Below are 112,097 nucleotides of genomic sequence, written 5' to 3'. Positions count from 1 at the left end.
GCTGGAACCACACGCGGGGGCCCACGCCCTTCGGGTCCACGATGGACTCGGGCAGCTCCCCGGCGTCCCCCTCCAGCTCCTCCTCGGGCACGCCGATCGCCCGCCAGTACTCCCGCCAGGAGGCGTGTCCGGCGGGCGGCGGGTCGGGGACGTACCGCAGGGCCTCCAGCCAGAAGGGCACGAGTCGCTGGGGGTCCGCGCAGTCGATCGTCAGCTGCAGCGTGAGCTCGGGTCGGTCCATGGGACGAGCCTCGCAGACCCCACTGACAATCGCCCGGGACGGACCAAGCCGCCCCGTGCGGAAGGGTGTTCGTCCCGCTCTTCCGGTGGATCACCCCCCTGGGGGAGAATCGCCCCGCCGGTGACGACCAAGGGGGAACCGATCGTGGCCACCACCAAGCGGGCCGAAGCGCCCGAACTCGCGGGAAGTCCGCTTCTCGGCTCCATGCTCGACCTCAAGAACGACTCGCTGGGGACCTTCCTGCGCGCCCGCCGCGACCACGGCGACGTCGTCCGCATCACCGCCGGACCGCCCGGGATGCGCGCCACCGTCTACGGCGTCTTCTCCGCCGAGGGCGTACAGCAGGTCCTCGCCGGCGAGTCGGCCAACTTCCGCAAGGACAACGCCTTCTACCAGGAGATCCGCGAGTCCTTCGGCAACGGCCTGCTCACCAGCCAGGACGAGGACTACCTGCGCCAGCGCCGGCTCGTCCAGCCCCTCTTCACCAGGCGCCGCGTCGACGGCTACGCCGCCGCCGTCGCCGCCGAGGTCACCGGTCTCACCGAGGAGTGGCAGGAGGGCACCGCCTTCACCGTCGACGTCCTCCAGGAGATGACCCGGCTCGCCCTGCGCGCCGTCGCCCGCATCCTCTTCGGCGGCGACGTCGACGCGGCCGTCGAGGTCGTCGAGCGCTGCTTCCCCGAGGTCGGCGCCTACGTCCTCCGCCGCGGCTACTCGCCGCTCAAGACCCCCCGCGACTGGCCCACCCCCGGCAACCGCCGGGCCGCCGCCGTCCACCAGGCGCTGTACGAGGTCTGCGACCGGATCATCGCCGACCGCCGGGCGTCCGGCCGTGCCCCCGGCGACGGCCAGGACCTCCTCACCCTCCTCGCCGAGGCCGAGAGCGCCGAGGACGGCAGCTTCAGCGCCACCGAGCTCCGCGAGCAGGTCCTCGTCTTCCTCGTCGCCGGCCACGAGACCACCGCGACCTCCCTCGGCTTCGCCCTCCACCTCCTCGGACTGCACCCGGAGGTCCAGAAGCGGGCGCACGAGGAGGTCGACCGGGTGCTCGCGGGACGCACCCCCGGCGCGGCCGACCTGGACTCCCTGCCGTACGTCACCCAGGTCCTCAAGGAGGCCATGCGGCTCTTCCCGGCCGCGCCCGCCATCGGCCGCCGCGCCGTCGCCGCCACCGAGATCGACGGCGTCACCGTCCCGGCCGGCGCGGACGTCGTCGTCCTCCCCTGGGTCACCCACCGGCACCCCGCCTACTGGGAGGACCCGGAGCGCTTCGACCCCGACCGCTTCACCCCCGAGGCGGAGGCCGCCCGCCCCCGGTACGCCTGGTTCCCCTTCGGCGGCGGTCCGCGCGCCTGCATCGGCCAGCACTTCTCGATGCTGGAGTCCGTGATCGCCCTGGCCATGCTCCTGCAGAAGTACGAGTTCGAGGCCGTCGACACCGAGGTCCCGGTCGCCCCGGCGATCACCCTCCAGGCGACGGGCCCGGCCCGCTGCCGGCTCCGCCCCCGCACCACCTGAGCCGCCCCGGACGACCGAGCCCCCGGACACCGTCACCGACGGCGTCCGGGGGCCACGACCCGCCTCGTACGGGCTGCGCCTCGAACGGGCCCCGCCTCGGACGAGCTGTGCCTCAGACGAGCTGCGCCTCGATCGCGGCGAGGACCTCCGCGGCCTCCGGCTCGGTGCGCGGACGGAAGCGGGTGACCCCGCCGTCCTTGCCGACGAGGAACTTCTCGAAGTTCCACTGCACGTCACCGGCCTCGCCCTCGGCGTCGGCGACCTTGGTCAGCTCCTTGTAGAGCGGGTGGCGGCCCTCGCCGTTCACGTCCGTCTTCTCAAGGAGCGGGAAGGACACCCCGTACGTCGCCGAGCAGAAGGTCTGGATCTCGTCCGCGCTGCCCGGCTCCTGGCCCGCGAACTGGTTGCACGGCACGCCGAGCACGGTGAAGCCGCGCTCCCCGTACTCCTTCTGCAGCCGCTCCAGACCCGCGTACTGCGGGGTCAGACCGCACTTCGAGGCCACGTTCACGACGAGGACCGCGCGGTCCCGGTAGTCGGCGAGGGAGACGGCCTCCCCGCTCAGGGTCTTCAGGGGGATGTCGTACAGGGTCATGGACCGCTCCTGGTCGAAATGGGGTTTGATCTCGGTATGGGTGAAGAACGACTGGCGATCGCGATCGATTCCGCGACCGGGGAAGAACCCCGCAGGGTGTGCTGCCGGCTCTGCGGCCGCCCCCTGACCGGCACGGACTCCCGCCGCACGGGCCTCGGCCCGACCTGCGACGCCAAACTGCACCCGCCGGGCCCCGACATCCGCTCGCGCCGCCACGAGGTCGTCCAGGACACCCTCCCGGGCATCGAAGACGCCTAGGCCCTGTCGTCAAACTCCCGCCTGCCCTGCGGCGAGCACGCACCTGCCGCCGCAGGGCCCGCCCTTCGGGCGGACGACGGGAGTTTGACGACAGGACCTAGGGGTCGGTGGCCGCGGGCTCCGGAACCCGGCGAGGGTAGCAGGCGGGAAAACGATGGCCCAGGGAAATTCGCGTCGGCACAGTGATCACCGATGAGATCGAAACCCGAGCCACCGGAGTCCTGACATGTCGACCCTGCGCGTCACCGCCGAAGTCCTGACCGTCCACCCCCACCCCAACGCCGACGCCCTGGAACTCGCCCAGGTCGGCCTCTACCGCGCCGTCGTCGCCAAGGGTGCCTACCGGACCGGCGACACGGCCCTCTACATACCGGAGCAGGCGGTCCTGCCCGCCGCCCTCGTCGACGAGCTCGGGCTGACCGGCCGCCTGGCCGGGAAGGACTCCGACCGGGTCAGGGCCGTACGACTGCGAGGCGAACTGTCGCAGGGCATCGTGTGCCGCCCCGGCGCCCTCGCCGGCACCGACCTGGAGCGCGCCGCCGCCGAGCGGACCGACTTCGCGGAGGCGCTCGGCATCACCAAGTGGGTCCCACCGGTCCCGACCACCATGAACGGCGACGTCGAGGCGGCACCCGACCTGCTGCCCTGGGTCGACATGGAGAACCTCCAGCGCTACCCGGACATCTTCGAGCCCGGCGAGCCCGTCGTCCTGACGGAGAAGCTCCACGGCACGGCCTGCCTGCTGACCTGGCACGCCGAGGAGGGACGCGTCCAGGTCAGTTCCAAGGGATACGGGGCGAAGGGCCTCGCCCTCCAGGAGGACCCCCGCAACCTCTACTGGCGCGCCGTCCACGCGCACGGACTGCCCGCCCTCGCGGAGCGGCTCGCCGCCCGCCTCGGCGCCCGCCGTGTGGGGCTCTTCGGCGAGGTCTACGGCGCCGGGGTGCAGGACCTCACCTACGGCTCCGACGCCCGCTCCGGCACCGTCGGCTACGCGCTCTTCGACGTGTCGGCCGAGATCGACGGCCAGGTCCACTGGCTGACCCCCGCCGAGGTCCTCGACCCCGGCGAGGTGCCGCTCGTCCCCAGCCTCTACAGCGGCCCGTACGACCTGGACACCGTCCTCGCGCACGCCACCGGCCGCGAGACCGTCTCCGGGCGCGAGGCGCACCTGAGGGAGGGCGTCGTCATCCGCCCGGCCACCGAGCGGTACAGCCCGGTCGTCGGCGGCCGGGCCATCGCCAAGGCGGTCAGCCCGGCCTACCTGACCCGCAAGGGCGGCACGGAGTACGAGTGACCGCCCCGGGGCGCCCCTCACAGTTCGCGGAACAGGCCCTCCTGGACCACGGACACGAGGAGGCGCCCCTCGCGGTCGTAGATCCGGCCCCGCGCGAGTCCCCGGCCGCCCGTCGCGATCGGGGACTCCTGGTCGTACAGGAACCACTCGTCGGCGCGGAACGGACGGTGGAACCACATCGCGTGGTCCAGCGACGCCATGTCGAACCCGCGCGGTCCCCACAGGGGCTCCACGGGGATCCGGACGGCGTCCAGGAGCGTCATGTCCGAGGCGTACGTCAGCGCGCAGGTGTGCACCAGCGGGTCGTCGCCCAGCGGCCCCACGGCCCGCATCCACACCGCCGAGCGCGGGTCCGCGCCCTTGACCTCGTCCCGGGTCCAGCGCAGCCGGTCCACGTACCGGATCTGGAAGGGCTGCCGCCGGGCCATGCGTTCGAGGGCCTCCGGCAGCGCGCCGAGGTGTTCGCGGATCTCGTCGGCGAGGTCCGGAAGGCTCTCCGGGTCGGTCAGGTGCCGCGGCGGCAGCTGGTGCTCGAACGCGCCCTTCTCCGGCTTGTGGAAGGAGGCCGTCAGATTGAAGATCGTCCGGCCCTCCTGCACGGCCGTGACCCGGCGGGTCGTGAACGACCGCCCGTCCCGGACCCGCTCCACCTGGTAGACGATCGGCACGCCGGGCCGGCCCGGCCGCAGGAAGTAGGAGTGCAGCGAGTGCACCGGCCGGTCGCCCTCGGTGGTGCGGCCGGCCGCCACGAGGGCCTGGCCGGCGACCTGCCCGCCGAAGACCCGCTGCAGCGACTCCTGCGGGCTCCGCCCGCGGAAGATGTTGACCTCGATCTGCTCCAGGTCGAGCAGATCGACGAGCCTCTCGGCGGGATTGCTCACGTCAGCCCTCTCCTCTACAGCTGTCCGACGGACGTCACGCGGACGACCGCGCGGCCCTCCTCGTCGGAGGCCGCGAGATCCACCTCCGCGCTGATGCCCCAGTCATGGTCGCCGTTCGGGTCGGCGAAGGTCTGGCGGACGCGCCACAGGCCGTGCGCCGGGTCCTCCTCGATGGCCAGGAGCTTCGGGCCGCGCGCGTCCGGGCCCGTACCGAGGTCGTCGTGCTCGTCCCAGTACGCGTCCATCGCCTCGCCCCACGCGTCCGCGTCCCAGCCGGACTCCGCGTCCAGCTCGCCCAGCGCGTCCACGTTGTCGAGCGCCGCCAGCTCCACCCGGCGGAACATCGCGTTGCGCACGAGGACCCGGAAGGCGCGGGCGTTCGCCGTGACCGGCTTGACCTGGTCGGCCTTCTCCTGGGCCTCCTCGGCCGTCTGCACCTCCGGGTTGGCCAGCTGCTCCCACTCGTCGAGCAGCGAGGAGTCCACCTGCCGCACCATCTCGCCCAGCCAGGCGATCAGGTCCTCCAGGTCCTCCGTCTTCAGGTCGTCCGGGATGGTGTGGTCGAGCGCCTTGTACGCGCTCGCGAGGTAGCGCAGGACGATGCCCTCGGTCCGCGCCAGCTCGTACCAGGACGTGAACTCCGTGAACGTCATGGCGCGTTCGTACATGTCACGGATGACCGACTTCGGCGAGACCGGGTGGTCGCCGACCCACGGGTGGGACTTCCGGTAGACGTCGTACGCGTGCCAGAGCAGCTCCTCCAGCGGCTTCGGGTACGAGATCTCCTGGAGCCGCTCCATCCGCTCCTCGTACTCGACGCCGTCGCGCTTCATCTGCCCGACGGCCTCGCCGCGCGCCTTGTTCTGCATCGCGGCCAGGATCTGGCGGGGGTCGTCGAGCGTCGACTCGACGACCGACACCATGTCGAGCGCGTACGAGGGGGACTCCGGGTCCAGCAGGTCGAAGGCCGCGAGCGCGAACGTCGACAGCGGCTGGTTCAGCGCGAAGTCCTGCTGGAGGTCGACCGTCAGCCGGATCGTGCGGCCCTCGGCGTCCGGGGTGTCCAGCTGCTCCACCACACCGCCGTCGAGCAGCGAGCGGTAGATCGCGATGGCCCGGCGGATGTGCCGCAGCTGCGCCTTGCGCGGCTCGTGGTTGTCCTCCAGGAGCTTGCGCATCGCCTCGAAGGCGTTGCCCGGCCGGGCGATCACCGAGAGCAGCATGATGTTGGTGACCTTGAAGCGGGAGGTCAGCGGCTCCGGCTCGGAGCCGATCAGCTTCTCGAAGGTGGTGTCGCTCCAGGCGACGAAGCCCTCCGGGGCCTTCTTGCGGACGACCTTGCGGCGCTTCTTCGGGTCGTCGCCGGCCTTCGCGAGCGCCTTCTCGTTCTCGATGACGTGCTCGGGCGCCTGCGCGACGACGTAGCCGGCCGTGTCGAAGCCGGCCCGGCCGGCCCGGCCCGCGATCTGGTGGAACTCACGGGCCCGGAGGGTGCGCACCCGGTTGCCGTCGTACTTCGTCAACGCCGTGAACAGCACCGTGCGGATGGGCACGTTGACGCCGACGCCCAGCGTGTCCGTCCCGCAGATCACCTTCAGCAGACCGGCCTGGGCCAGCTTCTCGACGAGCCGCCGGTACTTGGGCAGCATGCCCGCGTGGTGCACGCCGATGCCGTGGCGGACGTACCGCGAGAGGTTCTGCCCGAACTTGGTGGTGAAGCGGAAGTTGCCGATCAGCTCGGCGATCTTGTCCTTCTCCTCGCGCGTGCACATGTTGATGCTCATGAGCGACTGGGCCCGCTCGACGGCCTGGGCCTGCGTGAAGTGGACGATGTAGACCGGGGCCTGCCTGGTCTCCAGGAGCTCCGTCAGGGTGTCCGTGATCGGCGTCAGCTCGTACTCGTACGAGAGGGGCACCGGCCGCGTCGCCGAGCGGACCACCGAGGTCGGCCGTCCGGTCCGCCGCGTCAGGTCCTTCTCGAACATCGACACGTCGCCGAGCGTCGCCGACATGAGGACGAACTGCGCCTGCGGCAGTTCGAGGATCGGGATCTGCCAGGCCCAGCCGCGGTCCGCCTCCGCGTAGAAGTGGAACTCGTCCATGACGACCTGGCCGATGTCCGCGTACTTGCCGTCGCGCAGCGCGATCGAGGCGAGCACCTCGGCGGTACAGCAGATGACCGGCGCGTCCGCGTTCACGGAGGCGTCGCCGGTGAGCATGCCCACGTTCTCCGTGCCGAAGATCTTGCACAGGTCGAAGAACTTCTCCGACACCAGCGCCTTGATCGGCGCCGTGTAGAAGGTGACCTGGTCGTTCGCGAGGGCCGTGAAGTGCGCCGCCGCCGCGACCAGCGACTTGCCCGAGCCGGTGGGGGTGGACAGGATCACGTTCGCCCCGGACACCACCTCGATCAGCGCCTCCTCCTGGGCCGGGTAGAGCGTGATGCCCCGGTCCTCGGCCCAGGAGGAGAAGGCCTCGAAGAGGGCGTCGGGGTCGGCTGTCGGCGGAAGGCGATCGATAAGGGTCACGCCCCCATCTTGCCTGGATTCCGTTCGGATGAGGCAACCGGCCGGAGGCCTTCTTGATCACGGACGGTAGGCTCGTCCGTCGACCGGTCGTCAACTGAGCGCCGGCGCGCGAGAAACGGGGCGGCAGCGACCATGATGGGACCGGCGCACTCACTGTCCGGAGCGGCGGCCTGGCTGGGCGTCGGAGCGGCCGCCGCCGCCTTCGACCACCCCATGCCGTGGCCGGTCCTCCTCGTCGGCGCCCTCATCTGCGCCGGCGCCGCCCTCGCCCCCGACCTCGACCACAAGTCGGCGACGATCTCCCGTGCCTTCGGTCCGGTCTCCAAGCTCCTCTGCGAGATCGTCGACAAGCTCTCGTACGCCGTCTACAAGGCCACCCGCTCCTCCGCCGACCCCCGCAGGTCCGGCGGACACCGGACGCTCACCCACACCTGGCTCTGGGCGGTCCTGATCGGTGGGGGTGCCTCCGCGGCGGCGGTCACCGGGGGCCGGTGGGCGGTCCTCGCCATCCTCTTCGTCCACCTGGTCCTCGCCGTGGAAGGGCTGCTGTGGCGGGCCGCCCGGATGTCCAGCGACGTCCTGGTCTGGCTGCTCGGCGCCACCAGCGCCTGGATCCTCGCGGGCGTCCTCGACAAGCCCGGCAACGGCGCGGACTGGTTCTTCACCGGCCCCGGTCAGGAGTACCTCTGGCTCGGCCTGCCGATCGTCCTGGGCGCCCTCGTCCACGACATCGGCGACGCCCTGACGGTCTCGGGCTGCCCGATCCTCTGGCCCATCCCGGTGGGCCGCAAGCGCTGGTACCCGATCGGCCCGCCCAAGGGGATGCGCTTCCGGGCCGGCAGCTGGGTCGAGCTCAAGGTCCTCATGCCCGCCTTCATGGTCCTCGGCGGCGTCGGCGGAGCCTCGGCGCTCGGCTTCCTCTAGGGGGTCGGGGGGACGGGGACGCCCAGCGTCCCTACGAGCTGGGCCAGTTCCTCCTGGAAGAGCTTGTCCGGGCTCGCGGTCTGGCGCCGCAGGTGCCCGTACACCTCCAGGGTCACCAGGCCGTGCAGGCGTCCCCAGAGGCGCAGGGCCAGCGCGACGGCGGCCGGCGGCAGCCCGGGGAAGGTCGGCCGCACCTTGTCGAGGAGTCCGGCGTCGAAGTCGGACCAGGTGAACGCGGAGTCCCGGTAGAGGGGTTCGGCGTACGGCCAGGCCGCCGCGGCGAGCCCGGCGAGGCCGGTGCACACCCGGCGGGCCGCGTCCGGTGCCGGGCCGCCCTCGGGGGCCACGTAGCCGGGGACGGGGTCGCCGTAGACGAGCCGGAAGCCCTCGGGGTTGGCCAGGGCCCAGCCGCGGAAGGCGTGGGACCAGGCCAGGATCCGGGCGGCCGGGTCCTCGGCGGGGGCGTTCGCCCAGGCCGCGTCCACGGCGTCGGCCAGCGCGGAGTACACGTCGTCGATGAGCGTGGTGACCAGGTCGTCGCGCGTGGGGAAGTAGCCGTAGATCGCGTTCGCCGTCATGCCCATCTCGCGGGCGATGGCCCGCAGGGTGATCGCGTCGGGCCCGCCGGAGGCCATCAGCCGCAGGGCCGTGTCCTTGATCTCGGCGGTCGTCTCGGCCCGTAGCCGCTCACGGCGTCCCCGCGCGGCCGGTCGCGTTCCTGTCCGTGCTTCCGAAGTCCCGGTCATCCGGCAACCCTACCCTCTGACCGAGGGCCGTATCGAAACTGCACGCCGTGAACTTCACGGCGTATAGTTTCCGCACGGCGTCACGTCAGGCGTCGTGGACGCGAACACAGCCGTGGACGCGAACACAGGGGAGAGTCATGCGCATCGGAGTCATCGGAGCCACCGGCACCATCGGCAGCCGGGTCGTCACGGAGGCCCTCGAACGCGGGCACCACATCAGTGCCTTCGGCCGCGACACCACCGAGGCGGCGGCCGGCGAGACCCGCGAGAACATCACCTGGGCGAGCCTCGACGTCCTCGACCCCGCCGGCATCGCGGCCGTCCTGCCCGGGCTCGACGTCCTGATCAGCGCCTTCCAGCCGGGCAACGCCGCCCTGGACCTCGCCGACACCGTGCGGCGCTCCGTCGCCGACGCCACCGTCTACGCCACCGCCGCCCGCGCCCTGCTCAAGGCGTTGGAGACCCACCCCAGGACCCGGCTCATCGTCGTCGGCGGTGCCGGCAGCCTGGAGATCGAGCCGGGACTGGTACTCGCGGACGCCGAGGACAGGCTCCACGAGACGCTCGACTCCGTCGGTCTGCCCCGCGCCTACGCGGCGGCGGTACGCGGCCACCGGGACGCCCTGAACGTGCTGCGCACCTCCAACCGTCGCTGGACCTACTTCAGCCCCGCCGAGGACATCGCGCCCGGTGAGCGCACCGGCCGCTTCCGGCTCGGCGAGGACCAGCCGGTCCGGGACGCCGAGGGCCGCAGCCGTGTCTCCGCGGAGGATGCGGCCGTGGCCCTGGTCGACGAGGCGGAACTGCCCCGTCACGTCCAGCGCCGGTTCACCGTCGGCTACTGAGCCGCCGGACCCCCGCCGCCCGGGCACCCTGCTCCCTCGCGGCGGGGGCCGTGACGGCTCGTGGCGGTCAGCCGTGCCAGGACCGCCACAGTGCCGCGTACGCGCCGTCCGCCGCCACCAGTTCGTCGTGGCTGCCCAGCTCGCTGATCCGGCCGGCCTCGACCACCGCGATCAGGTCGGCGTCGTGCGCGGTGTGCAGGCGGTGCGCGATGGCCACGACCGTGCGCCCGTCGAGGACCCGGGCGAGGGAGCGCTCCAGGTGCCGGGCCGCCCTCGGGTCGAGGAGCGAGGTCGCCTCGTCCAGGACCAGCGTGTGCGGGTCCGCGAGGACGAGCCGGGCCAGCGCCACCTGCTGCGCCTGCGCCGGGGTCAGCGAACGGCCGCCCGAGCCGACCTCCGTGTCCAGGCCCTCGTCGAGGCCCCGGGCCCAGCCGTCCGCGTCCACCGCGGCCAGGGCCTCCCACAGGTCCTCGTCGGCGGCGCCGGTCCGGGCGAGCAGCAGGTTGTCACGGAGCGAGCCGACGAAGACGTGGTGCTCCTGATTGACCAGGGCCACGTGCTCGCGGACCCGCTCGGCCGGCATCCGCGCCAGCTCGGCGGCGCCGAGGGTGACCGAACCCGCCCTCGGGGCGTAGATGCCCGCGAGCAGCCGGCCGAGCGTGGACTTCCCCGCGCCGGACGGGCCCACGAGGGCGAGCCGGGTGCCCGGCGCCACCTTCAGGGACACCTCGTGCAGCACGTCGACGCCCTCGCGGTAACCGAACCGGACCTCGTCCGCGTGGACCGCCCGACCGTCCGGCCGCACCTCGTGGTCGCCCGGGGCCGGTTCGATGTCCCGGACGCCGACCAGCCGGCCCAGCGAGACCTGCGCGACCTGGAGCTCGTCGTACCAGCGGAGCACGATCCCGATCGGGTCCACCAGCATCTGGGCGAGCAGCGCGCCCGTCGTCAGCTGGCCCACGTCGATCCAGCCCTGGAAGACGAAGACCCCGCCGAGGAGGAGGACACCGCACAGCACCGTGGTGTGTGTGAGCGTGACGACCGGGAAGAGCACCGACCGCAGGAACAGCGTGTACCTCTCCCACGCGACCCACTCGGTGATGCGCCGGTCGGAGAGGGCCACGCGCCGCGCGCCGAGGCGGTGCGACTCGACGGTGCGCCCCGCGTCGACCGTCTCGGCCAGCGCGGCGGCCACCGCCGCGTACCCCGCGGACTCCGAGCGGTACGCGGACGGCGCCCGCTTGAAGTACCAGCGGCAGCCCACGACGAGCACCGGCGCGGCGAGCAGCGCCGCGAGCGCGAGCGGCGGCGCGGTCACCGCGAGCCCGCCGAGCAGCAGTCCCACCCAGACGACGCCGATGGCCAGCTGGGGCACGGCCTCGCGCATGGCGTTGGCGAGCCGGTCGATGTCCGTGGTGATACGGGACAGCAGGTCGCCGGTCCCGGCCCGTTCGAGGACGCCGGGCGGCAGGCCGACGGAGCGGACGAGGAAGTCCTCGCGCAGATCGGCGAGCATCTCCTCGCCGAGCATCGCCCCGCGCAGCCGGACGAGCCGCACGAAGACCGTCTGGACGAGCAGGGCGACCGCGAACAGCGCCACCGTCCGCTCCAGATGGAGGTCACGGGCCCCGGCGCTCAGCTCGTCGACCACCGAGCCGAGGAGGTACGGTCCGGCCATCGAGGCGATCACGGCGACCGCGTTCACCCCGATCAGCAGCGCGAACGCCCGGCGGTGCCGGCGCAGCAGCTCCCGTACGTAGATCCGTACGGTCGGGCCGGCCGCGACGGGCAGCGTCGTCGCCGTCGTGGGGGCCGCCGGGTCGTACTCCGGTGGCGCCAGGCCGATCATGCCGTTTCCCCTTCCAGTGCTTCGAGTTCGTCCGTGTCGATGTCGTCGAGGCGACCGGCCGCCGCGGCGAGCTCCTCGTCCGTCTCGCGGGTGACGACCGCGCGGTAGCGGGGTTCCTTCGCGAGCAGTTCACGATGGGTGCCGACGGCGACCGCCTGCCCGTCGTGGACCAGGACGACGCGGTCGGCGCGGTCCAGGAGCAGCGGCGAGGAGGCGAGGACCACGGTGGTCCCGCCCGCGCGCAGCCGGGCGATCCCGTCGGCCACCCGGGACTCCGTGTGCGAGTCGACCGCCGAGGTCGGCTCGTCCAGGACGAGCACCTCCGGGTCGGTCACCAGGGAGCGGGCGAGCGCGAGCCGCTGGCGCTGGCCGCCGGAGAGCGACCGGCCCCGCTCGGTGATCCGCGTCCGCATCGGGTCTCCGCCGGTGTCGACGGAGGCCTGTGCGAGCGCGTCCAGGACGTCCCCGCACTGGGCCGCGGCGAGCGCGTCCTCGGCCCGGACCGCGCCCGAGGAGGGGACGTCCAGGAGCTCCCCGAGGGTGCCCGAGAGCAGCACAGGGTCCTTGTCCTGGACGAGGACGGCCGTACGGGCGGCCGCCAGCGGCAGCTCGTCCAGCGGGACCCCGCCGAGCAGGACCGAGGTGTGCCCCTTGTCCCGCTCCGCCGGGTGCCCGCCGAGCCGGTCCGCGAGCCGGCCGGCCAGGTCGGGGTCGCCGCAGACGACGGCGGTGAACCGCCCGGCCGGGGCGACGAGCCCGGTCACCGGGTCGTACAGGTCGCCGGTCGCCGCGCGCTCCGCACCCGCGGTGTCGGTGGTGGTCGTGGTGCGGGTCAGGGAGAGGACCCGGGCGGCCCGCTTCGCCGACGGCCGGGAGAAGGAGAACGCCATCGCGATCTCCTCGAAGTTCCGCATCGGGTGATGGGTGAGGGCCACGGCGCCGTAGACGGTGACGAGTTCGCCGACCGTGATCCGCCCGTCGAGCGCGAGCCGCGCGCCGTACGCCACGACGACGATGAGCAGGACGCCGGGCAGGAGCACCTGGATCGCGGCGATCAGCGCCCACATCCGCGCGCTGTGCACGGCGGCCCTGCGGACCTCCTGGGAGGCGGCGCGATAGCGGCCGAGGAACAGCTCCTCGCCGCCGATGCCGCGCAGGACGCGGAGTCCGGCGACGGTGTCGGAGGCCAGCTCGGTGGCCTTGCCCGCCTTCTCGCGCTGGACGTCGGCCCGGCGCGTCGCGCGGGGGAGGAGCGGCAGCACGGCGAGGGCGAGGACGGGCACGCCGACGGCGACCACGACGCCCAGGGCGGGCTGGTAGACGACGAGGGCCACGCAGACGATCAGCAGCGAGACGGCGGCGGCGGCGAACCGGGAGAGCGCCTCGACGAACCAGCCGATCTTCTCGACGTCGCCCGTGGACACGGAGACGACCTCGCCCGCGGCGACCCGCCGGGTCAGGACCGAGCCGAGCTCGGCGGTCTTGCGGGAGAGGAGCTGCTGGACCCGCGCGGCGGCGGTGATCCAGTTGGTGACGGCGACGCGGTGGAGCATCGTGTCGCCGACCGCGATGGCGAGCCCGCAGCCCACGAGCAGTCCCGCGGCGAGGGCGAGCCGTCCGCCGTCGTGGTCCACGACCGCCTGGACGGCGACGCCGACGCCGAGCGGCAGCCCGGCGATGCCCAGCTGGAGGAGCAGTCCCCACAGCAGGGCCTTCACCTGTCCGCCGAGCTGGTTGCGGCCGAGCCAGAGCAGGAACCGGGTGCCCGAGCGGACGTCGGGGACCCCTGGGTCGGCGTACGGAAGATGTCGAATCTGCATGGCGTCCCAGGGTCTCCGGGTCTGTCTGGGTGGGGGATCACGCGCGCCGGGGGTGCGACGGCGGAGTGGAAACCGTGCAAGGTTCGCTTTTTCCCCTGGGGGCGGCAATCGATTTTCCCCAGGAGGGAACAGATCGCGCCATGTCCGCTCATCGCCCTCTGGACCGCGCCGAGGTGACCGCGCTTCACTCCCGCCTCATGAGACCACCCAAGATCATGAGCATGCTCAGCGGTCTGATCCTGGCCGCCGGGGCCCTGCTCACCGCCCACCCGGCCGTCGCCGAGGGTCCGAACGGCCCGACGCCCCCGGCCGAGTTCAGCAGCGACTGGCACGACCCGGTCACCGCCGCCCCGCCCGTCGAGACCCCCGGCACCCACAGCTGCGCGGTCACCCTCGCCGCCGCGCAGTTCCGCGACTTCACCCCCTACCAGGGCCGATACACCCCGCCGAAGGAGTGCGGCACCCGCTGGAACAAGGTCGTCCTCCGGCTGGAGGGAAGCGTCAAGGGCCGCCAGTACGACCGCCTCGGCCATGTCTCCGTCGGCGGCGTGGAGATCCTCCGCACCTCCACGCCCCAGCCCTCGCCCGAGGGCATCACCTGGTCCGTCGAGAAGGACGTCACCCGCTACCGCGACACCCTCAGCCGCCCGCAGCCCGTCGAGATGCTCATCGGCAATGTCGTGAACGAGACGTACACCGGCGTCCTCGACGTCCGGGTCACCCTCACCTTCCACACCGCCGAGGGCCGCGTGAAACCCGCCGCCGGCACGCCCGACCGGGTGATCCCCCTCACCGGACCCGCCCTCACCACCCCGCGCAACACCGAACGGCTCCTCGCCGAGGTGTACGCCACCGGCTCCGGCGGCGGCTGCGAGGAGTACTGGTACCTCTCCGTCCCCGACACTGCCCCCTACTCCTGCCGGGCGACCGACGGCCCGCACCGCGAGGTCCGGATCGCCGTCGACGGCCGCCTCGCCGGCATCGCGGCACCCTTCCCCACGGTCTGGACCGGCGGCTGGTCCAACCCCTTCCTCTGGTACGTCACCCCCGGCCCCCGCGCCTTCGACGTCCAGCCGGTCGTCTACGACCTCACCCCCTTCGCCGCCCTCCTCAACGACGGCCGCGCCCACCGCGTGGAGGTCTCCGTCGCCGGCGTCCCGGCCGGTCTGAGCGGCTGGTCGGTCCCCACCAACCTGCTGCTCTGGCAGGACGAGGGCCGCCGGGTCGTCACCGGCGGACTCGACCGGCACGAGGAGAGCGCCCCGCGCAACTCCTCCGTCCACACGCCGGCCTCCGGGACCGCCCCAGACACCGTCGACACCGGGGCGGGGCACCGCCTCACCGTCGCCGGCCACCTGAACACCTCGCACGGCAGGGTCGTCACCACCGTGGACCGGACCGTCGGCCACGCCTCGGTCCACCGCTGGGGCGAGGGCGAGAACCCGGACGCGTTCACCGGGCGGTGGACGGACGACGAGACCGTGACCAGCGGCCGGACCGTCACGAGCGTCCGGCGCGCGTACACCATGGACGGCGAGACGACGATCGGCGCGGGCGACCGGCTGCGGACGGTCCTCACCCTCGGGGACCGCGCCGACACCCTCGTCCTGCGCGACGGGCGGCGCCTCTCCTGGTCCCGCCTGGACGACACGTACACCGGGGACGCGACCTACACCACCGGCGTGCCGCGCGACCAGCGGCGCGCGGTCGGCACCACGACCGAGCGGTACCGGGTGTACGGCTCCGAGGGCTGCTGGGACCGGAGCCTGACGACGGTTCAGGGGACGCTCACCGAGGACCGCCGGCGCTGCTGAACACGGCGGTGCCCGGCCCCCCTGCACTCGGGGGCCGGGCACCGGGCAGCTCAGGAGGGCGGCCGGGTCAGGGCTTGGCCGAGTCCACTCCCGAGCGGGGCTTGGTCCACTCGCCGCGCGTGAAGTCGGGGATCTCCTGCGGCGCGCCCTTCGCCTTGATCGAGGCGTGGCTCAGCGGTACCGGAGCCGTCCAGGTGGCGGCGTCGTACACGTCGAAGTCCGGGACGAGACCGAGCTGTACGCACTGCATCAGCCGGTAGATCATGATGTAGTCCATGCCGCCGTGGCCGCCGGGCGGGTTGGCGTGCTCCTTCCACAGCCAGTGGTCGAACTCGGCCGCGTACGAGGAGAAGTCGGCCCACTGGTCGTTGCTGTGGTCCGGCTCCAGGTAGATCCGGGCCGGGTAGTCCTCGAAGACGCCCCTCGTGCCGCCCAGGCTGTTGATCCGGCTGTACGGGTGCGGGGTGGAGACGTCGTGCTCCAGCCGGATCAGCCGCCCCTTGGCCGTCTGGACCATGCTGATCGTCCGGTCGCTCTCGATGTACGTCTCCTTCCAGCTCGGGTCGCCGGGCGGCATGTGCTCCGCGCGGTACTCGGCGAGACCGAGCGCCGGGGTGCCGAAGCTGCTGATGCTCACCACCCGGTCGCCCCGGTTGACGTCCATGTAGTTGGCGACCGGCCCGAAGCCGTGGTTGGGGTAGAGGTCGCCGCGCAGCTTCGTGTGCCACAGCCGGCGCCAGGGCCCCTCGTAGTAGGTGGGCGAGAACATCAGGCCGCGCAGGTCGTGGTTGTACGCCCCGGCACCGTGCAGCAGTTGGCCGAACTTGCCCGCGTGGGCCATCCGCAGGACCCGCATCTCGTTCCGCCCGTAGCAGCAGTTCTCCAGCTGCATGCAGTGGCGGCGGGTCTGCTCCGAGAGGTCGACCAGCTCCCAGAGCTCGGCGATCTTCATCGCGACCGGACACTCGACGCCGACGTGCTTGCCGTTCAGCATCGCCGCCCTGGCCATGGGGAAGTGCTGGTCCCAGGGCGTGGCCACGTACACGAAGTCGAGGTCGGAGCGGGCGCACAGGTTCTCGTAGTCGTCCTCGCCGTTGGTGTACACGGCGGGCGCGGGCCGGCCGGCGGCGACGACCTTGGCGGCGGCCCGCTCCGCCTTCTCCCGCACCGGGTCGCAGACGGCCACCACCCGCACCCAGGGGAGCGCGAGGAAGAGGCCGATCATGCCGTTGCCCCGGTTGCCGAGGCCGACGATGCCGACCCGGACCGTGGAGCGGCCCTCGAAGGGGACGCCGGCCATGGTCTGTCCGCGCCGCCTGGGGACGGTCCCGGCGGCGGTCTCCGGCTGTGCCGGCGCTGTGCCGGTGGTTGCGGCGGCGGTGGTGGCGGCCTGGGCGGACGGGGCCCCGGCCGCGGCGATGCCGAGGCCGGCTCCGGCCGCCCCGGCGGTGGTCCTGAGGACCTTGCGACGGCTCGGGCTGGGCGGTACCTGCTCGTTCATGGAACCTCCAGGAGCTTGTGCACGGCTGTTTCATGAATCCCGCACAGGACCCTGGCCCCGGTGACCGATGGTGCGCAAGGGCGCGGATAGGACTCTTGCGACGGGTAGTTGGACTTTACTGTTCCGGATATCGCACGGACTCGTACCCGACACCGTGTGATCACCCGAACATACGAAGGACCCCTCACCGGCCGGGGTGAGGGGTCCTGGGGGGCGGGCTGACGGACGGTCAGGGGCGGGTCGCGCGCTCCAGGGCCAGCAGCACCGACTGGTACGTGCGGCCGGTGGCCCGGTCCATCCCGATCTCGCACATCCGGTTGGCCGACAGGTGCACGTCGAAGGAGCGGGCCGTGACCTCGGCCGCCTCGCGCGCCGTCGCCGAGGCCGTCAGCTCCGGATGCAGCATCCCCCGGTCGCCCGCGAAGGCGCAGCAGCCCGCGTCGGCCGGGACCACGACCTCCTCGGCGCACGCCCCGGCGAGCCGGGTCAGCTGCTCCTCGTCGCCCAGGTGCCGCATGGAACAGGTCGGATGGACCACGGCGGAGGCGACCCGGCGGCGCACGTCGAGCCGGGGGAGCAGCTCGTCCGCGGCCCAGACGAGGGAGTCGAGGACGGTGAGCTCGGCGTGCAGCACGCGGTTGTCCGGCGTGAGGTACGGGACGACCTCGTGCGCGATGCCGAGCGTGCACGAGGAGGCGTCGACGACGAGGGGCAGGGTCCCGCCTGCGGTCCACCCCCAGGCGGCCTCGACGATCCGGTTGGCCATCAGCTCGTTGCCCCGCTGGTACCCCTTCGAGTGCCAGATCGTGGCGCAGCACGTACCGGCCGCGTCGTCGGGGATCCACACCGGTTTCCCGGCCCGCGCCGAGACGGTGACGACCGCCTCCGGCAGGGAGGGGCCGCGACGGTCCTCGGGGCCGCCGAAGATCCGATTCACACAGGCCGGGTAGTAGACGGCGGCAGCCGCCGGGCGGTGGGTGCGGGGCAGCCGGCGCGCGGCGGCGCCCGGGATCTCGGGCAGCCACTCCGGTACGAGGTCGGGGCGGACGGCCTTGCGGGCCAGGCCGGTCACCCGCGCCAGGACCCGGTCGCCGATCCGGTCGGCGGCGGCCACCGCGAGCCGCGCCGAGGCCTCCACCGCGCGGAAGTTCCGCGCGGCCAGGGCGGCGACCCGCTCCTCGCGCGGCGAGTGCCGCTCGTGCCGGAAAGCCTTCATCAGCGCGCCCGTGTCGATCCCGACCGGGCAGGCGATCCTGCAGGTGGAGTCGCCGGCGCAGGTGTCGACGGCGTCGTAGCCGTACGCCTCCAGGAGACGGGTCTCGACGGGGGAGCCGTCGGGCTGGCGCATCATCTCCCGGCGCAGCACGATCCGCTGGCGCGGAGTGGTCGTCAGGTCGTGGCTGGGGCAGGTGGGTTCGCAGAAGCCGCACTCGATGCAGGGGTCGGCGATCCGCTCCACGGACGGGATCGTCTTCAGGCCGCGCAGATGGGCCTGCGGGTCGCGGTCGAGGACGATCCTGGGGGCGAGGACCCCGTCCGGGTCGATGACCTCCTTGACCCGCCACATCAGTTCGGTGGCCTGCGTCCCCCACTCCAGCTCCAGGAACGGCGCGATGTTCCGGCCGGTCGCGTGCTCGGCCTTCAGCGAGCCGTCGAAGCGCTCCACGGTCAGCTTGCAGAACTCGTCCATGAAGGCCGCGTACCGCTCGACGTCGGAGGGGTCGCCGGCGTCGAAGGCGAGCAGGAAGTGGAGGTTCCCGTGGGCCGCGTGACCGGCGACGGCCGCGTCGAAGCCGTGCCGGGACTGGAGGTCGAGCAGTTCGGCACAGGCCTCCGCGAGCCGCGCCGGCGGCACCGCGAAGTCCTCGGTGATCAGGGTCGTCCCCGTGGGCCGCGAGCCGCCGACGGCCGACACGAAGGCCTTGCGGGCCTTCCAGTAGCCGCCGATCCGCTGCGGGTCGCGGGTGAACGCGTTCTCCACGGAGGGTACCGGGGCGACCAGGTCGAGCCCGGCCAGGACCGCGTCCGCCGCCCGCTCGTACGCCTCCCGGGCCGCCGCGTCCGGGGCCCGGAACTCGACCAGCAGCGCCGCCGTCTCCTTCGGCAGCTCCGCCCAGTCGGCGGGGACGCCCGCCACGCTGACCGAGGCCCGCAGCGTGTTGCCGTCCATCAGCTCGACGGCCAGCGCCCCGGCCTCGTTGAACAGCGGCACGGCCTCCGCGGCGGCCGGCAGGGAGGGGAAGAAGAGCAGGGCCGTGGAGACCTCGCGGTCCAGCGGGAGGGTGTCGAAGACGGTCTCGGCGATGAAGCCGAAGGTGCCCTCGGAGCCGACCATCAGCCCCCGCAGGATCTGGACCGGCGTGGCGCCGTCGAGAAAGGCGTCGAGCCGGTAGCCGTTGGTGTTCTTGATGGCGTACTTGGCCCGGATCCGGGCCGTCAGCTCGGTGTCCGCCTCGATCTCGGCCTTGAGCGCGAGGAGCCCCGCGCACAGCCGCGGCTCGGCGCGCGCGAGCTCCTCGTCGGCCGCCGGATCGGCCGTGTCGACCACCGTCCCGGACGGCAGCACGAAGGTGAGCGAGGCCAGGGTGCGGTACGAGTTCCGGGTGGTTCCGGCGGTCATCCCCGAGGCGTTGTTGGCGACGACCCCGCCCAGCGTGCAGGCGATCGCGCTGGCCGGGTCGGGGCCCAGGACCCGTCCGTGCGGGGCGAGCGCCGCATTGGCCCGGAAGACGGTGGTGCCGGGGCGGATCCGGGCGCGGGTGCCGCCGTCCAGGACCTCGACGCCCGCCCAGTGGCGGCGGACGTCGACGAGGATGTCCTCGCCCTGCGCCTGCCCGTTGAGGCTGGTCCCGGCGGCCCGGAAGACGACCTCGCGGCCCTTGCCGTGCGCGTACGACAGGACGGCGGAGATGTCGTCGATGTCCTCGGCGACCACGACGACCTGCGGGAGGAAGCGGTAGGGGCTGGCGTCGGAGGCGTACCGCACCAGGTCGGAGACGCCGGACAGGACCTTCTCCGCGCCGAGGAGCGCGGTGAGCTCCTTGCGCAGGCGCCGTGGTGTGCCGCGCGACTGGAGCTCCGGGACCCGGTCCGGGGCCGGACTCCGCTTCGTCCCGGGGCGGAGGGCCTGCGGGTTCGGTTCGAGCAGCGGCATGTCACGGCTCCCCTTCGGCGCGTCCCCGTGCCCGGGGGATCAGCAGCCGCGCTCCGGGACGCGGTCGACCAGAGCGGACAGCAGACCTCCGAGCACCTCGCGCTGATCGACGGTCAATGGAGCAAGGATGTCCTCTGCGGCCGCCCGGCGCGCGCTGCGCAGCTCCCGCAGCGTGGCGCGCCCCGCGTCGGTGAGCTCGATCCGGACCACGCGGCGGTTGCTCGGATCCGGCACCCGGCGCACCCGGCCGCCCGCCTCCAGACCGTCGACGAGACTGGTCACGGCCCTCGGGACGACCTCCAGCCGGGTCGCCAGATCGGCCATCCGGGGCGGCTCCCCGAAGTGCGCGACCGTGCGCAGGAGCCGGGACTGCGCGGGGGTGATGCCGACCGGCTCCAGGTGGTGCTTCTGGATGCGGTGCAGGCGCCGGGTGAGCCGCAGCAGCTGCTCGGCGAGGAGGCCGTCGGCGTCGGTCCCGTTCGGCCGATCGGTCCTGCTCGGCCGGTCGTCCCCGGCCGGCCGCTCGGTCTCGCTCGGCCGTTCGGTCCCGCTCGGGTGGTCGGAGGTGCTCATGCCGGGAACAATATCAGGACCGTGTTCATTGTGAGTATAGGTAACAATGAGCTAGGGTCTCTGTCGACCGGCACCCCGACCGGCGCCGGCCGACCTGCCTCCACCTCACGAAGGAGCCCATGCGCCCCCACGACCAGTCCGACTGGACGCCCCCGCCCCGCGATCCCGACCGGCCGAAGGAGCCCGCACAGCTGCGGCGCATCCTGCGGCTCTTCCGTCCCTACCGCGCCCGCCTCGCGCTCGTCGGCCTCCTGGTCGGCGCCGCCTCGCTGGTCTCGGTCGCCTCGCCGTTCCTGCTCAAGGAGATCCTCGACACTGCGATCCCGGAGGGCCGGACGGGGCTGCTCAGCCTCCTCGCCCTCGGCATGATCGCCACCGCCGTCCTGACCAGCGTCTTCGGCGTGCTCCAGACCCTGATCTCCACCACGGTCGGCCAGCGCGTGATGCACGACCTGCGCACCGGGGTCTACGAGCAGCTCCAGCGGATGCCCCTCGCCTTCTTCACACGCACGCGCACGGGCGAGGTCCAGTCCCGCATCGCCAACGACATCGGCGGCATGCAGGCGACCGTGACCTCCACGGCCACCTCGCTCGTCTCGAACCTCACCGCCGTCGTGGCGACCGTCGTCGCCATGCTCGCCCTCGACTGGCGGCTCACCGTCGTCTCCCTGCTCCTGCTGCCGGTCTTCGTCTGGATCAGCCGGCGCGTCGGCCGCGAGCGCAAGGCGATCACCACCCGGCGCCAGAAGCAGATGGCCGCCATGGCCGCGACCGTCACCGAGTCCCTCTCGGTGAGCGGCATCCTGCTCGGCCGCACCATGGGCCGCGCCGACTCCCTGACCAGGTCCTTCGCCGAGGAGTCCGAGCGCCTCGTCGACCTCGAAGTGCGCTCCTCCATGGCCGGACGGTGGCGCATGTCCACCATCGGCATCGTCATGGCCGCCATGCCCGCCCTGATCTACTGGGCCGCCGGCATCGCGCTCCAGTCGGGCGGCCCCGCGATATCGCTCGGCACGCTCGTCGCCTTCGTCTCGCTCCAGCAGGGCCTCTTCCGGCCCGCCGTGAGCCTGCTCTCGACCGGCGTGCAGATGCAGACCTCGCTCGCCCTCTTCCAGCGGATCTTCGAATACCTGGACCTGCCCGTCGACATCACCGAGGCCCCCGAGCCCGTCCGGCTCGCGAAGGTCCGGGGCGAGGTGCGGTTCGAGAAGGTCGAGTTCCGCTACGACCCCGAGGGCCCGGCCCGCCCGACCCTCGACGGGATCGACGTCACGGTCCCCGCCGGCGGCAGCCTGGCCGTCGTCGGCCCCACCGGCTCGGGGAAGTCCACCCTCAGCTACCTGGTGCCCCGGCTGTACGACGTCACCGGCGGCCGGGTGACCCTCGACGGCGTCGACGTGCGCGACCTCGACTTCGACACCCTGGCCCGGGCCGTCGGCGTCGTCTCCCAGGAGACCTACCTCTTCCACGCCTCCGTCGCCGACAACCTCCGCTTTGCCAAGCCGGACGCCACCGACGAGGAGATCGAGGCCGCCGCGCGCGCCGCCCAGATCCACGAGCACATCGCCTCCCTGCCCGAGGGGTACGACACCCTCGTCGGGGAGCGCGGCCACCGCTTCTCGGGCGGTGAGAAGCAGCGGCTGGCCATCGCGCGGACGATCCTGCGCGACCCGCCGGTGCTCATCCTCGACGAGGCGACCAGCGCCCTGGACACCCGTACCGAGCAGGCCGTGCAGCAGGCGATCGACGCCCTCTCGGCCGGCCGCACCACCATCACCATCGCCCACCGGCTCTCCACCGTCCGCGACGCCGACCAGATCGTCGTCCTGGAAGCCGGTCGCATCGCGGAGCGCGGGACGCACGAGGAGCTCCTCGACCGGGACGGGCGGTACGCGGCGCTGGTCCGCCGGGACGCCCGGGCCGGAGGCGAACAGGCGAACGTGGGAGCGGTTGTTCCCCAGAACGTGTGATCGTCTCGGGAATCGTTGCCCAACTCCCGTACGTCATCGGAAGATTACGGAGTGCGAGCGACGGGCTGCAGACCGCGACCGCACCGTCCCACTGATGTATCTGTACGAGGAGAAGCACCACCATGAACGTCATCACCGATCTGCTCGCCGGCGTCTTCCACTTCCTGGGTTGGCTCGTCTGACGATCGCAGTGCCCGGCGCCGTCGGTTCCCCGTCCCAGGGAACCGGCGGCGCCGCCGCGTGCGCGGGCTCCCCGGAATCCCGTTCAGCGCGGGTTAGCGTGCGGCCATGACGTACCGGCAGGCGTCACCGTACGCACACCCACGCCGCCCCCGCCGCCCCTCACTTCCCCGCCCGCCCCGGCCGCCGCGCCGCGCCCGCCTCACCCGGCGGGGTCGCCTGGCGCTCCTGCTCGGCGTCGTCGCCGTGGCCGCCACGATCACCGTCCCGCTCCTGCTGCTTCCGGGCGGCGACGAACCGGCCGTCGAGAAGCCGCGTACCCTCCTCGTCCCGGAAGGGTGGCGGTCGGCGCAGGTCTACACGGCCGTCGACCGGGCGCTCGGCCTGCCCGAGGGGACGGCACGCAAGGCCGCGACCGCGCCGGGCGCCGTCCTGCCGCTCCCGGACGAAGCCGGGGGCAACCCCGAGGGCTACCTCTTCCCCGCCACGTACCCGGTCGTGGCCGCCACCACCCCGGAGGGCCTCCTCCGCTACATGGCGCAGACCGCGGGCGAGCGGTTCGGCACCCAGCGGATCGCCGAGGGCGCACGGGCGTACGGGATGAGCGTCCACCAGGCGGTCATCGTGGCCAGCATCGTGCAGGCGGAGGCCGACAGTCCCGAGGACATGGCGAAGGTCGCCCGGGTCGTGCACAACCGGCTCGCCCGGGGCATGGCCCTGCAGATGGACTCGACCCTGAACTACGCGCTGGGCCGCAGCACCGTCGACACGAGCCTGGCGGACACGAAGATCAAGAACCCGTACAACACGTACGAGCGGAAGGGGCTCCCGCCGACACCCATCGGGAACCCGGGGGAGCAGGCGGTGGACGCGGTGATCCGGCCGGCGGACGGCGACTGGCTCTACTTCGTGACCGTGGCCCCGGGGGACACCCGCTTCACGGCGGACTACGCGCTCCATCAGGGACACGTGGCGGAGTTCAACGCGAACCGGCGTGCGGCCCCCGCGGGCTGAGCGCCGCGCCGTATCCGAAAGCGCCTGACCGCGCCGGCGGTCCGTGGCTCAGACCGTCGTAGCGGTGGCGGCGGTCTCGCGGTCCAGCAGGCGGCGGATCTCGGTGACGGCCGCGCGGCCGGCACGGTTGGCGCCGATCGTCGAGGCCGAGGGGCCGTAGCCGACGAGATGGACGCGCTCGTCCCGGACGGCTCGCGTCCCCTCGACCCGGATGCCGCCGCCGGGCTCCCGCAGGCGCAGCGGCGTCAGATGGTCGATCGCGGCACGGAAGCCGGTCGCCCAGAGGATCACGTCCGCGTCGACGGTCCGTCCGTCGTCCCAGGCCACTCCGGTCGGGGTGATCCGGTCGAACATCGGCAGCCGGTCCAGGACGCCGCTCGCGCGGGCCTCGCGGATCGCGTCGTTGAGCGGGAGTCCGGTGACGGAGACGACGCTCTGCGGCGGCAGCCCGAGCCGTACGCGCTCCGCGACGAGCGCCACGGCGGCGCGGCCCTCGGCCTCCCCGAAGGGGCCCTCGCGGAAGACGGGCTCGCGGCGGGTCACCCAGGTCGTCGCGGCGGCGACCTCGGCGATCTCCATGAGGTGCTGGGTCCCGGAGGCCCCGCCGCCCACGACGATCACCCGCTTCCCGGCGAACGCCTCCGGGCCCGGGTATCCCGAGGTGTGCAGCTGGCGGCCCCGGAAGGTCTCCTGGCCCTGGTACCGGGGCCAGAACGGGCGGTCCCAGGTCCCGGTCGCGTTGATCAGGGCGCGCGTCGCGTACACGCCCTCCGAGGTCTCGACCAGCAGCCGACCGCCGCCGTGCCCGGCTCCACCGCCGTCTCCCGCCGCGTCGCCGTCCTCCTCCCGGACGGCGGTGACGTCGACGGGGCGGTGGACGCGCAGGTCGAAGGTCCGCTCGTACGTGTCGAAGTACGCGCCGATCACCTCCGAGGACGGGCGCGCGGGGTCGGCGCCGGTCAGCTCCATGCCGGGCAGCGCGTGCATCCCGTGCACCTTGCCGTACGTGAGGGAGGGCCACCGGAACTGCCAGGCACCGCCCGCGTGCGGGGAGTGGTCGAGCACGACGAAGTCCCGGTCCGGTTCCAGGCCGGCGCGCCGCAGGTGGAAGGCGGCGGAGAGGCCCGCCTGTCCGGCGCCTATGACGACGACGTCCACCGTCCGGGCCTCCGCCCCTGCCCCCGCTGCCGCTGCTGCACCCATGTCGTTCACGGTTCCACTAACTCCGTGAGGGCCGCGGATCTTCCCGGCGGGCCACGAGCCCACGCGCCACGAGCTCCGGCGTCACGCCCTCGCCGAACCAGTACGCCTCCTCCAGGTGCGGATAGCCCGAGAGGACGAAGTGCTCCACGCCCAGGTCGTGGTACTCCTCGATCCGGTCGGCGACGTCGAGGTGGCTGCCGACCAGCGCGGTGCCGGCCCCGCCCCGGACGAGGCCGACCCCCGCCCACAGGTTCGGCGAGATCTCCAGCTTGTCCCGGTCGAGGGAACCGCCGCCGTGGAGGGCGAGCATGCGCCGCTGGCCCACGGACTCGGTGCGGCCGAGGAGCCGCTGGGCCGTGGCGACCGTTCCGTCGTCGAGGTCGGCGAGGAGGCGGTCGGCCGTCGCCCAGGCCTCCCGCGCCGAGTCGCGCGAGACCGTGTGCAGCCGGATGCCGAAGCGGACCGTCCGGCCGCGCTCCTCGGCGAGGCGCCGGATCCAGTCGATCTTCTCCTTCACCTGCCACGGCGGCTCGCCCCAGGTCAGGTACACATCCGCGTGCTCCGCCGCGACCGGGCCCGCGGCGGCGGAGGAGCCGCCGAAGAAGACCTCCGGCAGCGGCTCCGGCGGCAGGGCGGTCAGCCCGCCCTCGATCCGGAAGTGCTGCCCGTCGAAGTCGTACGGCCGGCCGCTCCAGACGCCCCGCACGACCGACAGGAACTCGGCCGTGCGCGCGTAGCGCCGGTCGTGGTCGAGGCGGTCGCCGAAAGCGGCGCTGCTCGGCGGAGTCGCCCCCGGTCACCACGTTGAGCAGCAGCCTGCCCCGGGTGAGCCGCTGGTACGTGCCTGCCATCTGGGCCGCGAGGACGGGGGAGATCACGCCCGGCCGGAACGCCACCAGGAACGTGAGGCGTTCGGTGTGCTGCGCGAGCGCGACCGTGGTCAGCCAGGCGTCCTCGCACCACGTCCCGGTCGGGGTCAGTACCGCTTCAAAGCCCAACTGCTCGGCTGCTTTGGCTATTTGGATCAGATAGTCGAGGTCGGGGGCGCGGAGCCCCGGCGCGGTCCCGTTCCGGGTGATCCCGCCGTCCGCGTACGCGTGCCGGTCGACGAGGGTGCGGCCGTCGCCGCCGGTCGGCAGGAACCAGTGCAGGTGAACGGTCATCGGGGGAGGCCTTTCCGTCGGCGCGAGAAGGTGCGCCCCGGCGGCCGTGGGTGCGGAGCGGGCACGCGGGCGCACGACGGCAGAGGCGGGAGGTGAAGGGAGGAGAGGGGGAGTCGGTGATGAGAAGGCGTCAGCGGCCGCGGCGACACGCGGCGGAGGCCACTCGCAGCAGGTCGATGTGACCGCGCGTCGTGAGCAGGGCTGTACGCAACATGGCGCGAACGTAGCCGCCCACCGTGAAGGGGGTCAACGACCGCTCCGGCACGTAACCCGGTCGGCTTGGCCGGAATTCGCCTTGTGTCCGGGCGCTGGACGCCCTTTTGCGTCCAGCTAAGGTTAGGCTAACCTTCGGGGCGTGCAAGCAGGTGAACAGACCTCCGCGGCCCCGGGCCCCCACGGTCATGAACTCTCGGCCATGGGCGTCACCGTGGCGTACGAAGGCGTCGACGTCGTCCACGACGCGGCCATGACGCTGCGCCCCGGCGAAGTGACCGTACTCGTCGGCCCGAACGGCAGCGGCAAGTCGACGCTGCTGCGCACCCTCGCGCGCCTCCAGCAGCCGCGCACCGCCACGCTCCTCCTCGACGGCGACACCGACGCCCTCGCCCTGAACCCCCGTGAGTTCTCGCGCCACGTCGCCCTACTCACCCAAGGCAGGCCCACCCCCAGCGGCCTGACCGTGCGGGACCTGGTCGAGTTCGGCCGCTACCCCTACCGGGGTCGCTGGGGCAAGGCGGACCCGGGCGGCCGGGAGGCGGTGGACCGCGCGCTCGCCATGACGGGCGTCACGGAACTCGCCGAGCGCGGCGCCGAACACCTCTCCGGCGGCCAGCTCCAGCGCGTCTGGCTCGCCGGCTGCCTCGCGCAGCAGACGGGCGTGCTGCTGCTCGACGAACCCACGACCTACCTCGACCTGCGCTACCAGGTCGAACTCCTCGACCTCATGCGCGATCTGGCGGACGACCACGGCATCGCCGTCGGCGCCGTCCTCCACGACCTCGACCAGGCCGCGGCCGTCGCCGACCGGATCGTCCTGCTCGACGCGGGACGGGTCGTCGCGGACGGCGACCCCGAGGACGTACTGACTCCCGAGCGGCTGACCGGCACGTACGGCATCCGCATCGACGTAGACACCGACCCCCTGACCGGACGGCTGCGCACGCGCGCGATCGGTCGGCACCACTCGCGAAGCGAAAGGCTCAGCAGCACCTCATGAAGCGCCTCCTCCTCACCACGGCGATCGCGACCACCGCGGCCCTGGCCCTGACGGCCTGCGGCACCACCGAGCCTGCCGCCGACGACGCGAAGAAGTCCACCGAGCGCATCACCCTCACCGACTCCACGGGCGAGAAGATCGAGCTCGACGGCCCCGCCAAGAAGGTCGTCGGCACCGAGTGGAACGTCGTCGAGCACCTCATCACCCTGGGCGTCGACCCGGTGGGCGTCGCCGACGTCAAGGGCTACAAGACCTGGGACACCGCCGTCCCGCTCAAGAACGAGCCCAAGGACATCGGCACCCGCGGCGAGCCCAGCGTCGAGACCGTCGCCGCCCTCAAGCCCGACCTGATCGTCGCCACCACCGACCTGCCGCCGGCCGCCGTGAAGCAGCTGCGCAAGGTCGCCCCGGTCCTGACGCTGAAGGCCGCCGACGCCGCCGACCAGATCGGCCGCATGAACGCCGACCTCGACGCCATCGCCAAGGCCACCGGCACCACGCCGAAGGCCGAGGAGCTGAAGACGCAGTTCCAGGCCAAGCTCGACGAGGGCAGGAAGAAGCTCGCCGACGCCGGTCTCGCCGGGACGAAGTACGCCTTCGCCGACGGCTACGTCATGTCCAACCAGGTCTCGATCCGCCCCTACACCAGCGGCTCGCTCATCGGCGCGGTCAACGAGAAGCTTGGCCTGAAGAACGCCTGGACCGTCAAGGGCGACCCGGCCTACGGCCTCGGCGCCACCGACGTCGAGGGCCTCACCAAGCTCGGTGACGTCCAGTTCGCCTACGTCGGCAACGACGGCGACGCCTCCAGCACCCCCTTCACCGGTGTCCTCGCCAAGGACAAGGTGTGGACGTCCCTGCCGTTCGTCAAGAAGGGCGACGTGCACCGGCTGCCCGACGGCATCTGGATGTTCGGCGGCCCCCAGTCCATGAGCAAGTACGTCGACTCCGTCGTCGCCGCCCTGACGAAGTAACACCATGGCCGTCACCGCAACCACCCCCGCCACCCGTCCGCCGACGGCCACGTCCCGGACGGGCGCGGCCCCGGTGACGGCCGCCCTGGTCCTCCTCGTCGCGGGCCTCGCGCTCGTCGACATCACCCAGGGCACCGCCGCGGTCGGCGCGCCCGAGGTGTGGAAGGCGTTCACGGGCCAGGCCGATCCGGCCGACGCGTCCGTCGTCATCGCCTCCCGCCTGCCGAGGATGACCGCCGGCCTCCTGGTCGGCGCCGTCCTCGGCATGGCGGGCGCCGCCCTCCAGGCCGTCAGCCGCAACGTGCTGGCCTCGCCCGACACCCTCGCCGTCAACGCGGGCTCCTACTTCGCGCTCGGCCTCACCTCCGCCTTCGGCCTCTCGCTGCCGCTCTTCGCCTCCTCGGCCTTCGCCTTCGCCGGCGGACTCGCGGCGGCGGCCGTCGTCCTCGTCCTCTCGGGCCTGGGCGCCGGAACGGTCCGCCTGGTCCTCGCGGGCAGCGCCCTCACCCTCGGCCTCACCGCCGTCACCGAGGGCCTGCTCCTGCTGTTCCCTCAGCAGACCGAGGGCCTCTACCACTGGAACCAGGGCAGCATCGCCCAGAGCGGCTTCGACGGTGTCCTGCAGATGGCCCCGATCGCCGTCGCCGGCCTCGTCGGCCTGCTGCTCCTGTCCCGCCGGGTCGACGCCCTCGCCCTCGGCGACGACGCGGCCCGCGGCCTCGGCGTGCCCGTCCGGGCCACCCGGGTCACCGCCGTCGTCCTCGCCGCCCTCCTCTCCACGGCGGCCGTCACCCTCGCCGGACCCGTCGGCTTCGTCGGCCTCTGCGCCCCCGCGCTCGTCCGGCCCCTCGCCCGCAGGTTCCGCGGCTTCACCAAGTCGCGCGGCTTCCTGCCCGCCGCCGGACTCACCGGCGCCGCCCTCGTGCTCGGCTCCGACGTCCTGCTGCGCGTCCTCGTACCGTCCGACGTGGTGGTCTCCGTGCCGACCGGCGTCGTCACCAGCCTGGTCGGCGCCGTCTTCCTCATCGTCATGGCCACCCGCGTCCGGGACACGGCCGGAGCCACCGCCTCCGAGCGGCTCCGCATCAGGAGCAGGGCCCGCTTCCTCGCCGTCACCGCCGCCCTGGTGGCCGTGGCGATCGGCGTCACCGTCGCGGGCGTCCTGCTCGGCGACAGCAAACTGCTCCTCGGCGATGTCGTGAACTGGGTCCAGGGCCAGGCCGGCCGGACCGTCACCTTCGTCCTCGACACCCGGGTGCCCCGCGTCCTCGCCGCCCTCTTCGCGGGAGCCGCGCTCGCCCTGGCGGGCACGATCGTCCAGGCCGTCACCCGCAACCCCCTCGCCGAACCCAGCATCCTCGGCATCTCCGGCGGCGCCGCGCTCGGCGCCGTACTCCTGGTCACGACCGTGCCCGTGGCCGGGTCGTGGGGCATGGCGGGCGCCGCGTTCGCGGGAGCCGTCGTGAGCTCGGTCATCGTGTTCGGGCTCGCCGCCCGGGGCGGGTTCCAGCAGAACCGGCTCGTCCTCGTCGGCTTCGGCCTCGCCACCGCCGCGGCGGCCCTGATCAGCCTCCTGATCATCCTCACCGACCCCTTCAACGCGACGAAGGCCCTCACCTGGCTCTCGGGCTCCACCTACGGGCGTTCCATGCCCGACGTGGTCCCCCTCGTCGCCGTCCTCGCCGTGGGTCTGGCCGTCGCGTTCGCCCGGCGCACCGAACTCGACCTCGTCTCGCTCGACGAGGACACCCCGCGCCTCCTCGGCCTCGGCCTCGGGCGTGCCCGCCTCGGCTTCCTCGCCCTCGCCGTCCTGCTCACCGCCACCGCCGTGGCGGCCGCGGGCACGATCGGCTTCGTGGGACTCGTGGCACCGCACGCGGCCCGCGCCCTCGTCGGCCGGCAGCACGCCCGCGTCGTCCCGGTCGCCGTCCTCCTCGGAGCCGCACTCGTCTGCACCGCGGACCTGGTGGGCCGCACCGTCATCGCCCCGGCCCAGCTCGGCGCCGGCCTGATGACGGCCGTGATCGGCACCCCGTACTTCCTCTACCTGCTGGTACGCAGCCGGGGATAGCCACGCACGGGAGCACCGGTCGCGGTCGGCACACCGCGACCGGTCACGGGCCGAGGTCCTAAGCTGCCATCCGGCACAGGTCCCGACCCAGGAGCGCACCTCATGTTCGACCGCGACCGGAAGCACCCCTACCCCGACGCCCTGCGCGCGGACGCGGCGCCCGCGCCGCACGCGCTCCTCGCGCCGGTCACCGGTCTGCTGGGCACCTGGACCGGCCGGGGCCGCGGCTCGTACCCGACGCTCGCCGAGGAGTTCGCGTACGAGCAGGAGGTCACCTTCAGCCACGACGGGCGCCCCTTCCTCCACTACGAGGCCCGCGCCTGGATCGTCGACGCCGACGGCACCCCGCTGCGGCCCGCCGCCCGCGAGAGCGGCTGGTGGCGCGTGCAGCCCGACGGGCGCGTCGAGGCACTGATCACCCAGCCCACCGGCATCGCGGAGATCCTCGTCGGCACCGCGTCCGAGGGCGGGGCCGACCTCACCACCCATCAGGTGGCGCTCACCCCCACCGCCAAGGAGGTCACCGCCACCCGCCGCCGCTACACCCTCACCGACGAGGACACGCTCGACTTCCGCCACGACCTCGCGGCGGTCGGACAGCCCCTCCAGTACCACCTTTCGGCACAGCTCCGACGCGAGAACGGGAACTGAATCCATGCGCCGAGTCCCCGAGGACGACCCGTACCTGTGGCTGGAGGAGGTGTCCGGCGAGCGCGCGCTCGCCTGGGTCGCCGAGCGGAACGCCGAGACGGCCGACGCCCTGGCCGCCGACCCCGCGTTCGCCCCCCTCAAGGAGCGGGTGCGCGACGTCATGGACGCCGCCGACCGCATCCCCTACACCGTCCGGCGCGGCGCGCACCTCTACAACTTCTGGCGCGACGCCGAGCACCTGCGGGGCGTGTGGCGGCGCACCACCCTGGAGCAGTACCGCAAGGACGCCCCCGAGTGGGAGGTCCTCCTCGACGTCGACGCGCTCGCCGAGGCCGAGGGCGAGAAGTGGGTCTGGGACGGGGCCCGGGTCCGCCGCCCCGACCACGACCGCGCGCTGGTGCGGCTCTCGCGCGACGGCGGCGACGCCGTGGTGGTCCGGGAGTTCGACCTCGGCACCCGGCGGTTCGTCGAGGACGGCTTCCGCGTCGCCGAGGCGAAGACCCGGACGGGCTGGATCGACGGCGACACCGTCTTCGTCGGTACGGACACGGGGCCCGGCTCGCTGACCGACTCGGGCTATCCGCGCCAGGTCCGCAGATGGCGGCGCGGCACCCCGGTGGAGGAGGCCGAACTCGTCTACGAGGCCGGCCAGGGCGACGTCTCGGCCTGGGGCTACCGCGACGACACCCCCGGTTTTGAACGGGACTTCGTCGGTCGCGCCCTCGACTTCTTCCGCAGCGAGACGTACCTCCTGCGGCCCGACTCCACGCTCGTCAGGATCGACGTCCCCGAGGACGCCGTCGCCTACGCCCACCGGCGGCACCTGATCGTCACCCTGAAGTCCGACTGGCTCGGGCAGCCGACCGGCTCCCTCCTCGCCTTCGACTTCGACGCCTTCCTCGCGGGCGACCGCACCCCCGAGGTGCTGTTCACCCCGGACGAGCGGACGGCCCTGGCCGGCCACGCGTGGACCCGTCACCACCTGATCCTGGAGACGATGCGCGACGTCAGCACCCGCATCGAGGTCCTCACCCCCGCCCCCGAGGGCGGCTGGACCCGCGCCCCGCTCGTCGGCGTACCCGAGCTGTCCGCCGTGAGCGTCGTCGACACCGACCCCGACGTCTCCGACGAGTACTTCCTCGACGTCTCGGGCTTCCTCCAGCCCTCCGCCCTGCACCGCGGGGTCATCGGCGGCGACACGGAGCTCCTCAAGCAGGCCCCGGACCGCTTCGACGCGACCGGGCTCACGGTGCGGCAGCACTTCGCGGCCTCCCCGGACGGGACGCGCGTGCCGTACTTCGTCATCGGCCCCGACCACGCCGCCACCGGCCCCGGCCCCACCCTCCTCTACGGCTACGGCGGCTTCGAGGTCTCCCTCACGCCCTCCTACGCCTCCGTCACCGGCCGGGCGTGGCTGGAGCGCGGCGGCACGTACGTGATCGCGAACATCCGCGGCGGCGGCGAGTACGGCCCCGACTGGCACCAGGCCGCGCTGGGCGCCGAACGGCCGCGCGCCTTCGAGGACTTCGCGGCCGTCGCCGAGGACCTCGTCGCCCGGGGCGTGACCACCCCGGCCGTGCTCGGCGCCTCCGGGGGCAGCAACGGCGGCCTCCTCATGGGCGCGATGCTCACCCGCCGCCCCGAGCTGTTCGGCGCGATCGTCGCCCAGGTGCCGCTGCTCGACATGACCCGCTTCCACAAGCTCCTCGCGGGCGCGTCCTGGATCGCCGAGTACGGGGACCCCGACGACGAGGCCGATCTGCCGCACCTCCGCGACATCTCCCCGTACCACCGCCTCTCGGCGGACGCGGTCTACCCGCCGGTGCTCCTGATGACCTCGACCCGCGACGACCGGGTCCACCCCGGGCACGCCCGCAAGGCGGCGGCGCGGCTGCGGGAACTCGGCCATCCGGTGCTCTTCCACGAGAACACCGGCGGCGGCCACGCCGGCGCGGGCGACAACGAACAGGCCGCCCACAACAGCGCCCTCGTGCACACCTTCCTGTGGCAGCGGCTGGCGGGCCCGACCGCCGGGTGACCATCCGTACGGCCCACCAGGCCCGGTGTCACAACCAGCCGTGACGCTGGGCCTGGAGGGCCATCTGGAAACGGCTGGACGCGCCGAGCCGGGCCATGAGGATCTGGATCCGGCGGAACAGCGTCCGGCGGCTGACCCCGAGCTCCCGGGCGATCACCTCGTCGCTCGCGCCGCCCGCGAGCAGCCACAGCAGCCGCCGGTCGGCCGGCGGCAGCCCGCCCGGGCGCGCGGTGTGGCCGTGGAAGGGCAGGGCGCTCTGCCAGGCCTGCTCGAAGAGCGCCACGAGCGCCGAGAGCAGCCCGCAGGGCTGGACGACCAGCATCGTGTTGTGGACGTCCGCCTCCTTGATCGACAGCGACACCAGCGCGTACGCCTCGTCGATGATCACCAGCTTGACCGGCACCGACGGCAGCACCCGCGCCTGCTCGCCCGCCTCCACGCACGGCTCGATGGCCGACTCCAGATTGCCCGGCAGCTCCAGCGACTCCCGTGAGTACACGACGCGCTGCGTCACCCCGCGGGCCAGGGTGGCCAGCGCGTCCTCGGTGGCCTCGGGCAGCGGGAAGTACGGCGGGGAGTCGAGCTGGCGGATCTGCCGACGGGCGCTGGCCCAGGCCTGACGCATCCGCAGGCCGATCGCCTCGCCGCTGACGACCTCCACGAGATGGTCGGTGTCGCCGGCGAGCCGCTGCCTCCGGAACGACTCGAACGCGCTCCCGACGGTGATCCGGGACTCGTCGAGCTCGGCCGCCCGGTGCCGGCCGAGGATCTCCAGCCCCGCGGCGGGCGGCACGGGCGCCACGACGTCCTCGCCCTCCGCGGCGGCGCTCGCGAGACCGGCGTCGACGAGCGCCCCGTACGCCGCCGACAGCGCCGCGCCCTCCACCCCGGCCGCCGAACCGACCGCGCTCAGCGGCGCGGGCGCCAGCTCCAGGAGCTCCAGGTAGACCCGTGCCGCCTCGTCACCGATCCCCAGGAGCCGGAGGGCCTCACCGAGCTTCGCATTCGCCATGGGCCGCATTATCGACGGCCCGGAGGCCGCTCCGCACCCGTGGGAGAGGCGTCGGATGGCCGATCTGTGCCACTGGCGGTCCTGGGCACCCAGCGGGCTCCGCGCGCAGTACTGTCCGTGAGCCGCCGATGACCGGTGGCTCACGGAGGACCACTCCGGGAAGAACCGAGAAGAACCGAGAAGAAGGTGCATCGCATGGCGAAGCGTCGAAAGAACGGGCTCTACGACGGCGTCTCCGCGGAGCTCTCCGCCCTGATGCGGACGGGCTGGGCCGACACCGAGCGCCACGGCCTGGAGGCCGACGAGCAGGCTCCGTACGCGGCCGCCCGCCGCGCGGCCCTCTCGGCCCGCTTCCCGGGGGAGCGCCTGGTGATCCCGTCCGGCAATCTCAAGACCCGCTCGAACGACGACACCTACCCGTTCCGCCCGTACACCGGCTACGTGCACATGACCGGCGACCAGGCCCGCGACGGCGCCCTCGTGCTCGAACCCCGCGCGGACGGCGGCCACGACGCGTACTGCTACCAGCTGCCCCGCGACAGCCGCGACAACGACGAGTTCTGGATCGGCTACTCGGCCGAGCTGTGGATGGGCCGCCGCCGCTCCCTCGCCGAGGCCGAGTCCGTCCTCGGGCTGCCCTGTCGCGACGTCCGCTCGATCGCCGCCGACCTGGCCGCCGCCTCCACCGAGGTCCCCACCCGGATCGTGCGCGGCCACGACCCGGCCCTTGAGGCCGCCGTCACGACCGACGAGGAGCGCGACGACGAGCTGGAGGAGGCGCTCAGCGACCTCCGGCTCGTCAAGGACGACTGGGAGATCGGCGAGATGCGCAAGGCGGTGGACTCCACCGTGCGCGGATTCACCGACTGCGTCGCCGAGCTGTCCCGGGCGGTCGCCACCTCCGAGCGGTGGATCGAGGGCACCTTCTTCCGCCGCGCGCGCCTGGAGGGCAACGCCCTCGGCTACGGCTCGATCTGCGCCGCCGGCGAGCACGCCACGATCATGCACTGGACCGACAACGACGGACCGGTCCGCCCCGGCGAGCTGCTCCTGCTCGACGCCGGCGTGGAGACCAACTCCCTCTACACCGCCGACGTCACCCGCACCCTCCCGATCAGCGGCACCTTCAACGACGTGCAGCGCAAGGTGTACGACGCGGTGTACGAGGCCCAGGAGGCCGGCATCGCCGCCGTCAAGCCGGGCGCCCGGTATCGCGACTTCCACGAGGCGTCCCAGCGCAGCATGACGGCGAAGCTGGTCGAGTGGGGCTTCATCGAGGGCCCCGTCGACCGGGCGTACGAGCTCGGCCTCCAGCGCCGCTTCACGATGGCCGGCACCGGTCACATGCTGGGCCTGGACGTCCACGACTGCGCCCACGCGCGGAACGAGGAGTACGTCGACGGCCTCCTGGAGCCGGGCATGGTGCTCACCGTCGAGCCCGGCCTGTACTTCCAGCCGGACGACCTGACCGTGCCCGAGGAGTGGCGTGGCATCGGCGTCCGGATCGAGGACGACCTGGTCGTCACCGAGAACGGCAACGAGAACCTGTCCGCCGGCCTGCCGCGCTCCTCGGCCGAGGTCGAGGCGTGGATGGCCGAGTACGCGGGCTGACGGGCCCGCGCGGTCGACGCCGCCCGCGCGGATGCGGCGCCGTCCGGCCGGCACCCACCCCCTTCCCGCTACGCCTCCGGGTCCTCGTAGAGGACGAAGAGACGTGGGAGGGGGGTGCTGCCTTCCTGCGCGGGGTGGTTCGCGAGCGCGGTCCAGCACGTGGCCATGAGGTGCCGGGCCCGCGTGCCCGCCCACCCGTGGGGGAGGAGCTCGGCGGGCAGCAGCGGGTCCGGTGTCATCGCGTACGAGAAGGCCGCGGCCAGCCGGACCGCGAGGCCCAACCGCTCGGCGGAGCCGAGGGGTTCCGCGTGGCCGCGGCGATCGAGCCGGTCGAGGCACGACCGGGCGAAGGCGGCGAGGGCCTCGTGACGCGCGGCGATCTCGTCCAGGGGCCAGAGCGAGGCGGCGAGCGCCGGGGCTCCGGCGACGCCGCCGACACGGAGGTCGGTGCTCGTCAGACAGGTCAGCGAGGTGGCGATGCCGAGTTCCCCGGCCCGGGCCTCGACGAGCGGCCCGATCGGGTGGGCGCACACGTAAAGACCGCCCTGGAGCGGGGCGGCGCCCAGGTGGAGCAGGGTGTCGCGGAGCGCGTCGCGTGCGGCCCGCTCGGTCTCGGGGACGGCGAAGGCGAAGAGGTGCCACACGCCGTCCCACGGGGCGAGCCCGTGGTCCTGCCGGTAGGCGAGCCGGACGTGGGCGGCGTCCGGGGCCGGGGAACCGGCCGCGTCGGCGACCGCGCGCAGCACCGCCTTGCGGCCCCGGCCCTCGTGGGAGAACCGGCCCTCGGCGACGAGCCGCTTCAGACAGAGCCGCACCTGCTGGTCGGTCATGCCGAGGAGACCGGCCACCGCGTAGAGCTCACCGGCGTCCACGGTGCCGTCCTCGCGGACGAGGGCGTGGACGAGGGTGCGGGTCGGGACGTGGACGGCGTCGGGGCCGACGCCGGCCGAGGTCTCCGTCTCGCTCATCGGGCCTCCCGGCCGGGGGACGCGTCGGCCGCCGTGACCGGCCGGTGCATGGTGGTGACGGCGCCGAAGCCCATCAGGTCGCGCAGGTACGGCGTCCGGTCCGTGCGGACGGCGACGAAGCCGTGCCGCTCGTAGAGGGCGCGGGCCCGTGGGTTCACGTCGATGACGTCGAGCCGGATCCGGCGGCAGCCGGCCTCGGCGGCCACGGCCGCGATCTCGCGCAACAGCAGCGAGCCGATGCCCGCGCCGCGGTGTCCGGGCGCGACGGCGATGCCGTCCATCACGAGCTCGCCGCGCGCGGGACTCCGCTCCAGGAGTGCCAGCAGGGCGACCCGGTGCAGTCCGCGCAGCACCCCGTACGCCCTCAGGACGTCACCCGCTCCGCCGCCCAACAGGCCCCGCCCGCCGAGCCGGTAGCCGGCCACACCGGCCACCTCACCGTCGAGGAGGGCGGTGACGCCCCGGTCGTGGTGGAGGTGGGCGGCGAGGAAGGCACGGGCCTTGTCGGGCGGATCGAGCGCAGGTCCGAGCTTCCGCCCGAACGCCTCCCAGTAGAGCGCGGCGACGCGCGCCGCGCCGCCCTCCGGTACGCCACGCCTCACCACGGTAGTAGTCACACTTCTAACGTTCACTCTTGGTACGATCGTTTGTCAAGCGATAGATTTCCGCGTTCGATCGCGCGTACGGATCAAGGGGCCCGGACGGCCCCGAGCGGCCCGCGGGTTCACCGGTTCAGGTGACAGGAGTCGAGGCGAAACGTCCCTTCCGGCACGGACGCGGCCACGCTCGACGGGACACATGGACCCACCCTGTGGAGCGTCCGATGCAGCTGATTCCCCGTCACGACCCGCACCTCGTCGTCCGCTCGGCCGGCGGACACACCGTCGCCGCGCTCCACGGCGAGCTCGATCTCGTCCTGGTGCGGCACCTGAGGCCCGAGCTCGACGCCCTCGTCCGGGAGTCCGAGGCCCTGACCGTCGACATCCGGCGCCTCACCTTCTGCGACGCCACCGGCCTCGGCCTGCTCGCCCACTGCGCCGGGAAGGTCCAGGCACGGGGCGCACGCTGGCGGCTCGTCTGCGACCAGCCGTGGATCCTCCGCCTCATCCGCCTGACGGCGCTGTGCGAACTCCTCCGCCCCGAGGTGGCGGCGCCGGGGGATCAGCCGGCCGTCCGGCCCTCCGGGCCCGGGGCGACGAGCCCGGTCTCGTAGGCGGCGACGACCGCTTGGGCGCGGTCGCGGAGGCGTGTGACGGCCGGCGCGGGCCCTGCGGGCGGAGTGACCGGACGGCGGTTCGCGGGGGCTGTCCCGTCCCCGCGATACCGTCGCGGCATGTCTGAAGTCCGGTTGACCACGCCTTCCTTCCTCGTGCTCGGCATCATCGACCACCTGGGCGAGGCGAGTCCGTACGACGTGAAGGTCGAGGCCGCGCGAACCGTGGCCCCCTTCTGGTCGATGCCCCACGCCCAGGTCTACGCCCAGTGCGACCGGCTCCTGGAGGCGGGGCTGCTGTCCGAGGTGCGGCAGTCCGGCGGCCGCAACCGGCGGCTGATGAAGCTCACGGAGGAGGGGGCGGCGGCCCTGCGGGGCTGGCTCGCCGACTCCTCCTTCGTCCCGGTCGAGGCCCGTGAGCGCGGCATCCTGAAGCTGTGGTTCGGCGCCAGCCCCCGCGTCCACGCCCCGGTCCAGATCGAGGAGCACCGGCGGACCCTCGGCGAGTACGAGGAACTGGCCGAGGGTGTCGGGGAACTGCTGACGCGCGGGCAGCGCGAGGCGCTGGAGTTCGGCATCCGGTACGAGCGGATGATGGTCGACTTCTGGCAGTGGGTGGAGACCCGCGAGCCCTGACCCTTCCGACCGGCCCGGGCCGGTCGCCGGCCCCGGTCACCGACTCCTGCCGACGACTTTGTTACCGACCGGTTGACCCCGGCCGTCTCCCGCCCTACCTTCCTCCATAGTCCAGAAAGGACTATCGCGCGTTCGGAGGGGGATCCGCCGTGGGGCGTCCGACAAGCACGAGACGGGGCAGGGCGGCCGCGATCGCGGTCACGGTCGTCTGCCTGACGTACGCGCCGATCGCGGTGACCGAACTCTGGCCGTACGCGAGCCCCGGGGCGCCCGCCGTCGGCGAGTGGATCCTCGGCCGCTCCGTCTCCCCGGAGTTCGTGGCCGAGGCCGTGCGCGACCGGATCGGCCCGTACAGCCGCAACCTGGCCCCGCTGATCGTGCACTCCGTCCTCGGCGGCCTGCTGATGCTCCTCGGCCCCCTGCAGCTGCTCTCGGCCGTGCGGCGGCGCGTCCGGCTGCACCGGATCGCCGGGACCGTCTTCGCCGTCACCGTGTACGTCTCGATGGCCGGCGCCGCCCTCTACCTCGTCCGCACCCCGCCCGAGCAGGCGTTCAGCGGGGCCGCGTTCTGGATCGTCCTCGCGACGATCCTCGTCGGCACCGTCGGCAGCGTGACCCTCGGCGTCCTCGCCGCCGTCCGCGGCTTCCCCGACCTGCACCAGCGCTGGATGCTGCTCTGCTACGGCTTCCTGATGACCGCTCCGCTGCTCCGCCTCGAATGGGGATTCCTGCCCTCGCTCTACCCAGGGCTCTCCATCCTGGAGATCAACCGCGTCGCGATCATGCACCTCGGCTCCCTCGTCGCCTTCGGCGCCCTGCTCGCCTCCCGCGCGCTCGACCGCCGCACCACCGTCCCCGGCCTGACCGGCACCTGGTGCCCGTGGCCGGTCCTGGTCGCCGCGCACCTCGCCGGAGCCGCCGGACTGGCCTGGATCACGGTCGCCTTCCTCGGCCAGGGCACGGGCGGACGCCGGCTGCTCCTCGCCTACGTCGTCCCGTACACCGCCACCTACGCCGTCATCGCGGTGCGGGCGGCACGCGCACGCGTGCGGGGCGCCGAGTGGGCGCGCGAGGAGTGGCTCCTGCACCTGGCGGCGCTGTGCCTGGCGCCCGCGTTCTCGGCGGTGGCCGTGCCCGTACTGGAGCGGACCATGGGCCTCGACCGGTTCACGGCCCTGACCGCCGGCGTCGGCATCGGCTGCGGCGTCCTCGCCTACGCGGCCGTCACCGTGGTGAGCCTGCGCGTGCTGTACGGCCGCGAACTCCTCAAGCGGCAGCGGGCGTCGGCCGACCGGCCCACCGGGCGGGAGGCGGCGGCCACTCCCGACGCGGTGTCCGTCGCGGCCGACTCGCGGGAAGGCGAGCGCTGATGGGTGCTGGTTCGGGTGCGGGCGCTGGTACGGATACGGGCGGGGGTGCCGGTGCGGTCGACGGTCGGGAGCTCTCGCCCGCCGTGGTGCTCCTGAGCGGCGTCGTGGGCGGCATCAGCCTCACCGTCGGAGCGCTGCTCGCCGTCACCAGCCTCGCCGGACACGCCGCGGGCGCCTGGGTGTCCCCGGAGCCGCTCAGCCCCGGGCTCCTGGGCGCCGCCATGGTGGGAGTCGCGCCCGCGCTGTTCACCGTCGGCAAGGCCCGCGTCTGGGAGGAGGCGCGCGGCCTCGTCCTGCCGCTCGCGATCGTCCTCGTCGGTCTCTTCGCGGTGAGCCTGCTGAACGGAGGCACTCTTCAGGCCGTCCACGGCGGCCCCCTGTTCCTGGCCCTCTTCAGCCTCGGCTGGGTCGCCGTCCTCGGGCTGCTCGCGCTCGCCGCCGTCGTGTGCCTCGCCGCGCAGTACCGCAGACCGGCCCCGCCGTCCGGGGCGGCCGGGCGCACGCCCCTCGCCCCGCTGCCCGGCTGGTCGAAGCCGCTCCTCGCGGTCCTCGGCTCCGGCTGGCTCGGCATCGGCGCGGGACTCCTCGCCTTCCCCGCCTTCTGGGGCCCGCTCGTGCCGTGGACGGTGAACCGCGCCGACGCGCAGGGCCTCGGGGTGTGGGCGCTCGCGCTCGGCGTCGGCGTCCTCGGCTCCCTCGTCGAGGACGACCTGGCCCGTGTCCGCCCGGCCCTCACGGCCGTGCCCGCGGTCGCACTGGCCGCCGCCGTCCTCCTCGCCGTCCACGCGCGGTCCGTCGACTGGGCCTCCGGCCCGGGTGTCTCGCTGCTGGCCCTCGTCACCGGCCTGTTCGCGACCGGGGTCGCGGGTCGCGTTCTGCTGGCCCGAACCGGTCCGTGAACCAAGGGCGTTGGGCCGAAATCAAGTGGATCAACGGGAACCGTGGGAGGGATGATGACGGGATGACCCAGCACACGCAGCCCGTGGACGCCCTGATCGTCGTGGACGTGCAGTCGGCCTTCGTCGTCGGTGACGGGGCCGTGCCCGCGGCCGACCTGCTCGTCGAGCGGACGGCGGACCTGATCGCCCGGGCGCGGAGGGACGGGGCGCTCGTCGTCCACCTTCAGAACGACGGGCCGCCCGGAGCCGAGGACGAGCCTCACACACCGGGCTGGGAGCTTCACCACCCCGTCCTGTCCGGCCCCCGGGAGCTGGTGATCCGCAAGCCCCAGGACGACGGCTTCTACGCGACCCCGCTGGGCGAGGTGCTCGTCGGCGCAGGGGTCCGGTCGGTCGCCGTCTGCGGCGTGATGTCCGAGATGTGCGTGCAGGCGACGGCGGGTACGGCCCTGGAGCGCGGCTACCGCGTCGTCGTGCCGTACGACGCCCACGCCACCCAGGACTGCCCGGCGGTGCCGGGCGTCCACGAGGCCGTCCCGGCCGCGACGGTCTCCCGCGTCGCGGCCTACGCCCTCGGAAGCGACGCGGAGGTCACCGTCCCCGCCGCCGAGGTCACGTTCGCGGCGCCCCCATCCGCTCCGTGAGATGGGATATTGCACAATCCTGCACATCGTTCCATCCTGGTCCGGCCCCCACGCCCTCCCGCCGCCGCACCCGGCGCCACCGCCGAACGACAGGGAAGACGACGCGCATGACCATCGAATGGCGTTACACGGTCCAGCAGGAGCTGGGCGTACTGTCCCTGGCCGGATTCCTCGGCGCCGACGCGCTCGGGCGGTTCACCGGGGCCGTGGGCTGGGCGGTCGCGCGCGGAACGGGACCCGTCGTCCTCGACCTGAGCCGGCTGCGCGGCTGGTCCGCGGGCGGGCAGCTCGCCGTCTCGGAGGCGGCCCACCGGCTCCGCGCCGCGGGCCGGAGCCTCGAACTCGCCGCCGTCCCCGCCGACGGCCCCCTCGCCCCCGCGGGCGACGGCCCGACGATCCCTGTCCACTGCGACCTCGACGCGGCGTTCGCCGCCCACCGCGGCGCCGGTGCGGAGCAGCGCGCCTGGCGCAGCGACGCCTGGCCGAGCGAGTGAGACACCCCCGGCGATCCGCGCGGCCGGACTCCGGAGACCGGTAGGCCGCGCACCCCGGAAGGCGCGAGGATGGGGGCATGGTGCACGGTGCTTGTTCGACGCGAGGCACGGGGCGGGTGCGATGACCGCGCCGCTCTACCAGTCGAAGGCGGAGTTCTTCAAGACGCTGGGACACCCCGTCCGGATCCGGGTTCTTGAGCTGCTGGGCGAGCGTGAGCACGCCGTCGCCGAGATGCTCCGGGACACCGGCGTCGAAGCGGCGTACCTCTCCCAGCAGTTGGCCGTGCTGCGCCGGGCGAACCTCGTCGTCGCCCGGCGCGAGGGGGTGGCCGTGTACTACGCACTGACCGGCTCCCGCGTCACGGAACTCCTCCTGGTGGCCCGCTCGATCCTGTCCGGCGACGCCCATGCGGGAGGCCCGGCCACCGGCCGGGCTCCGGACGCGGCTCGGGAACAGGCTCCGGACAGGGCTACCGGCCGGGCTCCGGACGCGGCTACCGGCCGGGCTCCGGCTGGATGCCCGCGAGAAGGTTGAAGGCCCCGGTCAGCAGGTTGAGCGTGACCACCCCGACCACCTCCGCGATCACCCGGTCGCTCCAGCCGTGCGCCCGTACCTCGGCGACGTCCTCGTCGGAGAGCGACCCCGGCTCGGCGAGGACCTTCAGCGCGAGGCCGATGAGCGCCGCCTCGCGCGGATCGGTCGACGTGCCCTGACGGGCCAGTTCGATGTCCGTCTCGCTCAGCCCCGCCGCGCGCCCGGCCGAGCGGTGCGCCTCGCGGCAGGTGCCGCAGCCGATCCACTCCTGCACGGCGAGCGAGAGCTTCTCGCTGAGGGCGCGGGGGATCTTCACCCGTCTCATCGCCCGGGACAGGCTCAGGTAGCCGTCGAGCAGCGCGGGCGAGTGCGCCATCGTCGACACCATCTCGCCGACCGAACCGTGCCGGTCGACGATGTCGGTGAGCACCTCGCGCGCCCGGCCCGGCGCCTGCTCGGGGGTGAGCGCGGCCAGTCTTCTCGCGGTCATGGAACCTCCTCGTCATACCCGTGGGGGGTATAACGAGGAGGGCGGTGCGGGAGTTCCCGGAGACCTCCCGGGCCTCAGGCGGACGAGTGCGCCCCGGGGGACGAGCGCCGCGTCAGCGTCGGGAGGGACGGGTCGTGGAACACCCTGCGAGCTCCCGGTGGAAGTACCCGTCCAGCTCCGCCGCCGCCCGCTCGGCCTCGTCCATCGCGGCCGGCGTCCGGTCGCCCCGGGTCCCGCCCGCCTTCGGGAGGGCCGGCGCCCGCGAACGGAACCACGGCCACCGCTCGGCCGCCACCCGGGCGCGCAGCCGCGTGTGCCGGGGCGGGTCGAGGAAGACGAGCCAGTTCTCGACGACCCGCCGCAGCGTGACGTACCCGTCCGGGACCGGGGCAGCCCGCGCCGTCAGCGGGGAGGACCGGCCGAAGCCCCGGCCCGCCAGGACGTGCGCCACCTCCGCGTGGCCGAAGAGGTACCAGGCCGTGGGCACCGCACCGCCCGGATCGGGCCCTTCGGACTCGGCCCGGCCGCCACCGAGTTGACACACGGACGCCACGTCGAGCGGGAACTCGGAGCTCGGGCCGCCCTCTTCGCCGGAGGCGCTCTGGCAAGTTCTGGACAGCCCGGGCGGGAACCTTCCCGTCGGCCGCGGACGGCCGGTCCCCGTCACCCCGCCGTCGTGCCGGCCGGGCGGGAACACCGGTGTCGGTGACGTGCCGTACAACTGACAGCGGGGAAAAAGAGCACGACCGCACGGCGGCACGACCGTACGACGGCGCGACCGCACGAGGGGGACTGTACGTGGACACTTTCGCGGACCTGGGGTGTGTCGACCGCGCGCCCCTCGTCGGGCGGGCCGGGGAACTGGACCGGCTGGACGGGCTGCTGGGCTGCCGCGCCGAGGGCGTCGGCCCGGTGGCCGTGGACGTCACGGGCGAGCCCGGCATCGGCAAGACCCGTCTCCTGACCGAGTTCGCGGTACGGGCCAGGGGCCGCGGAGCGACCGTCCTGCGCGGCCGGGCCGGAACCGCCGAGGGGGACGCCGGCGCGCCCTTCCAGGCCGTCCTGGACGCGTTCGCCGACCTCGCCCACGAGAAACGGACCGCCGTCCCGGCCCTGGCCCGACTGGCCGCGCTCGTCGAGGAGCGGGGACCGGGATCGGGACGGCGGGGGCACGGTGACCTCGTACGGCGGATCGGCGCCGCCCTGGGCCGCGTCCCGGCACCCGGGCTGGTCCTCCTCCTCGACGACCTCCACCGTGCCGACCCGGCGACCGTCGCCCTCCTCGACCACCTCCTCCGGCACCCGCCGCACGCCCCTGTCCTGGTCGTCCTGGCCCGACGCGAACGCCAGACCCCGCCCGCCCTCGCCTCCGCCCTCGCCAGGGCGGCCGACTCCGGAGCCCTCGCCCGCCTCGACCTCGGCCCACTGGAGCCCGACGACTGCGCAGGGGGCCTCGCCTACGGGGTACCGCCCGAGGCGGTCCCCGAGCTCCACGCGGCCAGCGGCGGCAACCCGCTCTACTTCCTGGCCCTCGCCCACAGCCGCCACCGGCGCGACGAGGCACCCGGCACCGGCCCCGTGGCCGTCGTCCTCGACGAACTGACACCGCTCGGCCCGGTGGAGCGGGCCGTCGTCGAGGCGGCGGCCGTGCTCGGCGGCCGTGTCACCTCCGAACTGGTCGCGGCCGTCGCCGCCGATCGTCGAGGCACCGGGCCCGGCGACGGCCAGGACGAGATCGACGCCGCCCTGCGCGCGCTGGCCGGCCGCGACCTCGTCCGGCCCGACGAGGACGGCCGTACGCTCGGCCCGCGCCACCGGGCCCTCCCGGAACTGGTCCGCGGCGCCCTCGACCCGTGGCGCCGCCGCGAGCTGCACCGGCGTGCGGCGGCAGCGCTCGCCCGGGCCGGAGCGCCCGCGGCCGCCCGCGCCCCGCACCTCGTCGGCGCGGCGGCGGGCCCGGACGTCGAGACGGCCGCCGTGCTCGTGGAGGCCGCCGAGCGGACGGGGACCGTGGACCCCGCACGCGCCGCCCACTGGCTCCTGGCCGCCCTCGACCACCTCCCCGACACCCCCGAACACCGCGTCGGCCGACACGAGCTGATGCTCCGGCGGGCCCACGCACTCGGCGCGGCGGGCCGCGTGGCGGAGAGCCGGGACATCCTCCACCACCTCATCGACACCTGCCGCCCGGAGGACACGAAGGACACGAAGGACACGAAGGACAGCGAGAAGGCCTGGGACACCCAGGAGACAAGGGGCGCCGAAGGCCCCGGCCCCGGCCGCGACCCCGAACCCGGCTCCGGAGGAAGCGAGCGCACGGCCGCCGTCCTGACGTCCGCCGTACTGCTCTGCGCGTTCATGGAGCGGCACCTCGGCCGCTACCCCGAGGCGGACGCGCTGCTCCGCCGCGAACTGGAGCGCGAACCGGGCCCCAGGGACGGCCTGCGGACCGACCTCGTCGTCGAATGGGGTGCCAGGGCCCTCTTCGCCACCCGCTACCCCGAGGTCCGCGAGGAGGTCGGCCGGGCCCTCGACGAGTCGCGCCGCCGCCGTGACGAGGCCGGTACGGCGGAGGCCCTCACGCTCTCCGCGCTCGGCGAGGCGTACGAGGGCGAGACCCTCATCGCCCGGACCCGCGCGAAGGAGGCCGCTGCCCTCACCGACACCTTGACGGACGGCCGGCTCGCCGACCACGTCGAGTCGCTGGTGCGCCTGGGCTGGACCGAGGCCTTCCTGGAGGAGTACGGAGCGGCCGAGCGCCACACCGCGCGGGGCATCGCGGTGGCCCGCCGCGCCGGACGGCCCTTCGCGCTCTCCCAGCTCCTGCTCTGCTCGGCGTACGTCCACTTCCTCACCGGCGACGTCCGTGCCGCACTCGACCTGGCCGAGGAGTCCCTCACCGTCGCCCGCCCCCTGGGCGGCGCCGAACTCCTCGGCTTCAGCCGGGCCGTCCGCGCCACCGTCCTCCTGCACGCCCTGCCGCTCGGCGCCCCCGAGGCCCTGGCCGCCGCGGAGGAGGCCGCGGCCACCGTGGGCACCGCCCAGAGCTGGTGGGCCACACAGGCCCGTTGCATGCTCGCCCACAGCATCCCGCTCGGCCGGGACCCGCACCGGGTGCGCGGAGTGCTCCTGAGAGTCGGCGGCGACCGGGACCTGTCCCGGCTCCAGCCCTCCCTGCGCCCGGGCTATCTCGAACTCCTCGCCGGCGCCGCCCTCGCGGCCGGAGACCTCCCGGAGGCCGAGCGCGCGGCCCGGCGGGCGCTCGCGGAGGCCGCGCGGCTCGGCCTCTCCGTCCAGCGCGGCGCCGCCCGGCGCGCGTGGGGACGGGTGCTGGCCCACCGGGGCGAATCGGCGGCGGCGGCCGAGGCGTTCACCGAGGCCGCCAGGGAGAGCGCCCGGTCGGGGGCCGGCCTGCGCGAGGCCCACAGCCTGCTCCTCGCCGCCCCGCACGTGCGGGCCGCGGGCGACGGGGCACGGGCCGCCGCGCTCTGGCGCAGGGGCCGCCGTCTGGCGGCCGACGGCGGCGCCCGCATGCTGGTCGACCTGGCCGACCGGACCAGACCGGCGCCCCCGGACGGCGGCGCGCCCGACGGCCGGCTCGCGGTCCTCACCCCGCGCGAGCGCGAGATATCGGTGCTCGTGGCCGAGGGGCTGACGAACCAGGCGGTGGCCGACCGGCTCTCGCTGAGCCCGCGCACGGTGGAGAGCCACGTCGCCCGGGTCTACCGGAAGACCGGTGTGGAGACCCGGGCGGGCCTCGCCTCCCTGGTCGTCAGGACCGGGGTGGGCGGAGGTCAGTTCTCGCGCGGATAGGTGTCCGTCACCCGGCCCTTCGTGTCTGCCTTGAGGTAGGCGACGCCGTACGTGTCGGAGAGGTAGATGCTGAGGCCCGCGCCGCTCCCGAGCAGTGTCGAGCCCGGGGTGAGGACGAGGTACCGGCTGGTGGGCTTGTCCACGCCCAGTTCCTTGTCGGCCCGCTTCAGGAGTGCGGGCAGGGCGTCCCAGTCGAAGTCGTCCAGGTCGGCCGGGACCGTGCCGGGGAAGGCGGTGCCGCCGGGGCCCTGACGGACCGCCACGTCCTCGCCCCGGTAGACGTACCGGTCGTAGCGCTTCGTGCTGCCCTTGACCAGCGACTCGGCGACGGCGTAGTCCGGGTAGACGACAAAGCCGGTGACCTTCGCGCCGTCCGTGGCGGCGTGCACCGCCGCGACGGCGGCCTTGACGCCGGCGGGCGTGAGCAGATTCCGCTCCTCCGGGGCGGAGGGCTTCTCCGGCGTGGAGGTCTCCTCCGGCGGTGTCGTCGACGGAGCGGGGCGCTGCGCGGTGGGTCCCTTCTGTGCGGGCGGCGCGGCGCTCGGGTCGCCGCCCGTCTGGCCGGGCCGCCAGTCCCAGACCGTGGCGCCGACGGCGAGGGCCACGACGAGGACGCCGCCGAGGAACCGGCCGGCCCGCCCCCGCCGTCGCCCGCCCCCGGAGAGCCCCGCCGAGGTGGTCGCCCCCGCCGCCTTCGAGGGCGGCACGGAAGCATCGGGAGCCGCGGGAGGCGCGAGCCGGAAGGAGGTCGCGGACACCTCTCCGGCAACTCCGGCGACCGCGCCGGCCACGCCCCCGTCCGCGGCGACCCGGTCCCCGGAAACCCGCTCCGAGACGACCTGGTCCGAGACGACCTGGTCCGAGACGACCCGGTCCGAGACGACCGCGTCCGCGTCCGCGACCACCGCGCCTCCGTCGGCCGCGACCGCGGCCAGGACGCGGCCGATCTCGGCCGCGTCAGGACGGGCGGACGGATCCCGGACCAGCAGCCGGCCCAGGAGGCCACCGAGCCCTCCGGCCCGCACGGGCGGTGGCACCTCGTCGGAGAGCACGGCCGCCAGCGTCGCCAGGGTGTTCTCCCGGCGCATCGGGTGATGGCCCTCCACCGCCACGTACAGCAGCATGCCCAGCGACCACAGGTCGGCCGCGGGTCCGCTGGAACCGCCGCGGATCCGCTCGGGCGCCATGTAGTCGGGCGAGCCGATGATCGAACCCGAGGCCGTGAGGACGGTGGACTCCCGGATCGCGGCGATGCCGAAGTCGGTGAGGACCGGCCGTCCGTCCGGCCGCAGCAGGACGTTGGCGGGCTTCACGTCACGGTGCTCGATGTCCCGCTCGTGGGCGGCCGTCAGCGCGGCGAGCAGACGGTGGCCGAGCGCGGCGGCCTCGGCGGGCGTCATCGGGCCCCGGTCGAGGCGGTCCTGGAGCGAGCCGCCGGTGACCAGTTCCATCACGAGCCAGGGGTACGTGCCCTCACCCGCGTCGACGATGTGGTGGATCGTCACCACGCCCGGATGGTCGATCCGGGCGAGCGCCCGCGCCTCGCGGAGCACCCGGGCCCGCAGCGTACGGGCGCCCTCGACGTCGTACTCGGCCATCGCCGGATCCGGCGGGCGTACTTCCTTCAGGGCCACGTCCCGGTGGAGAGCCAGGTCACGGGCGCGCCAGACGGTCCCCATGCCGCCGCCACCCAGCCGCTCCACGAGCTCGAAGCGGCCGTCGATCACTCTGCTCACACACACCCCTGTACTACTCGGGTCCTCGGCGCGGTGGCGGCCGGGAGGCGGCCCCGGCCCACGTCGCCGTACACGTTCACCTGATAGTGCCCCGACACCTCGTACGGATCCGGAGGTGACCACGGACCGGACCACGGGCCAAGGTCGGCGGCAGCGGAAGCGTCGGCACCGAAGGCGTCGGTACCGAAGGCATCGGTACCGAGGCCATCGGCACCGAAGGCATTGGCACCGAAGCCATCGGGCCCGAGATCGTCTGTACCGGGATCGTCGGTACGGGGACCGTCGGGGCGACCATTATCGGCACGGGGGCCGTCGGCACCGGCGGCGAGGGCGTGGAGCACCGTCAGCTCCTCGCGGATCAGCACGAGTTCGGCGCGCAGCCGGTCGCGCTCCGCCGGTTGCGGAGTGCCGCGCAGGCCTCGCTGGGCCTCTCGGAGGGCCTCCTCCAGGACCACCTCGGCCCTGGCGGCCCCCCGGGCCGCCCGTACCTGCCGGGCCCGGGCGCGCAGGGAGCGGGCCGCCGCACCGTGTTCGCCGGCGGAACGCCACAGGTCGGCGGCGCGTTCGTAGGCCCTGGCCGCCTTCTCCGGCGCCCCGGCCGCACCGAGGGCGTGCGCGGCCCGGTGGCTCAGGGCCGCGCCCTGGTGGAGGTCGGCGCGCAGCCGGGCCTCGGCCGCCGCGAGCGCGTACTGCCGCGCGGCACGCTCGGGTTCGCCCCGGCGCAGCGCGCAGAAGGCGAGCCAGGCCCTGGCCCGGAGCCGGGCCGGCTGGTCCCCGTTCCGCGCCGGGGCCGCCAGGACCTCCTCCAGGACGGTGGCGGCCTCCTGCCACCGGCCGCCGGCCGCGTGGGCCCGGCCGAGCCGCAAGCGGGCGAGGACGCCCAGCAGGGGGTCCTCCCCGGAGCGGTCGGACAGCCGGACGGCCTCGGTGAGAAGCGCGACGACCTCCTCGCCGCCCGCAGAAGCGGGCAGACCGAGCCCCTGCCCCGCGCCCTCCTCCAGCGTCCGCGCGAGCGCGAGGCGGAGACGGGCGCCGTCGGCGGCCCGCAGCAGCGTGCTCTCCTCGCCGGAGCCGATGGCGGTACGCAGGACGGTCGCCGCCTCCGCGTGGGCCCCGGCGGCCCTGAGCACGCCGGCGAGCAGGAGCTCGGTCTCCGTGGGCGGCCAGGGCCGCTCGGAGGCGGCGTGGTCCACGACGGCCGCCCGCAGGTGCGCGAGGGCCGTGGCCGGGTCCTCGGGCGCGGTGACCCGCCCGAGGAGCGCGCGGGAGTCGGCAAGGGGGCCGAGAACCGCGGGGTCCGCGCGGTGCGGCGCGGCGAAGGCGACGAGCCGTACGAGCTCCGCGCGCAGGGCGGCTGCCTCCGCCGCCGGGTCGGGCGCGGTGCCGAGCAGGTCGGCGCGGGCCCGGGAGCGCAGCAGGAGGACCGTCGCGGTCTGGGCGACCGTCGCCCGGCCGGCAGCGTGCAGGTCGGCGGCCCGCTCGCAGAGCTCCGCGAGCCCGGCGCAGGCCGTCGCCCCCGGTTCCGGTCCGGTGGTGAGGGCACGGGCCCGCGAGATCAGCGCCTTGCCGAGCAGACCGGCGCGTTCGTGCAGGTCGGCGGCGCGCGAGAAGAGGGTCTGGGCGGCGGGCCGCGCCCCGCCCCGGCAGTCGAGGGCGGTCGCGTCCAGCGCGTCGGCGTGGTCCCTGGGCGTGATGGCCCCGCCGGCCCGCCGCACGGCCGTCGCGGCCCGCACCCAGGCCCCGCCGGCCGCCGGGTGGCCCCCGGCCGCGGAGAGGCGCCGGGCTCGGTCGAGCAGGGTGAGGGGGTCCTCAGGCCCGCCGCCGGGCCCCCGGTCGTGCGGACGCGCGTCGGACGGAGGGCTGGTCATGCGGGGTACTCCGGGAACGGGAGGGTGGTACGGCGCCGCACGGGGGCGCGCGTACGGAGAGGTCGCGACGACTCTCGCAGACGGCCGACCGCCGGCACATCCGTAGAACTACGGAACAACACGGAACGACACGGAAGACGGAGCAGCACGGAAGAACGGCGAACCCCCGGCCGGCGTCCTGCACGGCTGCCCGGGACGGCCGCCCGGGACGGCTGCCCGGGACGGCCGCCCGGGACGGCTGCCCGGGACGGCCGCCCGGAGCGGCGGTCCGGAGCGGCGGTCCGGAATCGGACGGACGCACTGCGCAGCGCCCGCCGTCAGCGACTCCGCTAGGGTGATTCGGTAGGGATTGCGCCCTTTGGGGCCAGGCCGATGCGTAGGTCGATGCGTTGGAGACTCATCAGTCGTCGAGCAGGGTTCCGAAGCCGCCCAGGGCGGCCGTCGGGGACGCGGGCGTGCTCCGCGAGCTGCTGCCCATCGCCCTCTGGCGGGAGGACGCCGAGGGCCGCATCGTCGAGTGGTCGCTGGCCGCCCAGGACCTGCTCGGCCACGCGCCCGAGCACGTGCTCGGGCGCCTCGCCACACCGCTCCTCGTGCCCGACGCCAACCGCGACCTCGCCGACCGGCTCACCGAGCGCGTCCAGGCGGGCGAGACCATCGTCGGCACGCTGCCCGTCCGCCACCGGGACGGCCACACCATCGCCATGGAGATGTGGATCGTCCCCGCCGCCGACCCGGAGGGGCGCCCCGGGGCCATGCTCATCGCGGTGGAGACCTCCGAGGTCCTGCGCATGCGCGAGAACCTCGCGGCGATGGAGAGCCTCTTCACCCAGTCGCCCATCGGCCTCGCCCTCCTCGGCCCCGACCTCCGCTTCCTCCGCATCAACGACGCCCTCGCCCGGATGAACGGCGTCTCCGCCGCGGCCCACGTCGGCCGCCGGCTCACCGAGGTCGTCCCCGGCGTCAACGCCGTCGCCCTCGAGTCCCTGATGCGCCAGGTCCTCGACAGCGGAACCGCCGTCGTCGACGCCCGCCGGGTCGGCCGCACCCCCGCCGACCCCGGCCGCGACCACATCTGGTCCTGCTCGTACGCGCCCCTCAGCGACCGTTCCGAGCAGCCCCTCGGCCTCATCGCCTCCCTCGTCGACATCACCGAGAGCCAGGAGGCGCACATCGAGGTCGAGCGGGCCCGGCACCGCTTCGCCCTGCTCGCCGAGGCCGGCGCGCGGATCGGCACGACGCTCGACCTGGAGCAGACGGCCCAGGAGGTGGTGCGCTTCCTCGTGCCCCAGCTCGCCGACTCCGCCGACGTGCAGATGCTGGAGGCCGTCCTCGAACCGGACGACCCGGCCGCCTCCACGCGCGGCGTGCTCCGCCGCCTCGCCGCCGGCTTCCCGGACCCGACAGCCCCCACCGCGATGCTCACCCCCGGCCAGACCTTCCAGCTCCCCCTGGACTCCGTCTACGAACGGGTCGTCTCCAGCGGGAGGCCCACGAACCTCTACACCACCGACCTCCCGGCGCTCTTCACCGACCCGCGCACCGAGGCGCTCCGCACCTATTTCGCGACCCGCATCGGCTCGGCGCGACTCGTCCCTCTCGTGGCCCGGGGACAGGTGCTCGGCGCGGTCACCGTGACGCGGCTGCGCACCCGCGAGCCGTTCGACACGCAGGACTCCGTCCTCATCGACGAGGTCGTCGCCCGCGCCGCCCTCAACATCGACAACGCCCGCCTCTACACGACCCAGCGGGAGGCGGCGATCACCCTCCAGCGCAGCCTCACCAACAGCGCGCTGCCCGCCGTCACCGGACTCGAACTCACCGGCCGCTACCTGCCCGCGAGCGCCCACGACGTCGGCGGCGACTGGTTCGACGTCATCGCCCTCCCGGGCGGGCGGACGGGCCTGGTCATCGGCGACGTCATGGGCCACGGCATCCACGCGGCCGCCGTCATGGGGCAACTGCGCACGGCCGTGCGGACCCTGGCCCGCCACGACATCGCCCCCGCCCGGATGCTCAGATCGCTCGACGCCGTCGTCGCCGACCTCGGCGAGGACGAGATGGCCACGTGCGTGTACGCGGTCCACGACCCGGCCACGGGAAGCTGGGTCATCGCCCGCGCCGGGCACCCGCCCCCGGCGCTCGCCACCCCGGACGGCACCATCACCTTCCTCGAAGGCCCACCCGGCACCCCCCTGGGCACGGGAGCCCGCGACTTCGGCTCGGAGGAGGTCGCCCTGCCCGAGGGCGGGCTGCTCGTGCTCTACACGGACGGCCTCATCGAGGCCCGCGACCGGGACCTCGACCAGGGGATGAGCCAGCTGGCCCGCGCGCTCCGGGACCTGGACCGGCCGCTGGACACGCTCTGCGACGAGGTGCTCAGCCGGCTCCTCGTGGGACCGGCGCAGGACGACGTCGCGGTCCTGATGGCCCGTACACGGACCACGGACTGAGGCCGGCCGGTCCCGCCCTTCCCGGTGCCCGAGGCGGTCGGAGCCGTTCGGAGCCGTTCGGAGCCGTTCGGAGCCGTTCGGAGCAGGTCGAGCAGGTCGAGCACGTCGAGCACGTCGAGCAGGTCGAGCAGGTCGAGCAGGTCAGAGCGGTACGACGGTCACCTCGGTCGCCTTGACCCCGGTCCAGACGGGCACCCCGTCCGCGAGCCCCAGCTCGGCCGCCGCCTGCGGGGTGATCTCGGCGACGAGGTCCGGGGCCCGGTCGGAGGTCACCAGGACCCGCAGTCGGCTGCCGCTCGCGGTGATCTCCCGTACGGTCCCGGGCCAGACGTTACGGGGACTCCCGCCCGGCTTCTCGCGGTGTACCGCCACCGCCTCGGGCGCGATCACGGCCAGCGCCCGCGTGCCGGGCGGCGGCGGCTCGGCGGCGACCAGGGTGCCGCCCCCGTCGAGCGCGAGCCCCTCGGCCGTCGCGGCGCCCGGCCATGCGTTGCTGCCCAGCATCCGGGCGACCCAGGGCGACCGGGGATGGCGCGACACCTCGCCGGGGGAGGCGTCCTGGAGCGTGCGTCCGTCCTCCAGGACGAGGACCCGGTCGGCGAGGGAGACGGCCTCCACGGGGTCGTGGGTGACGATCAGACAGACACCGCCGAACCCCGCGAGATGGCGGCGCAGGGTGTGCCGCACATGGGCGCGGGTGGTCTGGTCGAGCGCGGCGAGCGGCTCGTCGAGGAGCAGCAGCCGGGGCCGGGCGGCCAGGGCGCGGGCGAGGGCGACCCGTTGGGCCTGGCCGCCGGAGAGCTGCGCGGGACGGCGGTGCGACAGGTGCCCCACGCCGAGCCGGTCGAGCCAGGCCTGTGCGGTCCGCCGCGCCTCGGCGCGCGGAACGCCGTGGGCCCGGAGGCCGTACGCGGTGTTCGACAGCGCGGACAGGTGCGGGAACAGCGCCCCGTCCTGCGGCACCCACGCCACCCGCCGGCGGTGCGGGGGCAGCCCGGTGACGTCGGTGCCGCCGAGCCGCAGCGTGGCGTGGGCGCGGGGGGTGAGGCCGAGGAGCGCCCGGAGGAGGGTCGTCTTTCCGGCGCCGTTGGGGCCGACGACGGCGATCGTGGTGCCGGGGTCGGCGTCCAGGGTCAGTTCGGTGAAGCCCCCGAGCTCGGCCCGCAGCGCCCACCGCCCGCCGTCGGCCTCCCCGGCCGACGTCGTCCCGCCCTCCTCCCTGCTGCCGGGGAGCGGGGCCCCGGTCGGCTCGGGGGAGGGGCCCGTCCCGGGAACCGGCTCGGGCTCGGGGGCGGGCGCGGCCCGCCGGGCCGGCGCGGGCGTCCCCGTCCAGCGACCGCGCAGGGCGACGAGGACGGCCATGGCGATGACGAGCAGCAGCAGCGAGACGGAGGTCGCGGCCTCCGGCTCCTCCTGGAGCAGCAGGTACACCTGGAGCGGCAGGGTCTGGGTGGTGCCCGGCAGGTTCCCGGCGAAGGTGATGGTGGCGCCGAACTCGCCCAGCGCCCGCGCCCAGGTGAGCGCGGCGCCCGCGAGGAGCCCCGGGGCGACCATGGGCAGCGTGACGGTGAAGAAGACCCGTACCGGCGAGGCGCCGAGGGACGCGGCCGTCTCCTCGTAACGGGGGCGCAGTCCTCCGAGGGCGCCCTCCAGGCTGATGACGAGGAACGGCATCGCCACGAAGGTGGCGGCGACGACCGCGCCCGAGGTGTGGAAGGGGAGCGTGATGCCGAAAGTGGACTCCAGCCAGGGCCCGAGGAGCCCGCGCCGTCCGAACGCGAGCAGCAGCGCGACACCGCCGACGGTCGGGGGCAGCACCATGGGCAGCAGGACGAGCGAACGGACCAGCGCCTTGCCGCGGAACGGCACCCGCGCCAGGAGCCAGGCCAGCGGGACGCCGAGCAGCAGCGACAGGCCGAGCGCCCAGAAGGAGACGAGCAGCGACAGCTTCAGGGCCTCGACGGTCCCGGGCGTGGTGAGGTGCCCGACGAAGGCGGCCCAGTCGGTACGGACCAGGACACCGGCGAGCGGGAGGACCAGGAACGCCACGGCGAGCAGCGCGGGGACGGCGAGGACGACGGGCGTGCGCGGGCCCTGGCGGGAAGGACGGGCGCGGAGCCGTTCCGCCGGGCCGGTCCGGCTCTTCGGGTGCATCGGGTTCAGACGCGGTCGATGTGGACGCTGGTCGACTTCACCCGGGCGGTGGCCCGCATGCCGACCTCGAGGCCCAGCTCGTCGACCGCCTCGCGGGTGAGCAGGGACACCAGCCGGTGCGGGCCCGCCTGGATCTCGACCTGTGCCGCGACGTCGCCGAGCTTGACGGCGGTCACGATCCCCGGGAACGCGTTCCGGGCGGAGGTGGTGGACTCGTCCTCCTCGCCGACGCCGCTCTGCGCGATCTCGATGGAGAAGGCGGCGAGGTCGCGGCCTTCGATGAGTCGCCGGCCGCTCTCGTCGCGATGGGTCGCGACCCGGCCCGCGTCGGCCCAGCGGCGGGCCGTGTCGGGGCTGACGCCGAGGAGCCGCGCCGCCTGCCCGATGGTGTAGGACTGCATGTGCGCCACGTTAGGTCGTGTTCCTTCCCGTCTACAACGAATCGAGGCGCATCTCGGCGCATCCGCCGGTCACCTTGGAGGAATCGCCAAGTCCGCTGGTCCTCCCGGCCCGCTCACGCCGTGCCGGACCGGCGTCCCACCGCTTCGACCAGGGGCAGCAGCCGGTGCGGCACCCGCTCGCGCAGCGCGATCTCGGTCCGGGTGCGGACGACGCCCGGCAGCTGGATGAGCCGCTGGATGACGTCCTCCAGGTGCCCGGCGTCACGGGCCACGACCCGGGTCAGCAGATCCCCGCCCCCGGTGATCGAGAAGGCCTCGACGATCTCGGGGACCGCCGCGAGCGCGTCGCCGACCTCGTCGAGGTGGCCCTGCGTGACCTCGACGTGGACGAAGGCGAGCACCGGGTGCCCCAGGGCGGCGGGGGAGAGGACGGGACCGGTCGAGGTGATCACCCCGTCCCGCTCCAGGCGGTCGATCCGCGCCTGGACGGTGCCCCGCGCCACGCCCAGGATCCGCGCGTACTCACGCACGCTCGTACGCGGCTGCTCGATGAGGAGCCGCAGGATGCGGGTGTCGAGTGCGTCCACCGCCATGGCCGGTCGGCCTCCTTCGCTCCCGGCGTCCTGATGCCGGGCTTCCGACTCTACCCAGGCCGTGGCCTGCGGCGACGCGCCGAAACGGGGCGCGGTGGAAGGCCCGCCGACCGGCGGCAGCCCCCCGACCGGCGGGAGTCGCGGCGGCCCTCCGCTCAGAGCCAGCCGTTGCGGCGGAAGCCCCGGTGGATGACGAGGCAGGAGAGGACGATGACGCCGAGGACCAACGGGTAGCCGTAGGTCCAGCGCAGTTCGGGCATGTGGTCGAAGTTCATGCCGTAGACGCCGCAGACCATCGTCGGGACCGCGACGATGGCCGCCCAGGCGGTGATCTTGCGCATGTCCTCGTTCTGCGCGACCGTCACCTGCGCGAGATGGGCCTGGAGGATCGAGTCGAGGAGGGCGTCGAAGGACGTCACCTGCTCCGCGACCCGGGCGAGATGGTCGGCCACGTCACGGAAGTACGCCCTGATGTCCGGGTCGACCAGCGGCATCGGATGGGTGGCGAGGTGCTGGAGGGGGCGGCCCAGCGGGGTCACGGCCCGCTTGAGTTCGAGGAGTTCGCGCTTGAGCTGGTAGATCCGTCCGGCGTCGCGCCGGTCCGCCTGCTCGGAGAAGACGGCGCTCTCGATCGCGTCGAGGTCGTCCTGCACGGCGTCCGCGACGGCCAGGTAGTCGTCCACCACGTGGTCCGCCATCGCGTGCAGCACGGCGGAGGGCCCCTTGGCCAGCTGCTCGGGCAGGTCCTCCAGGGCCTCGCGCAGCGGGCCGAGCGAGCCGTGGCCGCCGTGCCGGATGGTGATGACGAAGTCCGGGCCGACGAAGGCCATCAGCTCGCCGGAGTCCACGACCTCGCTGGTCGCGGTGAGTTCCTCGTGCTCGACGTAGCGGACGGTCTTGAAGACGGCGAACAGCACGCCGTCGTACTCCTCCACCTTGGGCCGCTGGTGGGCGTTGACCGCGTCCTCGACCGCCAGCGGGTGGAGGCCGAAGAGCTCGGCGAGACCGGTGAACTCCTTCTCGTCCGGCTCGTGCAGACCGATCCAGACGAAGCCGTCGCCGGCCTTGCGGACCTGCCGCAGCGCCTCCTCGGCCGAGCCGCGCCCGTTCCGCCGTACGCCGTCGATGTAGACCACGCAGTTGACGACCGCGCTGCCGAGCGGGGAGCGGGCCGGGTGGCTGAGGTCCACGGCACGCCGGTACGTCAGACGGACGGCCCTTCGCAGGCGCTGGATCATGGACACGACGTGCTCCTTCGGCGGATCGACGCGCCAGTCTGCCACCGGCGGCGACGCGTCCGCGAGTGCCCGGCGCGATCCGGGATCCAGGCCTTACGGGGCGACGAGATCCGTCGGGTCGGTGTTCGCGCCGCACAGGACCACGCAGACGGTCTCGCCGGGCGCGGGACGGTACGCGCTGTCCGGGGTGTCCGCTCCCGGGCGGGCCACGGCGGCGAGAGCGGTGGCGGCGGCGTGCTCGACGGCGAGGCGGCGGTCGTCCCACAGCGTCTGCCGGGCGCGGACGATCGCGGCGTCGGGCACGAGCACGGACTCCACACCGTCCTTCTGGGCCGCCCACACGGCGGTGGCGGAGGCGCGGCGGGCGCCGAGGGAGTCGGCGGCGACGGAGTCCACGGTGACGTCCACCGGCCGGCCGGCCCGGACGGCGGCGTCCAGGGCGCGGCAGTTCTCGGGTTCGACGGCGACGGTTCGGATGCCGTGGTGCCGGGCCGCGGTGGCGACCCCGGCGAAGAGACCGCCGCCGCCGACCGAGACGACGACGGTGTCGAGGCCGGGGACCTGTCGGCGGATCTCGTCGAGCAGGGTGCCCGCTCCGGCGGCGATCAGCGGATGGTCGTACGCGTGCGAGGCGAGCGCCCCGGTGGCCAGGGCGAACTCCTCGCAGGCGCCGAGGGCCTCGGCGTACTCCGTACCGACGAGCCGGACGTCCGCGCCGTACTCGCGGAGACGGGCCACCTTCACCCGGGGCGCGGTGGCCGGCAGGAAGACGGTGGCGGGGACGCCCTGCCGGGCGGCGGCCCAGGCGCAGGCGAGACCGGCGTTCCCGCCGGAGGCGATCGTGACCCCGGCGTCGGGCAGGGTGCCGGCCTCGCGGTGGGCGAGGAGGAAGTTCTGTGCGCCGCGCGCCTTGAACGAGCCGGTGTACTGCATCAGCTCCAGCGCGAGGTGTACGCCCCCGGGCTCCGTGGGCGCCGCGAGGGCGACGGGCCGGACGTGGCCGGCGATGCGGTCGGCGGCGGTGGTGATGTCGTCGTGGACGAGGGTGTGCACCTGGGGCTCCCGAGGGTCGTCGGCCGGGGTGCTCGGCGACCCCGCGGCACGTCCCCCGAACCTACCGCGACGCCCGCGCCGCACGTCACGCGTCACGCGCCTCGCGCCACGCGACGAGCCGGCACCCGCCATCCGCCGCCCGGTACCCGCCACCGGCGACCCTTTGCCTGCCACCCGTCACCGGTGACCCGCAGCCCGTCACCCGTCACCGGTGACCCGCAACTCGTCACCCGTCACCGGTGACCCGCAGCCCGTCACCCGTCACCGGTGACCCGCAGCTCGTCACCGTCACCGGCGACCCGTCACCTCTCACCCGTCACCCGTCACCCGTGACGCGTCACGCTTCACTCGTCATGGTGGACACGGTCCGAGCGGCGGGCGGGTCCCGGGCCGGCTCGGGCAGCGTGAGCGCCATGAACACCCGCCGAGCGCTGGTCGCTCTCCTCGCCGCGCTCCTCACCGGCGGCTGCGTGGCCGTCCCCGAGGCCCCCGCTCCGAACGTCCCGCCCCGGCCGGGCGGGCTCGCACCCGCCGCCGAACGTCCGCCGTCCGCCCTCCCGGCATGGCCGGAACCCACCGAGGCCAGGCCCCGGGAGAACCTCGCGGCCACCGAACCCCGCCCCGGCCGCCCGCCGGCGAAGCCCGACTCCGAGAAGCCCGCACCGCCGAAGGCCGCGCCCGCCCAGCACCGCCGCACCCCGGGGCAGACCGCCGGTGAGGCACCCGGCCGACCCGCCGCCCCGCGCAAGAACCCGGGTACGACGACGGAGCGCCGGAAGCCCGAGCGGGCCGGGAAGACCACCCGCAGGACCGCCCCGGCCACGGCCCCGAAGACCAGGTCCCCGCGGCCCGCGCCCGCCCCGCGTCCGACGCGGCCGGTGACCGGTCAGGCCCCCGAGATGCGCCGGCTCTGCCGGCAGGCCCAGGAGATCGACGCCCCGATGGGCGCCGCCGACCTGTGCCGCGGCATGTACGGGCGCTGACCGGTCCCGCTCACGGGGTCACGATCGGGAACTCCGGCTCGGGGGCTTCGAGGACCCCGAGCAGCCGGGGCAGGAGCGCGCGGTCGCCGGTCATCGTGATGCCGTCCGTGCCCTTCCCGGCGAGCAGCGCGATGAGCTGGGGCTTGGTCATCCTCATGGTCAGGCCCGCGTCGGCGGCGGGCCTGGAGTCCCGGGTCCAGGTGAGCAGACCGTTCGCGAGGCGCAGGTGCCAGTGGTCGTCGCCGATCTGCCAGTCGACGGCGATCCGCAGCGACCAGGCCTTCGGGCCGTCGACGCGTACGGCGAGGCTGTCGATGATCTGGCCGACGGTCAGGGCCAGGTACATGTCGGGGCCGAGGGTGGCGGTGGCGTGCGGCGTGACGCCGTGGAGGAGCTCCTGGGCTCCGGTGAGGTAGAAGTTCCGCCAGACGGCGTTCTCGACGGCCCGCCCCAGGCGGGTGTAGAGCGCGGCGAGCTGGCGGCGGGCCCGGCCGTCCCGGGGGTCGTTGAAGACGGCGTGGTTGAGCAGGGTCACGGCGAAGCGCAGCTCGCCCCGGTCGGCGTAGTGCCGGGCGCGGGCGCGGACCGCGGCCTGACCGCCGAGGGACTCCACCCAGAGGCGGGCCTCCTCGGCCGGCGGGTGCTCCCACAGATGCGCCGGGTTGCCGTCGAACCAGCCCATGTACCGCTGGTAGACCGCCTTGACGTTGTGGCTCAGCGAGCCGTAGTAGCCGCGGTTGGCCCAGACGCCTTCGAGCTGGGGCGGGAGCCGGAAGGTCTCCGCGATCTCGATGCCGGTCATGCCCCGGTTGATCAGCCGGACGGTCTGGTCGTGCAGGTAGCCGTACAGGTCCCGCTGGTGGGTCAGGAGGTCGACGATGGCGTCGTTGCCCCAGGTGGGCCAGTGGTGCGAGGCGAAGGCGACGTCGGCGGTGCCGTCGTAGAGGCCGATCGACTCGGTGAGGTATCCGGCCCAGGCGTGGGCGTCGCGGACCTGGGCGCCGCGCAGGGTGAGGATGTTGTGCATGGTGTGGGTGGCGTTCTCCGCCATGCACACCGCGCGCAGGTCGGGGAAGAGGAAGTTCATCTCCTCCTGGCACTCGGTGCCCGGGGTCATCTGGAAGCGGATCCGCACCCCGTCGAGGACGACCTCCTCGCCCGTGGTGCCGATGAGCCGGGTGGGGGCGATGAGTCCGACGGTGCCGAGGGAGACGGTGAGGCCGAGCCCGCAGCCGACCTGCGCGCCCGCGTTCTTGGGGAGCGTGGAGCCGTACATGTAGGCGGCGCGGCGGGCCATGGCGGTGCCGACGTACACGTTCTCGCTGACCGCGTGCTCCATGAAGCCCTCGGGCGCGAGGACGGGGACGTCCCCGGCGCCGTCCGGCAGCACGCCCCGGCAGCCGCCGAAGTGGTCGACGTGCGGGTGGGTGTAGATCATCGCCCGGACCGCGCGGTCGCCGCGGTGCTCGCGGTAGAGGCGCAGGGCAGCCGCGGCGGTCTCGGCCGAGATGAGGGGGTCGATGACGATGACGCCGGTGTCGCCCTCGACGATCGTCATGTTGGACAGGTCCAGGCCCCTGACCTGGTAGATCCGGTCGGTGACCCGGTACAGGCCCTGGCGGGACAGGAGCCGTGCCTGCCGCCACAGGCTGGGGTCGACGGTGTCGGGTCCCTCGTGGCCGTCGTCGTCCGGCGCCTCGGTGAGGAAGCGGTAGGCGGCGGGATCCCAGACGGTCCTCCCGGCGGCGGTGGTGATCGGTCCGCCGGTGAACGCGGCGATGAACCCGCGGTCCGCGTCCGCGAAGTCGGTCTCGTCCTCGTACGGGAGCCCGTCCGTCCGGGAGGGGGTCCGCACCTCCCGCACGCGGTGCCCGGCGACTGCCTGGGCGGTCTGCGGGTTCAGGGACACGGAGGCGGCGGCGGCGCCCATCGCGGCGGCGGCCGCGACGAAGCCTCGGCGGGCCATCGGAGTCATGGCAGGGTCACGTCCTTCCGGGGGAGGACGCCCACTATTGCAGTCCAACTGCAATACGAGTCAAGAGCTGTGCGGTACGACCTCCAGGAGCGCCCGCAGCGTGCGTCCGATCGCCGCCCCGGCCGCCGCCCCGTCGAGCCCGCGGCGGGACCGCAGATGGTCCCAGGCCGCCCACGACGAGGCGGCCTCCAGCGCGTCGAGCAGCCCGCCGGGCTCCTCGGCGTCCGGCACCCGCTCCAGCTCCGGGGCGAACACCGCGGCCACGTCCGCCCGGAACCAGGCGTCACCCTCCGCCATCACCCCGCGCAGCCCGGGCGAGTCCGGCTCCAGACCGAGCCCGATCCTGCGGATCGGCGTCATCACCTCGTACATCCGCCCGCGCTGCGCCACGAGCGCGCCCACCTTGCGCGCCGTCTCCCACGAGCGCGGCACCGGCTCCGCATGGGCGCGCCACCGCTCGGCCTGCCGCCGGGCGGCCGCCACGTACAGCGCCTCGCGGTCGGTGAAGTGCACGAACACCGTCCGCTCGGACACCCCCGCCCGCTCCGCGATGGCCTTCCTGGTGGGCTCCCGGCCGGTCTCCGAAACCAGCCCGAGCAGCGCGTCGAGCAGGGCCCCGTACGTCCACTCCGGATCCCGCCGACGCCGCCCGCGCCCACCCGAACCCGCCCCGCCGGGGCCCTTTTCCGCCTCCGTGTCACTCACCGGCCCATGGTGGCAGAAGGCCGACGGCCCGAGGGCCCCCGAACAGCCGGTTCAGTGGGACACGGAGTCCACGGCCGTCACCTTGGCGAGCGGATCCCGGGCGAGGAGATCCCGGGCGAGCAGCCCCGCGCCCAGGCACCCGGCGGAGTCCCCGAGGGTCCCGGGCACGATCGTGGGGATCCGCTGGAACGTGACCCGTTCCGCCACCGCGGCGCGCAGGGGCGTGAACAGGGTGTCCGCGGCCTCGGCGAGGCCTCCGCCGATGATCAGGGTGCGGGGATCCAGGACGGTGACGGCGGTGACCAGGCCGTCGGCCAGGGCGGCGACCGCCGTCCGCCACACCCTGGAGGCGGCCTCGTCGCCCGCCTCGACGGCCCGCACGCAGTCGCCGGCGCCGGCGGCGGGGTCGCCGCTCGCCGTGGCCCAGGCGCGACCGACCGCGGCGGCGGACGCCACCGCCTCCAGACAGCCCCGCCCGCCGCAGCGGCACGCGGGGCCGCCCGGACGGACGACGACGTGGCCGATCCCGCCGGCGCCTCCGTGGGCGCCGGCCTCGATCCGCTCGTCGATGCCGATGGCCCCGGCGACACCGGTGCCGAGCGACACGAAGAGGAACCGGCCGGTCCCGCGGCCCGCACCGAGACGGCCCTCGGCGAGACCTCGGCGTGGACCTCGTGCCCCAGCACGACGGGCGTCCCTTCGAGCCTGCGGCTCAGCAGCTCCCGGAGCGGGACGCCGCGCCGGCCGGGACCGGCGGCGTGGACGGCGACACCCCGCTCCGCGCCGACGGTACCGGGCACGGCGACACCCCTCTGCGCGTCCACGAAGCCGGGCACGGAAACGCCGACCGCCTCCGCCGCCGTGCCGAAACGCCACCGTCCACGGGCGCGCAGCTCCTCCGCGAGGCGGACGACCGACTCCAGGGCGGCCCCGGGGCCGTGCGCGCGCCCGCTCGCCCGCCGCTGCTCGTGCAGCACCGTCCCGTCGAGCCCGATCAGGGCCGCCTTGACGCCGGCTCCGGCCATGTCGAGGGCGATGACATGCCTCACGGAAGGGCTTCCTGGGAGAGGTCCAGGACGCGGATGTCGTCGTGGTGGACGATCCGCGTCGGTACGTCTCCCTTGTCGAGGGCCTGGCCGGGACGGTAGAGACCCCACTTGAGATAGCCGAAGTCCGCGGGGTTCACGGGGTGGAACGTCCTCACGTTCTCGTACGCCTGGCGGAGCGTGAACCCCGGTTCGCCGGGCAGCCGTGCGGAGACCCGGTAGTAGCCGGTGGCGTCGTCGGTCCAGCGCACGTCCACGCGGAAGTGTATCCACTCGTCGATGTGCGGGCGGAAGTCGCCGATCACGGTGGCCTGGAGGCCGAGGATCGGCGAGCGGAAGGCGATGCTGTTCCGTTTGGTCATCAGGTAGAAGGACGGCTGGTTCCCGCCGGCGTGCTTCCCCTGGAAGACGATGTCGCCGCTCTCCGAGTCCCCTGCCTGGAAGGGCTTCCAGTCCTTCAGCAGCACGCTGAACTCGTAGCGCTGCTCGTCGCCCACGACGAACTTCCCCTCGTGGACGTCGTTCGTGGCGCTCTCTCCTTGCGGTACATCAGCATCAGGGGCGCCGCGTCGCGCGGGACGGCCCAGGTCCTGCCGCCGAGGTCGACGAGCTGCCGGGTCGCCTCCGGGAACCGGTCCCTCACCAGCGGGCCGAGGGTGCCGCTCAGGTCCTCGACCTTCCCCTGGGCCGCGAACTCCGGCAGGTGGGGGTACTCGACCACCGCGACGTCCGGCGCGGTGCCGCCTTCACGGCGTTGGAGGGCCGTGACGGAGGCGGCCAGGGCGGCCGTGGTTCTGCGAAGCATGATGTGCACCGATCGTTCGCTGGGGCGTTGACCGGAATCATTCGGCAGCAAACATGCTTCGTCAATGACTTTGGCTTCATTCGATGAGGAGCGAAAGCAAGTGATGCGATGTGATGCGGTGCCCTCGGCCCGTCCGCGCGCCCCGACTGCCCTACGCGGCGCCCCGACCGGCCTACGCGCCCTGCGCGGCCTACGCGCCCTCGCGGGGCGCGGAGGGAGCGCCGCTGGAGTCCCGTACGCGCAGCTCCGGACGGAGCAGCAACTCGGCCAGGGGTGCGGCGGGATCGGCGATCCGGCGCCTCATCAGGTCGACCGCCCACGCCCCCACGGCCCTCTTGGGCGGCGCCACGGCCGTGAGCGGCACATCGCTCAGCTCGGCGACCTCGTCGTCGTACGTCACGATGGCCAGGTCCTCCGGGACCCGCAGGCCGCGCGCCTGGAGGAGGCCGACCAGGGTGACCGCGTCGAGGTCGTTGTGGACGAGGGCCGCGCGGACCTCCCCCGCCTCGACCGCCGCCACGAACTCCTCGAACCAGGTGGCCGGAGCCGCCCCGTCCGCCGGATCGATGGCGTACTCCGGCCCCTCGGGCAGCCGCAGGGCCTGGCAGGCCGCCGCGTAACCCTCCCGGATCAACGGCGTGTTGGGGCTCTCCGTCCGCGCGAGCAGCGCGACCCGCCCGTGCCCCAGCCCGGCGAGGTGCCGCACGGCCAGGCCCGCGCCATGGGCGTGGTCGGACGCGACCTGCTCCAGCCGCCCGGCCTGCCCGCCTGCCCTGCGGTCCACGAGGACGACCGGGACGTCGAGGCCGGCCAGCCACTCCTCGGCCAGGTCCGCGGGCTCCAGTCCGGCCCGCGGCATCAGCAGCAGCCCGTCGACGCCCGTGGCGATCAGCCGCCGCGCCTGCTCCCGGTTGTCCGCCAGTGTCTCGCCGGAGACCGCGAGGACGACGCGCACCCCGTGCGCGCGCGCCGCGTCCTGCACCCCGCGGATGATCTCGGGGTAGTAGTAGCCCCCCGGCGGCACGATCAGTCCGAAGGCGTCCCCCTGCCCCGCCGTCGGGCGGGGGGCGGCCGGCCCGGCCGTGTCGGCCGTCTGCGCCGCGCTCGTCGACATGGCCCCTCCGTGCACCCGCACGACCAGCCCCCGGCCCGCCAGGTCCCGGACGTCCTGGCGCACGGTGACGGCGGAGACCCCCATCTCCTCCGCCGCGTCCTTCACCTTGATCGACCCCCGGCGCTCGATCAGGCGCAGGAGGACCTCGCGCCGCTCTTCGGTCAGCACGTCATGTGCCCCCTCTCCTCGCAAGTGAAGCCATGTGCTTTCACTCGACAAACGAAAGGTATCAATCGGAGGGCGGAGCCTTGCGGTGAAGAGAGGGTGATCGCTAGGGTCGGGAGCAGAAAGCGCTTTCTCCAGAAGGGGTTCCCGTGCCGCCCTCGGACGTCCTCGTGTACACCCGCACCGCCGGCTACCGCCACGACTCGATCCCCGCGGGCGCGCGCGCCCTCGTCGAGCAGGCCCGGCAGTGCGGCTTCGAGGCGGAGGCGACGGACGACCCCGGCGCCTTCACGGACGAGCGGCTCGCACGGTGCGCGGCGGTGGCCCTCCTCTCCACCACGGGGGAGGTCCTCACCGACCCCGGCCGGACGGCCCTGGAGGCATACGTGCGGGGCGGCGGCGGCCTCCTCGCCGTCCACGCCGCCGCCAACGCCGAGCCCGGCTGGCCCTTCTACGGCGAACTGCTCGGCACCCGCTTCGCGGGCCACCCTCCCCTCCAGCCCGGCCTGGTCCACGTGGAGGACACCGCCCACCCGGCGACCGCGCACCTGCCGGCGCGGTGGGACTGGACCGACGAGTGGTACGACTTCACCTCACCCCCGCGCGAGTCCGGCGTCCACGTCCTGCTGCGCGCCGACGAGTCCACGTACACCGGCGGCACGCACGGCGTGGACCATCCGCTCTCCTGGTGCCACGACAAGGCCGGCGGCCGGTTCTTCTTCACCGCCCTCGGCCACACGTCGGAGTCGTACGCGTCCCCCGACTTCCGGGCCCACCTCGCGGGCGCCCTCCGCTGGGCGGCGCGCCGCTGAAGCGTGCTTCGCAAGCCCGCCCGGCCCGCGACGCCCGGCGCCCGCAACACGCCCCGGACAGGTCCTAGCGGGGCGCGGCGCCTCCGGGGTCGGCGCACAGGTCCGCGTCCGGGCAGCCGGCGGCCTGCGGACGGAGCGGGGTGCCGTTCGTACGCAGCACCTTCCGCACGTCGAGGATCAGCGGGAAGACCTCCTGGTTCCGGTCCGCCCCCTGTTCGTCCCAGGCCCTCTGCTCGGCCTCGACCGCCATCCTGTCCTGGGCGAAGACGCGCTCGGTGAAGCGCCGGATCAGCGGCCAGGCCAGGTGAAGGGCGCCGGGGACCGGCGGCTTCGCGATCATGAGCAGCCCGAAGACGCGGCTGACGCGCTGCTCGGCGTCCTCCGGCACGTAGGCGGCCCACAGGGAGAACGCCGCCGCATCGGACGACTCGGGGACCGTCTGCAGGGTCTGGTACGGGTACTCGGTGCGGATGGTGACGACGTCGGGCGTCGACGCGCCCCCCACGCCCTCCGCGGACAGCAGGCCCGCGCCCCGGTCCTTTCTGCCGCCGGAGGGGACGAAGAGGTACCTGGCCTCCACGGAGCGCGGACCCGTGTCGTATCCCAGCAGCTTCGGCTGGATCCGGCCCAGGACGCCCCGGTGCAGGAACTGGTGGTTCATGTCGAGCAGGTTCTCGTGCAGGAACGTGTAGTGGCAGCGCACGGAGCGCGAGAACATCATGGTCCGGTGCCGGGCCGAGTCCGCCTCCGGGAGCACCGGCAGGGGGGTGGCCTCGGCTCGGGCGGGGTCTCCGGGGAAGACGAAGACGAGGCCGTAGCGTTCGCGGACGGGAAAGGAGCGCACCCCGCGGGGCGGCCGCTCGGCACCCTTGGGCAGGTAGGGGATCTGCGAGATGCGCCCGTTCCCCCGGTACGCCCACGCGTGGTAGCAGCAGCGGAGCGTCTCGCCGTCCACCACTCCCAGGCTCAGCGGAACCTGGCGGTGGGCGCAGCGGTCCTCCAGGGCGTACGCGGTGCCGCCGGCGGTCCGGAAGAGCGCGATGCGCCGTCCCGCGAAGGAGGCCGCGTGGACCTTGTTCCTGCGCAGGCGCGCGGACCGGGCGAGCGGATACCAGAAGTCCGGGTCGATACCGACGCGCCGCAGATCGGTCTCGCGCGACTCGCCGGACTCCGGCGCCTCCCCGTTCCGCTCGCGGGTGGCGTTCGCCTCCTCGGTCATCCGTCTTTCCTCTCGCCGGGAACGGACGCCTCACGGGCGTACCGGGACAAGCGGAACACGGTCCGACCGGGCGCGCGATTCGCCGCCCGGCGCTCACCGGCCGGTCCCGGGCCGTGCGCCGCCCCGCTTCACCCGTCCGGGGCAACCCCGGGCCCCGGCCGCGTGTCCAGTACTCGTGATTCGATCTTCTTCTCCCCTGCCCAGGAGAGCCGCGCGCCTGAGCGCCGCGCTGCTCGTCGCCGCGTCCCCCCTGCTCGCCACCACGGCCACCGCCGAACCGGTCCCCGACCATCCGGCGCTCGGCGCGGTCTTCCCGCTGGGCGACCACTCGGCGCCGAAGACCGGGTACAGGGAACTGACCCCCGGCGTCAGCTACCGGGTGTTCACCCAGGGCGCCGCGAGCGACCGCTGGACGGTCTGGGTGCGGTACGACGACGGGCAGGAGGTGACCTCTTCGGAGAGCACCGCCACGGCCCACGCGGAGACGCTCCGGGCCGCCGGGTTCGGTGACGCCCGGGTCGTACCCGTGACGTCGCCCGCCACCGCGGACACGTACGCCCAGACGTTCTACGGCGTGCACGTCGGCAGGTACGCCACCGCGGCGGAGGCCCAGGCCCGCCGGGCGGAGCTGAAGGCCGAGAAGTTCACCGACTCCCGCGTGCTGTACACGGCCGAGACCGACCCCGACAGCCGGGGCCCCTGGCAGATCCGGGTGATCACCGTGAGACCGGACGCCCAGGTCGACCTGCGCGCCGAGCACGGCCTGACCGTCTCCGACTCCGAGACCGTACGGCAACTCTCCGCGCGCGCCGGGGCGCTGGCCGCCGTCAACGGCACCGAGTTCGACATCGCGTCCGACGGCAACACCCACCACATGGGTCACGAGGGCGTGCCCCAGGGCCTCTACATGCAGGACAACGTGCTGCTCGGGGCCCCCAACAACGGGCGCACCGCGCTGCTCCTGAACAGTGCGGGCGGGCACCGCATCACCGAGGTCAAGGCCCGGACATGGCTCACCGCGCCGAACAGGCCCGAGCGGGACGTCGACGGCATCAACCGGGTCGCGGGCCAGATCCTCGGCTGCGGAGGCGTCGGCGGCGACTTCCGGAAGACCGCGACCCAGGGCAACGTGCCCCGACTCGACCCCTGGCGCAACGGGACCTGCTACGACCCGAACGAGATCGTGGTCTTCCGGCCCGAGTGGGGTGCCGAAACCCCCGCACCCGCCGAGGAGTGGGCCGGGGCGCCCGTCACCGAGGCCGTCCTGAACGGCGCCTGGGAGGTGCTCGAAGTCCGCCACGCCCCCGGCCCGATACCCAAGGGCGGCCGTGTGCTCCAGGGCATCGGCACCGGCGGGGAGTGGCTGGGGGCGCTGAAGCCCAGGGATCGGATCACCCCGCACACCAGCGTCACCGACATGGCCGGGACCCGGGTGACCTCGTCGGCCCTCGCCGCCTTCGGGGCCGGCACACCCGCACTGATGCGCGACGGCCGGGTGTGGCTCAATCCGGCCGCCAACGGCATGGCGCACGTGGCCTGCGTCCTGCCCGCCCCGGCCGCGGGCTGCCGCCCCAGCGGCGTGCTCACCGCCCGCCACCCGCGCACCCTCGCCGGGATCTCGGCGGAGGGTCACCTCATGCTCGTCACGATCGACGGCCGGAACCCCGCTGCCAGCGTCGGTGTGACGCTGCCCGAGGCCGCCCGGGTGATGGAGTGGCTCGGCGCGCGCGACGCCGTCGGGCTCGGCAGCGGCGGTGACACGACGCTGATGGTGGAGAACTCCCTCTACAACCGGCCCTGGGACCACTGGGAGGACACCGCGCAGAGCGAGCGCGCGATGAGCAACGCGGTGGTCGTGGTCAAGCGCCCGTAGGGCCCTGCCTGCAGGATCGGGCCCCGGCGGGCACGGGGCGGCGGGGCCCGGCGAGCCCGGGGACGTCGAGGTCCGGCGGTCCGGCGTGCCCTCGGAGGCCGAGGTCCGGCGGGTACGGCGTGCCCTTGGACGCCGAGGATCGTTGATCTCCGAGAGCAGGACAAAAGGGTGCCAACGGGAAGGCTCGGGCGGCTGAGCGGCCGGGGCCGGGCGGTGACATCGCGCACCGCCCCCTTCCGCACGGTTCCTTCGCCGACCTGAAAGGACCCCGCAATGCCCCTCTCGTCACCGCCCCCTTCGGTCGGGTCGCAGCCGTCACAGCGGTCGGAGGTGGTGCGCCGGCACCGCTGGGACGGACTGCGCTGCGAGTCGCGCCTGGTCCCGGCGGCCGCCCCGAGGATGCGTCCGCTGCTCTTGATCGGGGGCGCCTTCCAGAGCAAGGAGACGTGGGGGCGCTGCGAGAAGCTCTTCCTGGCGGACATGGACGTCTTCACCGTCGACCCGCCCGGCTGGGGCGCCGCCGACCCGCTGCCCCCGGGGCGGAGCGTGGACACCCTGGCGGACGCCGTCTGCCACATACTCGACGAGAGCGGTCTGCGGCGGGTCAACGTGGTGGGCGGCTCCTACGGGAGCGCCATCGCCTACCGCATCGCCCAGCGCCGTCCCGACCTCGTGGGACGCATGGTCCTGGTCGGCACGATGGCGGCCATCCCCGAGCACTCCCGGCAGGCCATGCACCGCGCCCTGGCCTTCCTCGACGCCGGCAGGATGGACGAGTACGCCCATGCCGCCGTCGACATCATGATGAACACGGGGCGCCTCGACGGGATCACCAACGGCGCGCGCGTCCGCCGCTTCCTCCTGCGGCGCCTGGCCGCCCTCTCGGCGGCCGAGATCGTGCAGGTGAGCACCAACACGCAGCGTCTCCTCCGGCACGCCGAGCTGGACACCGGCGTGCCGGTGGCGGCCACCACCCTGACCGTGACGGGTGAGCACGACGCCTTCACCACCCCGGCGCAGTGCCGACGCATGGCGCTGGCGTGCGGCACGGGCTGGTTCGCCGAGATCGCGGAGAGCGACCACATGCTCTTCCTGGAACGGCCCGCGGAGATCACCGACCTGGTGACCCGCTTCCTGTCCGACGAGCCGCTGCACGGCCTGCCCTACTGCACAAGGGTCGAGCAGCTCCCCGCGAGCCCGTTCCCGGCACCACGGGCCGCCGCCCCGGCGCCCGAAGGGAAGCCCGCCGGACGCGTCGGGGGACTCGACCCGACCGCCTGAGCCAATGGCTCCGTCCGGTCACCCGCACCACCCCACGGCTGGGCCAATGGCCCAGCCCTTCTTCTCTCTGTTGAGCCGAAGTACCCCCTTCGGTCTATCCTTGTAGGCATCACACATCTTCGGCGCCGCGCAGCGCCGTCCGGCGACGAGGCCGGACCGGCCCGCGGTGCTTTCGTCGTGTCCGAGCCCCCACCACCCCAGGGGGACCTCGCGCGCGGTGAGGGAACAGATCAAGGGGGGCGGGATTGGCCGCCGTGCTGAAGCTGCAGAAGTACTTCATGGCTCCGGATCCGGGGCGGGTCCGGCTGCGGATCTCGCTCCGCGCCGTCCTCGGCGTCACACTCGCGGTCGCCCTGGCCGAGCTGCTCGGCCTGTCCCTCGTCGCGTCCATCACCGCCGGTCTCGCCGCGCTGCTCGCGCTCTTCACGGTGGGTGACTCCACGGTGCGCCGTCAGGCCGTCACCACCGCCCTGCTGCCGACCGTCGGCTTCCCCGTGCTCGCCCTCGCGACCCTTCTGCACGACGCGCCGCTCGCGCGCGACACGGCCTGGCTGCTCGTGATCTTCGCCGGCGTCTACGTGCGCCGCTGGGGGCCGCGAGGGCACGCCCTGGGCATCTTCGCCTTCATGCAGTTCTTCGTGACCCAGTTCCTCCACGCGCTCCCCGCCCAGCTCCCCGAGCTGTACGCGGCGACCGGCGTCGCGCTGGTCGCGGCCGCGGCCGTGCGCTTCGTGCTGTGGCCCGTCGAGCGTCGGGTCCCGCCGCCGACGGCGCCCGCCCCGCTGCCCGGGACGGGACTCGCCCGGGCCACCACCCGCCAGGCCGTCCAGGTCACGGTCGCCTCGGCGGCGGCCCTCGTCATCGGACAGTTCCTCTCGGAGGAGCGCTGGTACTGGGCCGTCGGCACGGTCTGGTGGATCTTCGTCAACACGGCCTCACGGGGCGAGACGCTCGTACGGGGCTTCCGACGCGTCCTCGGAACCGTCACCGGCATCGTCGGCGGATTCCTCGTCGCCATCCCCCTGGGGGGCGCGCCCGTCGTCACCGCGCTGCTGGTCGCCGTCTGCGTGTTCGGCATCTTCTACACCGCCGCCGTCTCGTACAGCTGGATGATCCTCGCGGTCACCGTCATGGCCAGCCTGCTCTACGGGCTGCTGGGGGTGCTGGACGGCGCGCTGCTCCTGCTGCGCGTGGCCGAGACCGGGGCCGGGGCCGTGTGCGCCGGTCTCGCCGTGACGCTGGTCCTGCCCGTCCGGACGCACACCACGAACGACGCGTGGATCCAGCGAGCGCTCCTCTGCGTCAGGTCCGCGACCTCGGCGACCGTCCGCCGCCTCGCCGGTGAGGAAGCCGCCGACCCCGCGCCGCACGCCGCCGAGCTGGAGGCGCTCCTCGGCCGCGTACGGCTGTCGCTGGCTCCGCTGGTGCATCCGCTGACCCCCTTCAGGGGGCGGAAGGAGCGGGCGCGCCGCGTCCTCGTGCTCCTCGACGAGGCGGCCCGGGAGGTACGCGGACTGGTCGCCGTCGCCGCCGACCCGGACGCCAGCCACGACGCCCGCCTGGCCGCCGCCTGCTGGCGCGTCGAAGCCGCCGTGGAGGCCCTCACCTCCCGCGAAGGGGCCGCGGTGGAGCCGGACGGACACCTCCGGACCGAGAGCGACGCCCACGCGGGCGCCCCGGCTCTCGCCCACGCGAGGGGCCTCGCCCGCGTCCTCACGGAACTGGACGCCCCACTGCGCACGCCGCCGGGCGCGTGGATGCTCCGCTCCTGAGCGCCCCTGCGCCGCCCCGGCCCGCGCGTCCGTAACCGGCCCGGCCTACTGGGCCCGGCCCTGGCCCGCTCTGGCCCTGGCCCGGCGCAGCCCGGCCCGTCCTGGCCCGTCCTGGCCCGGCCCGCCCCGGCCCGGCCCGGCGTGGCCCGGCCTGACCCGACCCGCCCCGGCCCGATCCGTACCGGCCGGCCCCCCCGCCCGGGATCCGGGCCGTCCCCCGCCCGGGATCCGGCCATGCCCGATCCAGTTGGTCTAGACCGCCTGCTACCGTCGGCCGGACGACGGCCGGTCGTCCGTGACCGGTCGTGCGACAGGGGAGGCGGCATGGGCGACACACGGGCGGTACAGGGGCGGAGCGCGGCGCGCGCGTACATCGGGTCGTTCACCTCGGCGGGCGGGCGCGGCGTCCTCGCCGCCGATGTCGACGCGGCGACGGGCGCGCTGACCGTCACCGGCGCCACCGACGCCGTCGCCGACCCCTCCTTCCTCGCCCTCGCCGGCCCCGTGCTCCACGCGGTGTCCGAGAGCGAGCTGGGCGCCGTCGCCGCCTTCGACGTCACCGGACCCACGCCCAGGCCGCTCGGCGACCCCGTGCCCGTCGACGGCGCGGGCCCCACCCACCTCGCCCTCGCCGCCGGCCACCTCGTCACGGCCAACTACACCTCCGGCAGCGTCACCGTCCTGCCGCTGGCCGCGGACGGCACCCCCCGCCCTGCCACGGCCGTCCTGCGGCACGAGGGCCGCGGCAGCGTCCCCGGCCGCCAGAGCGGCCCCCACGCCCACCAGGTGCTCCCCGACCCGTCCGGCCGCTGGGTCGTCAGCGTGGACCTCGGCACCGACTCCGTACGGATCTGCGTCCTCGATCCCGGGACCGGGGAGCTCACCCTCCACGGCGAGACCGCGCTGCGCCCCGGCACCGGCCCGCGTCACCTCACCTTCCACCCGGCCGGCACCCACGTCTACGTCCTGAACGAGCTGGAGCCCACGCTCACCGTCTGCCGCTGGGACGCGGCGACGGGCACCCTCGAACCGCTCGGCGAGACCCCCGTCGTCCCCGAGGGCACGCAGGGCCCCAGCCACCCCTCCGAGATCGTCGCGTCCCGCGACGGGCGGTTCCTGTGGGCCGCCGTCCGCGGCGACGACACCCTGGCCGTCCTCGCCCTCGACGCGGACGGAGCGAAGGCCGAACTCGTCGCCACCGTGCCCTGCGGAGGCGTCTGGCCGCGCGACCTGACCCTCGACCCCTCGGGCCGGCGGCTGTACGCGGCCAACGAGCGCTCCGGGGACGTCACCTGGTTCGACGTCGACCCGGAGACCGGCGTACCGGCCCGGGCGGGCGCGATCGAGGTCCCGGCGGCCTCCTGCGTCGTCTTCGGCTGAACCACGCGAGACGGCTGAACCACGCGAGACGGCCGAACCAGGCGGGACGGCCGAACCAGGCGGGACCGCAGCTCGCGCGGGACGTGCCGACGTGCGAGACCTGCGCCCGCGCGGGACGTGCCCGCACCCGCCGCCGCGTACGCGGAAGGGCCCGCACCGGAATCCCGGTGCGGGCCCTTTTACGGCCTCGTGCCGCGCCTCAGAGCGACGGCGCGCCCTGCGGCTGCTGCGGCGGGATGCCCAGCGCCGAGCTGTACTGCGAGAGCACCAGCTTGCCGATCGCCGGGTAGGCCCCCAGCGGCTCGGCGGCGGCGCACCCGGCCTCCTTCGAGGCCTCGTCGAGCAGGCCCTCGGCCAGCTCGGGGCCGATCAGGTACGGGGCGAGCGCCAGCTGGGCCGAGCCCGCGGCACGGAGCTGCTCGGCGATGGAGGTGATCGAACCCTCCTGGTCGAGCGCGGCGGCCATCACCGGCACCGCGAGGCGCGCGGCGAGCAGCATGCCGGTGATGCCGGCGGCCTGCACGGCCTCCTCGCCACCGACCGTGGCCAGGATGATGCCGTCGGCGGCGGTCGCCACCGTGAACAGCCGGGCGCGGTCGGCGCGGGCGAGCCCCGCCTCGGACAGGCGCACGTGCAGCGCCTCGGCGAGCAGCGGGTGCGGGCCGAGGACCTCGGTCAGCTCGGCGGTGTTCCCGGCGTCCATGACGGCCTGGCGCACCTGGCGCATCACGGCGCTGTCCGGGCCCGCGAGCAGCGGGACCACGACGGCGGCGGGACCGGCCGGGGCGGCGACCTCACGGCCGGCGGCCACGGCCAGCTCGTACCGCTGGACGCGGAGCGCGTCGGCGGCCGTCAGCACGGTCGCGAGCGCGGGGTACTCGACGTCGTCGCCGTCCAGGAAACCGATCGCGGCCTCCAGGCCGGGCAGCTCCGAGCGGGCGATGCTCACGACCTCTTCGGCCAGCGAGCGTATGGCGGCCGACGGCACACCGGGAACGGCGAGAACCAGTGCGGGAGCGCCCTCGGGCGCCGCCGCGGGTTCGGGGCGACGGTGCCGCCCGGACTGGCGGGGGCGAGGCATTCGTACAGGCAGGCCGGAAGCAGGCCCAGTGGGGGAGCTCATGGCGCCGCATGCTACTGGTTTCGTCGGCCACGCTGTTCGGTGAGGTGCGATCGCGCGCCGTCTGTCCCCCTATGTCCGGTCTTCGTGTCCGGTCCAGGCCCGGTCCGCGCTTCCGCACCACCCCCGACCTGGGCGGACGCCGCTCATGCCCCCGTATCGCCGAACAGGCGCAGCAGCGACGGATCCTCCGGGAGACGCAGTGTGCCGGAGGCGAGTGCCGAGGCGAGGAGGACCGCGCCGGCCAGCGGATCGCCGGCCGGCGCGACCGCCCGGGCGTGCGGGACCCGCTCCGTGAGTGCGGCACGCAGCGGTACGAGGAGGGGGTCGCCCATCCGGAAGAGACCGCCCGTCAGGGCGACCAGGGCGCCCGGTCCCGCCGGGCACACGGCCTCGGCCGCGTCCGCCACGTGCGCCGCGGCGCGGCCGAGCACCTCCGCCGCGACCGGGTCCCCGGCGGCGGCGCAGCCCCCCACCTCCGGGGCGAACGAGGCGAGTACGGCGGGCCGGTCGGTACGGGGGTAGAGCACGCCCGGCAGCCCGGCGGCGGGACCGAACAGCTTCTCGGCCCGCGCGAGGAGCGCGGCCGAACCGCCGCGGCGCCCGTCGTGGGCGCGCATCGCCGCCTCCAGGCCCGCCCGGCCGATCCACGCGCCGCTGCCGCAGTCGCCGAGGAGATGCCCCCAGCCGTCGGCGCGCCGCCAGGAGAGCAGGTCCGTGCCGAGCGCGATCATCCCCGTGCCGCCCGCGACGACCGCGCCCGGCCGCTGACCGAGCGCCCCCGCGTACGCGGTGACGGCGTCGGCCGCCAGCGCGAGCCGTCGGACGCCCCACGCCTCGGCGAAGGCACCCGGCAGTTCGGCACGCAGCTCGTCCCCGAGCGTCGCCATCCCGGCGGCGCCCACGGCCACCGCGAGGACCGGCCGGCCGGCCGCCGCACCCGCGGCCCCCGTCCCGGCGCGCTCGCGCAGCGCGTGGACGGCCGGGAGGACCTGCTCCAGGAAGTGCGCCGCCGAGATGCCGGCCGGCCCGGTCCTGACCGGCTCCCGCGAGGCGAGGGTGTCGAGCACCGTCCCGTCCGCCGCCCCGGCCAGCGCGATCCGCAGTCCGGAACCGCCGGAGTCCACACCGACGACAAGCCCCTCGGCGGGTTCGTTCACGGAATCCACGGTGCACCGTCCTGACGTCGGAGGGACAAGAGAGGTGGGCGGGTGACGAAGGGCCGGGTCCCGGGGCCGGGGCGGACCCGGGTGTCACTGTAGGCCGGTAGAGTGACGGACCGTGACAGCGCGACCCTTGAACGAACTGGTGGAGCCCGGCTGGGCGGAGGCCCTGAGCCCCGTCGCGGGCCGTGTGGCGGAGATGGGCGACTTCCTGCGCGCGGAGATCGCCGCCGGCCGGACGTACCTGCCGTCCGGGCCGAACGTGCTGCGGGCCTTCCAGCAGCCCTTCGGCGACGTGCGGGTCCTGATCGTGGGTCAGGATCCCTACCCGACACCGGGGATGGCGATCGGACTCAGCTTCGCGGTCGCTCCCGAGGTCCGCTCGCTGCCGGGCAGCCTGGAGAACATCTACCGCGAGCTGAACACCGATCTGGGTCTGCCCAGGCCGTCGAACGGCGACCTGACCCCCTGGACCCGCCAGGGCGTCCTGCTCCTCAACAGGGCCCTGACGACGGCCCCGCGCAAGCCGGCCGCCCACCGCGGCAAGGGCTGGGAAGAGGTGACCGAGCAGGCCATCCGCGCCCTGGCAGCCCGCGGCAAGCCGCTGGTGTCCATCCTGTGGGGCCGGGACGCCCGGAACGCCCGGCCGCTCCTCGGCGACCTCCCGGCGATCGAGTCGGCGCACCCGTCCCCGATGTCGGCGGACCGGGGCTTCTTCGGCTCCCGCCCCTTCAGCCGCGCCAACGAACTCCTCCTGAACCAGGGCGCCCAGCCCGTGGACTGGCGCCTGCCCTGACCCGCGCGCGGCGGACCGGCGCCCTGGGGGCACGGCCCCAGGGCACAGCCCCGGGGCGGGCCGTCAGATCACGGCGGCCCGCACGCACAGGACGTCCGGCAGGTGCTCCGCCAGGAGGCTCCAGCTCTCCCCGTCGTCCGCGCTCGCGTACAACTCGCCGTTGCGGTTGCCGAAGTAGACGCCCGCCGGGTCCGCGTCGTCCGTGCAGAGCGCGTCCCGCAGGACCGTGCCGTAGTGGTCGCCCTCGGGCAGCCCCCGGCTCAGCGGTTCCCAGCTGGCCCCGGCGTCGTTCGTCCGGTAGACGCGGCAGCGGTGGTCCGCCGGGACGCGGTCGGAGTCCGCGGTGATGGGGAAGACGTAGGCGGTGTCCGGGCGGTGCGGGTGGGCGGCGACGGCGAAGCCGAAGTCGGAGGGGAGCCCGGCGCCGATGTCGGACCAGCTGCCGCCCCCGTCGTCGCTGCGGAACACGCCCCAGTGGTTCTGGAGGTACAGCCGGTCCTTGTCGGCCGCGTCCTGGGCGATCTTGTGGACGCACTGCCCGAACTCGGGGTTCGGATCGGGCAGGAAGACCGCGGACACCCCGTGGTTGGACGGCTCCCAGGCCGCCCCGCCGTCCCGGGAGCGGAACACGCCGGCGGTCGACACCGCGACCGTGAGCGCGTCCGGATCGCGGGGGTCGGTGACGACGGTGTGGACGGCCTCGCCGCCTCCGCCGGGCACCCACTTGTCGCGGGTGGGATGTTCCCAGAGAGGGCGGACCAGTTCGAAGGACTCCCCGCCGTCCGCCGAGCGGAACAGCGCCGCGGGCTCCGTCCCCGCGTACACGACGTCGGGGGAGTGCCCGGGCGCCGGGTGCAGCTGCCAGACGCGCTCCAGCGAGGCCCCCGTGTCCTCGGGGAACTTCACCGCGGGCCGCGCGGGCTCGGTCCAGCTCTTGCCGAGGTCGTCGGAGTGGAAGACGGACGGGCCCCAGTGGGCGCTGTCCCCGCCCACGAGGAGCCGCGGGACCGGACGCCGGGTGTCGATGGCGACGGAGTACACCGCCTGCGCGGGGAAGGCCGGATCGTCGAACTCCCATCGGCCGTCGCGCCGGTGGCCGATGAAGAGCCCCTTGCGGGTGCCTACGGTGAGGAGTACGTCGGGCATGGCTTGGTACCTCCAGGACGCCGTTGTCGCGGATACCGGCCAGTCTGCACCCGGCCACTGACAACGGCCCCCGGACACACCTGAGGCCCCGCGTCCCGGCCCCGGGAGCCGGTCCTCAGATCGCCCAGGCGTACTGCGCCGGGGCGTGGGTCTCCGCGCCGAGCTCGCGGGCCGCGCGGCGGGGCCAGGAGGCGTCGCGGAGCAGCTCGCGGCCGAGGAGGACCGCGTCGGCCTCGCCGTTGGCGAGGATCTTCTCGGCCTGCTCGCTCTCGGTGATCAGGCCGACGGCGGCCACGGGCAGCCCCGTCTCGGCCTTGACCCGGGCGGCGAACGGCACCTGATAGCCGGGGCCCACGGGGATCCGCGCCGGCCCGCCGTTGCCGCCGCTGGAGACGTCGAGGAGGTCGACGCCGTGCTCACGCAGCAGCGCGGCGAACCGCACGGTCTCGTCGGCCGTCCAGCCCTGCTCCTCCAGCCAGTCGGTGGCGGAGATCCGGAAGAAGACGGGCAGCTCCTCGGGCCAGACGGCCCGCACCGCGTCGACGACCTCCAGGGCGAGCCGGGTCCGGTTCTCGAAGGACCCGCCGTACGCGTCGGTGCGGTGGTTGCTGTGCGGGGAGAGGAACTCGCCGATGAGGTAGCCGTGGGCGCCGTGCACCTCGACGACCTCGAAGCCGGCGTCCAGCGCGCGGCGGGCCGCGTCCGCGAACTGCCCGGTGATCTCGCGGATCCGCTCGACGGTCAGCTCGGTCGGCACCGGGTAGCCCTCGTCGAAGGCGACCGGGCTGGGGCCGACGGGCTGCCAGCCGGGACCGCCCGGTGCGACGGGACCGCGGCCCTGCCAGGGGCGGTTGGTCGAGGCCTTGCGCCCGGCGTGGCCGATCTGGATGCCCGGCACGGTGCCGTGCTCCTTGAGGAAGCCCGCGATCCGGCGCAGCCCCTCCGTCTGGGTGTCGTTCCACAGGCCGAGGTCCGCCGGGCTGATCCGCCCCTCGGGGGCGACGGCGGTCGCCTCGACGAGGATGAGTCCGGCACCGCCGGTGGCCCGGGAGGCGTAGTGGGCGAAGTGCCAGTCCCCGGCCACACCCGCGTTCGGTCCGGTCATCTCGGCCGAGTACTGGCACATCGGCGCCATCCAGACCCGGTTGGGCACGGTCAGCGAACGCAGGGTGTAGGGCTGGAACAGGGCGACGCTCATGACGGACTCCGTTTCGGGGGCCTCGAAGGATGCTCGTACGATACTCATCGTAGTACGGCATCTGTCAAACTACGAGAGTTCTCGTACAATGGGGTCCGGCCCATGAGGTGCGACCCATGAGGCTCAACCGGATGAAGTGGAGCCGCCGCCATGTCGACCGCCACCAGCCCCCGCGCGCTCGAGCACCCCACGCGCGACCAGATCGGCCTCGAAGGGGTGCTCCACGCCCTCTCGGACGCCGTACGGCTGCGCATCGTGCGGGACCTGGCGCGCGAGGCCGAAGCGCTGAGCTGCTCGTACTTCGACCTCCCGGTCACCAAGTCCACGACGACGCACCACTTCCGCGTCCTGCGCGAGAGCGGCGTCATCCGTCAGACGTACCAGGGCACGGCGAAGCTCAACGCCCTGCGCAAGGAAGCCCTGGACGCCCTGTTCCCCGGCCTCCTGGACTCTGTCCTCGCGGCGGCGGAGGCGCAGGCCGCCCGCCGCGAGGACGAAGGGGCCTGAGTCCTCGGGTCGGCCTAGGGCGTGTTGCGAAAGTCCCGCCTGCCCGACGGCGCCTGGCACGCACGCTCGCCGCGTTGTCGGGATCACCCCGATACATCCAGTATCGGGGCGACCCTCCGCCTTGCGATCGCACGCACCAGACGCCGTCGGGCCCGCCCTTCGGGCGGCCGGCGCTACTTTCGCAACACGCCCTAGGGGGCGTCAAACTCCCGTCGTCCGCCCGGAGGGCGGGCCCTGCGGCGAGAGTGGGTGCACGGCGTCGCGGGGCAGGCGGGAGTTTGACGACAGGGCCTACAGCGACTGCATGCGGTTGATCTCCGAGGTCTGCTGGGCGATCACGTCGTTGGCCATCTCCTCCACCAGGACGTTGTTGCCGTCGCTCAGCACCTCGGCCGCCATCGTCACGGCCCCCTGGTGGTGCGTGATCATGAGCTTCAGGAACAGCTCGTCGAAGGCCTTGCCCTTCGCGCCCCTCAACTCCTCGAGCTGGGCCTCGGTCGCCATGCCCGGCATCGAGTGATGGTCGTGGCCGCTCTGCTCGCGCGGCCCGCCGTTGTTCTTCAGCCAGCCCTCCATCGCGGCGATCTCCGGCTGCTGCGCGGCCGAGATCCGCTCGGCCACCTTCTTCACCGCCGGGGATCCCGCCCGCTGCGGGGCGAGTTCCGTCATGGTCAGCGCCTGGCGGTGGTGGACGATCATCATCTGCGTGTACGTGAAGTCGGCGCTGTTCGGCCGCTCGTCGGGGAGGAGCCGGGCGGCCTCCTCCGGCGATATCCGTCTGGCCGGCTCGCCGGGCTTCCCCGGGGCCACCACCGAGCCTCCGGCCGAGGCCCCGGCCTTCGGTGACACGGCCGCGTCGGATCCCGACTCGCAGGCGCCCAGGGCGAGCACGGCGACGGCTGACAGGGCCACGGCGACGACGGCACGCTGACGGCGGATCAACAACGCGACCTCCAGATGTTCTTGCGGGGACAGTGACCGTTCCTAGCACTTTTCTCAGGGGGATCGATCAAAAACCTTCATGACGTCTGTGTTGCCATCTGTTGAGATGCGCACGCCAAGGACCATACTGCCGGGGTCCAACATCTGTTCAAGGTCGAACGGATACCAGCGAGGACGGAGTGACTTCGTTGCGAATATCGCGTACCCCGCGTAGCCCGCGTGCACGGATCAGACGCCTGGGTGTGGCGTCGGCAGCCGCCGGCCTGCTCGCCACGATGCTGGCGGCCGGACCCTCGGTCGCCACCCCCGACCCCGGAGACGCCCTCACTCAGGGCACGGTCTCCGCGGAGCAGGCCGCCGAAGCGCGTTCCGCCATCCAGAGCGGTGACATCCCCGGCGTGGACGAGATCGTCCACAGCAAGAACATCGAGCACCTCGCCAACATCCCGAAGGACGCCCTCAAGGGCACCAACTCGGACCTCGCCTTCCAGGGCAAGTACGCCTTCGCAGGCAACTACGACGGCTTCCGGATCTTCGACATCAGCAACCCGAAGGCCCCGAAGACCGTCGCCCAGGTCCTCTGCCCCGGTTCCCAGAACGACATCTCCGTCTCCGGGAACCTCGTCTTCCTCTCCACCGACTCCTCCCGAAGCGACAACTCCTGCGCCAGCACGACGCAGCCCGCCTCGGTGAAGGAATCCTGGGAGGGTGTGAAGATCTTCGACATCAGCGACATCACGAACCCGAAGTACGTCGCCGCCGTCGAGACCGCCTGCGGGTCGCACACCAACACGATCCTGCCCAAGGGCAAGAACGTGTACGTGTACGTCTCCTCCTACTCGCCCAACGCCGCCTTCCCGGACTGCCAGCCTCCGCACGACGGCATCTCGGTCATCAAGGTGCCGCGCAAGGCGCCCGAGAAGGCCGCGCTCGTCGGCTTCCCCGTCCTCTTCCCGGGCGAGGGCCCGGACGGCGGCGGCAACCCGGGCGGTCCCACCAACCCGGGCGTCTCCAAGACCACCGGCTGCCACGACATCACCGTGCTGCCGGAGAAGGACCTCGCCGCCGGCGCCTGCATGGGTGACGGCATCCTCTTCGACATCAAGGACCCCGAGCACCCGCGGGTGATCGACCAGGTCCAGGACAACGTCAACTTCGCCTTCTGGCACTCGGCCACCTTCAACCAGAAGGCCAACAAGGTCGTCTTCACCGACGAGCTCGGCGGTGGCGGCGGCGCCACCTGCAACGCCGAGGTCGGCCCCAACCGGGGCGCCGACGGCATCTACGACATCGTCGGCAAGGGCGACAAGCGCAAGCTCGTCTTCCGCAGCTACTTCAAGATCCCGCGCCACCAGGCCGACACCGAGAACTGCGTCGCCCACAACGGCTCGCTCATCCCGGTCAAGGGCAAGGACCTCATGGTCCAGGCCTGGTACCAGGGCGGCGTCTCCATCTGGGACTTCACCGACTCCTCCAACCCGAAGGAGATCGGCTACTTCGAGCGCGGCCCGCTGTCCGCCACCACCATCGCCACCGGCGGTTCGTGGTCCGCGTACTACTACAACGGCTACATCTACTCGAACGACATCGCCAAGGGCTTCGACGTCCTGAAGATCTCCGACCGTCGTACCGACCCCGCGAAGCGGATCCGGATGGACGAGCTCAACGTCCAGACGCAGCCGGACTACTTCGACTTCGACGACTGACCGAGCCGCACCACGGGCGCGCTGTCGGGCGGACCTCCGTCCGGCGGCGCGCCCTGCTCCCAGCCGAGCCCGTACCGCTGGAAGAGCTCCCACCGCAGCCGCGCCATCGGCATCGGGGCCCCCGGCAGCAGGACCGCCACCACCGCGCCCATCAGCAGCGCGCGCAGCAGCGGATAGTCCGTGTCCACGTCCTCGGAGCCGTACCGGATGACCGTGTCCCGCAGCAGGAACGCGAGGCGCTGCTGCTCCTGGCACTGCACGAACCCCTCGGCCTGGAGGATCCCCGCCATGTGGGTCCGCATCAGCGTGGGGCGTGCCACCGCGAGGCCCAGGATCGCGTCGATCGCCCGGGCCAGCCGCTCCCGGCCGTCCTCCGTGCGCGGCTCGCGCTCCAGCGCCTCCTCCAGCGTCAGGTGCATCAGCCGGTGCACCGCCGCCTGCAGCAGCTGCCGCTTCCCCGGGAAGTAGTACGAGATGAGTCCGCGCGCCGTACCGGCCCGCTCGGCGATGTCACCGAGTGTCGTCGCCTCGTAGCCGTGCGTCGACACCAGGTCCACGGTGGCCTGCAGAATCCGCTCACGTGAGCGGCGCCTGAGCTCTTCATTGACCGATGGGCTGCGCGGGGACATGCTTGGCTCCTGCGTTGACTGGCTGCCGGCCAATATACTCAGCGCATCCCGTCGGAAGGCCCCCGTGGCCGGCCGGCGGGCAGGCCGTCTGTTCTGGGCGACACGGGGGATCGTCCAGAACAGGCGGCTTCATCGCTTCTCTCCCATTCTCCTCCGGCGGTACGTGAGGACGGCGGCGACCACACAGCACCAGCCGAGCAGCCAGCCGCCGACCACGTCCGACGTCCAGTGCACGCCCAGGTAGATCCGGGTCCAGCCGACGCCGAGCACCGACACGACCGCGGCGCTCGCGAGGAAGCCCCAGCCGCGCCACTCCGCCCGCCAGCGCAGCGCGAGCACCCACAGCAGCAGTCCGCAGGTCACCGTCGCGGTCATCGCGTGCCCGGAGGGGAAGGCGGCGAAGCGGGCGGAGTCGACCGGGTCGGTCCACACCGGCCGGTCCCGGCCCACGAGGGACTTCAGCCCCTGCTGCAGCCCCACCGCGACGAGGCTCGTGCCGGCCACCCACAGGGCGAGGAGCCGTTCCCGCCGCCACCACAGCAGCACCACGGTCACCGCGGCCAGGGCGCGCATCGTCCACGGATCCCAGACCCAGTCGCTGAGGAAGCGGTTGAGGCTCGTGACGCCTGGTCGGGCAACGGCGTCGCGGTGCAACTCCTCGGCGACCGAACGGTCGAAGGAGAGCAAGGGCGACCACCCGAGGGCGACGAGCACGAGCAGTACGGTGAACAGGACTCCGGAGACCACGGCGGAGGAGCGCATGCGCCGATCCTGCCCGACGCGCCGCCCTCGCCGCCGGTCCGCCCCACCATTGGCGGACTTCGGTCCTCCGCTACCCCAGTGCGGTGAGCGCGGGGACGAAGGCCACGAGGACCGGGACCACCGGCACCAGGGCCGCGACGGCGGTCAGGCGCAGCCGGCGCCCCGCCGTGAGCCGCGGAGCCGCCGTGAGGAGCCGGTGGACGCGCTGCGGCAGATCCGCGTCCGGTGCGGGGCCTGGGCCGAACACGCCCCGGTCCTCGTTCAGTTCGACGAGCGCCAGCGCGATCGTCAGCCGCCCGAACCGGCGCGAGGCGACGTCGTCGGCGGCCAGTTCCACCAGCCGGTGCATCTCCTCGCGGAAGGCCACGAAGACCGGGATCCCGGGAAAGCCCCCGGCGAGCGCACCCGAGCAGTGCAGCAGCCAGTCGTGCCGGGCCCGGGCGTGCCCCTGCTCGTGCGCCAGGACCGCGTCCAGCTGCCGGCCCTTCAGCCGGCGCAGCGCGGCCGTGGTGATGACCAGTTGGGGTGCGCCCCCGGCCATCCACCAGGCGTCCGCACGCTCGCCCTCCAGGACGACGAGCCGCTCACTGCCGGGCTGCTCCCCGGGCAACAGGGGGGCGCGGACGAGGAGATCGCGGTGGCGCTGCCTGCGCCGGGCGCGCGCCTGGCCGATCTCCCGGCCGAGCATCGCCCCGGTCCAGAGGCCGCCGCAGGCCAGGGCGACCGCGAGGACCCCCGACCACGGCCCGGTCGTGCCGAGTTCGTACGCGTCGACCACGGCGCGCGGCGCGGGCGCGAAGAGCTGGCCCCGTACGGCCTGCCAGGCCGCCGACGCGCTGAAGGTCATCGACAGCGCGAAGCTCAGCAGCACCGCCGCCACCACGCACTGCCACACCCAGAGCGCGACCACGGGTTCTCGCTCCGCCCAGTGGGCCCGCGCCAGCAGCCGGGGGGCCGCGAGGGCGGTCAGAAAGCCGAGCAGGAGCAGCGCGAGGGAGACCCACATGGGCGTCACCCTATGAGCGCGGTACTGGTCGGGGGTATGGCCCCGGCCGTCAAGTGACGTACGCCACGGTTTCGTTGTGCGAAGAGTGCGGATCGCCCGGACTCACAGCGCCGCCGGCCGTGCGGTGACGCGCCGGCGCGGTCACAGCGTCACCAGCATCGCCACCGTCGCCAGGGCCATCGACAGCCGGCACACGAGGGTCAGCTCGGGCCGGTGCGTCCAGGCCGGTCCGGGGCCGACGGCGCCCGCCGTGACCGCGGACGGAACCGTGGACGCCACCGCGGCCGGCGCCCCTGACGGCGCCGGGGCGAGCCGTGCTCCGGCGCGCAGCACGTACACCGTGTAGTAGAGGAGCAGCCCGCCCGTCAGTACGGGGATGCCGCCCGCCGCTCCCGTCCCGTGCCCCGAGTGCGCCCCCTGTGCGACGGGGGCCGCCATCGCCACCGCCATGTAGAGCATGGCGAGCGAGCCGACGAGGTGGTGCAGATGGTGGCCGCCCCGCCGGGCCGCACCGGCCAGCGCGAAGAGAGCCGCGCCGCCGAACACCGCCGCGTACACCGCCCAGCTCCACCCCGGCTGCGCCACCACGGTCGCGGGCAGCGCCATGACGGCCATGCCCAGGCCCATCAGCGCCTCCCCGCCCGCGGCCCGCCGCTCCGCGCCGGTGCACGCGCGCATCCGCAACAGGCAGTACAGGCCCGTCGCGGTGCAGAGCGCGACCAGTAACCACCCCGACAGGGTCGCTCCGTGCACGGCACACCTCCCCCTCTCCCCGGAGGAATGCCCGCGGTCCGGGGGCCGCACGCGGGCGCACGGGCGCGCACGGATGTACGAGGGGGAGTGCGTGGCGTGCGCGTTAGGCTCGGGACGATCGCGCACGCCGATCGTCAGCGCCCGAGGGGAGCCCGTACGCATGGACACCGCCACGTCCCAGGACACCGGCCGGATCGAGTACCGGGAGGCGGTCCTGGCCGACGTCCCCGTCCTCGTCCCGCTCGTCGAGTCGGCCTACCGGGGCGACGCCAGCCGGACCGGCTGGACCACGGAGGCGGACATCCTCCAGGGGCAGCGCACCGACCCCGAGGGCGTGGCCGCCGTCATCACCGCCCCGGACAGCCGCCTCCTGGTCGTCGAGCGCGACGGGGAGGTCGTCGCCTGCTGCCAGCTGGAGCACCGCGGCGAGGCCGCCTACTTCGGGATGTTCGCCGTCCGCCCCACGCTCCAGGGCGCCGGTCTCGGCAAGCGGATCATCGCGGAGGCCGAGCGGCGGGTCCGCGAGCTGTGGGACGTCCGCGAGATGCACATGACGGTGATCTCCGTGCGCGAGGAGCTCATCGCCTGGTACGAGCGGCGCGGCTACCGGCGTACCGGGCGGATGACCCCGTTCCCGTACGGGGACGAGCGCTTCGGCGTGCCCCAGCGCGACGACCTGCGGTTCGAGCTGCTGGTCAAGCCGCTGAGCTGACGCAGAGTAGCCGGCGGGGAGGGGGCGGAGGCGGTCCGCGAGGCGGAAGGGTGGCTTCACGGCCGACAGACAGGAAAAACTTCGGTCCGCATGGGGGTCGCGCAGGATAATTTCTCTTGCTCCCCTTGTGTTGAGGAACCGTGGATGGTTACGGTGTCTTAACGCGAGGTTCTCCTGTGGAGGAAGAGGAATGACGGAAATTCTTGTGCAGGACGTGACCGGTGGGGCCATATCCGCCGATGCCCGGGTGATCGACCACCCGGCTTGGGCCGAGCTCAAGAATGCCGTGGAAGAGATCCGCCCCTGGCAGAACTCGGACGGCTCCATCGACTTCGAGGCCGAGGGCGCCCCCGCCCGCGCGCTCGCCGAGCTGACCGTGGACCGCCTGGTCGCCGCCGTCGAGCAGCTCTCCCCGCTCGTCCCGCACGACGGCGCCTACCACCGCGCCCTCGTCGCGGACCTGCGCAAGTGGGTCGAGAGCGGCTTCACCGTGCCGGACTTCCTGGACTCCCTCATGGAGTTCCACCCGGCCGCCGGCCGTGCCGACGGGCTCCAGCACCTCGTGCTCTTCCCGATGTACACGCAGAACGGCAACCTGGACCGCAACTTCGAGGCCGTCGTCCTGCGCATGGTCTGGCCGGAGTGGCTCTCCGAGCTGGAGCGCACCCGCTACGACAACCCGGGCTTCTGCGGCATCACCTTCGAGGACTTCACCGCCGGGTACGACACCAACTCGGCCGTCCTCTTCCCGGAGACCGTCGCCGTCCGCGAGGTCCCCGAGCGCTTCACCTGGGGCGGCATCTTCTGCGACCGCGAGGCCGCGCGCTTCCGCAAGGTCACCGAGGCCGCGGTCGACACCCTCGGCGTCAAGCTGCCCGAGGACATCGCCGTCATGCTCGGCGACCAGGAGCGCTGCCAGCAGGCCTTCGCCCTGTGGGACCTGGTCCACGACCGCGCCCACAGCCGCGGCGACCTGCCCTTCGACCCCTTCATGATCAAGCAGCGCCAGCCGTTCTGGATGTACGGCCTGGAGGAGCTCCGCTGCGACCTCACCGCCTTCAAGGAGGCCGTGAAGCTGGAGGCCGAGGGCAACGGCCACGGCCGTGACGTGCAGTACGCCGTGCTGTTCGACCGGATGTTCCGCTTCCCGCTCACCGGCGACCGCAACCGCAACTACGACGGCATGGGCGGCCAGCTCCTCTTCGCGTACCTCCACAAGAACGACGTGGTGCGCTGGACGGACAACGTCCTGACCATCGACTGGGACCGCGCCCCCGAGGTCACCAACCGCCTCTGCTCCGAGATCGAGACCCTCTACCGCGACGGCATCGACCGCCCGAAGCTGGTCCACTGGTTCAAGGCGTACGAGTTCGTCACCACCTACATCTCCCCGCACCCGGGCTCGAAGTGGGCCAAGGGTCCCGACGCCCTCGACCTCTCCCTGCCGCCGCGCAAGCTGGTCGACGACGTGCTTCCGGACGAGTTTCCGCTCAGCATGTTCTTTGAGGCCCTGGCGAAGAAGCTGAAGGGCGTGATCGCCGACACCAAGGGGATCACCGCCGCCGACGTCCCGAGCACCGAGCGGGTCGCCGCGTGAGCGACCTCACCGAGGACACGCAGGAGGCGACGCCCATGAACGCCAACGGAAACGGTGGACCGCTCGACGGCGCCGTCATCGCGGTGGCCGGCGCGGCCGGCCCCGCAGGCCGCGCGACGCTGCTGCGCCTCGCCGAGGCGGGCGCGACCGTCGTCGGCTCCGACGCCGACCCGGCGCGCCTCGCGGAGGCCGTCGACGCCGCCCGCTACGCCCACGGCGGCGCCCGCGTCATCGGCGACACGGTCGACCTGCTCGACCTGGACGCCACCCGCGACTGGGCCGAGAAGACCGAGAAGGAGTTCGGCCGGATCGACGGCCTGGTCCACCTCGTCGGCGGCTGGCGCGGCAGCTCCTCCTTCACGGAGACCGAGCTCAAGGACTGGGACTTCCTGGAGAAGCTCCTCATCCGCACCGTCCAGCACACCTCGCTCGCCTTCCACGACGGCCTGCTGCGCGCCGGCGGTCGCGGCCGGTACGCCCTGATCAGCCAGGTCGGCGCGCACAAGCCGCTCGCCAACAACGCCGCGTACAACGCGGGCAAGGCGGCCGCCGAGGCGTGGACCCTCGCCATGGCGGACTCGTTCCGCAAGCTGGGGGGCGACGACGGCCCGCAGGCGGCGGCTGCGATCCTGGTGATCAAGGCACTGGTGCACGACGCCATGCGCGCCGAACGCCCCACCGCGAAGTTCGCGGGCTTCACCGACGTCAAGGACCTGGCCGACGAGATCGCCGGCCTGTGGGACAAGCCCGCCCAGGAAGTGAATGGACAGCGTCTGTGGCTGACCCCCAAGCCGTGACCACGGCCCTCGGCCCCGGGACCGACGCACGTCGTCGCCACGACCCGTCGGTCCGGGGCTTCGCCAGCGACAACTACGCCGGCGCCCACCCCGAGGTCCTCGCGGCCCTCGCCCTCGCCAACGAAGGCCACCAGGTGGCCTACGGCGAGGACCAGTACACCGAGCACCTCCAGCGCGTCATCCACAGCCACTTCGGTGCCGGCGCCGAGGCCTTCCCGGTCTTCAACGGCACCGGGGCCAACGTGACCGCGCTCCAGGCGCTCACGGACCGCTGGGGCGCCGTCATCTGCGCCGAGACCGCGCACATCAACGTGGACGAGGGCGGGGCGCCCGAGCGGATGGGCGGCCTCAAGCTGCTCACCGTGCCGACCCCGGACGGCAAGCTCACCCCCGAGCTGATCGACCGGCAGGCCTGGGGCTGGGAGGACGAGCACCGGGCGATGCCGCAGGTCGTCTCGATCACCCAGAACACCGAGCTGGGCACCGTCTACACGGTCGAGGAGATCCGCGCGATCGTCGAGCACGCCCACGCCAAGGGCATGAAGGTGCACCTCGACGGGGCCCGCATCGCCAACGCCGCCGCCTCGCTGGACGTGCCGATGCGCGCGTTCACCAACGCGGTGGGCGTGGACGTGATCTCGTACGGCGGGACGAAGAACGGCATGATCTTCGGCGAGGCCGTGATCGTCCTCAACCCGGACGCGGTCAGCCACATGAAGCACCTGCGCAAGCTGTCCATGCAGCTCGCGTCGAAGATGCGCTTCGTGTCGGTGCAGCTGGAGGCGCTCCTGGCCAAGGACCTGTGGCTGCGCAACGCCCGGCACGCCAACGCGATGGCCCAGCGCCTCGCGGCGGGCGTCCGCGCGGTGGACGGGGTGGAGATCCTCTACCCAGTGCAGGCCAACGCGGTCTTCGCACGGCTCCCGCACGAGGTGACCAGGCGCCTGCAGGAACGGTTCCGCTTCTACTTCTGGGACGAGGCCGCCGGCGACGTGCGCTGGATGTGCGCCTTCGACACCACGGAGGACGACGTGGACGCCTTCCTCCAGGCGCTGAAGGAAGAGATGGCGCGACAGTAGCGCTCACTGCATGAATATACGGCCGGACGGAAAGTCATTGACTTCCGTCCGGCCGTTTCCTTAGGCTCACACCGCATGGAACTCGTGCAGCAGTACCCCGACATCTCGGCCTATCTCGCGGTCGGCGAGGCCGTCGACCATGACCACCCGCTGGTCAGGGAGGTGGCGGCCCGGCTCTCGGCTGAGCATCCCGACGCATACTCATACGCCGAGGCGGCCTTCGCGTACGTCCGTGACACGATCCCGCACTCCCAGGACTCGGGCGACCCCCGAGTCACCTGGCGCGCCTCCGACGTCCTGGAGCAGCGCACCGGCGTCTGCTACGCCAAGTCCGTCGCGTACGCCGCGCTCCTGCGGGCCCGCTCCGTCCCGGCCGCCCTCTGCTACCAGCGGCTCGCGGAGGACGACGGCACGAATCCCGTCATCCACGGCCTCGTCGCCCTCCTGCTGCCCGGCGAGCGGGACTGGGCCCGGCAGGACGTGCGGGGCAACAAGCCGGGCGTCGACGCCCGGTTCTCGCTGGGGGAGGAGCGCCTCGCCTGGACCGTACGACCGGAGCTCGGCGAGGTGGACTACCCGACGCTGTACGCCGAACCGCACCCGGCCGTCCTGGGCGCGCTGCGGGCGGCCCCGGACCGGCCGCACCTCTGGCGCACGCTCCCCACGGAGCTGTGACCGGCCGGGCGGGGCGGGGTCCCGCCCTACGGCGCCGTGGTGTCGTCTACGGCGCCGCGGTGCCGCCTACGGGCCGGCTCAGCCCGCTTCCTTGACCTGCGCCGGCGTCGGAGCCGTACCGCCGAGGTGCGCGGGCACCCACCAGGTGTCGTTCGCGTCCTTCGGGCGGACCGGGTAGGCGCGCTGCGCGGCCTCCAGCAGCTCCTGGACGCGCTCGCGCAGCCGCCGCGTGATGGCGCCCGCGTACTGGTCTGCGGGGGCCTCGATGGGCTCGCCGACGCGGATCGTCACCGGGATGTGGCTCCGCTTGAAGTTCCGGGGACGGCCCTTCGTCCACACGCGCTGGGTGCCCCAGAGCGCCATCGGGATCAGCGGGACGCCCGCCTCCTGCGCCAGGCGCGCCGCACCCGTCTTGAAGCCCTTGAGGGTGAAGGACTGGGAGATGGTCGCCTCGGGGAAGACGCCGATGATCTCGCCGGCCCGCAGCGACTCCAGCGCGTGCTTGTAGGCGTGCTCACCCGCGGAGCGGTCGACGGGGATGTGCCGCATGCCGCGCATGAGCGGCCCGGAGATCTTGTGCTTGAAGACGGAGTCCTTCGCCATGAAGCGCACGAGCCGCTTCTGCGGCAGGGCCGCGAGCCCCGTGAAGATGAAGTCCAGATAGCTGATGTGGTTGCTCACGAGCACCGCGCCGCCCGTGCGGGGGATGTGCTCGGAACCCTGCGTGTCGATCTTCAGGTCGAGCGCCTTGAACAGCGTGAGCGCGGCACCGACGACCGGTCGATAGACGAGTTCTGCCATCGGAGAGGAACCTCTTCTTCGTGTGCCCGGAGCGGCTGCTCCCGGCGAAGTTACGCGGCCGTAGGTTTTCGGCTTTGGGCAGATCGTGCCCCATGTGGGGCGCCGTGACCAGTCCAGACGCCTTCGTACGGAGAGATTCTCGTCACCCCCGGTGGTCGTGGCGGGAATCGAACGGTCCCGTGCGACGCTGCTGGTGGGGGAGAAGAGACGTACGGGAAAGGGGAGAAGGATGTCGGAGGCCCTGGGGGCGGAGGTCCCGGGAGCGGAGGTCCTGCGGCCGGAGCGGCTCGGCGCCGAGCTCGGCGAGCGGGCCACCCTCGTGCAGTTCTCGACGGCCTTCTGCCAGCCCTGCCGGGCCACCCGCCGCACCCTGGCCGAGGTGGCCGCCATGGTGCCGGGCGTCGGGCACGTGGAGATCGACGCCGAGGAACGGCTCGATCTCGTACGCGAGCTGGGCATCGCGCGGACTCCCACCGTCCTCGTCCTCGACCGCACGGGCCGGGTCGTCCGCCGGGCGGCGGGTCAGCCCCGCAAGGCCGACGTCATCGCGGCGCTGGGGCGCGCGGTCTGACGCCGTGACACTTCTCCCACATCCCGGTACGCACTTGACTGCGCCCGCCAACGATCGTCACCCTGGCGGAGTGCCCCCAGAACTCCTTCTCTACGGCCGGGCCCATGTGGACCTGGGTCGCAACGCGAGCGCGCGCTGTCAGGGTGTCTGACCACCCCAGGACTCTCCTCATGACGCCCTCGCAGAAGGACAACTCCATGACGGTTTCGTCGGCCATCCAGTTCGGTACCGCACCCACGATCGGCGCACCCCGGCAGGCCTCTCCCGATCTGCTCCGTTCCGTCTTCCGGCGGCACGCCGCCGGTGTGGCGGTGATCACCGCGCAGGGCGAGCGCCCGGTCGGCTTCACCGCCACCTCGCTCAACTCCGTCGCCGCCGAGCCCCCGCTGATCTCCTTCGGGGTGGGCACCTCCTCCTCCAGCTGGCCCGTGGTGGCCGAGGCCGAGCACATCGGCGTCCACATACTCGGCGAGCACCAGGAGGAGCTGGCCGCCACCTTCGCGCGCAGCGGCGCCGACCGCTTCGGCGGGGCGACCCGCTGGAGCACGGGGCCGGAGGGCGTGCCCGTTTTGGACGGCGTCCTCGCCTGGCTGGTCTGCCGGGTGGTGGCCCGCGTGCCCGCCGGCGACCACCGGATCGTGATCGCGCAGGTCGTCGCCGGGGACCCCGACGGGGCGGGCCGGCCGCTGCTGTACCACCACGGGCGCTTCAACGCGCTGCGCGACTGAGAGTTCCCGCGCACCCCGCTCTCCGCGCGTTGTCAAGGTCACATGGCTGAGCGCTTGCTTACTGGTAACGGACTGGGTGTACTGACGAGTAATATTTCGGTCGGGGCGTCCGGCGCCCCGACCGGAAACCCGCCCTTCAGGCGCCTATGCTGCGAGCAACAAGGCAGCCCAGTTATGACGATGCAGTAGGAGAGCCGGCGTGAGCTTGAGGATCGTTGTCTGTGTGAAGTACGTGCCCGACGCGACCGGAGACCGTAAGTTCGCGGACGACCTGACGGTCGACCGCGACGACGTCGACGGCCTGCTGTCGGAGCTCGACGAGTACGCGGTCGAGCAGGCCCTGCAGATCGCCGAAGAGGCGGACGACGCAGAGGTCACCGTGCTGACGGTGGGCCCCGAGGACGCCAAGGACGCGCTGCGCAAGGCGCTGTCCATGGGCGCCGACAAGGCCGTCCACGTCGAGGACGACGACCTCCACGGCAGCGACGTCATGGCGACCTCGCTCGTGCTCGCCAAGGCGATCGAGAAGACCGGCTACGACGTCGTCATCGCCGGTATGGCCTCCACCGACGGCACCATGGGCGTCCTGCCGGCGATCCTCGCCGAGCGCCTGGGCGTCCCGCAGGTCACGCTGCTCTCCGAGGTCAAGATCGAGGACGGCAAGGTCACCGGCCGCCGCGACGGCGACACCGCCTCCGAACAGCTGGAGGCCTCGCTTCCGGCCGTCGTGTCCGTCACCGACCAGTCGGGCGAGGCGCGCTACCCCTCCTTCAAGGGCATCATGGCCGCCAAGAAGAAGCCGGTGGAGTCCCTGGACCTCGACGACCTCGACATCGAGGCCGAGGAGGTCGGCCTGGAGGGCTCCTGGACGCAGGTCGACTCGGCCGCCGAGCGTCCGGCGCGCACCGCGGGCACGATCGTCAAGGACGAGGGCGAGGGCGGCAAGCAGCTCGCCGAGTTCCTCGCGGGCCAGAAGTTCATCTAGCTGCCGCGGGTCCGGGGACCGTCCCCCGGGCCGCCCCGGCATCTAAGGGCTCGCGCGAGCCGTTCCGTCCTTCCCTTTCCGTTCGCAGGAGACTGAAGTCCCATGGCTGAGATTCTCGTCTACGTCGACCACGTCGACGGTGCCGTCCGTAAGCCCACCCTGGAGCTGCTGACGCTCGCCCGCCGCCTCGGCGAGCCGGTCGCCGTCGCGCTGGGCAACGGTGCCGCCGACACGGCCGCCGCCCTCGCCGAGCACGGTGCCGTCAAGGTCCTCACGGCCGACGCCCCCGAGTTCGCCGACTACCTCGTCGTCCCGAAGGTCGACGCCCTCCAGGCCGCGTACGACGCCGTCTCCCCGGCCGCCGTCCTGGTCCCGTCCTCCGCCGAGGGCAAGGAGATCGCCGCCCGCCTCGCCGTCCGCATCGGCTCCGGTGTCATCACCGACGCCGTGGACATCGAGGCCGGCGACGAGGGCCCGGTCGCGACGCAGGCCGCGTTCGCCGCCTCGTTCACCACCAAGTCCCGTGTCTCCAAGGGCACCCCGGTCATCACGGTCAAGCCGAACTCGGCCCCCGTCGAGGCCGCCCCGGCCGCCGGCGCCGTCGAGGCCCTCGCGGTCTCCTTCGGCCCGCTGGCCACCGGCACCAAGGTCACCGCGCGCACCCCGCGCGAGTCGACCGGCCGCCCGGAGCTGACCGAGGCCGCGATCGTGGTCTCCGGTGGCCGTGGCGTCAACGGTGCCGAGAACTTCGGGATCATCGAGGCCCTCGCCGACTCGCTCGGTGCCGCCGTCGGCGCCTCCCGCGCCGCCGTCGACGCCGGCTGGTACCCGCACTCCAACCAGGTCGGCCAGACCGGCAAGTCGGTCTCGCCGCAGCTGTACATCGCGTCCGGCATCTCCGGCGCGATCCAGCACCGCGCGGGCATGCAGACCTCGAAGACCATCGTCGCCATCAACAAGGACGCCGAGGCTCCGATCTTCGACCTCGTCGACTACGGCGTGGTGGGCGACCTCTTCGACGTCGTCCCGCAGCTGACCGCCGAGGTTCAGGCCCGTAAGGGCTGACCTGCGGTTCTGTTCGGTCCGGGGGCCGCGTGGCGATTCGTCGCCGCGCGGCCCCCGGCCGTTTCGGACAGCCATTGACGTGAGTCCAGGCCGACTATTAACTTCGCTATACGGATTGTTGATTCCGTGCAGCGGAAAACAGGAGGGTGTGGAATGGGTCAGCAGGAGAAGGTGTCGACGAGCCTCGCGGGCGCGGTCAGCGAGGGCATCAGCGCCTCCCTGGCGGCGGTGGACGCGGAGCTCGACCGTCGCTACCCGGGAGACCCCGGCACCCGCCAGCCCGTCCACACGGTCTACGTCCCCGGTAACGTCTTCGACGCCGACACCGTCCGCTCCTGGGGCGACCAGGCCCTCGCGGCCCTCGACGAGCACGCCCCGGACGCCGACTCCTTCGCGGCCGTCCTCGGCCTCACCGACGACCTCGCCGAGGACGTCTACGGCCGCGTGCGCGCCAAGCTGGAGCGCGAGCCGATCGAGGACCTCCGGGTCGACTTCGAGGACGGCTACGGCGGCCAGGACGAGGACCGGGACGCCGCCCGCGCCGCCCGGCTGATCTCGGAGGCGTACGCTGGGGGCACCTCCCAGGCCGGAGGCTCTGGGGGAGGCACGGCCGCCCCGTACATGGGCATCCGGATGAAGTGCATGGAGTCCGCGGTACGCGACCGGGGCATCCGCACCACCGACGTCTTCCTCACCGGCCTCCTGGAGAACGGCGGCCTCCCCGACGGCCTCGTCCTCACCCTCCCCAAGGTGACCTACCCCGAGCAGGTCTCCGCCTTCGTACGCCTCCTGGAGGCCTTCGAGAAGGCCCACGGCCTGGACGCCGGCCGCCTCGGCTTCGAGATCCAGATCGAGACCAGCCAGGCCATCCTGGCCACCGACGGCACCGCCGCCGTCGCCCGCATGATCGGCGCCGCCGACGGCCGCGCCACCGGCCTGCACTACGGCACCTTCGACTACAGCGCCTGCCTCGGGGTCTCCGCCGCCTACCAGGCCAGCGACCACCCCGCCGCCGACCACGCCAAGGCGATCATGCAGGTCGCCGCCGCCGGCACCGGCGTACGCGTCTCGGACGGCTCCACCAACGTCCTTCCGGTCGGCTCGAAGGAGCACGTCCACGAGGCCTGGCGCCTGCACTACGGCCTGACCCGCCGCGCCCTCGCCCGCGCCTACTACCAGGGCTGGGACATGCACCCGGGGCACATCCCCACCCGCTACGCCGCGGTCTTCGCCTTCTACCGCGAGGGCTTCGAGGCCGCCGCCAAGCGGCTCTCGGCCTACGCCAACCACGCGGGCGGCGACGTCATGGACGAGCCCGCCACCGCCAAGGCGCTCTCCTCGTACCTGCTGCGTGGCATCGACTGCGGCGCCCTCGACACGGCCGAGGTCGACGCCCTCACCGGCATGACCCGCGCCGCCCTCGACCGCTTCGCGGCCCCGCGCCGCGGCGACCTCACCGCTTCGGCCGAGTAAGCCCAGGGCTTTCGGAGGACCGCCCCGCACCCCGTGCTCCGCGCCCAGGCGCGGGACGGGGGCGGGGCGGGTCGTCCTCCCGCGTCCTGCCGGGCCGGCTCCGGTCGCCTCAGCCGGTCGGCGCCGGGATCTCGCCCGAACCGCGGGCCAGGAGCCGCGTGCCGAGCACCACCCGCTCCGGCGCCCCGCCGGCCCCGTCGAGGCGCCGGAAGAGCCGCTCCGCCGCCGTCCGGCCGAGCGCGGCGGCGTCCTGGGCGATGACCGTGATGCCCAACAGATCGGCCAGCTCGATGTCGTCGAAGCCGACGAGGGCGACCGGTGACGGGTGGGCGGCGAGGCTCCGCACCGCCGTGACGGTGACCCGGTTGTTCCCCGCGAACAGCGCCGTCACCGGCTCCGGCGCGGTCAGCAGCTCCCGTACGGCCGCACCCACCCGCTCCGGGTTCGTCGACCCGAGCGAGACCCACTCCTCCCGGACCGGAAGCCCCGCGTCCGCCATCGCCGCGCGGTAGCCGCGCAGCCGCTCGGCGCCCGTGTGGATGCGCGGACGGTCGCCGACGAAGCCGATCCGGCGGTGCCCGTGGGCGATCAGGTGCGCCACGCCCTCGCGCGCCCCGCCGAAGCTGTCCGAGAGCACGGCGTCGGCCTCGATCCGCCCCGCCGGCCGGTCGACGAAGACCGTGGCGACGCCCGCCCTGATCTCCGGCTCCAGATAGCGGTGGTCGTCACCGGCGGGGATGACGATGAGGCCGTCGACCCGGCGCGCGCACAGCGCGAGCGCCAACTCCTGCTCCCGCTCCGGTTCCTCGGCGCTGGAACCGTTGATGAGGAGCGCGCCGTGCGCCCGGGCGACCTCCTCGACGGCGCGGCTGAGCGGCCCGTAGAAGGGGTCGGCGAGATCTTCGAGCACCAGGCCGACGGTGGCCGTCCTGCCCTTGCGCAGGACCCGCGCACTGTCGTTCCGCCGGAAGCCGAGGGCCTCGATGGCCTCGTGGACGCGGCGCTCCGTCTCCGCGGTGACGCCCGGCTCGCCGTTGACGACCCGGGAGACCGTCTTCAGGCCGACACCCGCGCGGGCGGCCACGTCCTTCATCGTGGGCCGGTTGCCGTAGCGGTGATCGGTGCGGCGGGCGATGTCGGCCACGGTGCGGGGTTCCTCCGTCGTGTCGGTTCTGGTTCCGGTTCGGATTCCGGATCTCGGTGCGGGGCCCGGTTCCGGTCTGCGTCACGGAGCAGGGACCGATCCGGGTCTCGATTTCGGTTTCAGGTCGAGCATAGAGGTTGGACAACGTTGTCAGACGCCGGAGGACTGGGCAGACTGTACGGAACGTCCCAGGCCGTTCCCGGCCGCCGACTGGAGGATCCGTGCCCAGGCTCACCGACCCCGCCCCCCGACCCGAGCAGGGTCCCGTCGTCGCGCTCGACATCGGCGGCACCAAGATCGCCGGAGCGCTGGTGGACGGCGAGGGGCGGATCCTGACGCGGGCCCGGCGGCCCACCCCCGCGCGGGAGGACGGCGAGACGGTGATGAAGGCGGTGGAGGCCGTCCTCCGGGAGCTCGCGGCCTCGCCGCTGTGGGAGGCGGCCGGAGCCGTCGGCATCGGCAGCGCGGGCCCGGTCGACGCCTCGCGGGGGACCGTCAGTCCGGTGAACGTGCCCGGCTGGCGCGACTTCCCGCTCGTCGAGCGGGTCCACCGGGCCACGGGCGGACGCCCGGTCACGCTGATGGGCGACGGGGTGGCCATGACCGCGGCCGAACACTGGCTCGGTGCCGCGCGCGGTCACGACAACGCCCTCTGCCTCGTCGTCTCCACCGGCGTCGGCGGCGGTCTCGTCCTCGACGGTCGGCTCCACCCCGGACCCACCGGCAACGCCGGTCACCTCGGCCACATCTCCGTGGACCTGGACGGCGCCCCCTGCGTCTGCGGCGGGCGCGGTTGCGTCGAACGGCTCGCCGGCGGCCCGCACATCGCGCGCCGCGCCCTGGAGAACGGCTGGCGGCCGGGGCCCGACGGCGACACCTCCGCGGCGGCGGTGGCCGCCGCGGCCCACGCGGGCGACCCGGTCGCCGTGGCCTCCTTCGAGCGGGCGGCGCAGGCGCTCGCGGCGGGCATCGCCGCGACGGCGACGCTCGTGGAGGTGGACATCGCGGTCGTCGGCGGCGGGGTGGCGGGCGCGGGCGAGGTCCTCTTCGGCCCGCTGAGGCGCGCTCTGCGCAGCTACGCGACGCTCTCCTTCGTACGGGACCTCACAGTCGTCCCGGCCGCCACGGGCACCGACGCGGGCCTCCTGGGCGCCGCGGCGGCGGCCATGGCCTCCTGGGCGCCGTCCACCCCCGACTCCTGACCGCCCCGGCCCCGGGCACTGCCTCGGCCCACGGGCACCGCCTCGGCCCACGCACCGCCCCGGCCCACGCACCGCCCCGGCCCCGGGCACCGCCCAGACCCCGGGCTCGGGCGGCTCGCACATCCCGGACACGTGCCGGACATCTGTTCGTGGTTTTCGTGGCAGGGTGTTGCGGGCAGTCCACTGGGGGCTACCCAAGAGGGGGAATCGTGATCGTCTGGATCAACGGTGCGTTCGGTGCGGGGAAGTCGAGTACCGCGCGCGAACTGGTCGATCTGATCCCGCACAGCACGCTGTACGACCCCGAGCTCATCGGCGGGGCCATGACCTGGCTGCTGCCGGCCAAGCGGCTCGCCGGGGTCGAGGACTACCAGGATCTGGCGATCTGGCGCCGCATGGTCGTCGACACCGCCGCCGCCCTGCTCGCCGAGGTCGGCGGGGTGCTGATCGTCCCGATGACCCTGCTCCGGCAGGAGTACCGGGACGAGATCTTCGGCGCGCTGGCCGCCCGCCGGATCGAGGTGCGGCATGTCCTGCTCGCTCCGGAGGAAACGATCCTGCGGCAACGAATCGACGGCCGCACCGAGCATGGCGAGCCCGAGGCGGACGCGCGGGTACGGCAGTGGTGCCACGGTCACCTCCCGCCGTACCGCGCCGCACTCGGCTGGCTGGCCGGGGACGCGTACACCGTGGACACCTCGGCGCTCACCGTGGCCGAGACCGCCCGGACCGTCGCCGACGCGGTCCTGGCCGACCGGGCCGCGCCCTGCGGGATCGTCCAGACGCCCGAACCGACCGGCGAGACCCTGGCGGCGGGCGTCCTGCTCTTCGACGAGGACGACCGCTTCCTGCTCGTCGACCCCACGTACAAGCCCGGTTGGGAGTTCCCCGGCGGCGTCGTCGAACCGGGCGAACCGCCGGCCCGCGCCGGGGTGCGCGAGGTCGCGGAGGAGATCGGGCTCGAACTCGACTCCGTACCACGGCTGTTGCTCGTTGACTGGGAGCGGCCCAAGCCCCCGGGGTACGGCGGCCTCCGCCTGCTCTTCGACGGAGGCACGCTCAGCGCCGACGACCGGGCGCGCCTCCGCCTCCCCGGCGCCGAGCTCCGGGAGTGGCGCTTCGTCACCGAGGAGGAGGCCGCCGGCCTCCTGCCGCCCGTTCGCTACGACCGCCTCCGCTGGGCACTGCGCGCCCGCGAGCGCGGCACGGTGCTCAACCTGGAGGCGGGGGTCCCGGTGGGGACGGACGCCGGCTAGGGCGTGTTGCGAAAGTAGCGCCGGCCGCCCGAAGGGCGGGCCCGACGGGGTCTGGTGCGTGCGATCGCACGGCGGAGGGTCGCCCCGATACTGGATGTATCGGGGTGATCCCGACAACGCGGCGAGCGTGCGTGCCAGGCGCCGTCGGGTAGGCGGGACTTTCGCAACACGCCCTAGGCGTTCTGCCCCCCGAGGTGTCCGGCAGGTCCCGCCCGGCCCGGCGTCCGGCGGGGCCTTCCGGACGACAGGACCTAGGGCGTGACGCCCTCGACGTTGGCGACCATCCGGCGCAGGACCTTCAGGGCGGCCACGTACTCCTCGTCGCTGATGCCCTCGTGGACCTCGGTGCGCAGGTCGGTGACGAGGGAGCGGAGTCGTACGCGGGCGGCCTCGCCCGCTTCGGTGAGGTGCAGTGCCCGGGAGTCGTCGGTCCGGAGCCAGCCGCGGTGCAGGAGCTGGTCGACGACGCGCGCGATCTCGTGCGGACCGTCCGCGAGGGGCGTCAGCCGGCTGACGACCTCCTCGCGGCCCGGCGCGGCGGGTCCGCCGTTCACGCGGTTGAGCACCCAGTACTGCGGCTGCGTCACGTCGATCCGGGCCATCGCGTCCCGCAGGTGCCGGGTCACGGCCGTGTGGGCGAGCCCGCTCCAGTAGCCGATGGGCTGGTTGGCGAGGGCGTCGTCGGAGGCGGCCGGGTCGGCGGGCGCCTGGTCGGTGACGGAAGGGACGGGAGATTTCATGATCGACATCCTGCCGTCAGCCGGCCGCGGCGGCGAGCAGGTCCGCCGTGTCCTCGGTCACCGGGGCCCCGTGGCCGCAGCACAGCACCGAGGGGGACAGCTTCGCGAGACGGCGCATCGACTCCATGGCGAGGGCGCGGTCCACGTGGAAGACGCCGAACGTCACCCCCTGCACCGACGCCACCGTGTCACCCGTGAACAGCACGCCGTGGCGCGGGAGATGGACCGCGAGCGAGCCGGGCGTGTGCCCCGGGGTGTGCACCGCCACCGCGCCGTCGCCGAAGCCGAGCTGCTCGCCGTCCTCCACCTCCCGGTCCACCCGGGTCGGCGGCGCCACCGGCACGGTCAGCCCGTGCTCGTACAGGCGGAGTTCCCAGTCCAGCAGGTCGGGCTCGGGGACCGGCGCCTCGCCCCGGACCACCGGGGCGTCCAGTCGGTGGGCGAGGATCTCGGCGCCGTGGCGGTCCGCCAACTCCTGGGCCCCGCCCACGTGGTCCCGGTGGCAGTGGGTCAGGACGATCCGCCGGAGCCGGTCCGGATCGAGGCCCGCCGCCCGGACCGCCGCCGTCGTCGCGTCCGCCGAACCCGCCCAGCCGGCGTCGATCAGGGTCAACTCCTCGTCGTCCCGCCAGAGATAGGCCTGGCCGATGGAGTGGTCGAGGAGGTGCAGCCGGGGGGTGATCGGTATGAGGTCCATGCGGCGAACCTCCGTATCCGTGCAGGTCCGCCGCAGGTTTGTCCGCTCTCGGCGAGCTTTGCCGAGCGTTGGATCCCGACCGTCAGACCTGCTTCGAGCGGGCGTAGTTGACGAGGAAGAGCGCCTCGGCGACCGAGAGCCGCTCCAGCTCCTCGGGCGAGACCGACTCGTTGGGCGCGTGGATCTGCGCCTCCGGCTCGCTCAGGCCGATCAGCAGGATCTCCGCCTCCGGGTAGAGCGAGGCCAGTGTGTTGCACAGCGGGATCGAGCCGCCCATGCCCGCCGTCTGCATCTCCTGACCGGGGTACGCGATCCGCATCGCGTCGGCCATCGACGCGTACGCCGGGCTCGACGTGTCCGCCTGGAAGGCCTGGCCCTGGCCGACCTGCTCCAGGGACACCCGCGCGTTCCACGGCGTGTGGTTCTCGATGTGCGCGAACAGCAGCTTCGTCGCCTCGGCCGCGTCCTGGCCGGGCGGCACCCGCAGGCTGATCTGGGCGCGGGCCGAGGCGGGGATCGACGGGGTGGCCCCGGCGACCGGGTGGCAGTCGATGCCGACGACGGTCACGGCCGGGCGCGCCCAGATGCGGTCGGCGACGGTGCCGGCGCCCGGCAGGTCCACGCCCGAGAGGACCTTGGCGTCCTGGCGGAAGTCCTCCTCCGGGTACTGCAGGCCCTCCCACGAGGTGTCGCCGGGCAGCCCGTCGATGACGGTCGAGCCGTCGGGGCCGCGCAGCGAGTCGAGGACGCGGATCAGCGCGGCCAGCGCGTCCGGCGCGGCGCCGCCGAACTGGCCGGAGTGCAGGTTGCCCTCCAGGGTGTCGATCTGCACCCGGATCATCGTCATGCCGCGCAGCGTCGCGGTCACCGTCGGCAGGCCCACGCGGAAGTTGCCCGCGTCGCCGATGACGATCGTGTCGGCCGTGAGCACCTCGGGGTGCTGCTCCGCGTACCGCTCCAGACCGCCGGTGCCCTGCTCCTCCGAGCCCTCCACGATCACCTTGACCGTCACCGGCACGCCGCCGTTCGCCTTGAGGGCGCGCAGGGCGAGCAGGTGCAGGATGAAGCCGCCCTTGCAGTCGGCCGCGCCGCGCCCGTACCAGCGGCCGTTCCGCTCGGTCAGCTCGAACGGCGGGGTCAGCCACGCGGACTCGTCCAGCTTCGGCTGCACGTCGTAGTGCGCGTAGAGGAGGACGGTCGGCGCTCCGGCCGGGCCGGGCAGGATGCCGTACACGGCCTGCGAGCCGTCGGGCGTGTCGAGCAGGGCCACGTCCTCGAAGTCCTCGGCGCGCAGCGCGTCCGCGACCCAGTTCGCCGCCGCCTCGCACTCGCTGCGGGGCGCCACGGCCTCGTCCGCCACCGACTCGAAGGCCACGAGCTCCGCGAGCTCGTCCTTGGCCCGGGGCATCAGCGACCTGACGGTCTCGGCGATCGGATTCGCGGTCATGGGCACGCTCCTGGTGGGTGCGACGTTACGACGTACAAGGGCGTCCGTCGTATGTCGTGGTACGGCGAACGCACCGCAGATCCTACGGCGCGGGGCTTCGGCTACCGAGCCGTAGGATGCGTCGAGAGCAGACCACCGGTCGGATCAGGAGCAGAAGCACATCGTGAGCAGCGAGCACGCAGAGAACGCCGGTCCCGAGAACGCCGCCAACGCTGACGACGCCGCCGAGTTTGACGACGCCGCCGAAGCTGCCGCCGACTCCGTCGCCGCCGACGCCGACAGTCCCACCGACGTCCCCGCCGTCGACGCCGACGGCGGCGCGGAGGAGCAGGCCGAGGTGTGGGACGTGGTCGTGGTCGGCGCCGGCCCGGCCGGCGCGTCCGCGGCCTACGCGGCGGCGGTCGCCGGACGTCGGGTCCTGCTCCTGGAGAAGTCGGAGCTGCCCCGGTACAAGACCTGCGGCGGCGGCATCATCGGCCCCTCCCGGGACTCCCTCCCGCCGGGCTTCGAACTGCCCCTCCAGGACCGGGTGAACGCCGTCACGTTCTCCCTCGACGGCCGCTTCGCCCGCACCCGCCGCTCGCGCCGGATGCTCTTCGGGCTCATCAACCGGCCGGAGTTCGACGCGCAGCTCGTCGAGCACGCGCAGAAGGCGGGCGCCGAGCTGCGCACCGGCGCCACGGTCAGCCGGGTCGAGCAGCACGGCCCGTCCGTGCCGGACCGGCGGACCGTCGCCGTCGTCCTGGCCGACGGCGAGACCGTCCTCGCGCGCGCGGTCGTCGGTGCCGACGGCAGCGCCAGCCGCATAGGAGCGCATGTCGGGGTGAAGCTCGGTCAGGTCGACCTGGGCCTGGAGGCGGAGATCCCGGTGCCGCCGTCCGTGGCCGAGGACTGGAAGGGGCGCGTCCTCATCGACTGGGGGCCGATGCCGGGCAGTTACGGATGGGTCTTCCCCAAGGGCGACACCCTGACCGTCGGCGTCATCTCGGCGCGCGGCGAGGGCGCTGCCACCAAGCGGTACATGGAGGACTTCGTCGCCCGGCTCGGCCTCGCGGGCTTCGAGCCCACGATCTCCTCCGGGCACCTGACGCGCTGCCGCACCGACGACTCGCCGCTCTCCCGCGGCCGGGTCCTGGTCTGTGGCGACGCGGCCGGGCTCCTGGAGCCGTGGACGCGCGAGGGCATCTCGTACGCGCTCCGCTCGGGGCGGCTCGCGGGGGAGTGGGCGGTCCGGGTCGCCGAGGCGAACGACGCGGTCGACGCCCGCCGTCAGGCCCTGAACTACGCGTTCGCGATCAAGGCCGGCCTCGGCGTGGAGATGGCGGTCGGGCGACGGATGCTCGCGCTCTTCGAGCGGCGCCCGGGGCTGCTGCACGCCACGATCACGGGCTTCCGCCCCGCGTGGAACGCCTTCGCGGACATCACCCGCGGTTCCGCCACGCTCGGCGGCATGGTCCGGTCGAACGGCCTGGCCCGGCGGGCGCTGGAGATCCTGGACAAGCGGATGGACACCTCCTCCGGCGTCGGCCCGGCCGGCCGGGGCGTGAGCGCCCGGGGGCGGGCGGCGTCCGACGAGGCGGACGAGCAGGTGGAGACGCGGGTGGAGGCGGCGGCCGAGGTGGAGAAGGGCGACCAGGTGACGTCTCCGTCGCCGTCGTCGGCCTCGGAGGCCGCGGAGCAGATCTGACGCTTCACCGTCAGCAGGGTCGGCGGCGCCTCGGGCGCCGCCGACGCGTACGGGCTCTGTCCCTCCCGCCGGTTCACACGGCGGGGGCGACGGGGCCCGTCGTCGTGATGCGGAAGACGGGGTGCTTCGGTGCGACGGCGCGGAGATCCTCGTCGGACGAGTCGGGGCCGACTCCGTCGAAGAAGATGCCGACCTCGGCCTTCCAGCGCTTGAGGTAGGCGCGGAGCAGCGCCGGCTTGTCGTCGTCGGCCAGCTCCACGGCGGTGAAGCCCTCCGCGTGCTTGCCGAGGAGCAGCTGTCCGCCGCCGGCGGCGCGCATGTTGCGGGTCCACTGGACGTGGCCGCGCGGGGCCACCAGGTACTGGGCGCCGTCCAGCGTCAGGACGTTGACGGGAGTGGTGCGCCACTCGCCGCTCTTGCGGCCGCGGACCGCGAGGACACGGGAACCCCAGACGCTGATGCCGCGACGGGTCATCCACGCGACGGCGCGGTTGATGACGTTGACCGTGAACCAGCCGGGCTTCATGACGTGGGCGGCGGTCTGAGTGGACATGGGGTTCCTCCTGGGGAACGGTCGGACCAAAGCGTGAGCACTGCTCTCGCTTGCCTTCAGTCTGCACGGGTCGGCGCTCTCGTGCAAGAGCAGTGCTCTCGTTTCAGGTCGGTGCTCTGGGAATGGCACACTGCTCCGCATGACAACCGTTAGAGGAGCCCGCGCCCGAGCACGTGTCGAGATCACCGCCGCCATCAAGGCCGAGGCCCGCACCCAGCTCGCCGCCGAAGGCGCCGCCAAACTGTCCCTGCGCGCCGTCGCCCGTGAGCTGGGCATGGTGTCCTCCGCGCTCTACCGGTACTTCCCCAGCCGCGACGACCTGCTGACCGCCCTCATCGTCGACGCCTACGACGCCGTCGGTGCCGCCGCCGAGAGCGCCGCCCGCGAGACGGACGGGCAGTGCCCGCTGGACCGCTGGACCGCCGTCTGCCGGGCCGTGCGCGTCTGGGCCGTGGCGCACCCGCACGAGTACGCCCTCATCTATGGTTCGCCCGTCCCGGGCTACACCGCACCCCAGGACACCAACGCCCCCGCCGCCCGCGTCGGCCTCGTCCTCGTCGGCATCACCCGCGAGGCCCACGAGGCCGGGCGCATCGCCCTCCCCCCGCTCCCGGACGTGCTCCACCCCGAGGCCGTCCGCATCACCGCGGACATGGCCCCGGAGCTCCCCCCGGCGCTCGTCGTCGCCCTGGTCGCGGCCTGGTCGCAGCTCTTCGGCCTGATCTCCTTCGAGGTCTTCGGCCAGTTCCACCGGCTCGTCGAGGACCGCGACGCCTTCTTCGCGACGGCTGCCCGCAGGCTGGGCCGGGACGTCGGGCTCCTCCCGCGCGACTGAGCACGCCGCCCTCCCGCCACGCGGTCGTCAGGACCTGTCTCCGTACTCCTGCGGGAGTAGGGCCGACCACCCCGTCGGGCTGACGTCCGCGCGGGGCGGGCGCGGATAGCGTGGCGGCATGGACGAGGAACGGACCGCCGGGCGCGGTGTCGGAGCCCCGGACCGGGCGCCGCGGGGGCCCTGGGGGCGGTGGGTCGGCGAACGGGAGACGGGGGGCGGGCTGCCCTGGCGGTCCACCCTGGTGATCGCCGTACTCGTCATGGCGGGCACCGGCTTCGCCGCGCGGAACCAGCCCGACCGGGAGTCGCTCGACGCCCTCGGACGGGCCCTGTTGCTCCTGGGGGCCGCGCCGCTGCTGTTCCGTCACCGCCGGCCCGTTTCCGTGGTGTTCGGGGTGGCGGCCGTCACCCTCGTCTACCTGGGCGCCGGATACCCGTACGGCCCGGTCTTCGTCCTGGTCGCCGTCGCCTGCTTCGCAGCCGTCGTCCACGGGCACCGCACCGCCGCCTCGTGGGCCCTCGGCCTGCTGTGGGCAGTGCACCTCCTGCTCTCGCACTGGCTCTACCGGTGGCTGCCCCCGGCCGGAGACGGCCCCGCGCCCTGGGGGCAGGAACTGCCCGCCGGTGCCTTCGCCGTCGCCGTGCTCGCCGCCTCCGAGCTCGTACGGGTACGGCGCGAGCAGTGGGCGCAGCAGCGGGCCGAGCGGGCCGCCGCCGAGCGGCGCCGCGCCGACGAGGAGCGGCTCCGCATCGCCCGCGAACTCCACGACGTCCTCGCCCACTCGATCTCCGTGATCAACGTGCAGGCGGGGGTGGGCCTGGCCCTCCTCGACGCCGACCCCGAGCAGGCCCGCACCGCGCTGACCACCATCAAGGCCGCCAGCAAGGAGGCACTCGGCGAGGTGCGGCAGGTCCTCGCCACGCTCCGCGCCCCCGGCGACGCCCCGCGCACCCCGGCCCCCGGCCTCGGCCGCCTCCCCGAACTCGTCGAGCAGGCCGCCGCCGCGGGCCTGACCGTCACCGTCACCTCGAGCGGCCCGCCCGCCGCCGCCCTGCCGCCCGGCGCCGATCTCGCGGCCTTCCGGATCGTGCAGGAGGCGCTCACCAACGTGGTCCGGCACTCCGGTTCCCGCACCGCCCGGGTGGAGATCGCGCACGGACCCGCCCGCCTCGACCTGCGCGTCGACGACGACGGCCCGGCCACCGGCACCGAGGCGGGCGGCAGCGGCAACGGCCTCGCCGGAATGCGGGAGCGGGCCGCCGCCCTCGGTGGCACGATCGAGGCGGGCGTCCGGCCCGACGGCGGCTTCCGCGTCCATGCCGTCCTGCCCCTGAGCGCCGAGGAGGCCTCGTGATCCGTGTCCTGCGCACCGAGGAGACCTCGTGATCCGTGTCCTGCTCGCCGACGACCAGTCGCTGGTCCGCGCGGGGTTCCGGGCGCTGCTCGACTCCCAGCCGGACATCGAGGTGGCGGGGGAGGCCGCGGACGGCGCCGAGGCCGTCGAGCGGGTGCGGTCGCTGCGCCCCGACGTCGTCCTGATGGACATCCGGATGCCGGGGCTCGACGGGCTCGACGCCACCCGGCGCATCACGGACGACCCGGACCTCGCCGCGGTCCGGGTGGTGATGCTGACCACCTTCGAGCTCGACGAGTACGTCTTCGAGGCGATCCGTGCCGGCGCCTCCGGCTTCCTCGTGAAGGACACGGAACCGGAGGAGCTGCTGAGGGCGGTCCGGGCCGTCGTGCACGGGGACGCCCTGCTCTCCCCGGGAGTGACGCGGCGGCTGATCGAGGAGTTCGCCGCCCGCTCCAAGCCCCCGTCGGCCGCGGCCGGGCTCGGCGCGCTGACCGAACGGGAGCGGGAGGTGATGGCCCTCGTGGGGATCGGCCTCTCGAACGAGGAGATCGCCCGCCGGCTGGTCGTCAGCCCGCTCACGGCGAAGACCCACGTGAGCCGCGCGATGGTGAAGCTGGGCGCCCGCGACCGGGCCCAACTCGTCGTCTTCGCCTACGAGTCGGGCCTGGTGCGGCCGGGCTGGCTGGGCTGACCCCGGGGATTCGGCCCGGCGGCGGCCCGGCCGCGCCCGTCGGCCGGCTCAGTCGCGTACGACCACCTTCGCCGTGGCGTCGGCCGAGCCGGCGGACTTCGTGGAGCCCGCCGATTCCGCGCCGTGAGTGCCGGCGGTGCCGTCGGCGCCCTCAACGGGCGCCGAGCGTGCCACGACCACCGACGCCGTGGCGCCCGCCCGCTTCCTCCGGAGTCCCGGCAGGGTGACCAGGAGTCCGGCCAGGGCGATCACCGTGACCACGGCGAGGCCCGGACGGAAGCTGTCCAGGGTGGCCTGCCTGGAGGCCGACGCGTGCTCGTCCGCGGTGATGACGGCGGTGACGACGGCGAGGAAGAGCGCGCCGCCGACCTGGATCGAGGTGTTGAGCAGCCCCGAGACCATGCCCTGCTCGCGGTCGTCCACGCCGTTGGTGGCCTGGATGTTGAGCGAGGGGAAGACCAGGGCGCAGGCGGCGCCGAGGAGCAGCATCGAGGGCAGGATCACCGCCGCGTACTGCGGGGTCAGCGAGATCCGCAGGAACAGCGCGTACGCGACGACGAGGAGCGTGAAGCCGACGGCGATCACGCGGGGGGTGCCGAAGCGGTCCACGATCCCGCCGATCTTCGTCGAGGACAGTGCCACGAGCACGCCGGCCGGGAGGAAGGCCAGCGCCGTCTGGAGCGCGGACCAGCCGAGCAGCGACTGCATGTACTGGGTCACGATGAACTGGAAGGCCACGTACGAGCCGAAGAACGCCGCCGCGCCGAGCTGGGCGCGGACCTGGGGGCCCGAGCGCAGGACCCCGAGCCGGACGAGCGGGGCGGCGCTCCGCCGTTCCACCAGGACGAAGGCGACGAGGAGCGCGGCGGCGACGAGGAAGGACAGCAGCGTCCGGGCGGAGGCCCAGCCGACCTCGGGTGCCTGGACGACGGTGAAGACGAGCAGCAGCATCGCGGCCGTGCCGGTGACGGCGCCCGGCAGGTCGTAGCCGCCGGAGGAGTCCTCGCGGGCGCTGTGCGGGATGAGGCGGAGCGCGAAGACGAGGGCGATCAGGGCGACGGGGGCGGGCAGGAGCATGGTCCAGCGCCAGCTGAGCTCGGTGAGCAGCCCGGACAGGACCAGGCCCATCGAGAAGCCGGTGGCGGCGCAGGTGGTGTAGATCGACAGGGCCCGGTTGCGCTCGGGGCCCTCCTTGAAGGTCGTGGTGATGATCGACAGGCCCGCGGGGGCGGTGAAGGCCGCGCTGAGGCCCTTGATGAAACGGCTGGCGATCAGGAGCGGGCCGGAGTCGACGAGTCCGCCGAGGAGCGAGGCGAGCGCGAAGACGGCGAGGGCGATGAGGAAGACGCGCCGGCGGCCGAGGAGGTCGGCCGCGCGGCCGCCGAGGAGCAGCAGGCCGCCGTAACCGAGGATGTAGCCGCTGACGATCCACTGGAGCGTGGCGGTGGACAGGCCGAGGTCGGTGGCGATCGAGGGCAGGGCGACGCCGACCATCGAGACGTCGAGGGCGTCGAGGAACATCGCGGCGCAGAGCACGAGCAGGGTGCCCCAGAGCCGCGGACTCCAGCGTCCCTGCGTGGCGGCCGTGGGTGCGGCGGTGAGCGGTGAGGTCATGGGCAGCACGGTACATGCACGTGCATTGAATGCAAGCGCATTTAATTCCCATGCAACAAAACGAGTCGTCTCTGCTAACGTGCGGGGATGGCAGCGAACCAGTCCGAACGCGCGCTCGTGGACGAGTGGCGTGACGTCCTCGCCCTGCACGCCCGTACGACCTGCGAGCTCGACCGGGCCCTCCATCCGTACGGGCTCGGCGCCAGCGACTTCGAGGTCCTCGACGTCCTCGCCGAAGGCGCGACCGAGGACGGCCCCGGCTCCTGGCGCGTCCAGGAGCTCGCCGGACGGGTCCACCTCAGCCAGAGCGCGCTGTCCCGGACGGTCGCGCGGCTGGAGAAGGACGGCCTGGTCCTGCGGGGGATGTGTGTCGAGGACCGGCGCGGTGTCCAGGTGAAGCTCACGGAGAAGGGGCTCGCCCGCCATGCCGAGGTGCTGCCCCTCCAGCGCCAGGTCCTGACCCGGATGCTGGACCGCAGCTCCTGACATCCGCGGACAAGCTCACGATGCGCCCGTTCGCCGCGGGCACCAACGGCCGCCGGTCGCATCTGGAGCAGCCGGCGGACTGAGCCACCCACGGACCGTCGGGCCGGTCAGGGGGCGGAAGTCAGGGGGGGCAGGGGTCAGACGACGGCCGAGTTCTCCCGCCACAGCCGGGCGAGCGCCTCGTCCCCGGTCACGGTCACGGCGTCGACGGGCAGCCGGTTCCACAGCGTCAGGTACAGACGGTCGGCGGGCCCGGTGAACTCCGCGTCCGCCGGCCCCCACTTCCTCGCCGAGGCGAGGGGCCCCCGCTCCGCCCGGGGTGGTTCCGTGGCCGAGAGGCGTACGTTCCAGAGATCGCCGGTGTCCGTGGTCCGCACCCGCAGGACCCGCGGCTCCGGCGTGCGCACCCGGCTCTTCTCGCGGCCGTGGAGAGCGCACAGCAGCTCGTCGATCCCGTCGGCGGCCGAGGCCGGGTCGACCGCCCCGGGTCCGGCGGGCAGCGCCGACTCGGCGTCCGCGCGGTGCACGGTCGTCTCGTGCGCCTGCCGCCGCGCCCAGAAGGCGAGCGGCGAGGGCGCCGGGAGGAAGGTCCAGCACTCCAGGGTCTCCGGCGCCGCGCGCAGGGCGGCGACCAGGGCCGTGTGACCCTCCCGGTAGTGCGCGAGCAACTCGTCGCCGTCGAGGGCCGGTTCAGCCTCCTCCGGGTGGTACGAGGTGCGGCCCTCGACCACCAGCGCCGTGGCCCAGCGGTGCACCGTCGTGACGTGCCGGAGGAGGTCCCGCACCCGCCATCCCGGGCAGGTCGGGATCTCCGCGTCCGGTCCTGCCGACTCCGCCGCCGCGGCGAGGGCCGGGCCGGCCGTCTCCAGCGCCGTGATGTGCTCCGTGATCCTCATCGTGTCCGCCCCGTCGACCCTGTCCATGGGCGGATTCTGGCAGGCCGAGGGGGCGGCGACGGTCAACTCGCCGGACCGGCAGCAGCGTTCCGCGCCCAGTAACCCATCGCCGCGGCACCGGCGGCGAGGACCGCGACGGTGGTGAGCGCCACCGGCAGCGAGAACCAGTCGGCGAGGAACCCGATGGACGGCGGGCCGAGCAGCATGCCCCCGTATCCGAGCGTGGAGGCCGTCGCGACTCCGCCGGGACCGGCGATCGCGCCCGCGCGGGCGACCGCGACCGGGAAGATGTTGGCGAGGCCGAGACCGGTCACCGCGAAGCCGAGGAGCGTGGCCCAGACGGTCGGGGCGAGCGCGCCGAGCAGCATGCCGACGGCGGCCGTGGCACCGCCCGCCACGAGGGTGCGGGTCTGGCCGAGGCGCTCCAGGAGCAGGGTGCCGGAGAGCCGTCCGGCGGTCATGGTCAGGGCGAAGACCGAGTATCCGGCGGCGGCCACGCCCGGGTGGGCGCCCAGGTCCTGGGCGAGGTGGAGCGCGCCCCAGTCGGCCAGCGCCCCTTCGCCGTACGCCGTGCAGAGCGCGATCACACCGAAGACGACGACCGTACGGCGGGCCGCGCGCCCGGGCTTTCCGGTCGTCCCGGCACCTGAGGGCGCCGCGAGGGTCTCGGGCAGGACGGGGGAGGGGTGTCGCAGGAGTACGGGCCCGGCGGCGGCCGTCAGGGCCAGGCCGACGACCGTCAGGCCGAGGAGATGGGCGGTGGGGGAGAGGCTCCCCGCGAGGAGCCCGCCGATGCCGGCGCCGAGCATGCCGCCGAGGCTGAACGCGGCGTGGAAGCTCGGCATCACCGGGCGGCGCAGGGCGGTCACCAGGTCGACGGCCGCACTGTTCATGGCGACGTTGATCCCGCCGTACGCGGCGCCGAAGACCAGCAGGACGAGGCCGAGGGCGAGGGGGGAGCGGGTGAGCGCCGGGAGGGCGACCGAGAACGAGAGGAGTACGGCGGTGGCGACCGTGACGGCGTGGGAGCCGTAGCGGCGGCAGAGCCGACCGGTCAGCGTCATCGTGATCACGGCACCCGCGGACACACCGAGCAGCGCGAGGCCGAGGTCACCGGCCGAGGCGCCGGTCTGCTGCTTCACGGCGGGGATGCGGACCACCCAGCCGGCGAACAGGAAGCCGTCGAGGGCGAAGAAGAGGGTCAGGGCGGAGCGGAGGCGGGACAGGGAGCGGGTGGCGGTGTCTCCGCCGGAGCCCCCCGGTACGGCCGTCCGTACTTTGTTTAGTAGCGGCACAAACTCAGGATAGGGGGATCCGTCGGCCGCAATCAAGCGAGCGGCGGGCGCTCCCGAAGCGTGGTGCCCATGGCCGTGCACGCCGTCCGGGTGACAAAGCCCAGGTCATCACGGTGAGGGTGATCCTCAACGGGCCCTTGGAGAGCATCGTTTCTGCGCCCCCCGTGGCCCCGGGATCCGGCTGCCCGGCATTGGAGTGAGACGCCGTGTCCCGCCTTTTCCCGAGGCGTTTGACCGGCAGACGAGCACCTTCCGGCACGTCATTCCGAGATCTTGAGGAGTAGTTATGCGTTCTCTCGCCGCGTCTGTCCTGGCCGTGGGCATCCTGCTGGGCGGCGCCGGTGGCGCGCTCGCCAACGACGGATTCGGGGCGGGGTACTTCTCCGCCGGCAGCGCGGGCTTCAGCTCGCACTGCGCGCTGACGGGCGTGCCGTCCGTGTACGGAACGATCTTCACCGGCTCGTGTTCGGACAAGGGCTGGGAGAAGGGCCCGGAGGGCGCCTTCCTCGGCGCGCACTGAACCTGACACAGCCCCGGGGGGGGGGCGGGCCCCCCCCCCCCCCCCCCCCCCCCCCCCCCCCCCCCCCCCGCCCCCCCCCCCCCCCCCCCCCCCCCGCCCCCCCCCCCCCCCCCGGGGGGGGGGCCCCCGGC

97 protein-coding genes and 2 pseudogenes (1 of these 99 running past the window's edge) are annotated in these 112,097 nt (G+C 73.7%); 50 read left to right on the top strand and 49 right to left on the bottom strand.

What is annotated here, in order from left to right; genetic code table 11:
* Positions 1-241, bottom strand: partial view of a VOC family protein gene (locus ACF08F_RS22030; protein ID WP_392300216.1) — the 5' portion only. It extends 227 nt beyond the left edge of the window; only the first 241 of its 468 coding nucleotides appear in the window; it begins with the start codon at positions 239-241; its stop codon lies off the left edge, out of view.
* 141 nt (positions 242-382) lie between these two features.
* Here ACF08F_RS22030 and ACF08F_RS22025 point away from each other — a divergent pair, with 141 nt between their 5' ends.
* Positions 383-1,759 carry a cytochrome P450 gene (locus ACF08F_RS22025; protein ID WP_392300391.1) on the top strand — a complete coding sequence of 459 codons (1,377 nt, stop codon included), beginning with the start codon at positions 383-385 and terminating at the stop codon, positions 1,757-1,759.
* A gap of 112 nt (positions 1,760-1,871) precedes the next feature.
* Here the strand turns inward: ACF08F_RS22025 and ACF08F_RS22020 are convergent, their stop codons facing one another.
* Entirely contained in the window at positions 1,872-2,354 is a 483-nt protein-coding gene (locus ACF08F_RS22020; protein WP_392300215.1) for a glutathione peroxidase, read from the bottom strand.
* 36 nt (positions 2,355-2,390) lie between these two features.
* Here ACF08F_RS22020 and ACF08F_RS22015 point away from each other — a divergent pair, with 36 nt between their 5' ends.
* Together ACF08F_RS22015 and ACF08F_RS22010 are read left to right on the top strand one after the other, a co-directional pair.
* Positions 2,391-2,612 carry a DUF6011 domain-containing protein gene (locus ACF08F_RS22015; RefSeq protein WP_392300214.1) on the top strand — a complete coding sequence of 74 codons (222 nt, stop codon included), beginning with the start codon at positions 2,391-2,393 and terminating at the stop codon, positions 2,610-2,612.
* 226 nt (positions 2,613-2,838) lie between these two features.
* The gene (locus tag ACF08F_RS22010; RefSeq protein ID WP_392300213.1) at positions 2,839-3,909 is read left to right on the top strand and encodes an RNA ligase (ATP); all 1,071 of its coding nucleotides are present in this window, start codon (positions 2,839-2,841) and stop codon (positions 3,907-3,909) included.
* Between the two features lie 17 nt (positions 3,910-3,926).
* Here ACF08F_RS22010 and ACF08F_RS22005 read toward each other — a convergent pair whose 3' ends face one another.
* Both ACF08F_RS22005 and ACF08F_RS22000 read right to left on the bottom strand, forming a co-directional pair.
* Positions 3,927-4,790 carry an acyl-CoA thioesterase gene (locus ACF08F_RS22005; protein ID WP_392300212.1) on the bottom strand — a complete coding sequence of 288 codons (864 nt, stop codon included), beginning with the start codon at positions 4,788-4,790 and terminating at the stop codon, positions 3,927-3,929.
* Between the two features lie 14 nt (positions 4,791-4,804).
* Positions 4,805-7,318 (bottom strand): DEAD/DEAH box helicase, encoded by a 2,514-nt coding sequence (locus ACF08F_RS22000; protein ID WP_392300211.1) that lies wholly within the window; start codon positions 7,316-7,318, stop codon positions 4,805-4,807.
* A gap of 132 nt (positions 7,319-7,450) precedes the next feature.
* Between ACF08F_RS22000 and ACF08F_RS21995 the strand changes: the two genes are divergently transcribed.
* Positions 7,451-8,242 carry a metal-dependent hydrolase gene (locus ACF08F_RS21995; RefSeq protein WP_392300210.1) on the top strand — a complete coding sequence of 264 codons (792 nt, stop codon included), beginning with the start codon at positions 7,451-7,453 and terminating at the stop codon, positions 8,240-8,242.
* Here the strand turns inward: ACF08F_RS21995 and ACF08F_RS21990 are convergent.
* Positions 8,239-8,988, bottom strand: a complete 750-nt coding sequence (locus ACF08F_RS21990) for a TetR/AcrR family transcriptional regulator (RefSeq protein WP_392300209.1) — start codon at positions 8,986-8,988, stop codon at positions 8,239-8,241. The two genes, ACF08F_RS21995 and ACF08F_RS21990, sit on opposite strands and share 4 nt — an antisense overlap.
* A 137-nt stretch (positions 8,989-9,125) precedes the next feature.
* On the opposite strand from ACF08F_RS21990, the gene ACF08F_RS21985 reads away from it, so the two are divergent.
* Positions 9,126-9,833: an NAD(P)-dependent oxidoreductase gene (locus tag ACF08F_RS21985; protein ID WP_392300208.1), complete on the top strand. Its 708-nt coding sequence runs from the start codon at positions 9,126-9,128 to the stop codon at positions 9,831-9,833.
* 67 nt (positions 9,834-9,900) lie between these two features.
* On the opposite strand, the gene ACF08F_RS21980 is transcribed toward ACF08F_RS21985, so the two are convergent.
* Together ACF08F_RS21980 and ACF08F_RS21975 are read right to left on the bottom strand one after the other, a co-directional pair.
* Positions 9,901-11,682, bottom strand: a complete 1,782-nt coding sequence (locus ACF08F_RS21980) for an ABC transporter ATP-binding protein (RefSeq protein ID WP_392300207.1) — start codon at positions 11,680-11,682, stop codon at positions 9,901-9,903.
* On the bottom strand, positions 11,679-13,502 hold the full coding sequence (locus ACF08F_RS21975; protein ID WP_392300206.1) for an ABC transporter transmembrane domain-containing protein: 1,824 nt from the start codon (positions 13,500-13,502) through the stop codon (positions 11,679-11,681). Before ACF08F_RS21975 ends, ACF08F_RS21980 begins: the two co-directional genes overlap by 4 nt.
* Before the next feature lie 197 nt (positions 13,503-13,699).
* Between ACF08F_RS21975 and ACF08F_RS21970 the strand changes: the two genes are divergently transcribed.
* Complete coding sequence (locus tag ACF08F_RS21970; protein ID WP_392300205.1) at positions 13,700-15,316, top strand: peptide-N4-asparagine amidase; 1,617 nt, start codon at positions 13,700-13,702, stop codon at positions 15,314-15,316.
* Between the two features lie 67 nt (positions 15,317-15,383).
* Here ACF08F_RS21970 and ACF08F_RS21965 read toward each other — a convergent pair whose 3' ends face one another.
* The 3 genes from ACF08F_RS21965 to ACF08F_RS21955 form a co-directional block, all read right to left on the bottom strand.
* A complete protein-coding gene (locus ACF08F_RS21965) occupies positions 15,384-16,817 on the bottom strand; it encodes a Gfo/Idh/MocA family protein (RefSeq protein WP_392300204.1) in 1,434 nt (477 codons plus the stop codon).
* 229 nt (positions 16,818-17,046) lie between these two features.
* Positions 17,047-19,971: an FAD-binding and (Fe-S)-binding domain-containing protein gene (locus ACF08F_RS21960; RefSeq protein WP_392300203.1), complete on the bottom strand. Its 2,925-nt coding sequence runs from the start codon at positions 19,969-19,971 to the stop codon at positions 17,047-17,049.
* A gap of 39 nt (positions 19,972-20,010) precedes the next feature.
* Complete coding sequence (locus tag ACF08F_RS21955) at positions 20,011-20,544, bottom strand: MarR family winged helix-turn-helix transcriptional regulator (protein ID WP_392300202.1); 534 nt, start codon at positions 20,542-20,544, stop codon at positions 20,011-20,013.
* A 119-nt stretch (positions 20,545-20,663) separates the two neighbouring features.
* Between ACF08F_RS21955 and ACF08F_RS21950 the strand changes: the two genes are divergently transcribed.
* Positions 20,664-22,514, top strand: a complete 1,851-nt coding sequence (locus ACF08F_RS21950; RefSeq protein ID WP_392300201.1) for an ABC transporter ATP-binding protein — start codon at positions 20,664-20,666, stop codon at positions 22,512-22,514.
* 288 nt (positions 22,515-22,802) lie between these two features.
* Positions 22,803-23,708 (top strand): endolytic transglycosylase MltG, encoded by a 906-nt coding sequence (mltG, locus tag ACF08F_RS21945; RefSeq protein WP_392300200.1) that lies wholly within the window; start codon positions 22,803-22,805, stop codon positions 23,706-23,708.
* A 48-nt stretch (positions 23,709-23,756) separates the two neighbouring features.
* On the opposite strand, the gene ACF08F_RS21940 is transcribed toward mltG, so the two are convergent.
* Entirely contained in the window at positions 23,757-24,911 is a 1,155-nt protein-coding gene (locus ACF08F_RS21940) for an NAD(P)-binding domain-containing protein (RefSeq protein WP_392300199.1), read from the bottom strand.
* Positions 24,912-24,927: 16 nt separating this feature from the next.
* Positions 24,928-26,074, bottom strand: a pseudogene (locus ACF08F_RS21935) (LLM class flavin-dependent oxidoreductase).
* Positions 26,075-26,429: 355 nt separating this feature from the next.
* Here ACF08F_RS21935 and ACF08F_RS21930 point away from each other — a divergent pair.
* The 5 genes from ACF08F_RS21930 to ACF08F_RS21910 all read left to right on the top strand — a co-directional run bounded on the left by ACF08F_RS21930 (position 26,430) and on the right by ACF08F_RS21910 (position 33,024).
* Positions 26,430-27,290 (top strand): ABC transporter ATP-binding protein, encoded by an 861-nt coding sequence (locus tag ACF08F_RS21930; protein WP_392300198.1) that lies wholly within the window; start codon positions 26,430-26,432, stop codon positions 27,288-27,290.
* Positions 27,287-28,264: an iron-siderophore ABC transporter substrate-binding protein gene (locus ACF08F_RS21925; RefSeq protein ID WP_392300197.1), complete on the top strand. Its 978-nt coding sequence runs from the start codon at positions 27,287-27,289 to the stop codon at positions 28,262-28,264. The genes ACF08F_RS21930 and ACF08F_RS21925 overlap by 4 nt, the downstream gene beginning before the upstream one ends.
* 4 nt (positions 28,265-28,268) lie before the next feature.
* A complete protein-coding gene (locus ACF08F_RS21920) occupies positions 28,269-30,335 on the top strand; it encodes an iron ABC transporter permease (RefSeq protein WP_392300196.1) in 2,067 nt (688 codons plus the stop codon).
* Between the two features lie 102 nt (positions 30,336-30,437).
* A complete protein-coding gene (locus ACF08F_RS21915) occupies positions 30,438-30,986 on the top strand; it encodes an FABP family protein (protein ID WP_392300195.1) in 549 nt (182 codons plus the stop codon).
* 4 nt (positions 30,987-30,990) lie between these two features.
* A complete protein-coding gene (locus tag ACF08F_RS21910) occupies positions 30,991-33,024 on the top strand; it encodes a prolyl oligopeptidase family protein (RefSeq protein WP_392300194.1) in 2,034 nt (677 codons plus the stop codon).
* A 28-nt stretch (positions 33,025-33,052) separates the two neighbouring features.
* On the opposite strand, the gene ACF08F_RS21905 is transcribed toward ACF08F_RS21910, so the two are convergent.
* On the bottom strand, positions 33,053-34,036 hold the full coding sequence (locus ACF08F_RS21905; RefSeq protein ID WP_392300193.1) for a LuxR family transcriptional regulator: 984 nt from the start codon (positions 34,034-34,036) through the stop codon (positions 33,053-33,055).
* Between the two features lie 195 nt (positions 34,037-34,231).
* Here ACF08F_RS21905 and ACF08F_RS21900 point away from each other — a divergent pair, with 195 nt between their 5' ends.
* Entirely contained in the window at positions 34,232-35,647 is a 1,416-nt protein-coding gene (locus tag ACF08F_RS21900) for an aminopeptidase P family protein (protein ID WP_392300192.1), read from the top strand.
* A 68-nt stretch (positions 35,648-35,715) separates the two neighbouring features.
* On the opposite strand, the gene ACF08F_RS21895 is transcribed toward ACF08F_RS21900, so the two are convergent.
* Both ACF08F_RS21895 and ACF08F_RS21890 read right to left on the bottom strand, forming a co-directional pair.
* Positions 35,716-36,615 (bottom strand): PaaX family transcriptional regulator C-terminal domain-containing protein, encoded by a 900-nt coding sequence (locus tag ACF08F_RS21895; RefSeq protein WP_392300191.1) that lies wholly within the window; start codon positions 36,613-36,615, stop codon positions 35,716-35,718.
* Positions 36,612-37,232 carry a GNAT family N-acetyltransferase gene (locus ACF08F_RS21890; protein WP_392300190.1) on the bottom strand — a complete coding sequence of 207 codons (621 nt, stop codon included), beginning with the start codon at positions 37,230-37,232 and terminating at the stop codon, positions 36,612-36,614. Before ACF08F_RS21890 ends, ACF08F_RS21895 begins: the two co-directional genes overlap by 4 nt.
* Before the next feature lie 206 nt (positions 37,233-37,438).
* Between ACF08F_RS21890 and ACF08F_RS21885 the strand changes: the two genes are divergently transcribed.
* The 7 genes from ACF08F_RS21885 (at position 37,439) to ACF08F_RS21855 (ending at position 42,406) form a co-directional block, all read left to right on the top strand.
* Entirely contained in the window at positions 37,439-37,828 is a 390-nt protein-coding gene (locus ACF08F_RS21885; protein WP_392300189.1) for an STAS domain-containing protein, read from the top strand.
* Between the two features lie 120 nt (positions 37,829-37,948).
* Positions 37,949-38,464, top strand: a complete 516-nt coding sequence (locus ACF08F_RS21880; RefSeq protein WP_392300188.1) for a helix-turn-helix transcriptional regulator — start codon at positions 37,949-37,951, stop codon at positions 38,462-38,464.
* Positions 38,465-38,613: 149 nt separating this feature from the next.
* Positions 38,614-39,834, top strand: coding sequence for a DUF2306 domain-containing protein (locus ACF08F_RS21875; protein ID WP_392300187.1), 1,221 nt, complete (start codon positions 38,614-38,616; stop codon positions 39,832-39,834).
* An 83-nt stretch (positions 39,835-39,917) separates the two neighbouring features.
* Positions 39,918-40,733 (top strand): hypothetical protein, encoded by an 816-nt coding sequence (locus ACF08F_RS21870; RefSeq protein ID WP_392300186.1) that lies wholly within the window; start codon positions 39,918-39,920, stop codon positions 40,731-40,733.
* Positions 40,734-40,795: 62 nt separating this feature from the next.
* A complete protein-coding gene (locus ACF08F_RS21865) occupies positions 40,796-41,377 on the top strand; it encodes an isochorismatase family protein (protein WP_392300185.1) in 582 nt (193 codons plus the stop codon).
* 107 nt (positions 41,378-41,484) lie between these two features.
* Positions 41,485-41,871: an STAS domain-containing protein gene (locus ACF08F_RS21860; RefSeq protein WP_392300184.1), complete on the top strand. Its 387-nt coding sequence runs from the start codon at positions 41,485-41,487 to the stop codon at positions 41,869-41,871.
* Between the two features lie 121 nt (positions 41,872-41,992).
* A complete protein-coding gene (locus tag ACF08F_RS21855) occupies positions 41,993-42,406 on the top strand; it encodes an ArsR/SmtB family transcription factor (protein ID WP_392300390.1) in 414 nt (137 codons plus the stop codon).
* On the opposite strand, the gene ACF08F_RS21850 is transcribed toward ACF08F_RS21855, so the two are convergent.
* Together ACF08F_RS21850 and ACF08F_RS21845 are read right to left on the bottom strand one after the other, a co-directional pair.
* Positions 42,366-42,896 (bottom strand): carboxymuconolactone decarboxylase family protein, encoded by a 531-nt coding sequence (locus tag ACF08F_RS21850; RefSeq protein ID WP_392300183.1) that lies wholly within the window; start codon positions 42,894-42,896, stop codon positions 42,366-42,368. The genes ACF08F_RS21855 and ACF08F_RS21850 overlap by 41 nt on opposite strands.
* A 112-nt stretch (positions 42,897-43,008) precedes the next feature.
* A complete protein-coding gene (locus ACF08F_RS21845) occupies positions 43,009-43,383 on the bottom strand; it encodes a hypothetical protein (protein ID WP_392300182.1) in 375 nt (124 codons plus the stop codon).
* Between the two features lie 311 nt (positions 43,384-43,694).
* On the opposite strand from ACF08F_RS21845, the gene ACF08F_RS21840 reads away from it, so the two are divergent.
* Entirely contained in the window at positions 43,695-46,709 is a 3,015-nt protein-coding gene (locus ACF08F_RS21840; RefSeq protein WP_392300181.1) for a helix-turn-helix transcriptional regulator, read from the top strand.
* On the opposite strand, the gene ACF08F_RS21835 is transcribed toward ACF08F_RS21840, so the two are convergent.
* Both ACF08F_RS21835 and ACF08F_RS21830 read right to left on the bottom strand, forming a co-directional pair.
* Entirely contained in the window at positions 46,691-48,445 is a 1,755-nt protein-coding gene (locus ACF08F_RS21835) for a serine/threonine-protein kinase (RefSeq protein ID WP_392300180.1), read from the bottom strand. The two genes, ACF08F_RS21840 and ACF08F_RS21835, sit on opposite strands and share 19 nt — an antisense overlap.
* Positions 48,442-50,313, bottom strand: a complete 1,872-nt coding sequence (locus ACF08F_RS21830; protein ID WP_392300179.1) for a hypothetical protein — start codon at positions 50,311-50,313, stop codon at positions 48,442-48,444. The genes ACF08F_RS21835 and ACF08F_RS21830 overlap by 4 nt, the downstream gene beginning before the upstream one ends.
* Positions 50,314-50,702: 389 nt before the next feature.
* Between ACF08F_RS21830 and ACF08F_RS21825 the strand changes: the two genes are divergently transcribed.
* Entirely contained in the window at positions 50,703-52,766 is a 2,064-nt protein-coding gene (locus ACF08F_RS21825) for a SpoIIE family protein phosphatase (RefSeq protein WP_392300178.1), read from the top strand.
* 141 nt (positions 52,767-52,907) lie between these two features.
* Here the strand turns inward: ACF08F_RS21825 and ACF08F_RS21820 are convergent, their stop codons facing one another.
* The 5 genes from ACF08F_RS21820 to ACF08F_RS21800 form a co-directional block, all read right to left on the bottom strand.
* Positions 52,908-54,920, bottom strand: a complete 2,013-nt coding sequence (locus ACF08F_RS21820; protein WP_392300177.1) for an ABC transporter permease — start codon at positions 54,918-54,920, stop codon at positions 52,908-52,910.
* 5 nt (positions 54,921-54,925) lie between these two features.
* On the bottom strand, positions 54,926-55,321 hold the full coding sequence (locus ACF08F_RS21815; RefSeq protein WP_392300176.1) for a molybdopterin-binding protein: 396 nt from the start codon (positions 55,319-55,321) through the stop codon (positions 54,926-54,928).
* A gap of 113 nt (positions 55,322-55,434) precedes the next feature.
* Positions 55,435-55,914, bottom strand: coding sequence for an Lrp/AsnC family transcriptional regulator (locus tag ACF08F_RS21810; protein WP_392300175.1), 480 nt, complete (start codon positions 55,912-55,914; stop codon positions 55,435-55,437).
* A 155-nt stretch (positions 55,915-56,069) separates the two neighbouring features.
* Positions 56,070-57,152, bottom strand: a complete 1,083-nt coding sequence (locus tag ACF08F_RS21805) for a magnesium and cobalt transport protein CorA (protein ID WP_392300389.1) — start codon at positions 57,150-57,152, stop codon at positions 56,070-56,072.
* 93 nt (positions 57,153-57,245) lie between these two features.
* Positions 57,246-58,205: a serine/threonine dehydratase gene (locus ACF08F_RS21800; RefSeq protein WP_392300174.1), complete on the bottom strand. Its 960-nt coding sequence runs from the start codon at positions 58,203-58,205 to the stop codon at positions 57,246-57,248.
* A 413-nt stretch (positions 58,206-58,618) separates the two neighbouring features.
* On the opposite strand from ACF08F_RS21800, the gene ACF08F_RS21795 reads away from it, so the two are divergent.
* Complete coding sequence (locus ACF08F_RS21795) at positions 58,619-59,188, top strand: hypothetical protein (protein WP_392300173.1); 570 nt, start codon at positions 58,619-58,621, stop codon at positions 59,186-59,188.
* 10 nt (positions 59,189-59,198) lie between these two features.
* On the opposite strand, the gene ACF08F_RS21790 is transcribed toward ACF08F_RS21795, so the two are convergent.
* The 6 genes and pseudogenes from ACF08F_RS21790 to ACF08F_RS21765 form a co-directional block, all read right to left on the bottom strand.
* Complete coding sequence (locus tag ACF08F_RS21790) at positions 59,199-61,163, bottom strand: alkyl/aryl-sulfatase (RefSeq protein WP_392300172.1); 1,965 nt, start codon at positions 61,161-61,163, stop codon at positions 59,199-59,201.
* A gap of 60 nt (positions 61,164-61,223) precedes the next feature.
* Positions 61,224-61,868, bottom strand: a complete 645-nt coding sequence (locus ACF08F_RS21785) for a TetR/AcrR family transcriptional regulator (protein WP_392300171.1) — start codon at positions 61,866-61,868, stop codon at positions 61,224-61,226.
* 51 nt (positions 61,869-61,919) lie between these two features.
* Positions 61,920-62,917, bottom strand: a pseudogene (locus tag ACF08F_RS21780) (ROK family protein).
* A complete protein-coding gene (locus ACF08F_RS21775; RefSeq protein WP_392300170.1) occupies positions 62,914-63,411 on the bottom strand; it encodes a heparin lyase I family protein in 498 nt (165 codons plus the stop codon). Before ACF08F_RS21775 ends, ACF08F_RS21780 begins: the two are co-directional and overlap by 4 nt.
* The gene (locus ACF08F_RS21770; RefSeq protein WP_392300169.1) at positions 63,372-63,719 is read right to left on the bottom strand and encodes a hypothetical protein; all 348 of its coding nucleotides are present in this window, start codon (positions 63,717-63,719) and stop codon (positions 63,372-63,374) included. Before ACF08F_RS21770 ends, ACF08F_RS21775 begins: the two co-directional genes overlap by 40 nt.
* A 190-nt stretch (positions 63,720-63,909) precedes the next feature.
* Positions 63,910-65,001 (bottom strand): substrate-binding domain-containing protein, encoded by a 1,092-nt coding sequence (locus tag ACF08F_RS21765; protein WP_392300168.1) that lies wholly within the window; start codon positions 64,999-65,001, stop codon positions 63,910-63,912.
* A gap of 146 nt (positions 65,002-65,147) precedes the next feature.
* Between ACF08F_RS21765 and ACF08F_RS21760 the strand changes: the two genes are divergently transcribed.
* Positions 65,148-65,810: a ThuA domain-containing protein gene (locus ACF08F_RS21760; protein ID WP_392300167.1), complete on the top strand. Its 663-nt coding sequence runs from the start codon at positions 65,148-65,150 to the stop codon at positions 65,808-65,810.
* A 64-nt stretch (positions 65,811-65,874) separates the two neighbouring features.
* Here ACF08F_RS21760 and ACF08F_RS21755 read toward each other — a convergent pair whose 3' ends face one another.
* Positions 65,875-67,029, bottom strand: coding sequence for a Rieske 2Fe-2S domain-containing protein (locus tag ACF08F_RS21755; protein WP_392300166.1), 1,155 nt, complete (start codon positions 67,027-67,029; stop codon positions 65,875-65,877).
* Positions 67,030-67,204: 175 nt separating this feature from the next.
* On the opposite strand from ACF08F_RS21755, the gene ACF08F_RS21750 reads away from it, so the two are divergent.
* From ACF08F_RS21750 to ACF08F_RS21735, 4 genes are all read left to right on the top strand, one after another.
* Complete coding sequence (locus ACF08F_RS21750) at positions 67,205-68,902, top strand: phosphodiester glycosidase family protein (RefSeq protein ID WP_392300165.1); 1,698 nt, start codon at positions 67,205-67,207, stop codon at positions 68,900-68,902.
* 273 nt (positions 68,903-69,175) lie between these two features.
* Complete coding sequence (locus tag ACF08F_RS21745) at positions 69,176-70,183, top strand: alpha/beta fold hydrolase (protein ID WP_392300164.1); 1,008 nt, start codon at positions 69,176-69,178, stop codon at positions 70,181-70,183.
* A 278-nt stretch (positions 70,184-70,461) separates the two neighbouring features.
* Positions 70,462-71,955 carry an FUSC family protein gene (locus tag ACF08F_RS21740; protein ID WP_392300388.1) on the top strand — a complete coding sequence of 498 codons (1,494 nt, stop codon included), beginning with the start codon at positions 70,462-70,464 and terminating at the stop codon, positions 71,953-71,955.
* Positions 71,956-72,279: 324 nt separating this feature from the next.
* Positions 72,280-73,335, top strand: a complete 1,056-nt coding sequence (locus ACF08F_RS21735) for a lactonase family protein (protein WP_392300163.1) — start codon at positions 72,280-72,282, stop codon at positions 73,333-73,335.
* 199 nt (positions 73,336-73,534) lie between these two features.
* On the opposite strand, the gene ACF08F_RS21730 is transcribed toward ACF08F_RS21735, so the two are convergent.
* Together ACF08F_RS21730 and ACF08F_RS21725 are read right to left on the bottom strand one after the other, a co-directional pair.
* Entirely contained in the window at positions 73,535-74,458 is a 924-nt protein-coding gene (locus ACF08F_RS21730) for a sirohydrochlorin chelatase (RefSeq protein WP_392300162.1), read from the bottom strand.
* Positions 74,459-74,601: 143 nt separating this feature from the next.
* Positions 74,602-75,624: an N-acetylglucosamine kinase gene (locus tag ACF08F_RS21725; protein WP_392300161.1), complete on the bottom strand. Its 1,023-nt coding sequence runs from the start codon at positions 75,622-75,624 to the stop codon at positions 74,602-74,604.
* A 112-nt stretch (positions 75,625-75,736) separates the two neighbouring features.
* Here ACF08F_RS21725 and ACF08F_RS21720 point away from each other — a divergent pair, with 112 nt between their 5' ends.
* Positions 75,737-76,414: a uracil-DNA glycosylase gene (locus tag ACF08F_RS21720; RefSeq protein ID WP_392300160.1), complete on the top strand. Its 678-nt coding sequence runs from the start codon at positions 75,737-75,739 to the stop codon at positions 76,412-76,414.
* Positions 76,415-76,477: 63 nt separating this feature from the next.
* On the opposite strand, the gene ACF08F_RS21715 is transcribed toward ACF08F_RS21720, so the two are convergent.
* On the bottom strand, positions 76,478-77,560 hold the full coding sequence (locus tag ACF08F_RS21715) for a WD40/YVTN/BNR-like repeat-containing protein (RefSeq protein ID WP_392300159.1): 1,083 nt from the start codon (positions 77,558-77,560) through the stop codon (positions 76,478-76,480).
* 115 nt (positions 77,561-77,675) lie between these two features.
* Positions 77,676-78,758, bottom strand: a complete 1,083-nt coding sequence (locus ACF08F_RS21710) for an NADH:flavin oxidoreductase/NADH oxidase (RefSeq protein WP_392300158.1) — start codon at positions 78,756-78,758, stop codon at positions 77,676-77,678.
* A gap of 150 nt (positions 78,759-78,908) precedes the next feature.
* Between ACF08F_RS21710 and ACF08F_RS21705 the strand changes: the two genes are divergently transcribed.
* Positions 78,909-79,265, top strand: coding sequence for an ArsR/SmtB family transcription factor (locus ACF08F_RS21705; protein ID WP_392300157.1), 357 nt, complete (start codon positions 78,909-78,911; stop codon positions 79,263-79,265).
* A gap of 291 nt (positions 79,266-79,556) precedes the next feature.
* On the opposite strand, the gene ACF08F_RS21700 is transcribed toward ACF08F_RS21705, so the two are convergent.
* Entirely contained in the window at positions 79,557-80,210 is a 654-nt protein-coding gene (locus tag ACF08F_RS21700; RefSeq protein ID WP_392300156.1) for a DUF305 domain-containing protein, read from the bottom strand.
* Between the two features lie 272 nt (positions 80,211-80,482).
* Here ACF08F_RS21700 and ACF08F_RS21695 point away from each other — a divergent pair, with 272 nt between their 5' ends.
* Positions 80,483-81,913: an LVIVD repeat-containing protein gene (locus tag ACF08F_RS21695; RefSeq protein ID WP_392300387.1), complete on the top strand. Its 1,431-nt coding sequence runs from the start codon at positions 80,483-80,485 to the stop codon at positions 81,911-81,913.
* Here the strand turns inward: ACF08F_RS21695 and ACF08F_RS21690 are convergent.
* The 4 genes from ACF08F_RS21690 to ACF08F_RS21675 form a co-directional block, all read right to left on the bottom strand.
* Entirely contained in the window at positions 81,892-82,542 is a 651-nt protein-coding gene (locus ACF08F_RS21690) for a TetR/AcrR family transcriptional regulator (RefSeq protein WP_055644856.1), read from the bottom strand. The two genes, ACF08F_RS21695 and ACF08F_RS21690, sit on opposite strands and share 22 nt — an antisense overlap.
* Positions 82,543-82,671: 129 nt before the next feature.
* Positions 82,672-83,304 (bottom strand): phosphatase PAP2 family protein, encoded by a 633-nt coding sequence (locus ACF08F_RS21685; RefSeq protein WP_392300155.1) that lies wholly within the window; start codon positions 83,302-83,304, stop codon positions 82,672-82,674.
* A 70-nt stretch (positions 83,305-83,374) separates the two neighbouring features.
* Positions 83,375-84,310: a M56 family metallopeptidase gene (locus ACF08F_RS21680; RefSeq protein ID WP_392300154.1), complete on the bottom strand. Its 936-nt coding sequence runs from the start codon at positions 84,308-84,310 to the stop codon at positions 83,375-83,377.
* Between the two features lie 141 nt (positions 84,311-84,451).
* Positions 84,452-85,063 (bottom strand): DUF5134 domain-containing protein, encoded by a 612-nt coding sequence (locus tag ACF08F_RS21675; protein WP_392300153.1) that lies wholly within the window; start codon positions 85,061-85,063, stop codon positions 84,452-84,454.
* A gap of 160 nt (positions 85,064-85,223) precedes the next feature.
* Here ACF08F_RS21675 and ACF08F_RS21670 point away from each other — a divergent pair, with 160 nt between their 5' ends.
* The 5 genes from ACF08F_RS21670 to ACF08F_RS21650 all read left to right on the top strand — a co-directional run bounded on the left by ACF08F_RS21670 (position 85,224) and on the right by ACF08F_RS21650 (position 89,923).
* Positions 85,224-85,775: a GNAT family N-acetyltransferase gene (locus ACF08F_RS21670; RefSeq protein WP_392300152.1), complete on the top strand. Its 552-nt coding sequence runs from the start codon at positions 85,224-85,226 to the stop codon at positions 85,773-85,775.
* A 190-nt stretch (positions 85,776-85,965) separates the two neighbouring features.
* A complete protein-coding gene (locus ACF08F_RS21665) occupies positions 85,966-87,372 on the top strand; it encodes a DUF6421 family protein (protein WP_392300151.1) in 1,407 nt (468 codons plus the stop codon).
* Positions 87,373-87,407: 35 nt separating this feature from the next.
* A complete protein-coding gene (locus ACF08F_RS21660; RefSeq protein ID WP_392300386.1) occupies positions 87,408-88,169 on the top strand; it encodes an SDR family NAD(P)-dependent oxidoreductase in 762 nt (253 codons plus the stop codon).
* On the top strand, positions 88,166-89,248 hold the full coding sequence (locus ACF08F_RS21655) for a threonine aldolase family protein (protein WP_392300385.1): 1,083 nt from the start codon (positions 88,166-88,168) through the stop codon (positions 89,246-89,248). The genes ACF08F_RS21660 and ACF08F_RS21655 overlap by 4 nt, the downstream gene beginning before the upstream one ends.
* 75 nt (positions 89,249-89,323) lie before the next feature.
* Positions 89,324-89,923 carry a transglutaminase family protein gene (locus ACF08F_RS21650; RefSeq protein WP_392300150.1) on the top strand — a complete coding sequence of 200 codons (600 nt, stop codon included), beginning with the start codon at positions 89,324-89,326 and terminating at the stop codon, positions 89,921-89,923.
* A 78-nt stretch (positions 89,924-90,001) separates the two neighbouring features.
* Here ACF08F_RS21650 and ACF08F_RS21645 read toward each other — a convergent pair whose 3' ends face one another.
* The gene (locus ACF08F_RS21645) at positions 90,002-90,724 is read right to left on the bottom strand and encodes a lysophospholipid acyltransferase family protein (protein WP_392300149.1); all 723 of its coding nucleotides are present in this window, start codon (positions 90,722-90,724) and stop codon (positions 90,002-90,004) included.
* Between the two features lie 229 nt (positions 90,725-90,953).
* Between ACF08F_RS21645 and ACF08F_RS21640 the strand changes: the two genes are divergently transcribed.
* From ACF08F_RS21640 to ACF08F_RS21620, 5 genes are all read left to right on the top strand, one after another.
* On the top strand, positions 90,954-91,295 hold the full coding sequence (locus tag ACF08F_RS21640) for a TlpA family protein disulfide reductase (protein ID WP_392300148.1): 342 nt from the start codon (positions 90,954-90,956) through the stop codon (positions 91,293-91,295).
* Between the two features lie 197 nt (positions 91,296-91,492).
* A complete protein-coding gene (locus tag ACF08F_RS21635; RefSeq protein WP_392300147.1) occupies positions 91,493-92,023 on the top strand; it encodes a flavin reductase family protein in 531 nt (176 codons plus the stop codon).
* A gap of 199 nt (positions 92,024-92,222) precedes the next feature.
* Positions 92,223-93,008: an electron transfer flavoprotein subunit beta/FixA family protein gene (locus ACF08F_RS21630; RefSeq protein ID WP_392300146.1), complete on the top strand. Its 786-nt coding sequence runs from the start codon at positions 92,223-92,225 to the stop codon at positions 93,006-93,008.
* 102 nt (positions 93,009-93,110) lie between these two features.
* A complete protein-coding gene (locus ACF08F_RS21625; RefSeq protein ID WP_392300145.1) occupies positions 93,111-94,073 on the top strand; it encodes an electron transfer flavoprotein subunit alpha/FixB family protein in 963 nt (320 codons plus the stop codon).
* Positions 94,074-94,226: 153 nt separating this feature from the next.
* A complete protein-coding gene (locus tag ACF08F_RS21620) occupies positions 94,227-95,546 on the top strand; it encodes a DUF6986 family protein (protein WP_392300144.1) in 1,320 nt (439 codons plus the stop codon).
* Positions 95,547-95,655: 109 nt separating this feature from the next.
* On the opposite strand, the gene ACF08F_RS21615 is transcribed toward ACF08F_RS21620, so the two are convergent.
* Complete coding sequence (locus ACF08F_RS21615; protein WP_392300384.1) at positions 95,656-96,639, bottom strand: LacI family DNA-binding transcriptional regulator; 984 nt, start codon at positions 96,637-96,639, stop codon at positions 95,656-95,658.
* A 272-nt stretch (positions 96,640-96,911) separates the two neighbouring features.
* Here ACF08F_RS21615 and ACF08F_RS21610 point away from each other — a divergent pair, with 272 nt between their 5' ends.
* Both ACF08F_RS21610 and ACF08F_RS21605 read left to right on the top strand, forming a co-directional pair.
* Complete coding sequence (locus ACF08F_RS21610) at positions 96,912-97,892, top strand: ROK family protein (protein WP_392300143.1); 981 nt, start codon at positions 96,912-96,914, stop codon at positions 97,890-97,892.
* A 209-nt stretch (positions 97,893-98,101) separates the two neighbouring features.
* A complete protein-coding gene (locus ACF08F_RS21605) occupies positions 98,102-99,148 on the top strand; it encodes an NUDIX domain-containing protein (RefSeq protein ID WP_392300142.1) in 1,047 nt (348 codons plus the stop codon).
* Between the two features lie 251 nt (positions 99,149-99,399).
* Here the strand turns inward: ACF08F_RS21605 and ACF08F_RS21600 are convergent, their stop codons facing one another.
* The 3 genes from ACF08F_RS21600 to ACF08F_RS21590 all read right to left on the bottom strand — a co-directional run bounded on the left by ACF08F_RS21600 (position 99,400) and on the right by ACF08F_RS21590 (position 102,032).
* Positions 99,400-99,888: a MarR family winged helix-turn-helix transcriptional regulator gene (locus tag ACF08F_RS21600; RefSeq protein WP_392300141.1), complete on the bottom strand. Its 489-nt coding sequence runs from the start codon at positions 99,886-99,888 to the stop codon at positions 99,400-99,402.
* 16 nt (positions 99,889-99,904) lie between these two features.
* Positions 99,905-100,585: an MBL fold metallo-hydrolase gene (locus ACF08F_RS21595; RefSeq protein WP_392300140.1), complete on the bottom strand. Its 681-nt coding sequence runs from the start codon at positions 100,583-100,585 to the stop codon at positions 99,905-99,907.
* Between the two features lie 82 nt (positions 100,586-100,667).
* Complete coding sequence (locus ACF08F_RS21590) at positions 100,668-102,032, bottom strand: dipeptidase (RefSeq protein WP_392300139.1); 1,365 nt, start codon at positions 102,030-102,032, stop codon at positions 100,668-100,670.
* Positions 102,033-102,369: 337 nt separating this feature from the next.
* Between ACF08F_RS21590 and ACF08F_RS21585 the strand changes: the two genes are divergently transcribed.
* Complete coding sequence (locus ACF08F_RS21585; protein WP_392300383.1) at positions 102,370-103,719, top strand: geranylgeranyl reductase family protein; 1,350 nt, start codon at positions 102,370-102,372, stop codon at positions 103,717-103,719.
* 73 nt (positions 103,720-103,792) lie between these two features.
* Here the strand turns inward: ACF08F_RS21585 and ACF08F_RS21580 are convergent, their stop codons facing one another.
* Positions 103,793-104,272: a nitroreductase family deazaflavin-dependent oxidoreductase gene (locus ACF08F_RS21580; RefSeq protein ID WP_392300138.1), complete on the bottom strand. Its 480-nt coding sequence runs from the start codon at positions 104,270-104,272 to the stop codon at positions 103,793-103,795.
* Between the two features lie 139 nt (positions 104,273-104,411).
* Here ACF08F_RS21580 and ACF08F_RS21575 point away from each other — a divergent pair, with 139 nt between their 5' ends.
* The 3 genes from ACF08F_RS21575 (at position 104,412) to ACF08F_RS21565 (ending at position 107,155) form a co-directional block, all read left to right on the top strand.
* Complete coding sequence (locus ACF08F_RS21575; protein WP_392300137.1) at positions 104,412-105,107, top strand: TetR/AcrR family transcriptional regulator; 696 nt, start codon at positions 104,412-104,414, stop codon at positions 105,105-105,107.
* Positions 105,108-105,225: 118 nt separating this feature from the next.
* The gene (locus tag ACF08F_RS21570; protein ID WP_392300136.1) at positions 105,226-106,461 is read left to right on the top strand and encodes a sensor histidine kinase; all 1,236 of its coding nucleotides are present in this window, start codon (positions 105,226-105,228) and stop codon (positions 106,459-106,461) included.
* Between the two features lie 28 nt (positions 106,462-106,489).
* Positions 106,490-107,155: a response regulator gene (locus ACF08F_RS21565; protein WP_392300135.1), complete on the top strand. Its 666-nt coding sequence runs from the start codon at positions 106,490-106,492 to the stop codon at positions 107,153-107,155.
* A gap of 48 nt (positions 107,156-107,203) precedes the next feature.
* On the opposite strand, the gene ACF08F_RS21560 is transcribed toward ACF08F_RS21565, so the two are convergent.
* On the bottom strand, positions 107,204-108,769 hold the full coding sequence (locus ACF08F_RS21560; protein ID WP_392300134.1) for an MFS transporter: 1,566 nt from the start codon (positions 108,767-108,769) through the stop codon (positions 107,204-107,206).
* Positions 108,770-108,856: 87 nt separating this feature from the next.
* Between ACF08F_RS21560 and ACF08F_RS21555 the strand changes: the two genes are divergently transcribed.
* Positions 108,857-109,255 (top strand): MarR family winged helix-turn-helix transcriptional regulator, encoded by a 399-nt coding sequence (locus ACF08F_RS21555; protein ID WP_392300133.1) that lies wholly within the window; start codon positions 108,857-108,859, stop codon positions 109,253-109,255.
* 137 nt (positions 109,256-109,392) lie between these two features.
* Here ACF08F_RS21555 and ACF08F_RS21550 read toward each other — a convergent pair whose 3' ends face one another.
* Together ACF08F_RS21550 and ACF08F_RS21545 are read right to left on the bottom strand one after the other, a co-directional pair.
* Entirely contained in the window at positions 109,393-110,151 is a 759-nt protein-coding gene (locus ACF08F_RS21550) for a maleylpyruvate isomerase family mycothiol-dependent enzyme (protein WP_392300382.1), read from the bottom strand.
* A 62-nt stretch (positions 110,152-110,213) separates the two neighbouring features.
* Positions 110,214-111,446, bottom strand: coding sequence for an MFS transporter (locus ACF08F_RS21545; protein ID WP_392300132.1), 1,233 nt, complete (start codon positions 111,444-111,446; stop codon positions 110,214-110,216).
* Positions 111,447-111,732: 286 nt separating this feature from the next.
* Between ACF08F_RS21545 and ACF08F_RS21540 the strand changes: the two genes are divergently transcribed.
* Positions 111,733-111,966: a hypothetical protein gene (locus tag ACF08F_RS21540; RefSeq protein ID WP_392300131.1), complete on the top strand. Its 234-nt coding sequence runs from the start codon at positions 111,733-111,735 to the stop codon at positions 111,964-111,966.
* Positions 111,967-112,097 lie beyond the last annotated feature (131 nt).

Source organism: Streptomyces sp. NPDC015130, from assembly GCF_043080005.1.
Taxonomy (GTDB): Bacteria; Actinomycetota; Actinomycetes; order Streptomycetales; family Streptomycetaceae; genus Streptomyces.
The sequence above is the reverse complement of the archived record's forward strand: the minus strand, read 5'-3'. Positions and strand labels throughout refer to the sequence as shown.

What these genes read in the sequence shown, in the direction of transcription:
- ACF08F_RS22020 (WP_392300215.1), bottom strand. Translation starts at nt 2,354, where the DNA reads ATGACCCTGTACGACATCCCCCTGAAGACCCTGAGCGGGGAGGCCGTC.
- ACF08F_RS22015 (WP_392300214.1), top strand. Translation starts at nt 2,391, where the DNA reads ATGGGTGAAGAACGACTGGCGATCGCGATCGATTCCGCGACCGGGGAA.
- ACF08F_RS22010 (WP_392300213.1), top strand. Translation starts at nt 2,839, where the DNA reads ATGTCGACCCTGCGCGTCACCGCCGAAGTCCTGACCGTCCACCCCCAC.
- ACF08F_RS21995 (WP_392300210.1), top strand. Translation starts at nt 7,451, where the DNA reads ATGATGGGACCGGCGCACTCACTGTCCGGAGCGGCGGCCTGGCTGGGC.
- ACF08F_RS21990 (WP_392300209.1), bottom strand. Translation starts at nt 8,988, where the DNA reads ATGACCGGGACTTCGGAAGCACGGACAGGAACGCGACCGGCCGCGCGG.
- ACF08F_RS21985 (WP_392300208.1), top strand. Translation starts at nt 9,126, where the DNA reads ATGCGCATCGGAGTCATCGGAGCCACCGGCACCATCGGCAGCCGGGTC.
- ACF08F_RS21980 (WP_392300207.1), bottom strand. Translation starts at nt 11,682, where the DNA reads ATGATCGGCCTGGCGCCACCGGAGTACGACCCGGCGGCCCCCACGACG.
- ACF08F_RS21975 (WP_392300206.1), bottom strand. Translation starts at nt 13,502, where the DNA reads ATGCAGATTCGACATCTTCCGTACGCCGACCCAGGGGTCCCCGACGTC.
- ACF08F_RS21970 (WP_392300205.1), top strand. Translation starts at nt 13,700, where the DNA reads ATGAGACCACCCAAGATCATGAGCATGCTCAGCGGTCTGATCCTGGCC.
- ACF08F_RS21965 (WP_392300204.1), bottom strand. Translation starts at nt 16,817, where the DNA reads ATGAACGAGCAGGTACCGCCCAGCCCGAGCCGTCGCAAGGTCCTCAGG.
- ACF08F_RS21960 (WP_392300203.1), bottom strand. Translation starts at nt 19,971, where the DNA reads ATGCCGCTGCTCGAACCGAACCCGCAGGCCCTCCGCCCCGGGACGAAG.
- ACF08F_RS21955 (WP_392300202.1), bottom strand. Translation starts at nt 20,544, where the DNA reads ATGAGCACCTCCGACCACCCGAGCGGGACCGAACGGCCGAGCGAGACC.
- ACF08F_RS21950 (WP_392300201.1), top strand. Translation starts at nt 20,664, where the DNA reads ATGCGCCCCCACGACCAGTCCGACTGGACGCCCCCGCCCCGCGATCCC.
- mltG (WP_392300200.1), top strand. Translation starts at nt 22,803, where the DNA reads ATGACGTACCGGCAGGCGTCACCGTACGCACACCCACGCCGCCCCCGC.
- ACF08F_RS21940 (WP_392300199.1), bottom strand. Translation starts at nt 24,911, where the DNA reads ATGGGTGCAGCAGCGGCAGCGGGGGCAGGGGCGGAGGCCCGGACGGTG.
- ACF08F_RS21925 (WP_392300197.1), top strand. Translation starts at nt 27,287, where the DNA reads ATGAAGCGCCTCCTCCTCACCACGGCGATCGCGACCACCGCGGCCCTG.
- ACF08F_RS21920 (WP_392300196.1), top strand. Translation starts at nt 28,269, where the DNA reads ATGGCCGTCACCGCAACCACCCCCGCCACCCGTCCGCCGACGGCCACG.
- ACF08F_RS21915 (WP_392300195.1), top strand. Translation starts at nt 30,438, where the DNA reads ATGTTCGACCGCGACCGGAAGCACCCCTACCCCGACGCCCTGCGCGCG.
- ACF08F_RS21910 (WP_392300194.1), top strand. Translation starts at nt 30,991, where the DNA reads ATGCGCCGAGTCCCCGAGGACGACCCGTACCTGTGGCTGGAGGAGGTG.
- ACF08F_RS21905 (WP_392300193.1), bottom strand. Translation starts at nt 34,036, where the DNA reads ATGGCGAATGCGAAGCTCGGTGAGGCCCTCCGGCTCCTGGGGATCGGT.
- ACF08F_RS21900 (WP_392300192.1), top strand. Translation starts at nt 34,232, where the DNA reads ATGGCGAAGCGTCGAAAGAACGGGCTCTACGACGGCGTCTCCGCGGAG.
- ACF08F_RS21895 (WP_392300191.1), bottom strand. Translation starts at nt 36,615, where the DNA reads ATGAGCGAGACGGAGACCTCGGCCGGCGTCGGCCCCGACGCCGTCCAC.
- ACF08F_RS21885 (WP_392300189.1), top strand. Translation starts at nt 37,439, where the DNA reads ATGCAGCTGATTCCCCGTCACGACCCGCACCTCGTCGTCCGCTCGGCC.
- ACF08F_RS21880 (WP_392300188.1), top strand. Translation starts at nt 37,949, where the DNA reads ATGTCTGAAGTCCGGTTGACCACGCCTTCCTTCCTCGTGCTCGGCATC.
- ACF08F_RS21865 (WP_392300185.1), top strand. Translation starts at nt 40,796, where the DNA reads ATGACCCAGCACACGCAGCCCGTGGACGCCCTGATCGTCGTGGACGTG.
- ACF08F_RS21860 (WP_392300184.1), top strand. Translation starts at nt 41,485, where the DNA reads ATGACCATCGAATGGCGTTACACGGTCCAGCAGGAGCTGGGCGTACTG.
- ACF08F_RS21855 (WP_392300390.1), top strand. Translation starts at nt 41,993, where the DNA reads ATGACCGCGCCGCTCTACCAGTCGAAGGCGGAGTTCTTCAAGACGCTG.
- ACF08F_RS21850 (WP_392300183.1), bottom strand. Translation starts at nt 42,896, where the DNA reads ATGACCGCGAGAAGACTGGCCGCGCTCACCCCCGAGCAGGCGCCGGGC.
- ACF08F_RS21830 (WP_392300179.1), bottom strand. Translation starts at nt 50,313, where the DNA reads ATGACCAGCCCTCCGTCCGACGCGCGTCCGCACGACCGGGGGCCCGGC.
- ACF08F_RS21820 (WP_392300177.1), bottom strand. Translation starts at nt 54,920, where the DNA reads ATGCACCCGAAGAGCCGGACCGGCCCGGCGGAACGGCTCCGCGCCCGT.
- ACF08F_RS21815 (WP_392300176.1), bottom strand. Translation starts at nt 55,321, where the DNA reads ATGCAGTCCTACACCATCGGGCAGGCGGCGCGGCTCCTCGGCGTCAGC.
- ACF08F_RS21810 (WP_392300175.1), bottom strand. Translation starts at nt 55,914, where the DNA reads ATGGCGGTGGACGCACTCGACACCCGCATCCTGCGGCTCCTCATCGAG.
- ACF08F_RS21805 (WP_392300389.1), bottom strand. Translation starts at nt 57,152, where the DNA reads ATGATCCAGCGCCTGCGAAGGGCCGTCCGTCTGACGTACCGGCGTGCC.
- ACF08F_RS21795 (WP_392300173.1), top strand. Translation starts at nt 58,619, where the DNA reads ATGAACACCCGCCGAGCGCTGGTCGCTCTCCTCGCCGCGCTCCTCACC.
- ACF08F_RS21790 (WP_392300172.1), bottom strand. Translation starts at nt 61,163, where the DNA reads ATGACTCCGATGGCCCGCCGAGGCTTCGTCGCGGCCGCCGCCGCGATG.
- ACF08F_RS21770 (WP_392300169.1), bottom strand. Translation starts at nt 63,719, where the DNA reads ATGCTTCGCAGAACCACGGCCGCCCTGGCCGCCTCCGTCACGGCCCTC.
- ACF08F_RS21755 (WP_392300166.1), bottom strand. Translation starts at nt 67,029, where the DNA reads ATGACCGAGGAGGCGAACGCCACCCGCGAGCGGAACGGGGAGGCGCCG.
- ACF08F_RS21745 (WP_392300164.1), top strand. Translation starts at nt 69,176, where the DNA reads ATGCCCCTCTCGTCACCGCCCCCTTCGGTCGGGTCGCAGCCGTCACAG.
- ACF08F_RS21740 (WP_392300388.1), top strand. Translation starts at nt 70,462, where the DNA reads ATGGCTCCGGATCCGGGGCGGGTCCGGCTGCGGATCTCGCTCCGCGCC.
- ACF08F_RS21735 (WP_392300163.1), top strand. Translation starts at nt 72,280, where the DNA reads ATGGGCGACACACGGGCGGTACAGGGGCGGAGCGCGGCGCGCGCGTAC.
- ACF08F_RS21730 (WP_392300162.1), bottom strand. Translation starts at nt 74,458, where the DNA reads ATGAGCTCCCCCACTGGGCCTGCTTCCGGCCTGCCTGTACGAATGCCT.
- ACF08F_RS21715 (WP_392300159.1), bottom strand. Translation starts at nt 77,560, where the DNA reads ATGCCCGACGTACTCCTCACCGTAGGCACCCGCAAGGGGCTCTTCATC.
- ACF08F_RS21710 (WP_392300158.1), bottom strand. Translation starts at nt 78,758, where the DNA reads ATGAGCGTCGCCCTGTTCCAGCCCTACACCCTGCGTTCGCTGACCGTG.
- ACF08F_RS21705 (WP_392300157.1), top strand. Translation starts at nt 78,909, where the DNA reads ATGTCGACCGCCACCAGCCCCCGCGCGCTCGAGCACCCCACGCGCGAC.
- ACF08F_RS21695 (WP_392300387.1), top strand. Translation starts at nt 80,483, where the DNA reads ATGCTGGCGGCCGGACCCTCGGTCGCCACCCCCGACCCCGGAGACGCC.
- ACF08F_RS21690 (WP_055644856.1), bottom strand. Translation starts at nt 82,542, where the DNA reads ATGTCCCCGCGCAGCCCATCGGTCAATGAAGAGCTCAGGCGCCGCTCA.
- ACF08F_RS21685 (WP_392300155.1), bottom strand. Translation starts at nt 83,304, where the DNA reads ATGCGCTCCTCCGCCGTGGTCTCCGGAGTCCTGTTCACCGTACTGCTC.
- ACF08F_RS21680 (WP_392300154.1), bottom strand. Translation starts at nt 84,310, where the DNA reads ATGTGGGTCTCCCTCGCGCTGCTCCTGCTCGGCTTTCTGACCGCCCTC.
- ACF08F_RS21670 (WP_392300152.1), top strand. Translation starts at nt 85,224, where the DNA reads ATGGACACCGCCACGTCCCAGGACACCGGCCGGATCGAGTACCGGGAG.
- ACF08F_RS21665 (WP_392300151.1), top strand. Translation starts at nt 85,966, where the DNA reads ATGACGGAAATTCTTGTGCAGGACGTGACCGGTGGGGCCATATCCGCC.
- ACF08F_RS21660 (WP_392300386.1), top strand. Translation starts at nt 87,408, where the DNA reads ATGAACGCCAACGGAAACGGTGGACCGCTCGACGGCGCCGTCATCGCG.
- ACF08F_RS21650 (WP_392300150.1), top strand. Translation starts at nt 89,324, where the DNA reads ATGGAACTCGTGCAGCAGTACCCCGACATCTCGGCCTATCTCGCGGTC.
- ACF08F_RS21645 (WP_392300149.1), bottom strand. Translation starts at nt 90,724, where the DNA reads ATGGCAGAACTCGTCTATCGACCGGTCGTCGGTGCCGCGCTCACGCTG.
- ACF08F_RS21640 (WP_392300148.1), top strand. Translation starts at nt 90,954, where the DNA reads ATGTCGGAGGCCCTGGGGGCGGAGGTCCCGGGAGCGGAGGTCCTGCGG.
- ACF08F_RS21635 (WP_392300147.1), top strand. Translation starts at nt 91,493, where the DNA reads ATGACGGTTTCGTCGGCCATCCAGTTCGGTACCGCACCCACGATCGGC.
- ACF08F_RS21625 (WP_392300145.1), top strand. Translation starts at nt 93,111, where the DNA reads ATGGCTGAGATTCTCGTCTACGTCGACCACGTCGACGGTGCCGTCCGT.
- ACF08F_RS21620 (WP_392300144.1), top strand. Translation starts at nt 94,227, where the DNA reads ATGGGTCAGCAGGAGAAGGTGTCGACGAGCCTCGCGGGCGCGGTCAGC.
- ACF08F_RS21615 (WP_392300384.1), bottom strand. Translation starts at nt 96,639, where the DNA reads ATGAAGGACGTGGCCGCCCGCGCGGGTGTCGGCCTGAAGACGGTCTCC.
- ACF08F_RS21600 (WP_392300141.1), bottom strand. Translation starts at nt 99,888, where the DNA reads ATGAAATCTCCCGTCCCTTCCGTCACCGACCAGGCGCCCGCCGACCCG.
- ACF08F_RS21595 (WP_392300140.1), bottom strand. Translation starts at nt 100,585, where the DNA reads ATGGACCTCATACCGATCACCCCCCGGCTGCACCTCCTCGACCACTCC.
- ACF08F_RS21590 (WP_392300139.1), bottom strand. Translation starts at nt 102,032, where the DNA reads ATGACCGCGAATCCGATCGCCGAGACCGTCAGGTCGCTGATGCCCCGG.
- ACF08F_RS21580 (WP_392300138.1), bottom strand. Translation starts at nt 104,272, where the DNA reads ATGTCCACTCAGACCGCCGCCCACGTCATGAAGCCCGGCTGGTTCACG.
- ACF08F_RS21575 (WP_392300137.1), top strand. Translation starts at nt 104,412, where the DNA reads ATGACAACCGTTAGAGGAGCCCGCGCCCGAGCACGTGTCGAGATCACC.
- ACF08F_RS21570 (WP_392300136.1), top strand. Translation starts at nt 105,226, where the DNA reads ATGGACGAGGAACGGACCGCCGGGCGCGGTGTCGGAGCCCCGGACCGG.
- ACF08F_RS21560 (WP_392300134.1), bottom strand. Translation starts at nt 108,769, where the DNA reads ATGACCTCACCGCTCACCGCCGCACCCACGGCCGCCACGCAGGGACGC.
- ACF08F_RS21555 (WP_392300133.1), top strand. Translation starts at nt 108,857, where the DNA reads ATGGCAGCGAACCAGTCCGAACGCGCGCTCGTGGACGAGTGGCGTGAC.
- ACF08F_RS21550 (WP_392300382.1), bottom strand. Translation starts at nt 110,151, where the DNA reads ATGAGGATCACGGAGCACATCACGGCGCTGGAGACGGCCGGCCCGGCC.
- ACF08F_RS21540 (WP_392300131.1), top strand. Translation starts at nt 111,733, where the DNA reads ATGCGTTCTCTCGCCGCGTCTGTCCTGGCCGTGGGCATCCTGCTGGGC.